This window comes from Parasphingorhabdus pacifica (assembly GCF_054779195.1).
Window position 1 is genome coordinate 399,729 of record NZ_BAAGYS010000007.1, and the last position, 104,492, is coordinate 504,220.

Here is a 104,492-nt window from a genome sequence, read left to right on the forward strand (position 1 = left end):
CCATCGTGCTGGGCATCGCGTTCTCGCAGCTCGTCAACTTCGGGATCGCGGCAGGCGCCGGGGGCGGAGCAGCCGACCTGCTCGGCCCGCTGCAGGCGTGGCAGTGGATGCTCGCCGCCGAGGTCGTGCCCGCACTGCTCTACCTCGTGATGTCCTCGACGATCCCGGAGTCCCCGCGCTACCTGGTGCGGGCGGGCAAGACCGACGCGGCACGCGCCGTGCTCGCCAGGATCGAGATCGGTGATCCGGACGAGAGGATCGCCGAGATCCGCGCCGCGCTCGGTGAGCGCAAGCCGAGGTTGGCGGATCTGCGTGGCAACTTCGGTGTGCTGCCGATCGTGTGGGTCGGCATGGCGATCGCGGCGCTGCAGCAGTTCGTCGGTATCAACGTCATCTTCTACTACTCCTCGTCGCTGTGGCAGTCCGTCGGCATCGAGGAGAGCAATTCGCTGCTGCTCAGCCTGTTCACCTCGATCGTGAACATCGTCGGTACCTTGCTGGCGATCGCGTTCGTCGACCGGATCGGCCGCAAGCCGCTGTTGGTGGTCGGCTCGGCTGGCATGGCGATTTCGCTCGCCGTCACCGGCTGGGCGTTCAGCTTCGCCGAAGTCGTCGGCGACGACGCGCACCTGCCGTTCCAGTGGGGCGTGGTCGCGCTGGTCGCGGCGAGCACGTTCGTGCTGTTCTTCGCCGGCTCGTGGGGCGTGGTGATGTGGGTGCTGCTGGGTGAGATGTTCCCGCCGCACATCCGCGCGGCCGCGCTGGCGGTCGGGACCGGGACCAACTGGATCGCGAACTGGCTGGTCACCGTCAGCTTCCCCAGCCTGCGTGACTGGAACCTACCCGCGACGTACTTCATGTACGCGGGCTTCGCGTTGATTTCGCTGGTGTTCGTGCTCAGGTACCTCAAGGAGACCAAGGGCAAGACGCTGGAGGAAATGGGCAAGAGCTGACTCGTGCCTCGACGAGCACCCCCGGTCACAGGCGTTGACCGGGGGTGCTCGTTCGTTCGCGGGGGTGCGGTTTCTACCGCGGTCCACAGCCCACGCTGCTCATGCCCGGGCAAATCCGGCATTTAGCAGCTGTTCGCCGGTGTGTCCAGGGCTTTCCGGCTGGTGGCCACCGTCGGTGCAGCCTTGCCGCTGAGAAGGGTGGAACCGGCCTGTCGGTGTGCCATAGAGGATCGATTGCCCCGTACTACTGGATCCCGGCGTCGGTTCGACGCCGGATCGACAGGGTTAGTAGAGAGGGATCCAGATGAATTCTTCCCACGTCGCCAAGACCGTCGCGGCTGCTGCGATCGCTGTGGGCATCAGCGCTTTTGCCGCACCGGCGGCGCTCGCCGACGGGTACGTCACCAACAATCAGGACGGTGACAACACCAACCAGCACGTCAGCGGGTTCGGGAACACCGGGGTGCAGATCGCCGAGAACGAGATCGAGGTCGAGGCCGACTTCGGCGGTAAGCACAAGCCGGGGCACCACCACGGCAAGACCGTGGCCGACCACGTGGCCGGCAAGCTGCAGGGTCGCTGACCGGCTCGAAAGACGACGAGGAGGGGCGGACCCACTGCGGTCCGCCCCTTCTCGCGCGTCCGTGCCCGCCGGCGTGCACCTGTCGGTTCGGTATCTCGGTCCTGTTTCCCGATGTTGCACGCTTGCGCACCGGGGAGCTGGTCTGATGGGGGCGTGATGGCTTCGGGGCAGGAATCCGGCGAGGAGCCGGTCGAGGTCGGCAACGCCTTGAACGGCGAGGTCCGTTCTGCCTTGCAGGCGGGGCAAGTCAACGGGCCGGTGACGTTCTACGGCTCCGGCGCGGAACCGGATCGAGGACCAGGCTTGGGATCGGTGGAGGCACCGATGCCGGTCCACGGCGTGCACGGCCGGGACGACGTGGTCGCCGCGGTGACCGGGGAGCTGCGGACCGGACGGAGCTGCGTCGTGTTGTACGCCGCCGGCGGCTACGGCAAGACCACGATCGCCTCGCGCGTGGTCCGAGAGGCCGCCGACGACACCGAGGTGTGGTGGGTGGACGCCTCCTCGGAACACGGTCTGAGCGAGGCGCTGCGCGAGGTCGCCACACGGGCGGGTGCGAACCCGGAGGCGGTGCGGCAGGCCTGGGAGGGCGGCGCTTCGGCACCGGACCTGTTGTGGCGGCAGCTCGACCGGTTGGAGTGTCGCTGGCTGCTGGTGTTCGACAACGCCGACGACGCCCGTGTTCTCGGAGCCGGACGGCCGGTGCCCGAGGGAACCGGCTGGTTGCGCGTACCCGGTTCGCGCGGCAGCGTTCTCGTCACCAGCCGGGACGGAAACCCGGCGGCGTGGGGTGGGCGCGTGAGCCTGCGTGCGGTGGAATCGCTGCCCGAGGTGGCAGGTGCGCGGCTGTTGCTCGAACGCGCCCCGGAAGCCGGTTCGGCGGAGCGGGCCGAAGAGCTGTCCCGGCGATTGGGTGGATTGCCGCTGGCCCTGCACTCGGCCGGCCGGTACCTCGCCGTCGCGGGGGCCATGCCGATACTGCCCGGTCTTGAGCTGCCGGTCGACTTCGACAGCTATCGGGACGCGCTCGACGGCCGCTGGCCGGAACTCACGGAGCTACCGGACTCACCGCACCCACCCCGCGAGCGGGAGATGCTGCACCGCACCTGGGAACTGTCGCTGGACCTGCTGGCCGAACGCGGCCACCCGCTGGCCCGACCGTTGTTGCGGCTCGTGTCCCATCTGGCAGCCGCACCGATTCCGTTGGAGTTGCTCCGCGCGGACGTCCTGGCCGAGCATCCGCCCTTCGCGAGCCTGACACCGCAGCGACTCGCCGCCACGATCCAGGCGCTCGCCGGAGTGGGCCTAGCCGAATCCACCACGCTCCCCGCGCAGGATGTGCGGAGCGCGGTGCCGGTCCTTCGGTTGCATCCCGTGGTTCGCGAAACCAACCGCCACCACGGAGACGTGGCGGAGCGACGCGCCTACGCCGGTCGCTGCTCCGTGCTGCTGGCGGGCGTGGCTTCCGGGATCGATCCCGCGGACCCCGTCACTTGGCCCCGCTGGCGGATCCTGCTCCCGCACTGTGCGGCGATCGCCGATGCCGTGATCCCCGACGCCGCGCCCGGAGGTGACGGGCCTGCCGGGGACGAGCCTGCCGGGGACGAGGGAGAGCTCGGTCCGGTCGCCGAGGCGACCGCGACAGCCGCCGGGTTCTGCGCTGAAGCGGGCTTGCTCGCCCAAGCGGCCCGTCTCTACCGGGCCGCGTTGTCGTGCTGCCGTGCGACGTTCGGTGCGGAACATCCCGCCACCCTGGGAATACGCAACAACCTGGCGAACGTATTGCTGGATCGCGGCGAGCTGGCGATTGCCGAATCGGAGTTCCGCGCCGTATTGGAGTCGGCGACCGAAGTCCTGGGAGTGAAAGACCCCAGAACCTTGAGCGCGCTGGCCAATCTGGCCCGGGTGCTCAACGAACGGGGCGAGTTGGCGCAGGCGGAATCGAAGTTCGGCGCGGTCCTCGAACTCCGGCGCGAGGTTCTCGGTGCCGAGCACCCCGACGTTCTGATCACGCGGAACAATCTGGCGAACCTGTTGCGGGAGCGGGGTGATCTGGATCGGGCGGAGGCGGAGTACCGCACGGTCCTCGAGTCGGCGACCGAGCTGTGGGGTCCGGAACACCACACCACGCTGGGAGTGCGGAACAACCTGGCGAATGTGTCGCACCTTCGGGGTGAGCTGGATCGGGCGGAGGCGGAGTACAGCGCGATCCTCGAGTCGGCGACCGAGATGTGGGGCCGGGAACACCCCAACACCCTGAGGATGCGCGGCAATTGGGCGAGCGTGTTGAAGGCTCGCGGCGATTTGGAGCGAGCAGTGACGGAGTCTCGCGCGTTGCTCGAGCTCCAGCGCGCGACGTTGGGGGACGGGCATTCCGGCACCCTGGCAACGCGAAGCAACCTGGCCACCCTGTTGCGCGACTTGGGGGAGCCTGCGGAGGCCGAATCCGAGCTTCGCCCGGCGCTGGAGTCGACCAGGAGACTCCGCGGGGAAAATCACCCCAGCACGCTGACCATGCGGCACAACCGAGCGGTCCTGCTGCGGGATCGAGGTGAACTCGACCAAGCCGAGGTGGAGTTCCACGCGGTGTGGACAGCGCGTTGCGAGGTCCTCGGCGGGAAACACCCCGACACCCGCGCGACGAAAGCGGAGTTGGACGGTCTGCTCGCACACCGACAGGGCGACCCCGGAACAGGGCCGGCCGACTGATGAGGCGCCGCGCACGAGAAGAGGGGCGGACCAGTAGGCCCGCCCCTCCACTGCGTTCGCGATCGCTCAGCTGATCAGCTACCGGCCTTGTCCTCGTCCGGCAGCGGTGCACCGGTCGGTTCGACATCCGTCGGGTTCTCGTCGCCGGGGCCGTCGTCGGGCCCGGCGGCGGAGGCGCCGTCGGTGCCGCGCTTGACCGAGTCCAACAACAGCTGGGCCACGTCGAGGATCTCGACGTTCTCCGACGCGCTCTTTTCGTTCTGCCGCGAGGTCAACCCGTCGTTGAGCATCACCTTGCAGAACGGGCAACCCGTCGCGATCTTCGACGGCGCGGTGCCGAGCGCCTCGTCGACACGCTCGACGTTGATCCGCTTGCCGATCCGCTCTTCCATCCACATGCGGGCGCCACCGGCACCGCAGCACATCGAACGGTCGCCGTGCCTGGGCATTTCGCGGAAGTTGGCGCCGGACGCCTCCACCAGGTCCCGCGGCGGCGTGTAGACCTTGTTGTGCCTGCCCAGGAAGCACGGGTCGTGGTAGGTCACGTCCTCGGCCACCGGGGCGACCGGGGTGAGACGCTTCTCCCGCACCAGCTTGTTCAGCAGCTGGGTGTGGTGCACGACCTCGTAGTCCCCGCCGAGCTCGGCGTACTCGTTGGCGAGGCTGTTGAAGCAGTGCGCGCAGGTCGCGACGATCTTGCGCTTGCCGGGTTCGCGCCCCTCGAACACCGAGTTGAGCACCTCGACGTTCTGCTGGGCCAGCATCTGGAAGATGAACTCGTTGCCCGCGCGGCGTGCCGGGTCACCGGTGCAGGACTCCTCCGGGCCGAGCACCGTGTACTTCACGCCCGCCATGTGCAGCAGTTCGGCGACGGCCCGGGTGGTCTTCTTCGCGCGGTCCTCGAAGGCGCCCGCGCAGCCGACCCAGAACAGGTACTCGGTGTCGTCGTCGAGCTCGCCGTCGAAGACCGGAACCTCGAAGTCGAGTTCCTCGGTCCAGGCGAGCCGGTCCTTGGCGTTCTGGCCCCAGGGGTTGCCCTTGTTCTCCAGGTTCTTGAACATCCCGCCGAGTTCGGTCGGGAAGTTCGACTCGATGAGCACTTGGTAGCGCCGCATGTCGACGATGTGGTCGACGTGCTCGATGTCGACCGGGCACTGCTCGACGCAGGCACCGCAGTTGGTGCAGGCCCACAGCACGTCCGGGTCGATGACCCCGAGCTCGTCGGGGCCGCCGACGAGCGGGCGCTCGGATTCGGCGAGGGCGAGCGCGTCGATCTTGGCCATGCGCTCGTCGGCGTCATCGCCTGTGATGCCGACCTCGTCGCCGGCCATGTCCTTGCTACCACCGGCCATCAGGTACGGGGCCTTGGCGTACGCGTGGTCCCGCATCGACGTGACCAACAGCTTCGGCGACAGCGGCTTGGCGGTGTTCCACGCGGGGCACTGGTCCTGGCACCGGCCGCACTCGGTGCAGGTGGTGAAGTCCAGCAAGCCCTTCCAGCTGAAGTCCTCGACCTTGCCGACGCCGAAGACGTCCTCGTCGGGATCGGCCTCTTCGAGGTCCAACGGCTTGCCGCCGCTCATCATCGGCTTCAGACCGCCGAGCGCGACGCCGCCGTCGTCCTCGCGCTTGAAGTAGATGTTGAAGAAGGCGCTGAACCGGTGCCAGGCCACACCCATGGTCATGGTGCGCGCCACGACGATCAACCAGACGGTCGCGCTCATCAGCTTGATGAACGCGAACACCGAAACCAGGTTGGGGCTCGCGGGCAGCAGCTCACCCAGCGGGTTCGACGCGAACGCCGCCCAGGTCGGAACGGGGTGCACGCCGAGCGCGGCCTTGCCCGCGCGGACGCCGATGATCCCGATGCCCTCGACCAGGACCACGAGCTCGACGAAGTAGGCCCAGCGGAAGTTGGAGCCCGCGAAACGGGACACCCGGCCGGCCCGGCGCGGGTGGTTTCGCTGGCGGATCACCATCAGCACGAGGATGCCGACGATCGTTCCCACGCCGAGGATTTCCATCAGCAGGTGGAAGACCGAGAGCTCGTCCAGGATCGGCCAGCCCCAAGTGGGGACGAACACCTCGCCGTACGCCTCGAACAGTGCCAGCGACCCGAGGATGAACCCCCACATCACCAGCCAGTGCCACAGCCCGACGCTGCGGTACTTGTTCATCCGCGTGTGGGCCGCGAACTCCTTGATCAGGGTCTTCATCCGTGGCAGGAAGGGCCCGTTGCGAGTGTTGTCGGGCTGCCCGAGTTGAATTGTGCGCACGAAGCGGACGATCGTCGCGGCGAACATCCACCACGCGACGATGCCCAGCGCGACCGAGATCCCGCCGAGGGTGATCTGTACAGCGCCCATGATCGGGTGCCTTTCCTCCGGGTTTTGGTGACAGCAGGAGCGTACGCCCTGTTACCCGCCAGTAACCTACCGGGCTTCGCTCCTGGTGGGAACAGTCGGTGATTCTGCGAGACTCGCGAGTGAAAAACTAGTCGGTCGATCGTCCAGTTTTGCCGGTGCTATCCGGAACCAGGCCCCGAGCGAGGTCGGCGGGAAGCACGGCCGCAGGCGCGAACGGGCGTGTTCGCCCTGCTGGGAGCACGGAATCCGCACGTCGCGCATCGCTTCGGCGGCGGGAGGCGACGGCAGGCGGGAGCCGTCTGCAGGCCGCTGGTCGCGCGAATGCGACATTCGCCACTATCCCACGGCATTCGGTGCTCCGGCTGAGCGGGTACACCATCTCCCGGAATCCCGGTATCGTCGTTTCATCGCAGGTCGGTGCCGTGCGGTCCGGGATTCCGGCGCCCTCCGGTCGCATGAAGGGGGCTGTGATGGCCAGTTCGGAGAACCCGTCGATGCGAGCTGCCGACGCGGACCGGGAGGCGGTCGCCGAGCGGCTCCGGGACGCGCTGGGCGAGGGGCGCATCACGCTGACGGAGTACGACGAGCGGCTGCAGCGCGCCTACGCGGCCGTCACGCTCGCCGACCTCGCCGTGTTGACGACGGACCTGCCCGCGCCCGCACCCGCACCGACTGCCGGACAGGGTGGTTCGGCGGAGGTGCGCAAGTCCGAGGCCCGCGCGGTGGCCAAGAAGTGGCGGGAGTGGTCCAGCGCGGCCTTCGTGCTGGTGGCTATCTGGTTGTTGACCTCGATCGCCGCCGGTGGGCCGCTCTTCTTCTGGCCGATCCTGCCCCTGGGGATCTGGGCGATGGTCCTCGCCGCCGAATCGATCTTCGGCGACGAGCCCGGCGATTCATAGCGTAGACTCCTAAAACTGGGACATTCGTCCAGTTTTATTGGGGAGTGTGCGTGGTGTCCTACATGTTGCTCGCGGTGGCGATCCTCTCCGAGGTGATCGGCACCGTTTCGCTCAAGCTCGCGGACGGCTTCACCAAACCGCTGCCCTCCGTCCTGGTGGTCCTCGGTTACGCGGCCGCGTTCGCCGCGCTGGCCGCCGTGCTCAAGGCCGGGATCCCGGTCGGAGTCGCCTACGCCATCTGGTCCGGCGCGGGCGTCGCCCTGGTGGCCCTGATCGGCGCCGCCTTCCTCGAGGAGAGCATCACCCCGGTGCAGATGGGCGGCCTGGCACTGATCGTGACCGGGGTCGTCACCCTCGAGCTGGGAGCGGCCCATTGACATCAGTACCGGTCGACGGGCGCCGCGCCAAGGGAGAGCGGCGGCGGCGCGCGATCGTCGAAGCGACCCTGCGGGTCGTCGAACGCGACGGAGTGGCCGCGGTCAGCCACCGCGGCATCGCGCGAGAGGCCGGCGTGCCCACGGCGTCGATCGCCTACTACTTCGACGGCATCGACGACCTGCTGGTGGCGTCTCTGCTGGACACCGTCGAGTCGATGATCGGCCAGATCGGGAGCCTCCGCGCGGAGATCGCCGACGGCGTTCCTCCGGAACGGGCGCTCGCCGGAAGGCTGGCCGCGATGGTTCGCGAGTTCCGGGATCGAACCCTGGCCGAATACGAGCTCTACCTGCTCGCGGCGCGTCGGCCCGCGCTGCGGTCCACCGCACGCCGCTGGATCGAGGTCACCGCCGCCGAGCTCGACCCGGACGGTGAACTCGACCCGGGCAGGAGCCGGGCGTTGTTCGCCGCGCTGGACGGGCTGCTCATCCAGGGGTTGATCGCCGACGAGCCACCGCCCGCGGAGGATTTCGAACCGGCCCTGCGCGTCCTGCTGCAGCCGTCCGGGCCCCCGTCGTGACGTTCCCGGGGGCGTGCCTCAGGGGCGCTCTCGGGGTCGAATCGGGGAGATTCACCCTCCGTGCGGAGGCCCGGAGGCGTAATTTGGGGGCTGCTGGAACAGGGGGACGTACATGGTGCGGACAGGACTCGCGGTCGGTGGTGCGACCTTGCTGCTGATCGGTGGCAGCGTGCTCGCATGGGGGCCGTTCGGCCAGTCACCGGAAGTGCACGCGACCGAACTCAGCGGCATCCGGTCGGTCGAGGTGACCAGTGGTAGCGGGGACGTGCAGGTGCGGCACGTGCCGAACGCGCCCGCCCGGGTGGAGGAGCGGTCGAACAGCTGGTTCGGCCGGGACGCCGGCACGCAATACGCGGTCAACGGAGACGAGCTGCTGCTGGACACCTCGTGCGGGTGGAGCTGCTCGGTCGACTACGTCGTCACGCTGCCCGTGCCGGTACCCGTCGACGGCGAGCTCGGATCCGGTGATCTGGAGGTCTTCGGGATGTCGGCCGTGGACACCGACGTCGGTTCGGGCGACGTGACCGTCCGGGATGTCGCGGGGACGGTCCGGGCGCACACCGGATCCGGCGAGATCGAACTCGCCCGGGTCGGCGGTTCGCTCGACGTGCGGACCAACAGCGGCGAGATCGAGGGCACCGACGTCGGTGGGCGGGACGTGCAGGCGCGCACCGGCTCCGGGGGCATCGAACTCGACCTGCTCGATTCCCGCTCGTTGCGAGCGGAGACCGGCAGCGGGGAGATCACCCTGGGCGTGCCCGCAGAGGTCTACCGGGTCGATTCGGACACCGGCAGTGGGGAAACCGAGGTCGAAGTCCGGCAGGATCCGAATGCCGAGCGACAGCTGACGCTGTCCACCGGTAGCGGAAACATCCTGGTCGAACCGGGAACCTGACCCGCCCGGCCGCCCCTTCGCCGGCGGCCCGTTCAACGGCCGCCCGTACCGGTCATCCGTTCGCCTGCCGCTCGGTCGTCTTCCGAGGCGTCGGCGGCTGCTGTCCCGCTGTAACTCGGGCGGTTGGCCCGCGGCCCGCGGGGAACCGCGCGCGGGTTGCCGGCGCGTCGGCTCGGGCGGCCTCGGCCCGACTCCGTCACGGCCCCCGACCCCACAGCTGCTCGCCCAGCGGGTTCGCTGCGGGGTGCTCGGAGGGCCCGTGGTGCGCGTGCGAGGGTTCGACGGGAACAAACATCGCTGCTCGGGCGTTGTGTGGGCAGGAAGCTTGAGTGGCTCCGGCTCAACCCTGGCTTGACGGCCGGTAGGGGTGGTCGGTAAAACTTGAGTCGGAAAGGCTCAGGGTCGTTGTGGTCCTGAGCGCATAGGCAATGAGCAGGAGGAACCATCCATGGCGCGAGCGGTCGGTATCGACCTGGGGACGACCAACTCCGTCGTTTCCGTCCTTGAGGGCGGTGAGTCGACGGTTATCGCCAACTCTGAGGGCTCGCGGACCACGCCGTCCGTCGTCGCCTTCGCGAAGAACGGCGAGATCCTCACCGGTCAGCCTGCGAAGAACCAGGCGGTCACCAACGTTGACCGCACCATCCGCTCGGTCAAGCGCCACATGGGTACCGAGTGGAACACCGAGGTCGACGAGAAGAACTACACGCCGCAGGAGATCAGCGCCCGCGTGCTGATGAAGCTGAAGCGTGACGCCGAGGCGTACCTGGGCGAGGACGTCACCGACGCGGTGATCACCGTCCCGGCCTACTTCGAGGACGCCCAGCGACAGGCCACCAAGGAAGCCGGTCAGATCGCCGGTCTCGACGTGCTGCGCATCGTCAACGAGCCGACGGCGGCGGCGCTGGCCTACGGCCTGGAGAAGGGCGAGAAGGAACAGACCATCCTGGTCTTCGACCTCGGTGGCGGTACGTTCGACGTGTCGCTGCTGGAGATCGGCGAGGGTGTTGTCGAGGTCCGCGCCACCAGTGGTGACAACCGCCTCGGCGGTGACGACTGGGACGAGCGCATCGTCGAGTGGCTCGTCGACAAGTTCAAGAGCGCCAACGGCATCGACCTGACCAAGGACAAGATGGCGCTGCAGCGGATCAAGGAAGCCGCTGAGAAGGCCAAGATCGAGCTGTCCAGCTCCTCCACGGCCAACATCAACCTGCCGTACATCACGGTGGACGGCGACAAGAACCCGCTGTTCCTCGACGAGACGCTGTCCCGCGCCGAGTTCCAGCGGATCACCTCCGACCTGTTGGAGCGCACCCGCAAGCCGTTCGAGTCCGTCGTCCGCGACGCGGGCATCAACGTCGCCGACATCGACCACGTGGTGCTCGTCGGTGGCTCCACCCGGATGCCGGCCGTCGGTGACCTGGTCAAGGAGCTGACCGGCGGCAAGGAGCCCAACAAGGGCGTTAACCCGGACGAGGTCGTCGCGGTCGGCGCGGCCCTGCAGGCCGGTGTGCTGCGTGGCGAGGTCAAGGACGTCCTGCTGCTCGACGTCACGCCGCTGTCCCTGGGCATCGAGACCAAGGGCGGCATCATGACGAAGCTGATCGAGCGGAACACCACGATCCCGACCAAGCGCTCGGAGACCTTCACGACGGCCGATGACAACCAGCCGTCGGTGCAGATCCAGGTGTTCCAGGGTGAGCGCGAGATCGCCGCGCACAACAAGAAGCTCGGCATGTTCGAGCTGACCGGGTTGCCGCCCGCGCCGCGCGGCGTGCCGCAGATCGAGGTGTCGTTCGACATCGACGCCAACGGCATCGTGCACGTCAACGCCAAGGACCTGGGCACCGGCAAGGAACAGTCGATGACGATCACCGGTGGCTCCGCGCTGCCGCAGGAAGACATCGACCAGATGGTCAAGGACGCCGAGGCCCACGCGGAAGAGGACAAGCAGCGCCGCGAGGACGCCGAGGCCCGCAACCAGGCCGAGACGCTGGTGTACCAGACCGAGAAGGTGCTCACCGACAACGACGAGCAGCTGCCCGCCGAGACCAAGGACAAGGTGCGGGTCGCGATCGACGAGGTCAACGAGACCCTCAAGGGCGAGGACGTCGCGGCGATCAAGGCCGCCGTCGAGAAGCTCGCCACCGAGTCCCAGGCCCTCGGCCAGGCCCTCTACGCCGACGCCGGGGCGAACGCGGCCGGTGCTGGTGAGGCAGGCGACGCCACCGCGGGTGACGCCGACGCGGGTGCCAAGGGATCCGCGGACGAGGAAGTCGTGGACGCCGAGGTCGTTGACGACGAGGACGAGAAGAAGAAGTGACTTCCGACAAGGCGAACCAGCGCGGGGAAAGCGACCCGCAGGACGCGGGAGAACAGGAGCCGGTGATCGTCCGGGATCGGCGTCGCATAGACCCGCAGACCGGCGAACTCCGGACTTCGCCCGAGAATGGTGGTGAGTCGGTGGCGGAGAGCATTTCCGGCACGTTGGATGACGAACTGGCCCAGGCTGCTGGAGCCGAGGGTGTCGAGGCCGGGTCCGAGGACTCGGCCCCGGCCGCCGATGCGGACACGGCCACGCGGGTTGACGAGGTCACGGCGGACCTGAAGCGGGTCACCGCCGAGTACGCCAACTACCGCAAGCGCGTCGAGCGCGACCGTGAAGCCGTGATCGAGTCGGCGAAGGCGTCCGTGGCCGGCGAGTTGTTGACGGTTCTCGACGATCTGGAACGTGCCGAGAGCCACGGGGACCTGACCGGAGCCTTCAAGTCGGTGGCGGACAAGCTCACCGCCGCGTTGACCACGGCGGGTCTGGAAGCCTTCGGCGAAGAGGGCGACGAGTTCGATCCTTCGGTGCACGAGGCGGTGCAGCACAGCACTTCCTCCGAGGTGTCGGGTCCGACGGTGACCACGGTCCTGCGCCGTGGCTACCGCTTCGGTGAGCGGGTGCTGCGGCCGGCGATGGTCGCGGTTACCGACTACGAGCCGGACGAGGAATCGACGCAGGAGAACTGATCGGGGACGGGTGGTCCGGGCGCGGTCCGGGCCACCCGGACCTGCATGAACCGAAAGGTTCGTGCGGACGGTGCGGGCCGCTACGGCTCGGTGCGGTCCCACCGCGAGATCGCGAACCGAGTGGTCCGTCCTCTCGTCGGTGGCGGTGAGCGGCACGCGAGGTCGGCGTCCGAGAATGTCGCCGCGTGCCGATCGGCCCACCGCGAGAAACCGGCTCCGTCTTGAAAACAGGCCCATCGTGGGCAATGACTCCGAAGGAGGGGCGTCCGGTGAGTGCCAGGGAATGGCTCGACAAGGATTTTTACGCCGAGCTGGGCGTCTCGTCCGATGCTTCGGCCGACGAGATCAAGAAGGCTTATCGGAAGCTGGCACGGGAGAACCACCCCGACGCCAACCCCGGAAACGACAAGGCCGAAGCCAAGTTCAAGGCTGTCTCCGAGGCCTATGGGGTGCTCTCCGACTCGGAGAAGCGCAAGCAGTACGACGAGGCCAGGAGCCTGTTCGGTAGCGGCTTCGGCAGCGGTCAGGGACAGGGCGGCTTCGGTCGATACGGCGGTGGCGCCGGCGCGGGGGCCGGTGGCTTCGACCTGGGTGACATCTTCGGCGGTGCCCAGGGTGGTGGCGGTGGCGGTATCGGTGACCTCTTCGGCGGGCTGTTCAACAACCGCCGCGGTGGTGGCACGACGGCCGCGCCGAACCAGCCGCGGCGAGGCGCCGACGTCGAAACCGAGGTCCGCATCGACTTCAGTGAAGCGGTGCGCGGTGTGACGGTGCCGTTACGGGTGTCCAGTCCCGCGACCTGCTCGACGTGTCGAGGTTCCGGCGCGAAGCCGGGTACCCGTCCGCGTACCTGCTCGACCTGCATGGGCGCCGGACTCGTGACGCGCAACCAGGGCGCTTTCGCGTTCAGCGAGCCGTGCCCGGACTGCCGGGGCAAGGGCCAGATCATCGACAGCCCCTGCGTGGAGTGCCGTGGCGAGGGTGTGAGCACCCAGGCGCGGTCGATGAGCATTCGTGTCCCGCAGGGAGTATCGGACGGTCAGCGGATCAGGCTGGCCGGTCGGGGCGAACCCGGTAGGAACGGCGCCGGGAACGGCGATCTCTACGTGTTGGTGCACGTGAGCCCGCACCGGGTTTTCGGACGTTCCGGTGACGACCTGACGATCACGGTGCCGGTGACCTTCCCCGAATTGACCTTGGGTACTACGTTGACGGTGCCGACCCTGGACGGGAAGGTCTCGTTGAAGGTGCAGCCGGGCACCAGCAGCGGGCGCACGCTGCGAGTGCGCGGTAGGGGCGTGCAGCGCAAGAGCGGCAGCAACGGTGACCTGCTCGTCACCCTGCAAGTCGCGATTCCGTCCAATTTGGACGGCAAGGCTGCCGAGGCGCTTCGCGCGTACTCCGAGGCGACCGCCGATCACAACCCGCGTGCGGACTTGGATGAGCTGCTCGGGAGGTAGCCATGACCAGCAGTCAGCACTTCGCGCGGTTCGACGTGACGATCGGATTTCCGCCTGGGGCCAATGAGGACAGTCCGGTGTTCGTGATCTCCGTTGCCGCCGAACTGTCGGGTCTGCACGCGCAAACCCTGCGCAGCTACGACCGGCTCGGCCTGGTATCCCCCGGCCGTACCCCGGCGGGCGGTCGGCGCTATTCGGCCCGGGACATCGCCCTGCTCCGCGAGGTCCAGCGCCTGTCCCAGGAGGAAGGCGTCAACCTGGCCGGAATCAAGCGGATCATCGAGTTGGAGAACGAGGTCGACGCATTGCGCGACCAGGTCCAGGGCTTGATGGAGGAACTGGCCGCCGCGCACGCGGCCGCGGAGCAAGCCGCCGCCCAGGTACACGCCACCTACCGGCGCGACCTGGTGCCGGTGCGGCAGGAAACGGCGCTGGTGGTCTGGCGGCCCGGTTCACGGCGGAGGTGAACGCCGGTACCTCCGCCTACGGTCTGCTGCCTTGAGCGCGCTGGTCAGTCCATGGCGAACGGGTCGTAGTGGATCTGGTCCAGCGGAACACCGGCGACCAGCAGCCGCGAAACGGTGGCGCGGAGCATCTGCGGTGACCCGGCCACGAGCACGTCCCGCTTCTCCCAGCCTTCGGTGCGGGCGACCACGTCGGCGAGCGTGCCCTGCTCGGCGTTCGTCGCGCTCGGGTCGTCTTCGAGTACCGGGGTCACCGAGAACCACGGGTTGCTCATCATCACCCGCTGCAGGTTCTCCAGATCGTAGAGGTCCTCGCGGGTCCGGCCACCGTAGTACAGGTGCACATTGGGGTTGTTCCCGTACTGCGCCAGTTCTTCGATGATCGAGCGCATGGGGGCGAGTCCGGTACCACCCGCGATCATGAGGACATCCCGGTCGCTGCCCCGGTCGACGCTCAGTCGGCCCATCGGTGCGCCGATTCGCCACTGGTCGCCCAGCCGGGCGTGGCCGACCAGCGCGCGGCTGACCCATCCGCCCTCGACCGCCCGGATGTGGAATTCGAGCGTGCCGTCTTCGCTCGGGGCGTTCGCGGGTGTGAGGTAGCGCCACAACCTCGGGCGCTGCGGCGCTTCCACGCTGACGTACTGGCCCGCCTGGTATGGGACGGGGTGATCGGGTCGGAGGCGGATGACCGCGACGTCCCAGCTCAACCGCTCGTGGTGCACGAGCTCGGCGTTGTACCAGGCGGGACCTTCGTCGGCGGCGGCTGCTTCGGTCATGGCGGAGGCCATCACCGTGTACGCCTCGGCCCACGCGCGTTCCACTTCTTCGGTCCAGTGGCTGCCCGCGTGTTTCTTGATGGAGGCCAGCAGCGCGGTCCCGACGGCTTCGTAGTGGTCGGTGACGACGCCGAACTTGCGGTGGTCCCTGCCGAGCTGGTGCAGGAACGGCAGCAGCTCGTCGGGCCGGTCGACCATCTGGATGACGTGCACCAGGGCCCGTAGCAGCCTGCTGCGCTGCACCTCCATGTTGACCGCGAAGAGCTCGCGGGTTTGGGGGGAGAGGCTGAACAGCATGCCGTAGAAGAACCTGGCGACCTCGTCGGACTGGGGTTCGACCACTGCCCAGCTATCGCGGATGAGCTGGACCATCTGGCTTACACCAGGGGGCGTTTCGGGGCGCGGGGGCGGCTCTGGATTCAGTACGGCGTTGGCTGTCATAGCTCGGGCGCAGTCTTCTCCACGTTGGGCGGGTACACCGGATCCGATGCACCGTTGCTGGCAAGCGTTCCCCCGACGGGGTGGACCTTAACGTTTCTCCAGCGATCTGTATTGCTTGATGGCACGTTTGAGTGTTCTTCGCTGTCTCGTGCTCGGCGACTCGTCGGCCGGGCCGCGAGCGTGACGTGCCCTCGACTCCGTATGTCGCGTGAATGCCGTTCGCGTTAGCCTAACGGTCTTGGAAGATCGCGTGAGCAGCAGTTTCGTGTGGATCACTCCATCCGGGGTTGTTCGTCCGGAGCATGGGCATGGCACTGTGTCGCTGTGACCCCCGATCACTTACGCCACACCGGCACCGCCGCCCCCGAATGGCTCGACCTGGAGATGTCCGAACCAGCCGCTTCCGAAGTCGAGCAGAGCGACCTCGACCCCTCGGGCGCGGTGACCGACCCCACCGCTTCCGGCCGGGAGACCCGCTTGCCCGGGTCCTCCGGCGAGCACCTGCTGCAGTACGCGTACGGCAGCGAGAAGCGCGCGAACCGGTTCTACGACGACCAGGTCCTCGACCACCTCAACCCGCGGATGCGGGAGTTCGTCGCCCGGATGGACATGCTGTTCGTGGCCACCGCCGACGCGGGCGGCGACTGCGACTCCAGCCTGCGCGCCGGCCCGCCCGGTTTCATCGAGATCCTGGACGACCGGCACGTGGCCTACCCCGAGTACCGGGGCAACGGCGTGATGGCCAGCCTCGGAAACATCAGCGAGAACCCGCACGTCGGGATGCTCATGGTCGACTTCGTCACGGACCTCATCGGGCTGCACATCAACGGCAGGGCACGCATCGTCGAGGAGGGCGACCTGCGCGCCGTCCACCCGAGCCTGCCCACCGAGTTCAACCGTGGTCGCATTCCCGAGCGATGGGTGGTCGTGCAGGTCGAGGAGGCATACATTCACTGCCGCAAGCACATTCCCCGGTTGGCGCCGGTCCTGCGGGAGCGGAGCTGGGGTACCGACGACACCGGCCGCAAAGGCGGCGACTACTTCGCGGCCAAGGGAACGCCGCGACCGTGGCACCAGGAAGCCGAGCAGGTCGGTTCCGGCTCGCGCTGACCCACCCGGCACACTGTCCCCCGCGCGTTCGAGCTCGGGAGGGCAGGAATCGTGAGCGATGAGGAGACCCGGGGGGCACAACCCGATGCGGGTGGTGAACCCGGTAGCGGAAGCTGGCGTTCCGCCGCCGATTCGGTGGAACGCGAGTTGTCGATGATGTTCCGGCGTGCGCGGATGCTGTCGACGACAGCCGCCGCCCGCGTGCACGAGGGACTGGATTCGGCGTCCTACAGCCTGCTGCTGATGGTCGACGACGCCGGGTCGATGCGCGGCATGGACGTGGCGGATCGGACCGGCCTGGACAAGTCGACGGTGAGCAGGCAGATCGCGACCCTCGTCGACCTGGACCTGCTGGAGCGGGTGCCGGACCCGGACGACGGGCGCGCGCGGCAGGTCCAGCTCTCCGCGTCCGGCAAGGAGCGGTTGGAGCGCGCCCGGCGGGAGCGCCGCGAGTACATGCAGGACGAGTTCCTGAACTGGAGCACCGAGGATCTGGCGGAGCTCGCCAGGCTGCTGGACAAGTTCAACCGCAGTTTCTGAGCCGAGGCGACCGCGATTTCCGGAGTGCCCGCCGAAGGCATCGCTCGTCGCTCGTCCTGAGTCGGCGCGCCGACAGTCGGCGCCCCGGCCGGATCGTGCCGCATGGTGTGACGTGTTCGACTCCGATGCAAGTTGCGTGCTGCAACCAATTAATCCTATAGTTGTCGTCGGCAACTAAAGGAATTCACATGGGACCAAATCCGGAAACCTGCGGTGAGCTCATCCGTCCGTTGCGGGCGCTGCTGGGCCTCAAGCAGGTCATGCTGCAGCGAGCAGCCGCCCACCTCGACCCGATTCCCTACGCCGCCGCCGGTCTCCTGGGTGAGCTGGTGCAGTGCGGCGAATCGCGCGCCTCCGACCTCGCCCAGCACCGGATCGTCGACGCCTCGGTGGTGAGCAGGCAGGTCGCGCAGCTCGAACATGCCGGGTTCATCACCCGCAGGCAGGACCCGGCCGATCGGCGCGTGGCGTTGCTGAAGGCGACCGAAGAGGGCGAACAGGTGATGGAGGGCATCGAGAAGGACCGGGCCGGCTGGCTGATGCGGGCGCTGCGGGACTGGGACGACGAATCGGTGCGCAACCTCAGCGAGCTGCTGACGGCCGCGACGGAGGACCTCCGGCGGGAGGCTTGCGAGTTGGCGCCGGGCGGTGGCGAAACGAAGGGAAGTCGATGACGCGCTCGACGGTCGGCGACGCACCACCAGGGGACGTGGAGCGAATAGCCGGCGACGATGCGAATCCGGCCGAACCGGCCGCGATGACGCATCAACAGATCCTCAAGGCCATGTCCGGCCTGCTGCTCGCCCTGCTGGTGGCGATTCTCAGTTCGACGATCGTGTCGAACGCCCTGCCGCGGATCATCGCCGACCTGGATGGCACCCAGAGCCAGTACACTTGGGTGGTCACGGCGATGTTGCTGACCTCCACTGCCAGCACGCCGATCTGGGGCAAGCTCTCCGACCTGTTCGACAAGAAGCTGCTCTACCAGATCGCGATCACCATCTTCACCGTCGGTTCCGTGCTCGGCGGGTTCGCGACCTCGATGGAAATGCTGATCGGCTTCCGCGCGGTCCAGGGCATCGGCATGGGCGGACTGCAGGCACTGATCCAGGTCGTGATCGCGGCCATGGTCGCCCCGCGCGAGCGGGGACGCTACAGCGGCTACATCGGCGCCACGTTCGCCGTTGCCACGGTGAGCGGTCCCCTCGTCGGCGGGCTGATCGTCGACGCCTCCTGGCTCGGCTGGCGCTGGTGCTTCTGGGCCACCGTCCCGATCGCGGTGACGGCGTTCATCGTCCTCGGCCGAACCCTCAAGCTCCCGGTGGTCAAGCGGGATGTGCGTATCGACTGGTTCGGTGCCCTGTTCCTCGTCGGCGGCGTGAGCCTCCTGCTGATCTGGGTGTCGCTGGCGGGCAAGCAGTTCGACTGGGTTTCGGCCCAGACGGCGGCCTACGTCGGCGGTGGCGTGGTGGCCCTGATCATCGCGATCATCATCGAGACCAAGGTGCGCGAGCCGATCGTGCCGCTGGGCATGTTCCGCAACCCGGTGGTCGCGTTGGCGACCCTCGGCACCGTCGCGGTCGGTACCGCCATGTTCGGTGGTGCGGTCTTCCTCGGCCAGTACTTCCAGATCTCCCGTGGGTACAGCCCCACCGCGGCCGGGCTGATGACGCTGCCGATGGTCCTCGGGCTGTTCGTGTCGTCCACGGTGTCCGGTCAGGTGATCTCCCGCTTCACCGGTCGGATCAAACCGTTCCTGATCTTCGGTGCGGTCATGCTCATCGCCGGTATGGGGATGCTGAGCACGATCGACCACGCGAGCTCGCTGGCGCTCGTGTACTGCTACCTGGCGATGATGGGCATCGGCGTCGGCAGCCTGATGCAGAACCTCGTGCTCGCGGTCCAGAACAGCACCGAAAGCAAGAGCATGGGCACGGTGACCTCGGTGGTCACGTTCTTCCGGACGCTGGGTGGGTCGGCCGGGGTTTCGGTACTGGGCGCCGTGCTGGCCACCAAGGTCGCCGACTACATCGCGGAGGGCATGGCGGGCCTGCCCGGCGGAGCGGCGGCCGGTGGCGGCACAGGCGGTTCGCTGGACGTCGAGAGCCTGCCCGCGCCGGTGCAGGAGATCGTCCGCGCGGCCTACGGCGATGCCATCGGGGACATCTTCTTCGTGTCGGCGTGCATTTCCGTGGTGACGCTGCTGGCGGTGTTGTTCATCAAGGAGGTGCCGTTGCGTACCACGATCGAGTCGGACAAGGAGCACAGCGTGCGGACAGGTGCTGTGGACAACTCGCCGAGGGTTGTGGATAACTCGGCATCCAGCGGTGTGGCGGAGCACCCGCCGGTCGCGAGTTCCACGCAGGTTGCAGGCGTGCGGAACGCTACTGGACCGATTTCGGAGAGGCCTGTGGACAACTCTGTGGACAAGCACGGCTCTTCCTGGTCACAGCAGTTTCAAACGGTCGGCGAAACCGCCGAAGAGGTGTCGTTGCCCAGCCAGCCCTCCGCGGCTTCGGACGGGTGGCGCGGCGGCCTCTTCGTGCACGGGAAGGCCCACGACTCAAAGGGGACACCGCTGCCGAACGTGGTGCTCACCCTGGCGGATGCCAACGGCAAGCAGGTCGAGCGGGCCCGCACGGACGCCGAAGGCGACTACCGCCTCGACCTCACCCACGGCGGGACGTACGTGCTGATCGCCTCGGCGGGCAACTACCAACCCGCGGCCTCGATGGTGGTCGTCTCCGACGTGCCGGTGCGCCACGACGTGCGGATGTTCGGTGCGGGGTCCCTCGAAGGCACGGTGCACACCGGTGGCCGGCCCGTGGCCGGGGCGATGGTGGTGCTGACCGACGTGCGGGGCGAAGTGGTCGGATCCTGCGCCGCCGGGTCGGATGGTCGCTTCCGGTTCACCGACCTCGTGGGCGGGACCTACGCGATCACCGCGACGGCCGCGGGGCGTAGGCCGCTGGCGACCACCACCAACGTCGTGGACGGCGAGAGCACGACGGCCGACCTCGAACTTGCCGGCGGAAGCAGGCTCAGCGGGGTGGTTCGCTCCGCCACACTGGGACACCCGGTGGTCGACGCGAGGGTCACGGTGCTGGACGAGTCCGGAGCCGTGGTCGGGGCCGCCGCTACCGACGACGAGGGAAGCTACTCTTTCGACGATCTCCCGTACGGCGAGTACACCGTGATCGCCACCGGCTACCCGCCAGTGGCCACGACGCTGAACCTCGCGGACGAGAACGCGGAGCGGGACGTCGAACTCGGACACCGGTACCCGCAGAACTGATCGTGGTGCGATGCACCGCTATGGAGGAAGCAATGGATCTCGGTGCGGCACTTCCCGCCGAGCCCGGAACGGTCGTCGCCGAGCTGTGCAGCAGTGACGGTTGGCCGATTCCGGAAGCCTCGTTGACCGTCATCGACTCCGCCGGTGCGCAGGTCGCCCGGGTGGGCAGCGATGAGCAGGGCGCCGTGGCGGCGACGGGACTTCAGGCCGGTACGTACACCGCGATCATCACGGCCGTCGGGTACGAACCGGTGGCCAGGACCGCGGTGGTCCGCGACGGGGCCGGGGCCGCCGTCGGGGTCGTGGCGCTGGACCGGGTCGGCGGTGCCGACCTGCCCGATCCCGGGCTGTGGAAGATCGACCCCGTCCACTCGTCGTTGCGGGTCAGCACACGTCACCTGGGGATCAGCGCGATTCGCGGGAGGTTCAACGAGTTCGGCGGTGAAGTCCGGATCGGAAACCCGATCACCTCGTCGGTGGTGGAGGCTCGGATCGTGTCGGCGAGCGTCGACACCGCAAACACCAAGCGGGACGAGCACCTGCGCAGCCTGGACTTCCTCGATGTGGAGCGGTATCCCGAGATCGCGTTCACTTCGACCGGGTTGCGCCGCACGGGCGGCGACGATTGGGAGCTTTACGGCGAACTCACGCTGTGCGGGATCACTCGTCCGGTGGTGCTGAACACCCGGTTCAGCGGGGTCGGGCCGGACCCGTGGGGCGGTGTGCGTGCTTCCGCGACGGCTTCCACCCGGTTGCGCAGGGAGGATTTCGCCATCACGTTCAACCAGTCGTTGCAGACGGGGATCGCGGCGATCGGTGCCACGCTGAAGGTCGAGATGGACATCCAGCTGGTCAAGCAGGACTGACCACCGCGATCCCCGGACGCGTCAGCTCACCTTCTCGACTTCGCCGGTGCGAATCTTCTCTCGGTAGAGCTTCAGCTCGCGCTTGACCACGGGCAGCAGGATGTAGAGCCCGATGATGTTGAACAGGGCGAGGGCGAACAACACCGCATCGGCGAAGTCGAGCACACTGCCCAGGGTCAGCACCGAACCGACCACGGTGAAGCCGCAGAAGATGACGTTGAAGACGATCACGTTCGTCTTGCTCCTGCCGAACAGGTAGACCCAGGCGCGCTGTCCGTAGTAGCCCCACGTGAGGATCGTGGAGACCGCGAACAGGGCCACGGCGAACGTCAGCACGTAGGGGAACCACGGCAGCACCGTCGCGAAGGACTCGGACGTGACCGTGACGCCGTCCGGCGTTTCGCCGCCGTTGAGCACGGTCTGCTGCGCGTCGACCCAGAACTGGCTCTTGGCGATGACGATGGTCAGGGCCGTCATGGTGCAGACGATGACCGTGTCGACGAACGGTTCGAGCAGGGCGACGAGACCTTCGGTGGCCGGGTAGTGGGTCCGCACCGCGGAGTGCGCGATGGGGGCCGAACCGAGACCGGCTTCATTGGAGAAGGCGGCCCGCTGGAAACCGACGATCAACACGCCGATGGCACCACCGAAGCCGGCTTCCGGAGTGAACGCCCCGGAGACGATGTCGACCACCGCGGAGGGCACCAGGGAGGCGTTGGAGAGGATCACCGCGAGGCAGGCCAGCACGTAGATGATGCCCATCGCGGGCACGAGCCGGCTGGTGACCTTGCCGATCGACTTGATGCCGCCGAGGATGACCAGTCCGATGAAGCCGGCGAGGACGACACCGAAGATGAACGCGGCACCGTCGCTGCCGAGGAAACCGGTTTCGCCGCCGGTGACGTTGCGCAGCTGAGCGAAGGTCTGGTTCGCCTGGAACATGTTCCCGCCCGCGATGGCGAAGAACAGGATCATGACCGCGGCAAAGCTCGCGAGCACGCGGCCCAGGACCATGCCGAACCGACCCGGGATCTGTTCGGCGAGCCCCTTGCGCAGGTAGAGCATGGGGCCACCGGTGACGGTGCCGTCCTCGGCGATCTCGCGGTACTTCACTCCGAGGGTGCACTCGACGAATTTCGTGCACATGCCCAGGAGACCGGCCAGGATCATCCAAAGCGTGGCACCGGCCCCGCCGATGGTGACCGCGACACCGACACCGGCGATGTTGCCGAGTCCGACCGTTCCGGACAGCGCCGAGGCGAGTGCCTGGAAGTGCGAGATCTCGCCTGGGTCATCGCTCTTGCTGTACTTGCCCCGCACCAGGTTGATCGACAACGGAATGATGCGGAACTGCAGGAATCCGAAAGTAATGGTGAACACGGTCGCCGCGAGGACGAGCCAGGCCACGATCCAGGGAAAGCTGACCCCTGCGACCGTGATTTCACCGAAGACGAAGTTCGAAAAGGCTTCGGAGATCGGATTGAACGCGTTGTTGATCGCGTCTTCGATTGTCGACAGCGTTCCGCTTTCGGCGGCGAGGACGCTGACGTCGGTTGTTGGCGCCGCCGGCGGCGACTCTTCGATGTGTTGAAGCATGGGCGCAGTTGATCCATGGGTTGTGGCGCTCACAAGCATTCCGAGTGAGCTTTGTGTGAATCGGGACCATACCGTGTCTCATCACTACTGTCTGTAACAGATGAGACACGAACGGTCGATGTTAAGCTTGAGCGGAACAGACTCAACTTTCCTTACGTTGAGCTTGATGAGGAACGCAGCGTAGACGCTGAGCATCAACACGGCAGCGCGACGACGAGTCCATCCGCTACACCTCCCGTAGTGGTCCGGATTCTGCTTGCAGGAACCTGGTGTGACCGACGCATTCACACCGAGGTGAACCGACGCAGTCGACTGGCCGATGGCTGAGTGTCATACGAGCGTGGTTGCGATGTCTAGAAAAACTTCGAGGTGAGAGATGGACGCCTTCAACCCGACCACCAAGACCCAGCAGGCCGTTTCCTCCGCCGCGCAGGCTGCGACCGTCGCCGGAAACCCGGACGTCACCCCCGTGCACGTCCTCGGCGCTCTGCTCGCGCAAGGTGACGGATTGACCGCCCCGCTACTGTCGGCGGTCGACGCCGATGTCGCCGAGCTCCGGCGCGAGCTCGAACAGATGACGCACGCGCTGCCCGCGGCGGCGGGCTCGACCGTCTCCTCTCCCCAGCTGTCCCGCGAGGCGGTCGGCGCGTTCACGCACGCCCAGCAGCTGGCCACCGAGATGGGCGACGACTACGTGTCCACCGAGCACCTGCTCGTCGGGCTCGCGGCCGAGGGCGGCCGAGTCGCCGACTTGCTCCGCAAGCACGGCGCGACCCCACAGGCGCTCCGGGACGCCTTTTCGCAGGTGCGCGGTTCCGCGCGCGTGTCGAGCCCCGACCCGGAGGGCACCTTCCAGGCGCTGCAGAAATACGGCCAGGACCTCACCGATCGCGCGCGGCAGGGGGATCTCGATCCGGTCATCGGCCGGGACTCGGAGATCCGGCGAGTCGTGCAGGTGCTGTCCAGGCGTACCAAGAACAATCCCGTCCTGATCGGCGAACCCGGGGTCGGCAAGACCGCCATCGTGGAAGGGCTGGCCCAGCGGATCGTCGCGGGAGACGTGCCCGAATCCCTGCGCGACAAGCGGGTGGTCACGCTCGACCTCGGATCCATGGTCGCCGGGGCCAAGTACCGGGGCGAGTTCGAGGAACGGCTCAAGGCGGTGCTCAAGGAGATCGCGGATTCGGACGGCCAGGTCATCACCTTCATCGACGAGCTGCACACCATCGTCGGCGCGGGGGCGACCGGCGAGGGCGCGATGGACGCCGGGAACATGATCAAGCCGATGCTCGCGCGCGGCGAGCTGCGGATGGTCGGTGCGACGACGCTCGACGAGTACCGCAAGCACATCGAGACCGACGCCGCGTTGGAGCGGCGCTTCCAGCAGGTGCTGGTCGGCGAGCCGAGCCCGGAAGACGCGGTCGCCATCCTGCGTGGTCTCAAGGAACGCTACGAAGTGCACCACGGCGTGCGCATCACCGACGGCGCGCTGGTCGCGGCGGCAACGCTGTCGGATCGCTACATCACCGCGCGGTTCCTGCCGGACAAGGCGATCGACCTGGTCGACGAGGCGGCTTCGCGGCTGCGGATGGAGATCGATTCGCGGCCGGTGGAGGTGGACGAGGTGGAGCGGTCCGTGCGGCGGCTCGAAATCGAGGAGATGGCGCTGTCCAAAGAGGACGACCCGGCCTCGATGGACCGGCTGTCCGGACTACGTGCCGAACTGGCCGACAAGCGTGAACGGCTCTCCGAGCTGACCGCGCGCTGGCAGGGCGAGAAGGAGTCGATCGACAAGGTCCGCGACCTCAAGACCCGGCTCGAACAGCTGCGCGGGGAATCGGAACGTGCCGAACGGGACGGTGACCTCGGCAAGGCGGCCGAACTGCGCTACGGCCGGATTCCGGAGTTGGAAAAGGAACTGCGCACCGCCACCGATGCCCAGCACGACCAACAGGCCATGCTGCAGGAGGAGGTCACCCCGGACGACGTCGCAGACGTGGTCAGCTCGTGGACCGGCATCCCCACGGGACGGCTGCTGGAAGGCGAAACCAGCAAGCTGCTGCGCATGGAGGAGGAACTCGGCGCCCGCGTGGTCGGACAGCAGGAAGCCGTTCGCGCGGTGTCCGACGCGGTTCGGCGGACCCGGGCGGGTGTTGCCGATCCGGATCGCCCGACCGGTTCGTTCCTGTTCCTCGGCCCGACCGGTGTCGGCAAGACCGAGCTGGCGAAGGCGCTGGCGGGCTTCCTCTTCGACGACGAACGAGCCATGGTCCGCATCGACATGAGCGAGTACTCGGAGAAGCACTCGGTGGCTCGCCTGGTGGGCGCCCCGCCCGGTTATGTCGGCTACGACCAGGGCGGGCAGCTGACCGAGTCGGTCCGGCGTCGGCCGTATTCGGTGGTGCTGTTCGACGAGGTCGAGAAGGCGCACTCGGACGTGTTCGACGTGCTGCTGCAGGCGCTCGACGACGGTCGTCTGACCGACGGGCAGGGGCGGACGGTCGATTTCCGCAACACGATCCTGGTGCTCACCTCGAACCTGGGATCGCAGGCGATCGCCGACGCCGCACTGTCCGAGGAGCAGCGGAACGAAGCGGTCATGTCGGTGGTGCACCGGCACTTCAAGCCGGAGTTCCTGAACCGACTCGACGACGTGGTGGTCTTCCACGCGCTGTCGACCGAGGAACTGACGTCCATCGTTGACATTCAGCTCGACCGGTTGATGGACCGGCTGGCCCAGCGCAGGCTCGTGGTCGACGTGAGCCCCGGGGCGCGCAAGTGGCTGGCGGTCAAGGGCTTCGATCCCGTGTTCGGGGCCAGGCCGCTTCGGCGTCTGGTGCAGTCGGCCATCGGCGACCAGCTGGCCAGGAAGTTGCTGGGCGGTGAGATTCGGGACGGTGACAAGGTCCGCGTGGACGTGACAGGCGACGAGTCGGCGCTGACCGTCGATCCGGCCTGAGCGCGTGGTGGGTCCGATGTGGTGAGTCCGCATCGGACCCACCACACGAACCGCCCGAGTCAGTGGCGCCGGAACGTGCCTGCGAAGGCCAGGAGGGCGAACAGCGAGGCCGCCACGGCGAAAACGACCGTTGCGGTGGTCAAGCCGTAGGCGGTGGTGACGAATCCGAGTGACACGGACGGAACGCTCGCCGAGGTGTAGGCGATCAGGTAGATCGTCGCGGAAACGCCGGCGCGGCGTTGGGGATCGGCCAGACCGGTCAGCATTCGGAGCCCGCCGGTGAACATCAAACCCCAGCCGACACCCAGCACGATCGCCCCCGCGAAGAAGGCCACGATGCTCCCCGCGAGCACCGCCGCCGCCACCGCCGCGAGCCCGGTGATGAGCAGCGGCGTGGCCACTCGCGCCGAGCGTGCTCCGGTCCACCCCGTGGTGTGCAACTGGGCGAGGCCGCCGGAACCGGTGAGGAAGACGAGCGTGAGTCCGCCGAGCAGGTGCGGGCTACCGCCGAGGAGCTCACGGACCACCGACGGGCCCAGCGCCATGAACATCGATCCGACGGTCCAGGACGCGAGGATCGCCGTCCCCATCAGCGCGAAGGTGACTCCGCGGCCGGTGGGCACCACGGGTCGTTGTGGCCGCAACGCGCGCCTCAACGAGCGTGGGCCCGCGATCGGCTCGGGCATCATGAGCACGGCGGGGAGCACCAGCGCGAAGCCGAGGATCGCCACGAAGTAGGCCAGCTGGGTCGGCGCGGGGGCGAACTGCGCGAGCAGCCCGGCGAGCAGGGAACCGCCCGCCAAGCCGTAGGAGGTCGCGAGGCTGTTGACGGTCGGCCCCTTGTTCGTGCCCCGCTTCTGGAAGTCCAGCAGCGCGCCGCTGCTGGTGCTGGTGGCGACGCCGGTCGCGAGTCCCTGCACGAATCGGCCCGCGCACAACCAACCGACTCCGGGAGCGACGGCCAGCACGACCATCGCGACGATCTCGACGACCACCGCCCCCACGAGAACCGGGCGTCGTCCGACGTGGTCCGACATGGAGCCGAGAAGGAGGAGCGAGAGCAGTACCCCGACGGAGTAGATCGCGAAGACGCCGGTGAGCGTCGTGCTCGAAAATCCCCAGCTCTGCTGGTAGATCGAGTACAACGGGGTGGGGACCGTCGATGCGACGAGGAACAGGGCCAGTACGGCGGCCGCGACCCGGAACGAGGCCTGTTCGGAAAGCCGTCGGCGGGAAGGTGCGTGCGCGTCGGCCGGCGTCGACCCGTGGGGCGACCCGTGGGTCGACTCGTGGATGGTCATGGTCTCCTCGCCGATCGCGGAACGGTTCCGTGGCACCCGAACAGGGGAGGCGACGGTTTCCATTCCGGTTCAGCGGATTGTGTGGCGATGAACGCAGCGCGCGAGCGCCTTCGCGTGGCCGCGTCCTGGTGCGGCCGGGCGGCCCGGCCTCCGAACGCACTGGGTTCCTACTGACCCCGGAGCGGGTTTCTGCTGGTCATGGCCAATCTTCCGAGTGGTTGTCCACCAGATGGTCAGGTGATCTTCGTGATCGGCGATGATCCGACTACCCTGCGCGGTGTGGGTATACCGGCGTGGTTCTGGTTCGTTGTTGCCGCCGTCGCGATCGTCCTGGGCATCGTGCTGCTGTTCGTCGACCGATCGCAGCGTGCGTCCAACAATCGCGAACGGCGCCGTTGGGCGGCGCTGCGCGGATGGCAGTTCGCGGAGGCCGACCAAGTACTGCCGACCAGGTGGGAGCGCGGCGTGCTGGCCCGCCACAGCGGGGCGACCGCGACCGATGTGGTGGCGGGTTCCACCTTCACCGCCGACGGTCGCCGCCAGGTCTACGTGCTCGACCTCGACGTGAACGGCAAGACCGATTCGGTGTTGGCGGGAGTGCGTTGCCGCCGCAGCGTGTCGGTGGCCATCGAATTGTGGTTGCCGGACGTTCCCGTCCCCAAGGACTCCGGTCTCGACCTGCTCGGCCCGGTCGGTTCGCGGTACGCCTTCGTCGCCGACGTGTCGGCGGCCAGGCCGTTGGTCACTCCCGACATGGTGGAAGCCATCGAGGAAGTCGGGTCGGATGTGACCGTGGTCTGGTTGGAGAACGACTGGGTGTTGGCCGCCCTGGAACCGGGAGCCGACCCGACTCGGCTGGAACGGCTGCTGCGGGACCTCGGCGAACTCGCTGACCTGCTCGACCCCTTCGAAGCCGCGGACCCGAACGAGTCGAGCGAGGAGCGGGCGATCGAGGACGTGGAGTCCGACGGCGAGCTCGCCGACGTGGTTCCGCTCGGCGGTTCGCCTGCCCAGGGGAAAGCCGATGCCCCGACCTCCGGGAGCTCGGAATCGCGGGAGAACGACTCCGGAGTCGAAGGAGCCGCTGGTCCGGACTCCGATGGCGACGAGGCCAGCGTCGACCCGGACAACCTCGATCCCGGCGGTGACACGACCGAGCGGCGAGCCGACTCCTCGCGGGTGTCCGGAACCGGCAAGACCTCCGGCCAGTAACCCGGTCGCTCCGGTAACCCGGTGGCGCCGGTAACCCGGTCGCTCCGGTAACGCCGTGGCGCCGGTAACCCGGTCGCTCCGGTAACGCCGTGGCGCCGGTAACGCCGTGGCGCCGGTAACGCTGTGGTGGCGGTAGTGCGGCGCCGGTAGTGCGGTGGATGCCGTGCTGGGGCACGCGGGCGGATGAACCGCCGCGGGGCGTCGGCCGATACGGTTCACGCATGCCTACCGCACTCGTCACCGGAGCCACTGCTGGGATCGGGCAAGCTTTCGCGCGCCGTCTCGCCGCAGAAGGACACGACGTCGTTCTCGTCGCCAGGAATGAGGCCCGGCTGAACGAGCTGGCGGGCCTGCTGCGCGAGCGGAACGGGGTCGCCGTCGAGGTGCTGCCCGCCGACCTGGCGGACGAAACGCAGCGGGCCAAGGTGGAGCAGCGGCTCGCCGACGAACAACGCCCGGTCGATGTGCTGGTCAACAACGCCGGATTCGGCACGTCCGGAGCGTTCTGGGACACCGACGCCGAGGAGCTGCGGAAGCAGCTGGACCTGAACGTCACCGCGGTGCTGCGCTTGACCCACGCGGCCGTCCCGGGGATGCGTGCGCGTGGTCGCGGCGACGTGGTCAACGTTTCCAGCGTCGCCGGATTCTTCGCCGTCTCCGGGTCGACCTACTCGGCCACCAAGGCGTACGTCACCGCGCTCTCCGAAGGACTTTCGGTGTCGTTGGCGGGTACGGGGGTGCGAGTGATGGCGCTCTGCCCCGGCTTCACCCGAACCGAGTTCCACCAGCGGGCGGGGCTGGAGATGAGCAACCTGCCGAAGTCGTTCTGGCTCCGGGCGGACCGGTTGGTGCACGACGCGCTCGCCGACCTGCGGCGCGGCAAGGTCGTGTCGATCCCGGGAGCGCAGTACAAGGCCCTCGTGGCCGTCGGTCGCCTGATCCCGCAGAAGTTGCAGCGCCTGCTCGTCACCCGCACCGCGCCCGACCGGACCTGAGGTCGAGTGCCGCCGGTAAGCTGGCATCTCGTGGATACGGTCGACGAACAGCAGCGCACCGAACTCGCCCATCTCGTCCGGGAACTGGCGGTGGTGCACGGCCGGGTGACGCTGTCGTCCGGGAAGGAAGCCGACTACTACGTCGACCTGCGTCGGGCGACCCTGCACCACGCCGCCGCGCCGTTGATGGGCGCGCTGTTGCGCGGGCTCACCGCCGACTGGGACTTCAGTGCCGTCGGCGGGCTGACGCTGGGTGCGGATCCGGTGGCGACGGCGATGATGCACGCCGACGGCGCGCCGCTGGATGCGTTCGTGGTCCGCAAGGACGTCAAGAAGCACGGCATGCAACGCAGGATCGAGGGCGCGGACGTGGCCGGGCAGCGGGTGCTCGTCGTGGAGGACACCTCGACGACCGGCGGCAGCGTGCTGACGGCGGTGGAGGCGTTGCGCGAGGTGCGGGCCGACATCGCGGGCGTCGCGACCGTGGTCGACCGCGACACGGGTGCACGGGAGGCGATCGAGGCGGCGGGGCTGCCGTACCGGTCGCTGCTGGGGCTGGCCGACCTCGGCCTGAACTGAACTGCGGTGCTGGGCGCCCCTCGGTTCGCGACCGAGGAGAAGCCGACGTGCTCCGGTGGATTGAGGCGGGTGTGAGCGAGACGGAAGCGGGCCCCACCGAGTGGGGCAGCGGTGTCGGCGTCGGGCCGTGGGAAGGCCCGTGGCCGGCCGACGAGCAGTACGATCCGGAGCTGCTCGAACACGGTGACCGGCGCAACGTCGTGGACCGCTATCGCTACTGGCGTCGCGAGGCGATCGTCGCCGACCTGGATCAGCGTCGCCACGAGTTCCACGTGGCCATCGAGAACTTCCAGCACGATCACAACATCGGTACCGTCGTGCGCACCGCGAACGCGTTCGCGGCCGAGGCCGTGCACATCGTCGGACGCAGGCGCTGGAACCGGCGCGGCGCGATGGTGACCGACCGCTACCAGCACGTGCACCACCACCCGGACCTCGCGGCCCTGCGCGCGCACGCGGACGAAAACGGATTGGCGATCGTCGCGGTGGACAACACGCCGGGCGCGGAGCCCATCGAGCGCACACCGCTGCCCCGTCGTTGCCTGCTGCTGTTCGGCCAGGAAGGACCGGGGCTGCGGGACGACTCGCGCGGTACGGCCGACCTGGTGGTCTCGATCGCGCAGTTCGGGTCCACCCGGTCGATCAACGCGGGCGTTGCCGCCGGAGTCGCGATGCACACGTGGATCGCGCAGCACGCCGACCTGGCCACCGCCTGGTGAAGTGCGCGGAGGTCCTGGGCCCCATGCGTTGGTCGCGGCGCCCGGATCGCGCGGACTCGGCAACCGCGCCCTGAACCACAGATCAGTCCACAGACCACTGAGGTTTTCTGCATCAGAACAGCCCCTCCATTGCCGGAGGGGCTGTTCTGATGCCTGCTCGCTATTCAGCGTGAGGTCTGCTGTTCGCGCTGTTCTCGTCGTCTTCCAGCTGCTGCGTCGTCGAGGGCTGCTCGCTGGGCGGCCAACTTTCGATCGACGGCAGTTCCAGCGGCAGCACCCAGTTGTTGCGGTTCGGATCGTAGGGTCGGCCTTCCTCGTGGGCTACGCGGTACCTGAGGCAGTTGACGCAGTTCACGGGCCGGTCATAGATCGGCTGCAGAGCGTGGGAGTCGTCGCCGCGATCATGGCCGGTGTGGCAGGCCGGGGCCACGCGCTGCCCACCGGAGGCGGTCTCGGCGGCGCGCACCGCGTGGATCGTGGTACGCCCATCGATGCGCAGGGCGGCGTTGCGCCAGCGGCGGTGCCGCGGGTCCCACAAAGCGAACGAGCGGGTCGGCGGAGCGGAGGTGGGGGTCGTTCGCGGCCAGCGAGGACGGTGGTGCCCCACCGGCGGAGTGGGTGGCTCGGTGGGTCGCGAGGAGGGTATGTGCTCAGGGTGCTCCGGCATGCGCAGACCTCCAGCGAGGGGGTCGGGACGGCGTAGCTGGTCACGCGCAACCGCCCCCGCCGCGCCCACATTCCGCTCCGAGAGGAGATCCACTCGAACTGCCCAGCCGACTCCTTCGAACAGCCCATGGGCCCTGGGCTTCTCAAGTCGTCCCGGGCCGGGATCGTGTGCCGCAATTTCCGTGCTCACGCTGGGTTTCCTGACACGCTTCTCCGGAGAGCCGACCAGCAACATCAAGGCTCAGCGCGGTCCGGTAGAGCTACCGCGCCGGGCCTCGGCCAGGCCGAAGACGTGGACGGATTGCGCCGAACCGCATTGAGAAGAAACCTCTCAAGGGCGAGACCAACTCGATCAGGCCAGTTTTTGGCGTAGCATTCGTCCGGCGGCGCCGCGTGGGTCCGGGTCGCTTTCGATCAGGGCGTTGACGACCGCGCCGTCGACCAGGGCGATCAGTTCGAGCAGCTGATCGCGATCGATCTCCATCCCGTTGCGGTGGAAGATCTCGGCCAGCAGTTCGTGCAACTGCGCGGCCAGCTCCCGCATCAGCGGTGCCAAATACGGGCGGCGCGGTGAGCCGACGAGGCGTTCGTAGCGCAGCAGGACCTGCTCGGCACCGCCGTCCCGCGAGCGGGTGCCCAGCAGCAGGTCCAGCACCAGTTCGATGACCGCATCGGTGCCGCGGTGGGTGTCGTCGAGCGCGTCGAGGCGTTCCCGGCCTTGGGCGAGTTCCTGGTGTCCCTCGTACTCGACGGCGGCTTTGACGAGCTCGTCGAGGGACGAGAAGTAGTAGGTGGTGGACGCCAGCGGCAGGCCGGCTCGTTCGGCGACGGCCCGGTGGCGGACCGCGTCGAATCCGCCGTCGGCGAGCAGTTCGGCGGCGGCTACCACGAGTGCCTGCCTGCGTCGCTCGCCTTTCGGGGTGCTGGCGCCTGTCATGGTCGCCGATCCTATGCACCTCGTGCCGGAGTCGCGGCGAGCACCGCAGTGCCCGGTGGCGCGGGATCCACTGGGTGAGGCGGTCGGCTGGACGGTCAGTGGCTCGCGCCCGAGAGGTTCAGGCCGATCACTCCACCCACGATCAGCACCAACGAGACGATCTTGAGCGTGGACACGCCATCACCCAGCCAAACCATGCCGATCACGGCGGTGAGCGCGGCGCCGACTCCGGTCCAGACCGCGTAGGCGGGACCTGCGGGCAGGAAGCGCATCGCCCAGGCGAGGCCCGCGAAGCTCACCGACGCCAGAACGAAGAACGAGATGCTGGGGAGCAGCCGGCTGAACCCGTTGGAGAGCTTCAGCGAGATCGCCCAACCGGCTTCGAGCACTCCGGAGAGGATGAGGACGAGCCACGGCATCGGTGCACCTTCCAGCATTGTTCGGTCACGCCGACCCCGAAGGTACCCAATTCTGGTACGGCCGTACCGTTTTGGTGGCCAGTGCCACCAGGGGAACGCTCGGCAGCGCCACCGGAGAAACAGGGGCCACCGGAGAAACAGGGCAGGAAACGCGGGACGGGCGACCGGCGGTCACCCGAGCTAGCGCCGCCGTGCGGTCAGAACTCACCGGCCAGCGCGTCGGCGATCGAGGGCAGGCGCGGGCCGAGCGGGGGTGCCGAACCCGCGTCCGGGTCGCTGCGAACGGTGAGCATCCGTCCGCTGTCGGCCTGCCTGGTCACCTCTTCGGTGCCGTCCGGATTGCGCACTTCGCCCGGCTCGATGCTGTCCTGCGCGCCCGAGTCAGCGGGGTGCAGCAGCACCGCGACCTCACCGGACTCGCCGGCATCACGCACCACGAACGACGCGGACCGGACCTCGGCCGCGCACTCCGCGGCGGTCGCTCGATCGCCGTCCCCGACCCGTAGCTGTCCCGCCAGCGCGTCGGCCAGCTCGGCATCCGGCGGCGGGCACGAACGCTTGCCCGGTTCGGACAGCACACCGGGGCCGTCCGATTTCGGGACCGCCTCGCTCCCGGCTCGCTCGCTCTCCGAGGTCGGCGGAGGTGACGCCACGTTGTTCGCGGAAGAGTCGAACGCGCCGATCCCCAGACTGACGCCCCCCGCAAGCACGGCCGCAGCGACCAGCGACCCACCCGCCCACGCCACCCGCCGCCGAGCGGTCACCCGTCGAGACGAACGCGCCACGTCGGCAGCGTCGAACCCAGCCGGTGGCGCCGAGTCCGCCGCGTCCTGGAAGAGCCGCTCCAGCTTTCCGTCGTCCACCGGGCCGGCCCCCTTCACGACGTCCGCCGAAGATCGCCGAGCTGGTCACCGAGGGCTTCCCGCAGTGCGGTGAGTCCCCGGGCGGACTGGCTCTTCACCGTGCCCTCGCTGCACTTCATGACTTCGGCCACCCCAGAAACATCCAACCCCTCCAGATACCGCAGCACGAGTACCGCACGCTGCTTCGGCGGCACTTCCTGCAAACCGGCGAGCAACGTCTGCCGGGTGGCCACGGAGTCCGCCACGTTCTCGGAACCGTTCGGCCTGTCCGGCAGCTGCGAGGTGAACCGTTCTCGGCGCCACGGCCTGCGGGACTCGTCGATAACCGCGCGTGTGAGCGTACGGCGCACGTAGGCATCCAGCGCGCCCTTGTCCCGCACCTTGCGCCAGTGGCGGTGCAACGAGATGAACGCCGTCTGGGCGAGATCATCCGCGCGGTGCCAGTCACCGCACATCATGAACGCCATCCGACGCACCGCCTCTCGCCGAGCCCCGAAGTACTCCGCGAACTCCTGCTCATCGCGTTGGTTCACGCGGAACTCTCCGCTCGATCGTGCTTGCACGTGCTGGACGGTGCGTCCGGCACCAACCGTTGCACGTCCGCGCCGATCGATCCACCACCACGTCGCGATCGATATCGGGGTGCGGATCGGCCGTGGTCCGCGAACGGGTTGTTCCCGGACCACCCTCATGTGGTGTGATCGGTTCGTGACCAAAACGGCACCTATCGATCTCCGCTCCGACACGGTGACTCGTCCCGATAGGAAGGTGTCCGAGGCGATGGCCTCGGCGGCCGTCGGCGACGACGTACTGGACCACGACCCGACGATGCGCGAACTGGAGGAACGGGCGGCCCAGCTACTGGGCACGGCCGCCGCCCTCTGGGTCCCCAGCGGCACGATGGGCAACCTCATCGCGCTGTCGTCGCACCTCCGGCGCGGTGACAGATTCCTCGCCCCGCGCGGTGCCCATGTGCTCACCCACGAACTCGGCTCGGCCGCATGGCTGGCGGGTGGCATGCCGGAAGCACTGGAGTGGGACGCCGGTCCCGGGCGTCCCAGCGCGGAGTCGGTCCGCGCGAATTCCGATTCGGGCACCCGGTTCGACTCGCTGCGCACGACGCTGCTGTGCCTGGAGAACACGCACAACGGCGCAGGTGGCGCGGTGGTCCCGCCGCACGAGCACGCCCGGCTCGCCGCGACCGCGCGGGACAAGGGCCTTCGCGTCCACCTCGACGGCGCTCGCCTCTGGCACGCCTCGGTCGCCCTCAGCGTGCCCCCGGCTGCGCTGACGGTCGGCGTGGACACCGTGCAGGCGTGTCTGAGCAAGGCGCTCGGCGCACCGGTCGGCTCCGTCGTGGCGGGCAGCACCGAGTTCGTCGACGAGGCGAGGCGGATGCGCAAGATGCTCGGCGGCGGTGTGCGGCAGGGCGGTGTGCTCGCGGCGGCAGGACTCGTCGCGCTGGACCGCATCGACTCGCTCGCCGACGACCACCGCAAGGCGGCCAGACTGGCCGAAGGGCTGACCGAGCGCGGATGGCACGTCACCGAGCCGCAGACCAACATCGTTCTGGCGGAGGTACCCGACGTGCAGCTGACCCTGCGAAAGTTGACCGCGGTGGGGGTGCTCGCGGTCCCGATGGAAGGCCGCGTGCGATTCGTGACCCACCGGGACGTCGGCAAGAACGAGATCGACGAAGTGCTCCGCAGGATCGGAACCGCCTGAGCGGCTGGAACTGAGAGCAGTGCTCTAAGAGCGGTTCCTGAGAGGCGGGGACCTGAGAGGCGGGACATGCGCTGGGTCGTGTTCGATTACGGCAATGTCATAAGTCGCACGACCACAGCGCTGCCGAAGATCGCCGCGGCGCTGGGCGCTCCCGTGGCGGAGTTCGAGGCCGTGTACTCGGCGGAGCGCCGCGCCTACGACGCGGGCTGCACCGACCTGGAGTTCTGGCGGCTGGTCGGCGGCAGGCTCGGCGTCGAGATCGACGAGGCGCGCGCCGCCGAAATCACCGCGATCGACGAGGCAGGCTGGTCCGAACTCGATCCGGCCGCGCTTCGGCTCGTCGACGACCTGTGCGGAACCCACGTCCGGCTGGCCCTGCTGTCGAACGCACCGTCCTCGTTCGCCCGCTCGGTCGAACAGCGCGACTGGACCCGCCCGTTCGCGCAGCTGGTCTTCTCCGGTGACCTCCGGGTGGTCAAGCCGGACGAACAGATCTACCGGGAGCTGCTGTCCAGGATCGCCGCCGATCCGGCGGAATGCGTGTTCTTCGACGATCGGCCCGAGAACGTGACGGCGGCGGTGCGGGCCGGGATGCACTCGCACGTGTGGCGCGGTGCGGACGAGGCGCGCACCGCGCTGCGCGATCACGGACTCGACGTGTGAGCCGCCGCCTGAGAGCGCGGATACCGCGCACCGGCGCACGGCAGCGTTGAGCTACCGGTCCGACTCGCCGCGGTGTACCTGGCGACCGAACCGGGCGTGCGGACGATGCCCACCACAATCGGATTCGTGGTGCACGGTCGGTCGTGGTGTTGAGCGCCGCAGCGATCGACACCCCGGCGCCGCTCAGTTCTTGATCTGCTTCTTGTCGTCCTTGGCCCAGCCGATCACCGCGGTGGCGGCGAACAGGACGCCACCGATCACGGCCAGCCAGAACAGGCCCTTGAACACGAATCCCGCCACCGAGACCACGAGCCACAACAGCAGCAGTCCGCCGATCACTTTCCACAACACGCCGGTCACCTCAGCTCACGAAAGAGCTCACGAAGGAGCCCACGGAAGGAGCTCACCGAAGGAGCACATCGAACACCAGCATGCCAGACGGAAGCCCCGGGATGACCGGTTCGCCGGGAATTCCAGGGATAGATCAGGGGCGCACTCCGGGATGCAGGGGGTTTCGCGAACCGGGCTCGGGGTTGCGGATATCCCGGGCTCGCGGGGACCGCGGGATGACCCGGTGGGACACCGGCGACCATTCAGCGGACGGCCGAGGCGGGCTCGCCGGGGAACAACCACCCGGAGAGGCGGGCCAGTGCCTCTTCGATGTCCGCTGTGCTCCCCGCGAAGGACATCCGGACGAAGTGCTTGCCGTCTACCGGATCGAAATCGACCCCGGGAACCATCGCCACCCCGGTATCGTCGAGCAGCCTGCGGCACCACGCGGTCGACTCCTCGCCGAGGTGCGAGATGTCGGCGTAGACGTAGAACGCGCCGTCCGACGCGGCCACCTTGTCGATGCCCAGCCGGGCCAACCCGGTCAACAGCAGCTCCCGGTTCCACCGGTAGCGCTCCACGTGCTCGCCGACCTCGGCCAACGCAGTGGACGAGAATGCCTCGATAGCCCCGAACTGCGACGGGGCGGGCGGGCACAGCGTGAAGTTGCCGGTCAACGAATCGACCGCGCGGCGCAGCCGCTCCGGAAGCAGCATCCAGCCGAGGCGCCACCCCGTCATGCACCACAACTTCGAGAACGACCCGATCACGATCGCTTCCCGCGAGTGCTCCCACGCCGAGTGAACCGGTTCGCCGTAGCTGAGGCCGTGGTAGATCTCGTCGCTGATCAGCTGTACACCGTTGCTCTCGCACCAGTCCGACAGGTCCGCGAGTTCCGCGTCCGGCAGCACCGTGCCGGTGGGGTTGGCGGGGCTGGCCACGATCAAGCCCTGGACCGGTTCGTCGAGTGCGGCCAGCATAGCCCGGGTCGGCTGGAACCTGGTCGACTCGTCGCACGGCAGCTCCACGACCTCACAGCCGAGGGCCGACAGGATGTTCCGGTAGGCCGGATAGCCGGGGCGGGCCAGCGCCACCCGATCACCGGCGTCGAACGCGGCGAGGAAGGCCAGCAGGAACGCGCCCGAGGCCCCGGTGGTGACGACCACGTCGTCGGGGCCGGCCGAGATCCCGTAGGTGTCGGCCGTGTGGTCGGCGATGGCCTGGCGCAGTTCCGGCAACCCCAGTTGTTCGGTGTAGCCGAGGGAGTGCTGTTGCAGCGCCCTCGCGGCCGCGTCCCGCACCGCCTTCGGGGCCGGGTTCGAAGGCTGGCCCGCGGCCAGTGACACCACGTCGCCGTGCGTGCGCTGCCGGGCGGCTGCCGCCGACAGCACCTCCATCACCTGGAAGGGCGGGACCTGGGCCCGCTGGGCGACGGCGAGAGCACTGAGTTCGGCCATGTGCTCCAGCGTGCCAAACCGCCGGGCACTGCAAAGCACCCAGGTCCCGGCGTCGTCGGCTGTGCCCGTGGCCGGTGGTCAGGCCGTGGGCATCGCGATTTCGTCGCGCGCGGCGCGCAGCGCGATGTCGGTACGGTGATGCGACCCCGGAAGGTGCACTCCTTCGAGCCGCCGGTACGCCTCTTCTCGCGCGCTCGTGAGGTCGGAACCGGTCGCCACGACCGAGAGCACGCGGCCACCGGCCGACAGCACCGCTCCGTCCTCGCGCCGCCGGGTTCCGGAGTGCAGAACGCCCGGAGCGTCGCCGCCCGTGATCACGTCGTCCACTCGCGAACGACCCGGATATCCCTCGGCCGCCACGACCACCGTGACCGCCGATCCCGATTCCCATTCGAGCGGAGGCTGCTCGGCGAGCCTGCCGTTGGCGACCGCGTCGAGCAGTCCGGCCAGCGGCGTGTGCAGCAGGGAGAGCACCGCCTGGGTTTCGGGGTCGCCGAAACGACAGTTGAACTCGATGACCTGCGGACCCGACGAGGTCAGCGACAACCCGGCATAGAGCAGCCCGGAGAACGGGGTGCCGCGGTTGACCAGCTCGTCGACGGTCGGTTGCACGACGGTGCGCACCACCGAGTCGACGAGGTCGTCGGGCGCCCACGGCAGCGGTGCGTAGGCACCCATGCCGCCGGTGTTGGGGCCGACGTCGTGGTCCCCGACCCGCTTGAAGTCCTGCGCGGGCAGCAGCGGAACCACGGTCGTGCCGTCGACGAAGCAGAACAGCGAGGCTTCGGGGCCGTCGAGGAAGGATTCGAGGAGCACTGGGTGCCCGTCGTCGAGCAGGCTGAGCGCGTGGGCGCGGGCCGAGTCGAAATCAGCGGTGACGAGCACGCCCTTGCCGCCTGCGAGGCCGTCGTCCTTGACCACCCAGGTGGGGCCGAAGCGAGCGAGCGCGGCGTCGAGCTTGGCGGGGTTGTCCACGATCTCGCTGTGCGCGGTCGGTACCCCCGCGGTCAGCATGACGTCCTTGGCGAAGGCCTTTGAACCCTCGATCTGGGCCGCGACCTTCGACGGGCCGAAGCACGGGATGCCTTCCGCGCGGACCGCGTCGGCGGCACCGGCCACCAGTGGTATTTCGGGACCGAACACGACCAGGTCGGCCTTCCACCCGCTCGCCAGGGCCGCGATCTCCGCGGGCTCGGCAACGTCGACGGCGTAGGACTCTGCCAGCGCGGCCGTGCCCGCGTTCCCGGGGGCGCAGGCCAGCGCGGTCACCGACGGGTCGTGGGACAACGCCAGGAGGATCGCGTGTTCCCGGCCGCCGCCACCAATCACGAGGATGCGCACGACCCCGCAGCGTAGAACCTCCGGCGGTCCCGGTGCCCAATGCCCCCGAAAAGCTGCTCGGAAATTGCCCCGATCGAGCGGTTCGGATCCGCGACCGGACACCCCGGCGCAGCGGGAACCGCACGTGGAGTGATCGTGACCGGCAGTTCACGTGCCCGTCGGCGCTCGGCCGCGCGGGCGTACACCGATGGTCGCTTGCGGTGGCGAAGGTCGCACCCGACGGTGGGAACCTTGATCGGCGCACGCCGCGCCCACGGATTGGGGAGCTTCTTGATGAGAATTCGTGCACGACTGGCGGCGGTGTTCGTTGCCGGAGCGGCAACGCTCGGGGCGGTGGTGCCGGTGCAGGCGCTCGCCACCCCGCCAGCCCCGGCCGCCCCGGTCGCCCAGGCCGGACAGCAGGCAGCGGCAGAGCATCAGGCAGCGGCAGGGCAGCGGGCGGCAGGGCAGCGAGCGGGTCAGGTGGAGGTCTTCGGGCATCGTGGCGCGTCCGGGTACCGACCGGAGCACACTCTCGCGTCCTACGAGCTCGCGGCCCGGATGGGTGCCGACTACATCGAACCCGATCTGGTGCCGACGAAGGACGGAGTGCTGGTCGCCCGGCACGAGAACGAGATCAGCGGCACCACCGACGTGGCCAAGCACCCGGAATTCGCCGACCGCAAGACCACCAAGGTCGTCGACGGAACCGAGGTCACCGGCTGGTTCACCGAGGACTTCACCCTCGCCGAGCTCAAAACCCTGCGAGCGGTGGAACGGATCCCCGAACTCCGCCCGCGGAACACGGTCTACGACGGCCGGTTCGAGGTGCCGACCCTGCGGGAGGTGATCGATCTGACCGGCCGGATGTCCAGGGAACTGGGACGCGAGATCGGCATCGCCCCCGAGACCAAGCACCCCGGCTACTTCGCCGACATCGGGTTGCCGCTCGAACCGCGCCTGATCCGCGTGCTCGACCGCAACGGCCTCAACCGGCCGAACGCCAAGGTCGCCGTGCAGTCCTTCGAGGTCGGCAACCTCAAGGCTCTGAACCGCGAGCTGCGGGTCGACCTGGTGCAGCTGATCGCGGGTAGCGGTGCACCGCAGGACTTCATCGAGTCGGGTGACCCCAGGACCTACGCCGACATGGTCGAACCGGAAGGGCTGCGGGAGATCACCACCTATGCGGACGCGATCGGCCCGGACACGAAGGTAATCCTGCCGGTGGACGGAGACGGAAACCTGACCGAGCCGACCGAAGTGGTCGGCGACGCGCACAACGCCGATCTGGAGGTCGTTCCCTACACCGTGCGAGCCGAGAACGCCTTCCTGCCCGCCGACTTCCGTTCCTCGGGCGCCGAGGCGGCCTACGGTGACGTGTTCGGCTTCTACGAGGCCCTGCTCGCCCAGGAGATCGACGGGATCTTCGCCGACCAGCCGGACATGGCGGTCCGGGCCACCGACGAGCACGCGAACGGCTGAGCCGAACCCGCGGAGTTGGGGCCTCCTGCCCGCCGGAAGACTCCCGCCGGGAGCTTCCGGCGGGAGCTTCCCGACGGGAGGAGGCCCCACTACTCGTGGGTCAATTCACGCCATCGTGTGGCGCACGATCGTCTGCTCCCGGCCGGGGCCGACTCCGATCGCGGAGATGCGCGCCTTGGAGAGCTCCTCCAACCGCTCCACGTAGGCGCGGGCGTTGGCGGGCAGGTCCTCGAAGGTCCTGGCCCCGCTGATGTCCTCCGACCAGCCCGGCAGTTCCTCGTATACCGGAACTGCGTGGTGCACGCCGGTCTGGGTCATCGGCATCTCCGACACGCGCTGGCCGTCCACGTCGTAACCCACGCACACCGGGATGGTCTCCAAGCCGGACAGCACGTCGAGCTTGGTCAGGAAGTAGTCGGTGATCCCGTTGACGCGGGTCGAGTAGCGGGCGATCACCGCGTCGAACCAACCGGTGCGCCGTGAGCGCCCGGTGGTGACCCCGAATTCGCCGCCCTGCTTGCGCAGTTCCTCGCCCGCCTCGTCGGTAAGCTCGGTCGGGAACGGTCCCGCGCCCACTCGGGTGGTGTAGGCCTTCAGGATGCCGATCACGGACTTGATGCGGGTGGGGCCGATGCCGGAGCCGGCGCACGCGCCGCCGGAGGTCGGGTTCGACGAGGTCACGAACGGGTAAGTGCCGTGGTCGACGTCGAGCAGCGTGCCTTGCGAGCCCTCCAGCAGCACCATCTCGTCGCGTTCGATCGCCTCGTTGACCAGCAGCTTGGTGTCGGCGATGCGTCCCGCGAAGTGCTCGGCCTGGCCGAGCACCGTGTCGACGACCTCGTCGGGGTCCAACGCGCGCCGGTTGTAGACCTTGACCAGCAGCTGGTTCTTGAACTCCAGGGCGGCTTCGACCTTCTGCCGCAGGATCTTCTCGTCGAGGAGGTCCTGGGCGCGGACCCCGACCCGGGCGATCTTGTCCTGGTAGGCGGGACCGATGCCGCGGCCGGTCGTGCCGATCTGCTTCTTGCCCAGGTAGCGCTCGGTCACCCGGTCGATGGCCACGTGGTACGGCATGATCAGGTGCGCGTCGGCCGACAGCAGCAGGCGTGAGGTGTCCACGCCGCGCTCTTCCAGCCCCGCCAGCTCGTCGAGAAGCACGCCGGGGTCCACGACGACGCCGTTGCCGATCACGTTGGTCACGCCCGGGGTAAGGATTCCCGACGGGATCAGGTGCAGGGCGAAGTCCTGGCCGTCCGGCAACACCACGGTGTGCCCTGCGTTGTTGCCGCCCTGGTAGCGGACGACCCACTGCGCCTGCTCGCCGAGCAGGTCGGTCGCCTTACCCTTGCCCTCGTCGCCCCACTGGGCTCCGATCAGCACGATCGCGGGCATGTGAAACTCCAACCTGAACTGTGGATGGTCGCTCGCGCGCCTCGACACACCTCGCGGCCCGGCACGGGCGCCGGCGGACGGGGCGCGCTGCTACGCGACACTGATGCCGATCGATCAGGATAAACCAGGAGCGAATTGTGAGTACCACTGCACTGTCCTGCGGAAATGTCGATCGCGCATCGCATCCGGAAGGTTACGGTGCGCGATGGTTCGAGGTCCCGGCGATGCCGGGCAAGGACGACATCGATCCGCTCCTGGCCGACTGGACTGGCAGACTCGTGGTCCACGGTACCGATGCCGACCTCGCCGCGGTCGTGCTGCGCCTGATGCGGAAGGCGCGGCTGGCGGACGTGTCGGTGGGCTACGTGCCGGCCGTGGAGTCACCGGTGAGCCGACTCTGGGGGGTGCCGACCGGGGCGGCCGCCTTCGAACTCGCCGCCACCGGACGAGCGGACCCGGCGCCGCTGGTTCGGGACGATTCCGGCGGTGTCCTGCTCGGCGCGGGCACGATCGAACCGATCACGGGAAAGATCTACTGCGACGACCAGCGGGTGCTCGCGGGCACCGCGGTGAGCGTCGAGGTCACTCCCGACCCCGATGCCGAGGCGCTGTCGGAGCCGACGGCCGACCCGTTGGCGACGACGCTGGAACCGGCCGAGGACGGCATCCGGGTCGCGATCGTGCGCCGAGGGCTCCTGCGGCGGCGCCGGAACGTCTTCCGCGGCCGCGCGGTCCAGGCGCGCTTCGATTCGGCGGAGGTGCGCATCGACGGAGTGGCGCATCCGCGGCCCGCGCAGAAGTGGGGTTGGTACCGGCACACCGAGGACCTGCTGCTGGCCCGCTGAACTCCTGCGCCGACGCCGCTCGTCGGCTCGGCCGGGATTCGGCCGGGACCGCCTCACCCGACCGGTCGATGCCGGGAAAGGTGCGAATCTGGCGGTTTCACGACACGTTACCTTCTGGTCACTCCGGGGCATTGCCACGTAGATCGGGCTGGGCGATGGTCAACCAAGACATCGGTGAGATCCCGCGCGGAGGACCCCATGACACTGTCCCGATCGTTGCGCACAACCCTGACCGCACTCCCACTCGCAGGCGCGATGGCTCTGGGACTCGCCGTCCCGGCCGCCGCCGAGCCACCCGGCATCCCGGATCCGGCGACCGCCCAGAACCTGCTCGGCGAGCTGACCGTCGCGGCCGAGGGCTCGATGGACGGCTACGACCGGGACAAGTTCCCGCACTGGAGTTCCGGCCCGGAGAACTGCAACACGCGCGAGTCGGTGCTCAAGCGCGACGGGGAAGGCGTGGAAGTGGGCACCGACTGCTACCCGACCGACGGAACCTGGTTCAGCCCGTACGACGGCGAGTCCTGGAGCCAGCCTTCCGATGTGGACATCGACCACGTGGTTCCGCTTGCCGCGGCGTGGCGTTCCGGTGCGGCCGACTGGACCACCGACCGGCGAGAGTCCTTCGCCAACGACCTCGACGCCCCGCAGCTGATCGCGGTGACCGACAACGTCAACCAGGAGAAGGGCGACCAGACACCGGCCGACTGGATGCCCCCGGCGACCGGCTATCACTGCACCTACGCGTCGATGTGGGTCGCTGCGAAGCACAAGTGGGAACTGACGATCACCGAGGGTGAGCGGTCCGCGCTGCAGACCGCGCTGGACGGCTGCTGACCGCGCCCGGTGCTGCTCCCGGCAGGCCGGGCTCTTCGGCGAGTGGGCCTGCCGGTTGCCGGACACGCGGTCGTCGTTGAGGCTGTCGGTATGGGTGGCACCGACGACGGGGGCGGGACGCTGCGTTCGGCCGTGACCGCACCCCCCGGCGGCATCATGGCCGACGAGGTCGGAGTGATCACCGGCGAGCTGGAACTGGCGACCCGCTACGAGGACGGCGACGTGACGGTGTGGTTGCGCTACGCGGGCGCGCTGGAGTGGTACCGGATCACCGCTGCCGACTGCGAGCTGTACGACGAGCGGGATCACGCGGCGCTGCACTCGGCCCTGGTTGCCGTGCTCCACCGTCCGACCGCGCACCTGCGCGGCTGATCAGGCGGACTCCTCCGGACCGTCGGTGGCGTCCGCGTGGAGCGGCGGCAGCGTGGAGATCGCCTCCGTTCGGTTCAGGCCGGTCGCTTGGAGCAGGTCGACGGCGATGGAGCGCACCTGCAGCACCACCACCTGCATCGAGAAGTCGCCGTCGCCCAGCAACCCCACCGAGGATTTTCGGGCCACCACCCGGGTGGCTTCCCGCGCCTGCAGCGGTTCGGTGCCGCTGGCCAGCTCGTCTCGCAGGAGCACCACGGCTCCCGCGAGTTCTTCGAGTAGACCCGGTAGCGGGCGGGGCACCGGCTCCTGGTCCTGCAGCGCCGCCAGCGCCCGCCGGGCCAGCACGCGGGTGTTGCGCAACGCCCGGTCAATCGGCGTGGCGGCTGCCTCGTAGCGGTCGAGCTCCCCTCGCCGGTGCCACCGGATCGGTGCGAACCGGGCGATCTCGTGCCCGGCGGCCAGGGCCGTCCGGAACTCGTCCACCGACCCCTGGCTCTTGCGGGCCGAGGCGAGCACGTCCGAGGCCATGTCGGCGTCCTGCCTGGAAACGGCACCCGCGACGCCGCGCAACGCGTCGGCCAGCGCGCCGAGCACGAGGCGTCCGTTGCGGTGCGCGACCGCCAGCGGATTCGCGGGCAGCAGTGCGGCGACGACGAACCCGACGAGCCCGCCGACGGCGGCGTCGACCATCCGACTCGGGCCACCCATCGTCGCGGGCGGCAGCAGGGTGGCCACCAGCACCGAGGACGACGCCGCCTGCAGCACGATGATCGCGCCGCTGTCCAGCAGCACGGCGGTGCCCATGGCCAGTGCGACGACCAACGTGATCTGCCAGGGCCCGGTCCCGATGATCGAGATCAGGATGTCGCCGACCCCGATCCCGATGCTCACTCCGACGACCAGTTCGAGCGTCCGACGCATGCGTTGCCCGAGCGAGACGCCGAGCGAGATGACGGCGGCGATGGGCGCGAAGAACGGTTGCGGGTGGCCGATCACGTGTACGGCCAGCGCCCACGCGATTCCCGCGGCCACCGCGCACTGGATGATCGGGATACCGGCTCTGAAGAGCCGTCGGAGCCGTCGGCTGATTTCCTGGCGCAAGCGGTGCACGGGTGTCATTGTCCGCCACGTCCCGCTGTCGGCAGGTGTGAGCGGTACAACGTTTTGCCGAGCTTCCGTCAGCGCCTTCGATCAGCCCAGCGCCTTCGATCAGCCCAGCGCCTTCGATCAACCCCGAGCCGACCGGCCCCGAGTCGATCAACCCCGAGTCGATCAGCCCCGAGCCGGCCGGCCCCGAGCCGGCTGGGTCAGGCCAGGCCGGTCGCTTCCAGCGAAGCGGGGTCGCTGTCGGCGAGCAGTTGGCGGCAGCGCTCGAACTCGTCGTCCTCACCGATGCTGCGGGCTGCCTTGGCCAGCACGGCGACCGCACGCAGCACTCCCTGGTTGGGGCGGTGCCGCCACGGGACCGGTCCGAATCCCTTCCAGCCGGACTTGCGCAGGGCGTCCAGCCCGCGGTGGTAGCCGGTGCGCGCGTACGCGTACGCGGCGATGACCTCGTCGGACTCCAGTGCGGCTTCGCCGAGCTGGGCCCAGGCGGCGCTGAACGTCGGGTGTTCGGCGGCGACCGTCGCGGGATTCGTGCCGGCGTCCAGGGCGGCCTGCGCCGACTCGTTCTCCGGAAGCAGTGTTTCGGGCGGTTCCAGCAGGTTCTCCATGGCGCAATCCTGTCAGTAGACCGGCTCTGCGAAGCACAACGGCCCGCCCGGTGCCGGGCGGGCCGTCGGTCGTGCGGGCCGGTGCCTCAGCCGACCAGCTTGCGGCCGCTCGACTTGAGCGACTCGCAACCGTCGACCACGCGCTGGGCCATCGCCTGCTCGGCGGCCTTGAGGTAGCTGCGCGGGTCGTAGAGCTTCTTGTTGCCGACTTCACCGTCGACCTTGAGCACACCGTCGTAGTTCTTGAACATGTGCTCGGCGATCGGCCGGGTGAAGGCGTACTGGGTGTCGGTGTCGATGTTCATCTTCACCACGCCGTAGGAGAGCGCCTCGTGGATCTCCTCCAGCAACGACCCCGAACCGCCGTGGAAGACGAGGTCGAACGGCTTCGACCCGGCGGGCAGGCCGAGCTTCTGGGAGGCGACTTCCTGGCCCTGCTTGAGGATCTCCGGGCGGAGCTTGACGTTGCCCGGCTTGTAGACGCCGTGCACGTTGCCGAACGTGGCGGCAAGCAGGTAACGCCCCTTCTCGCCGCCGCCGAGGGCTTCCACGGTGTGCTCGTAGTCGCCGGGGGCGGTGTAGAGCTTCTCGTTGATGTCGTTGGCGACACCGTCCTCCTCGCCGCCGACGACGCCGACCTCCAGTTCCAGGATGATCTTCGCCTTGGCGGAGGCCTCCAGCAGCTCGCTGGCGATCTGGAGGTTCTCGTGGAGCTCGATGGCCGAACCGTCCCACATGTGCGACTGGAACAGCGGGTTCTCACCGCGGTTGACCCGCTCCTGGCTGATCTCGATCAGCGGACGGACGAAACCGTCGAGCTTGTCCTTGGGGCAGTGGTCGGTGTGCAGCGCGATGTTCACCGGGTACTTGTCCGCGACCACGTGGGCGTACTCCGCCAGCGCGGTCGCACCGGTGACCATGTCCTTGACCTTGGTCCCGGATGCGAACTCGGAACCACCGGTCGAAACCTGGATGATGCCGTCGCTCTCGGCTTCGGCGAAGCCACGCAGCGCCGCGTTGAGCGTCTCCGACGAGGTCACGTTGATCGCCGGGTAGGCGAACTCGTTCGACTTCGCCTTGTCGATCATCTCCGCGTAGACCTCGGGGGTCGCGATGGGCATCGATGTCCTCCTCGGGGATGGAGCTTTTCTGGTGGCGGGGAGTTGCGCGGAATCCAACGAGTCCGCAGGGATCCTGTGGGGGCTCGTGCAGCCCGGCGCTCCACGTTCGCGTCACAGTGAAAACAACTGGATCGGTGTGGATACCAATCCCTGTCACAATCCTCACACGTGCGGGCCGTGGTGAACTCCTTCACCCTGCCCGGTTCGCCCCTTCGGGGGCCCGTCCGTTCCAGCGGTGAAGGGGTCAGGACAGCCAGGATCCGGTGGCCGCCGTCCACCCCCGAATGGTGGTTTCGGCGATCACACCCGCTTCGGTGTACGGGTCCTTGTCGATGACCTCGCGGAGCTCGTCCTCGTCGGCGACTTCGTAGAGCAGCAGTGCACCCGTGTCGTCCGCGAACGGTCCGCCCGCGAGGAGCACGCCCTTCGCCGCGAGTTCTCGGGCGTACTCCCGGTGCGCCGGCCGCACAGCCTGCAGGTGCTCACGGTCTTCGCCGTACACCAGCTCGACCACGAACTTCGCCATCGTCGATCTCCGTTCCTCCAGATAACGATTTGCGGGCGACGCTACCCGGTTCCGGGCCGGTGGCCGCACCGCTACCGGTACTTTCGGTTCATGGTCGACGACGGAAAGCCCCGGATCGAGCGCAGCGTCGAGCGGACGTTGGGGCACCTGCGCGCGTTGGACTCGTCCTCGGCCGAGGTGTCGGATTCCCCGCTCACGCTGGAAGATCTCTACCGCGACCAGCGAATGCGCATGGTCCGGCTGGCGATCCTGCTCGTCGACGAACCGGCGACTGCCGAGGACGTGGTGCAGGAGGCCTTCACCGGTCTCTACCGGAACTGGGCGAACCTCCGGGACGCCAAAGCCGCGCTCGGATACCTGCGCACGGCCGTGGTCAACGGCAGTCGTTCGGTGCTGCGTCGGCGCAAGACCGCGCGGGAGTACCAGCCACCGCACCAGGCCGACGCCCGCTCGGCGGAGTCGTTGGCGATGCTCTCCGCCGAGCACCAGGCGGTGGTGACCGCGTTGGCCGAACTTCCCCGGCGCCAGCGGGAAGTTCTGGTGCTGCGCTACTACGGAGACCTGTCCGAGGCCGATATCTCCGAGGCGACCGGGGTTTCGAAGGGAACGGTGAAGTCCACCGCCAGTCGCGCGCTGGAGGCGCTGCAGAAGATCATCAACTGAATGTAGTGCGGAGGCCCCGGATGGGCCCGAACCCGGGCGGGCTGATGCCCGAGCCACCGGCCCGGTTATGGCACCACCACGCCGAAGAAGGTCACGTCGCGAGCAACCCCACATCCGGCTGGTGTAGACCACTGATGGGTCGATGGCGGAGGATCGTCGTATCGATTCACGCTCGCCGGTCTCGTCGGCGGCGCCCGGTGACCGAAGGACGGTACGCACGATGAGCACGCCATCGCCTGGCCACGACTTCACGCTGTCCGGCGCGCGCGTCGTCACGCCCGGAGGAGTGGTGGACGACGCCCGGGTGCGGGTGGTCGGCGGAGTCATCGAGGAGGTGGCGACCGGCGGCCCGCCCCCAGGTGCGCCCCCAGGTGCGACTGCCGGGAACAGCGTCGACCTCGGTGGCGGCTGGCTCGTGCCCGGTTTCGTCGATCTGCACTGCCACGGCGGCGGCGGGGCGTCGTTCAACTCGTTGGCGCCCGGGCAGGCGGTGACGGCTGCCGAGACCCACCTGCGGCACGGAACGACCACCCTTGTGGCCAGCCTGGTCTCCGCGTCGTTGCCACTGCTGACCGAGCAGATCGGTGCGCTGCGCGAACTCGTCACCGACGGCCTGATCGCCGGTATCCATCTCGAAGGGCCGTTCCTGGCGGACGTTCGCTGCGGGGCGCACGACCCGGCGGTCCTGCGTCCCCCCGAAGCGGACGTGGTCGAACAGCTCCTCCGGGCGGGGCGGGACGCGATCACGATGGTGACGCTGGCGCCGGAGCTCGAACATGCGAACAACGCCGTTCGCCGGCTGGTGGACAACGGGGTGATCGCCGCGATCGGGCACACCGACGCGGTGCTGGAGCAGGTCGTGCCTGCCGTGGACGCGGGTGCTTCGGTGGCCACCCACCTGTTCAACGGCATGCGACCGCTGCACCACCGGGAGCCGGGACCGATCGGCGCGCTGCTGGACGACGAGCGGGTCACCGTCGAGTTGATCTGCGACCTGGTGCACCTGCACCCGGCCGTGGTGAAACTCGCGGCAGGCCACGCCGGTGCCGGACGGACAGCATTGGTGACCGACGCGATCAGCGCGACCGCTGCCGGCGACGGTATCTACGAGCTGGGTGAGCTGCCCGTGACCGTGGTCGACGGGGAACCCCGGCTCGCGGACGGGTCGTTGGCCGGGAGCACGCTGACGATGGATCGCGCCTTCCGGAACATGGTCGGATGCGGCCTTTCGGTGCCGGACGCGGTGGCGGCCACCGCGACGACTCCGGCAGCGCTGCTCGGCGCCTCCGGCCGCATCGGCGCGATCCGTCCCGGCCTCGCGGCCGATCTGGTGTCCTTGGACGACGACCTCCGGCTGCGCCGTGTGATGCGGCACGGCGCGTGGGTGGGGTGACCGGACCGCCGCCGAGTCGTCCCCGGCGAGACGTGTCCGGTGAATCGTGTCGATCTCGTCGGGTCTCGGTTCCGCTCGGAGCTATCCTTGCGGTATGAGCACCTCAGGGGGCGAGAACCCGGAGCGCGTGTTGTCGGCCGCGCTGCGGGCGCAGGCCGCGGGTGGCGGGGTGCCGCAGCCGACCTCGACCGGTGACCGCACGGCGCGGGAACCGCAGGAACGGCGGTCCGGCCGGATCCCGGTGGCGCGAGTGCTGTTGGCCGCGGTGTTGCTCGGTGTGGCGGCCGGGATGCTCGCCGGATTCTTCTCGCTGACCGGATTGCCGCTGCCGTGATTGCCGCTGCTCCTGATTCCCGCGCTGCCGTGATTCCCGCGCTGCCCTGAGCGCTCGGTGCGCACGCCCGGAACCCGGACGTGCGTGCGGTGTCGGATGGTGGTCGGCGAGAGGATGACCGTGCCGTGGCCGAAAGCCGGGTCAATGTACCGTTGGCGAGCGTGATGCCAGAACTGCCCGCGACGCTCGATGCCGCAAGTACGTCTTCGCTCGCTCTGCTCCCGGCGTGGCTCGACCCCGAGAACATCATCCAGGCGATGGGCCCGTTCGCTCTCATCGGCGTGTGCCTGATCATTTTCGCCGAATGTGGTCTGCTCGCCGGTTTCTTCCTGCCCGGTGACTCACTGCTGTTCGTCGCGGGCCTGTTCGTGGCCTCCGGTGCGATCGACACCCCGATCTGGCTGGTGTGCGTGTTGCTGTCGGTGTGCGCGTTCGTCGGGAACGTGACCGGTTACTGGATCGGCCGCAAGGTCGGCCCCGCGCTGTTCAACAAGGCCGACTCGAAGGTGTTCAAGCAGGAGCACGTCGACAAGACCCACGACTTCTTCGAGCGCTACGGCGCCCGCGCGATCATTCTGGCCAGGTTCGTGCCGATCGTCCGCACCTTCATCACGGCTGTCGCCGGGGTCGGAAAGATGGATCAGCGGAAGTTCTTCATCTACTCCGCCGTCGGCGGTGTGCTCTGGACCGTGAGCATGTCGCTGCTCGGCTACTTCCTCGGGAACATTCCCTGGATCAAGGAAAACCTCGAAATGATGGCGTTGGTGATCGTGGTGTTCTCGATCGTGCCGATCATCTTCGAGTATGTGCGCAGCAAGCGGCAGAAGGCCCGCAACCTGACCACCTGACCGAGTTTCGGCCGATCGAGTTTCGGCCGATCGAGTTCAACGCGACCGAATCGGGGTGCGGATCCGGTGATCCGCACCCCGATTCGTGTTGAACGCCTTCCCCGGCGAGGACGCTCGTCCCCTCGCCGCCCCCGGCCGCCGCTGTTGGCGAGCCCGGCGGCTCTCCCCGCATCGAGCGATGAACCTCGTGCTCACCGGCGCGCGCTCGGCGGAATGCCGCCCGCTCCGCCCACGCGTCCCGGTTCCCTTCTGTCCTGCGTGCAACCCCGCTTCCGCCCCGCCCGTATCAGCGGGTGGGGACAGCGGAAAGGGGATCACTGAATGCGGGCAGAGTTCGAAGAGTCGTTCCGCGAGTTCGCCCGGGACCGTGCGGTGGTGCTGCGGCGCAGCGCGTTTCTGCTCTGCGGCGACTGGCACCTGGCCGAGGACCTCGTCCAGAACACGCTCGTCAAGCTCTACCGGGCGTGGAAACGGGTCGAGCGCGATACGGCGGACGCCTACGCGCGCAAAGTGCTCCTGCGCACCTGGTTGGACGAACGGCGCCGACCATGGCGCCGTGCGGAGGAACGCAGCGGCGTGGTGCCGGAAACCGGCGATGTTGGTGCCGACCCGGCCGTGGCGGGCCAACTCGCGCGCACCCGGCACGTGCTGTTGCGTGCGCTGGCCGAGGTTCCACCACGACAGCGGGCCGTGCTGGTTCTGCGCTATTGGGAGGACCTGCCCACGGCCGAGGTGGCCGCCGCGCTGGGGTGTTCGGAAGGAACGGTCAAGAGTCAGGCGTCACGGGGTTTGCGCTGCCTGCGCGCCGTGCTCGCGAGGACGGATCCCGCAATGGCCGGGGTCGGTACCGGGAAGGACGTGTGATGGACGAGCAACACCTACGCGAGGGAATGCGGACCGCCGTCGGCGAGGAACCGCCGTTGGGCTTCGATCCCGACGAGCTGGCCACCAAGGCGGGTCACGCGCGACGCAAGCGGGTCACCGCGCTCGGGGCCGGGCTGTCAACGCTGGTGGTTCTGGGGTTGGTCGCCGTGCTCCCGGCTGTCGGGGGCAGCGAGTTCGAGGAGGTGGCGGCGGCGTCACCGGTGGTGGACCGGAGCTGGCCGATGCCGGAGTGGCCACCGAGCGGTGTCGAAAAAGTTCGACTGTCCGATGAGGAACTGTGGCCGCGAGCCGAGCGGATCCGGCGGCACCTGGCCGAGATCTTCCCGGGGTACGCCCCCGACGCGCGGAACATCGACGTGGACGTGACCGGGGGCGTGGGCCGCTTGGTCAAGGCCGTTGACAAGACCGCGCTGCACTTCCGGCTGGCCTTCGCCGACGAAGTGGGACCGACCGAGGTCAACCTGCAGGTCTACGCACCGGGTTCGTTCCCGCACTCACCGCGGGAGGTGTGCACCACGGGCGAGCACGCCCGTTGCACCGTGCGTCCTCAAGAAGACGGGTCGGTCTTCGTGGAATCGGAGTCGACGACCCGCTACGAGGGACGTCCGGTTCTCCAGACGGTGCACCAGTTCCGGCCCGACGGCACGGTCCGCTTCGTCACCGCCTACAGCTACGACCTGGCGGCACCGGACGCGGAATCGGGGCAGGTGCGGGATTACCCGACGCTGAGCATCGCTCAGCTCACCAAGTTGGCGTCCGATCCGTTACTGACGCTGGACGAATAGCACCCGGCACGGGCGTCGCGTTCGTTTCGAACCGCTCCGTGCCCGGACAAAACCGGACGAAACCGGGAAAAACCCGGTAGATGTCGGATCCACCGCATACCGGACCCGCCGAATGTGGTGGGTCCACAACCGAAGAGGAGCATTCATGCGCACCAAGACACGTGCCCGCCGGTTCGCGGTCTCGTTACCCTTCGTTCTCGCCGCGCTGCTCGCCGCCCCGCTCGCCGCTTCGGCAGCGGACGGCCCCGGGGCAGGCGGAACGAGCGGGGAAGTGCCGGACATCGTGTGGCCGCCGGAGGGAACCGTGCCGCCCGACCTCTCGGACGACGAGCTCGCCACCCGCACCGAAGAGCTACGGGATCGGCTGGGTTCGGTGTTCGGCGAGGTCGTGCCCCAAGTCGAGGGGATCGCGGTGAGCAGGCCGGAACCTGTCGACGGGAACGCGAACATCCAGGGGCGCGCGACGTTCCACGACGAGCTCGGCAATACGGCCGTGACGGCCCAGTACACCGCGCCGGGTTACCTCACCGAGTCGCCTCGGGAGTCGTGCGCCAGCGACAAGTACTTCACGGTGGTCAGCTGCGAGGGTGAGCGGCTCGACGACGGATCCGTCCTGGTGCGCAGTATCGGGCACAGCGGAGACCCCGCCTACGCGGTGGCCACGAGCCGTCACTACCTGCTCGACGGCAGTGTGACCATGTTCTCCAGCTATACCTACGATCCCGCGTTCGGCGGGGACGACGAGCTGCGGGACGAAGTCGCCGTTCCGCACCACCAGCTCGACGTGCTGGCCACCGACCCGGAGCTCACGTACTCGTAGGCGTGGTGACGGTTCGCCGCGTCGGACCGTTTCGGCAGGTCACCCGCGGCGGGGTAGACGACCCCGCCGCGGGTGTCGCCAGTATCCTGGCTACCTGTGACCGCCAAGCCCAGCCTCCCGAACGTCCTGGCCGCCCGCTACGCCTCGCCCGAGCTGGTCGAGCTGTGGTCTCCGCAGCACAAGATCATCCAGGAGCGCCGCCTGTGGCTCGCCGTCCTGCGCGCTCAAGCCGACCTCGGAATCGACGTGCCGGAACAGGCGCTGGCCGACTACGAACGCGTGCTGGAGCAGGTGGATCTGGACTCGATCGCCGCACGTGAGCGCGAGACCCGGCACGACGTGAAGGCCCGCATCGAGGAGTTCAACGCGCTCGCCGGGCACGAACACGTGCACAAGGGTATGACCTCGCGCGACCTCACCGAGAACGTCGAGCAGCTGCAGGTGCGCCGCAGCCTCGAACTCGTGCGGGACCGCTCGGTCGCGGTACTGGCGAGGCTCGGCAAGCTGGCCGCCGAGCACGGTGAGCTGGTCATGGCCGGTCGCTCGCACAACGTCGCCGCCCAGGCCACCACGCTCGGAAAGCGGTTCGCCACCGCCGCCGACGAGCTCCTCGTCGGTTTCCGGCGGCTGGAGGAACTGCTCGGCCGGTACCCGCTGCGCGGCATCAAGGGCCCGATGGGCACCTCGCAGGACATGCTGGACCTGCTCGGCGACGCGGGAAACCTCGCCGACCTCGAACAGCGCATCGCCGATCACCTGGGATTCGGTCGCACGCTCACCAGCGTCGGGCAGGTCTATCCCCGCTCGCTGGACTTCGAGGTGCTGACGACCCTCGCCCAACTCGCGGCCGCACCCTCCAACGTGGCGACGACCGTCCGGTTGATGGCCGGGCACGAGCTGGTCACCGAAGGCTTCAAGCCGGGCCAGGTGGGCTCCAGCGCGATGCCGCACAAGATGAACACCCGGTCCTGCGAGCGCATCAACGGCTTGGCGGTGATCCTGCGCGGGTACGTGTCCATGACCGGCGAGTTGGCCGGGGACCAGTGGAACGAGGGCGATGTCTCCTGCTCGGTGGTTCGCCGGATCGCCCTGCCGGACGCGTTCTTCGCATTCGACGGCCTGCTCGAAACGTTCATGACCGTGCTCGACGAGTTCGGTGCCTACCCCGCCGTGGTCGCTCGCGAGCTCGACCGCTACCTGCCGTTCCTGGCCACCACCAAGGTGCTGATGGCGGCCGTGCGGGCGGGTGTCGGCCGGGAGACGGCGCACGAGGCGATCAAGGAGAACGCGGTCGCCGTTGCCCTGGCCATGCGGGAGGAGGGCATCGAGCGCAACGATCTGCTCGACAGGCTGGCCGCCGACGACCGCCTGCCGCTGGGGCGCGAAGAGCTCGGGGAGCTGCTCGCGGACCGGCTCGACTTCACCGGCGCGGCCGCCTCCCAGGTCGGAGACGTCGTCGCCGAGATCGAGGAGATCACCGCCCGGCACCCGGAGGCCGCGGCCTACGCGCCCGCCCCCATCCTCTGATCCTGCGGTCCGGGAGGCAGCGGATGGGCTGCTTCCCGGACCGTCCACCGGTCAACGGTTACGGCGCGTTCCGGCCGAACCTCTTAGGCTGGTTAACGTATTCATACGTAGCAATTGGGGCATGGTTCCGGCTGTCGGAACCATGCGGAGGAAACATGGCCACAACTCACGCGATCGCAGTCCCGAGCCCGGGTGCTCCGATGGAGCAGACCACCATCGAACGCCGCGAGCTCCGGCCGGACGACGTGCGGATCGACATCGCGTACGCGGGGATCTGCCACAGCGACATCCACCAGGCCCGCGAGGAGTGGGGCGCGAGCATCTTCCCGATGGTGCCCGGCCACGAGATCGCCGGCGTGGTTTCGGACGTCGGCGCGGACGTGCACTCCTACCAGGTCGGTGACCGGGTCGGAGTGGGCTGCATGGTCGACTCCTGCGGCAAGTGCGACACCTGCGTCGCGGGCCAGGAGCAGTTCTGCGTCGAGGGCAACGTGCCCACCTACAACGGTGTCGGCTTCGACGGCGAGAACACCTACGGCGGATACAGCCGGCAGGTCGTGGTCAAGGAGTCCTTCGTCTGCGGCATCCCGGAAGGGATCGGACTCGACATCGCGGCGCCACTGCTGTGCGCGGGCATCACCACCTACTCGCCGCTGCGACGCTGGAACGCGGGACCGGGCAAGCAGGTCGCGGTCGTCGGCCTCGGCGGTCTCGGCCACATGGCGGTCAAGATCGCCGCGGCCATGGGCGCGGACGTCACCGTGCTGAGCCAGAGCCTGAAGAAGCAGGAGGACGGGATCCGGCTCGGGGCCAAGGAGTACTACGCCACCAGCGACGAAACCACCTTCGCAACTCTCAAGGGCCGCTTCGACCTCATCCTCAACACGGTTTCGGCCGAACTGCCGATCGACTCGTACCTCTCGCTGCTGTCCACGGGCGGGGCGATGGTCAACGTCGGTGCGCCGAGCAGCCCGCTGTCCTACAACGCCTTCTCGCTGATCGCGGGCAACAAGGCGCTCGCCGGGTCGCTCATCGGCGGCATCGCCGAGACCCAGGAGATGCTGGACTTCTGCGCGGCGCACGGGATCGGCGCCGAGATCGAACTGCTCTCCGCCGACGAGGTGAACACCGCCTACGAGCGGGTGGAGAACAGCGACGTCCGGTACCGGTTCGTCATCGACACCTCCACCATCGGGGCAGCCTGACTGTCTGGATCCGCCGGGTCCGCGTCGGCCCGCGCGACGGAATTCGTCCGCGCGGGCCCGGCGGGCGCGGGGCCTCCTACTCGGGTGACGCCCCGGTGGGAGACAATCGCGAACGTGGTTGCACTCGCCGATTACCCCCAGGTCGCCGCCGGTAAGGTCCGCCAGCTCTACGCTGTCGACGACCAGCACCTGCTGATGGTTGCCTCCGACCGCATTTCGGCGTACGACCACGTGCTGGACAGTCCTATCCCGGACAAGGGACGGGTGCTGACCGCGATGAGCGTCTTCTGGTTCGACCTGCTCTCCGATGTGGTCCCGAACCACCTGGCCGCGGCCGACGACCCCCGGATCCCCGAGGAGGTGCGTGGTCGCGCTCTGCTCGTGCGCAGGCTGGAGATGCTTCCCGTCGAGTGCGTCGCCCGCGGTTACCTCACCGGGTCGGGGATGGCCGACTACCTCGACACCGGCGCGGTGTGCGGTGTCGCGCTGCCCGATGGGCTCATCGAGTCGTCCAGGTTGCCGGAACCCGTCTTCACTCCGGCGACGAAGGCGGAGATCGGCGCCCACGACGAGAACGTCAGCTTCGACGCGGTCGCCGAGACCGTGGGCGAGGAGCGGGCCGAGCAGCTGCGCGAGGTGACCCTGCGGGTGTACCGGCGGGCCGCCGAGCACGCGGAGACGCGCGGAGTGATCCTCGCCGACACGAAGTTCGAGTTCGGCCTGGCGGCGGACGGGTCGCTGGTCCTGGGTGACGAGGTGCTGACCCCCGACTCGTCGCGGTATTGGCCCGCGAGCGACTACGAGCCCGGTCGGGTGCAGCCGTCGTTCGACAAGCAGTACGTGCGGGACTGGCTGACCTCGTCGGCTTCGGGGTGGGACCGCGCCTCCGATGTGCAGCCGCCCCCGCTGCCCGATGACGTCGTGGCCGCCACTCGCGCCCGCTACGTCGAGGCCTACGAGAAGATCACCGGGCGCGACCTCGCGGACTGGCCGGCTCCCCTGGTCTGACCCGGCGCGTTCGATCGCGCCGCTCGGACCCGGCATCGTTCGGACCTGCCGCGTTCCGAGCCGGTGTTCTCCGTCCGCTGACGCGTTCACCGCCGGGTTTCGCCGGTCGTGCATTCCCCGCTCACGCCGACGTCAGCGGGTGGACACCCACGTGAGGTCCACTTGAAGACCGTGAGCATGCCGCTCGTGGTGTCGCTGTCCGGGATCGGGATCCGAGCGCTGGACCGGTGCGCGGATTTCGCGGCCGAACTCGACCGAAGACAGGTACCGCTGTCGCTGCTCGTCGCGCCGAGGCCCGCCGAGGACTCCCGTCCGCACGAACAGGTGCTGAGCTGGGTCCGTTCCCGCGCTGCGAGCGGCGATGCGGTGAGTCTGCACGGCTTCGACCACGCCCCCACCCCGTCGTCGATGCCTCTCCGGCTGGCCCGCACGCCACGACGACCGTCCGCCGCGTTGCGCGGGGCCGAATTCGCCGCGCTCCCGGCGCACGAAGCGGGACTCCGATTGGCCGCCGCGCGAGCGGTACTGGACCGGCTGGACCTGCGCACCGGCACGTTCGTGCCACCGCGATGGCTCGCTTCGCCGGGGACGGTGACCGCGCTCGCACGGCACGGGTTCGAGGTGTGCGCTGACGCGATGACCGTTCGCGATCTCCGCAGCGGTCGGGTTCACCGGTGCAGGCTGCACGCGCTCGGCCCGGGGCACCGCGCTGAACCGTGGTGGTGTCGCGCGCTCCTCCTCGGTGTGGGGCGGGCCGCGCGGCGGCAACGCGCGATCCGGCTGGCCGTCGACGCAGCGGACCTCGATCGTCCGGGTCCGCGGCAGGCCGTGCTGGATTCCGTCGAGCTCGCCCTGCACCACGGGGCCCGACCGGTCACGTACGGCTCGTTTCCCGCCTTCGGCGAAGGCTGAGCGCGTGGTGGCGCACGTCGCCGCCGAACATGACACCTCTTTCATGTCGGGTTCAGTGGTCACTCACACCCGGGTCCGAAGCTGGTCTTGTCCGAAACGGAAGACGGAGCTTGCGGAAGGCAGTGACATGAGCATTCGGAATGGGAAGCGAACCTGGTTGATGGTGTCCGCGGTCGTCGCGACCGTGGGGCTCGGGGGAACCGGCATCGCGGTGGCGGGCGCGACGGACTCGTCCCCGAAGGAGGTGGGCACCGGCACGGTGCAGGAGCTTCCGGTCGAGCCCGGGCCTGCCGGGCCGGGGCACGCTCGGCTCGACGACGGCCGGGATGACGACGGCCGGGATGACCGCCACGAACGGGACGACGACGGCCGGGGCGACGACGACCGGGACGATCGTCACGAACGGGACGACGACGGCCGGGGCGACGACGACCGGGACGACCGTCACGAACGGGATGACCGGCACGAACTGGACGACCGGGACGACAACGACGACGGTCACGACGACAACGACGACGGTCACGACGACTGAGCTCGCGAGCGGTGGCCGACTCGGGTGTCCTCGGGTCGGCCACGGTGCTCACGCCCCCGGAGCCGGTACACCGGAGCCAGTACACCGGAGCCGGTAGCTCCGAGAACGAGCGCCACCGGGCTTCGCAGTGGGGCGCGGTGGCTCAGACGGTGGCGGGATCACCCCGGTCGAGCACACGCACGGCCGTGTCCTCGGGGCCGAGTTCTTCGAAGCGCCGGTAGTGCATCGCGGGCATGGCGAGCACCGCTTCGTGGATCGGCACCGCGACCCGGGGCGCCACCGCCCGCAGGAAGTCGATCGCCTCGGACAGTTTCAGCCACGGCGCCCCCGTGGGGAGTCCGAGCACGTCGATGGCCTGCTCGGGAACGTGGAACGCGTCCCCGGGGTGGTAGAAGGCGCCGTGATCGACCACGTAGCCGATGTTGTCCACCTGCGGCAGGTCGGGATGGATCACCGCGTGCTTGCCGCCGACGACGTTGAACGCGAACTCGCCGACGTCGAACGAGTCGCCCGCATCGGCGGCCGTGGGCGTGAACCCGCGCCCCACCAGGATCTCGGCGGAGCCGGTGTCGGTGATCAGCTGTGCTTGCCGGTTGTTCTCGATCAATGCCGGGAGTCGGTCGACATCGACGTGGTCGGCGTGCTGGTGGGTGATGACGATGGCATCCAGATCACGCAGGTCCTCGAAAGCGGTGGAGAACGCGCCGGGATCGAACAGCACTCGGGTCGTGTCCTTCTCCAGCAGCACGCACGAATGGCCGAAGTGGGTGATGCGCAACGCGCTCTCCTCTCGTTGATGTCGTCGCGTCCAATGTCGCACGATCACCGGTCACCCACCGCGCCTCAACGCAACAGCTCGGCCTCCTCCTCGGCGGTGAGGCCTGCCCTGCGGGGGCGATCGAAGCCGAGCGCGTCCTCATCGGCCAGTGCGGCCCGTACCGTTTCGACGAGCGGACGGATGGCGAGCCCGGCTGCGGACGCGGGTTCGGGATCGTGGCTGGCCAGCCCGTGGTGGGTGCCCGGTAGCCAGAGGGGGAGCGATTTCGGTCCGGCCCAAGGCCGCACACCCGCTTCGACCAGGTCCGCCTCCGGGATCGGGACCGGTTCGGTTCCGTCGGCGGCGGCGAGGTCGGCGATCTCGTCCAGGAACGTCCCCAGCGTCCGCACAGGGCCGACGGCGTCGTAGGTGCCGGTGAGGCGGCGTTCGCCCGCGTCGACGATCCACGCGGCGAGGTCGCGGACATCGATGTGCTGGATGGGTTGCTGGGTTTCGGGGACGACCACTCGACCGCCGCGCCGGAACCGGGCGGGCCAATAGCCGAAGCGGTCCATGGGGTCGCCCGGCCCGGTGATCAAGCCGGGGCGGACCACGAACGCACGCGATTCGCCGATCGCGTCGCGGACGGCGGTTTCGCAGGCGACCTTGGTGCGGCCGTAGGTTTCCGGGCTCTGCTCCTTCGTGGGGCCGGGGTCTCCGCCATCGGGGACGGGGCTGTCGGCGATCGGTTCGTGAACCGGAGCCCCGGGCGCCTGGCCCTTGGTCGCGGTGTCGGAGTACGCGTTGATGCTGGACACGAAGGTCCAGTGCGGTGCGTGGTCGCCGAGCGTCGCGAGCGCGTCGCGCACCCACGGCAGTGACATGGTGGCGACGTCGACCACGGCGTCGAACCGTTCTCCGGCCAGTTTGCGCAGTTCATCCGGCTCGTCCCGGTCGACGCTGACCAGTCGGGCGCCGTCCGGAACCGTTCCGGAACGGCCGCGTGCGGCGCACTGGACGTCGTGGCCGCGGCGTACGGCTTCGGAGGCGACCGCTTGGGACAGGAAGGATGTTCCGCCGAGCACGAGGATGCGCATGGTCCGACTCTGACGCATCGAGGCTCGTGCCGTGCCGGGGTTCGCCACAGGCGGAACCCGCGGGGCTCGATGCGCATGACGCGTGACAGCGGTCACCTCGTGGGGCCGTGTTGAACGAGGATTTGGTCCGGGAGTCCCGTTGCGGGGAGGTGGAACGTGAGTCACACCGCACCACGGGGACCTGACGGTGAGGTCGAACTCCCAGCTCAGTTACCCTTTGGCAGTACTGCTGGCCATCCATCCGGCTCCGCAGGGGCGATGGATTTGCACGAACCGGGAGCAGCCTCCGTGGCCCGAGTCGTAGTCGACATCATGCCGAAGCAGGAGATCCTCGATCCGCAAGGTCAGGCGGTGGCCAGCGCGCTGCCCCGCCTCGGGTTCGAAGGTGTCTCCGAAGTCCGCCAGGGCAAGCGGTTCGAGCTGGAGGTCGACGATTCGGTCGACGACGAGACGCTCGCCAAGATCGCCGAAGGCTTCCTCGCCAACCCCGTGATCGAGGACTGGACCGTGCGCAGGGTCGAAGCATGAGCACGGCCGTGACGACCAGCGCGGGCGCCAGGATCGGCGTCATCACGTTTCCCGGCACGCTCGACGACACCGACGCACAGCGCGCGGTGCGCCGGGTGGGCGCCGAACCGGTCGCCCTGTGGCACGGTGACGCCGACCTGCGCGGGGTCGATGCCGTGGTGGTGCCCGGTGGCTTCTCCTACGGTGACTACCTGCGGTGCGGGGCGATCGCCAGATTCGCGCCGGTCATGGGACCGGTCGTCGAGGCGGCGGGCAAGGGGATGCCGGTGCTCGGCATCTGCAACGGCTTCCAGGTCCTGTGCGAGGCCGGGCTGCTGCCCGGTGCGCTGACCCGCAACGCCGTGCTCAACTTCGTCTGCCGGGACCAGTGGCTCAAGGTCGAGAACAACACCTCGGTGTGGACGACCCGTTACGACGCGGGTGCCGAGCTGCTCGTGCCGTTGAAGTCGGGCGAGGGCGCCTACATGGCCGACAAGGCCACTCTCGACGAGATCGAGGGCGAGGGTCGGGTGCTGATGCGCTACGTCGACGGCAACCCGAACGGTTCGCGGCGCGACATCGCGGGGATCACCGATGCCCGCGGTCGGGTGGCGGGGCTCATGCCGCACCCCGAGCACGCGATCGACCCCCTGACCGGACCCACCGATGACGGTCTCGGCATGTTCCTGTCCGTCCTGGATGCACTGGTGGCAGCGTGAGCGACATTGATCTGCACGTCGACAGCGTGGACCGCGCGAAGTCCACTCCGGACACCGCGCAGCCCTTCGCGGAACTCGGCCTGAAAGACGACGAATACGCCCGGATTCGCGAGATCCTGGGGCGCAGGCCCACCGAAGCCGAGCTCGCGATGTACTCGGTGATGTGGAGCGAGCACTGCTCCTACAAGTCGTCGAAGGTGCACCTGAAGTACTTCGGCGAGACGACCACCCCGCAGATGCGGGAGAAGATGCTCGCGGGCATCGGCGAGAACGCCGGTGTCGTGGACATCGGCAACGGCTGGGCGGTCACGTTCAAGCTGGAGAGCCACAACCATCCGTCCTATGTGGAGCCCTATCAGGGTGCGGCCACCGGAGTGGGCGGGATCGTGCGCGACATCATGGCGATGGGTGCGCGACCGGTAGCCGTTGCCGATCCGCTGCGCTTCGGCGCGGCCGACGCGCCGGACACCCGCCGGGTGCTTCCCGGTGTGGTCGCGGGCGTCGGTGGTTACGGCAACTGCCTGGGGCTGCCCAACATCGGTGGCGAGGTCGTCTTCGACGAGTCCTACGCGCGCAACCCGCTGGTGAACGCGATGTGCGTGGGCGCGATGAAGACCGAGGACCTGCACCTGGCGCACGCCAGCGGTGCCGGGAACAAGGTCATCCTGTTCGGCGCTCGCACGGGGCTCGACGGCATCGGCGGGGTGTCGGTGCTGGCTTCGGAGACCTTCGACGGTGACGAGACCGGTTCCGGCCGCAAGAAGCTGCCCAGCGTCCAGGTCGGCGACCCGTTCGCCGAGAAGGTGCTCATCGAGTGCTGCCTGGAGCTGTACCACTCGCAGCTGGTCGTGGGGATCCAGGACCTCGGGGGCGCGGGCTTGTCCTGCGCGACCTCCGAGCTGGCCTCGGCCGGTGACGGCGGCATGCGCGTCGACTTGGATCAGGTTCCGCTGCGCGCCACCGGGATGAACGCCGCGGAGATCCTCTCCAGCGAGTCCCAGGAACGCATGTGCGCGGTCGTCCAGCCGTCCGATGTGGACGCCTTCATGGCCGTGTGCGAGCGGTGGGACGTCACAGCGACCGTCATCGGCGAGGTCACCGACGGCGAGAACCTGGAGATCTACTCCGAGGGCGAGCTCGTCGTCGATGTCCCGCCGCGCACCGTCGCGCACGAGGGGCCGGTCTACGAGCGTCCGGTCGAACGTCCGTCCGAACAGGACTTGCTGGCTGCCGACAGCGCGGCCACGCTGCAGCGACCGTCTACTTCGGACGATATTCGGGAGACCATCCTGCGGATGGCCGAATCACCCAACCTGTGCTCGCGGGAGTGGGTGACCAGCCAGTACGACCGGTACGTGCGGGGCAACACCGTCCTCGCCCAGCCCTCCGACGGTGGCGTGCTGCGCATCGACGAGGAGACCGGGCGCGGTATCGCGGTCGCCACCGACTGCAACGCCCGTTACACCAGGCTCGACCCCTACACCGGTGCGCAGCTGGCACTCGCCGAGGCGTACCGCAACGTCGCGGTCACCGGGGCCGTCCCGAAGGCCGTGACGAACTGCCTGAACTTCGGTTCTCCCGAGGATCCGGGCGTGATGTGGCAGTTCCAGCAGGCGGTGCGCGGGCTGGCCGACGGATGCGTCGAACTCGGCATCCCGGTGACCGGCGGGAACGTCAGCTTCTACAACCAGACCGGAAGCACGCCGATCCTTCCGACCCCCGTGGTCGGGGTGCTCGGCACGATCGACGACGTCACCCGCCGCATCCCCACCGGGATCGGTGGCGAAGCGGGCGAGACGCTGCTGCTGCTCGGCGAGACCGGCGAGGAGTTCGGCGGTTCCGAATGGGCGCGGGTCGCGCACGACCACCTCGGCGGCGTGCCGCCGAAGCCCGACCTCGCCAGGGAGAAGCTGCTCGCCGAGGTGCTGCTCGCGGGCTCGCGCGACGGCATGATCTCGGCCGCGCACGACCTTTCCGAGGGCGGCTTGGCCCAGGCGCTGGTGGAGACCGCGCTCATCGGTGAGTGCGGTGCTCGGGTCATCCTTCCCGAAGGCGCCGATCCGTTCGTGTGGCTGTTCTCCGAGTCCTCGGCTCGTGTGCTGGTGGCGGTGCCGCGCAGCGAGGAACTGCGCTTCACCGAGATGTGCACCGCACGCGAGTTGCCGTGGACGCGGGTCGGTGTCGCGGACGCCGGATCCGAGTCGTTGGAGATCCAGGACGTCGCGGACATCCCGCTGGCGGAGCTGCGCCGCGCGTGGGAGGGAACACTTCCCGCATTGTTCGAGTGAGCAGCGGCCGGGGGCGGTGAGGTGGTTCGAGTCACCGCACCGCTCCCGGCGGCCTCGCTCAATTCCTCGAGAAGTCGACACTCCCACTGCCGCCACCGGGAACTGCTGCGATCGTCCCGAAACCCCATCCCTCGGGAATCTCGGAACTCGATGCCCCAGGGTCGATGCGGGCATCGTCGAGCAGCACGGCGGGAGCTTCACCGTGCACGCTCAGCTCGACCCCGCTGTGGAAGCGGGCGTGACGCAGGTCGAGCGATCCGCCGAACGTGACTTCTCGCAGGAAGACCCGGTCGGTGAAGTCGCAGTGCTTCAGGTCGGCATCGCCTCGGAATCGGGCGCCGTCGAATCCGCACGGTTCGAAGGAACGGATCCCGCGCAGCTGGACGAGCTCGTGGTACAGCGCGTGGTCGCTGCGGATCCGTCCTAGGAACACGCTGTCGCGCAAGTGCACGGAATTGCGGAACTCGGCGCGGTTGAAGTTCGTGGTGTGCCGGAACCGGCATCGGTAAGCGGCGACCCGACCCACTACCCGATCCGACAAGTCGAAGCGCTCCAGCCAGGCCCGCGTCAGGTCGAGGTGGTAGATCGGGGGCGAGTCGGTGTCGGTGGTCGGCAGCAGATCCGCGATCAGGCGTTGTGCTGTTTGCCGCACGTGCCGCTCCCGCTCCTGCTCCGGTGTGATCTGCAAGCGGGTTTCGCTCGGCAGTGACCACTTCGGATGGTCGAACGGACGGCGAAGGTAGGAGCACAGGACGTCGAGAACTGTCTGGGTGTAATCGGGATGGGTGCTCGCCAGCCCCGCGAGCGCGTGCAGTGCGCCTACCCGGACCTGGTCCGCTTCGTTGCCCAGCAGTTCGACGGATCGGGCGAAGCGTTCGTCGGCCGCCCGGTTCCGATCGTGGTCGGATCGGCGGTGTTCGAGGTCCTGCTTGCGCTCCTCGAGCGCGTACCGCTCGGTGTCGAGCTCCTGCCGCCGCCGGTCCAGTTCTTGGCGGTGTTCGTCGGTGCGCCGGCGCCGGTCGTTGAGCCAGAGGGCGTAGAGGGCGATCACCGAACCTGCCGCGAGCCCACCGGTCCGGAGGGCGTCGGCTCCGTTGACGCGGGGGTCGAAAATCAACAGCGCGGTGCTGGTGCCCAGGAGCATCAGCACGGCAGTGGTTATTGTCAGCAGGAGCCGGTGATCACGCATGCCGCTCATCTTCGCTGAATCGCGCAGTCGGTTGGCAGGGCTTTCCGGGGGATCTGCCATGCCACTTCACGCGTCGATCTGGTCCCGATTGCCCGGCTTCCCCTCGTTCGGTTTCTCGCCATTCGCCCCCCAGTCTTCCGGGAGCGCGGCGCCTCCGGACCCGGTGCGTACGTTCGCGTGCAGCACTTCGCCGGACCACCGGACCGAACGCAGGTCCACGCCCGATTCGAACGCGCACGAGCGGAAGTCGGCGACGCCCTCGAACGTAGCGTCCACCATGGACACCGTGTCGCCGAAACGACTGTGCGCGAACTTCGCGCGGCCGTGGAACCGGGTCCGGTCGAAGGAACTCCGGCCGTGGAAGTCGACGCCGCTGAACCAGGCACGTTCCCCGAAAACCACGTCTTCGCACCGGAAGTGACCGGCCAGCCGACCGGGTGCGGTTTTCGTGCCGGTGAACCAAGCGGTTCCGTCGAATTCGCAGCGGCTGAAGTTGTTGCTGCTGTACAGCCGCGCGTACCGGAGCACGAGAGACCCGATCCGGCGCTCGGACAGGTCGAAGTATTCCAGCGTCGCGTTGGTCAGGTCGAGGTCGTAGCCAGGGGCCGCGGCGTCACCCGCGAACGGAAGGAGATCGGGGATCAGGCGCTGTGCGGTCAATCGGACCTGCAGCTCCCGTTCCGCGTCGTCCCGTTCCTGTCCTGTCCAAACAGGATTATCCGGGGTTGCCTCGTCGCGGGGTGCGACCGCGTGGCGCGGGTGCCGGAAGGGTCGGCGCAGGTACGAGCAGAGGACGTCCAGCACGGTCTGGGTGTAGCCGGAGTGGTTGCGGGCGAGGCCCGCCAACGCGTGCAGTGCGCCCACCCGGACCTGGTCGCTGTCGTGCCCGAGCAGTTCGACGGCCCGGGCGAACCGCTCGTCCGATACTCGGTCCCGCTCCAGGTCGGTTCGCCGGTGTTCCAGTTCTTGGCGTTGTTCTCCGGTACGTCGGCGCCGGTCGTTGAGCCACAGGGCGTAGAGGGCGACGATGGATCCCGCGGCGAGGCCGCCCGTGCGCAGCGCGTCGGCGCCGTTGGTGCGCGGGTCGAAGATCAGGAGTGCCGCGCTTACCGCGATGAGCACGAGGACGGCGAGGGTGACGGTGCTGATCAGGCCGAGCTTGCGTTCACGCATCTGGTGATGATCGTGGTTCGGTGGGGGTGTTCGGGGGGTTTTGCCGTGATCGGGGCCGCCGTTGGCGAAACCGGCGACCCCGAGCGGCCCGTGGCTCCGCGCTCAGCCGGTGGCGAGCGCCTGCAGCCGGTCGTAGGCGCCGTTGAACAGGTTCTGGTCGATCGGCGAGGAGCTGTACTGCCAGAAGGTGTGCACCGACCAGTTGTACGGCAGCTCACCGACGCTGTCGGCGTAGCGGGCGACCCACAGCGGGTTCGTCGCGCTGAAATCGCCGCTGACGCACTGGTTCCACCAGCTCGTGCTCGTGTAGATGACGGGGTGGCGGCCGGTGCGCGAGTGGTAGGTGTCGCTGAACTCCTTGATCCACGCGGTCATCGCGCTGGGGCTCAACCCGTAGCAGTTGCTGCCGTACGGGTTGTATTCCATGTCGAGCGCGCCGGGAAGGGTCTTGCCGTCGCCGGACCAGCCACCGCCGTTGTCGACGAAGAAGTTGGCTTGTGCCGCGCCGCTGGAGTTGTCCGGCAGGGCGAAGTGGTAGGCGCCGCGGATCATGCCGACGTCGTACGACCCGTTGTACTGCTGGGCGAAGTAGGGGTTCTCGTAGCTGGTGCCTTCGGTGGCCTTGGCGTAGGCGAACCGCTTGCCCTGGTCCCACCAGGACTGCCAGTCGACGTTGCCCTGATGGCTGCTGACGTCGATGCCCGCCACGGTGGCCAGCGGGGCCGGCACCGGAGTGGCTTCGGGGTCGCCGCCCTCGTGCTTGCGGATTTGCGAACCCATCGGGTGATCGTCGGCGTGGCCGGAGTTCTGTACTGCCATCGCGCTCTCCGTTCCTGGGGGTGGGCTACTCGCGTGCGCGAAGGAACTGAAGACCAACGCGCAGGCCCAGGTGATGGAGAGTAGGGGGATGAGTGCGCGGGCGCGGGTGCGGCAACTCGAACGGTTCATGCGGACCTCGCTGTTTTGGGGTGCCACTGTCACTGGACGCAGCAGCATGTAGCCCGAAAGTGTGGCGAGAACTTTTCCAGTTATGTAGATCTTAGGTGGATCTTTGACCGGAATGGCGCAATGCGGACAGCGACGACGAAATCGACGTGGCACAAAAGTGTGAAAAATTGAGCGTTGGTCCCCGTCTTTCAGCGGTGGTGCGCGTCGACATCACCGGTGGTGTGAGAGCTACCGGCGGGCGGGGGAAAACCCTTGCGGCCGACGCGGAGGAAGCTGATCTCGGTTCCGGACGGTGTCCGCGAGAACCGCCCTGCGAGCCGGTGAGCAGCTCCGTCCGGAAAGGATCAATCCACCGAAAGCGGAGATCCGGTTGTTCGACCCTCGGTCCGTTCGGTCGTATGCTCCAGGCGAACTGGTCGAGACGAGTACGATGAATGGGGGGCGCGCAGGCATGACCGGCTGGACAACGCCTGTGCCGGGCGCGCGGCCTGTGTCGGGCGCGCGCGAGATTGCGGCCGCGGTCAGTCAAGCCGATCGGCGGCGGCTCGCGTCGGCCTGGGGCGAGGCGCTCATCGGAACGAGCTACGTACCGATGACCAGCGGCGAGGTGAAAGACCGCTTACGCGAGTTCACCGACCGTATCGTCGAAGCCCTGCTGGCGGACCCGTTCGATCCCGCTCCCGCCCGCGAAGTCGGAGCCGACCTGGTGGCGGTGCAGTTCATCAGTGCGGAATCGCTGTCCCGCACCGTCGGTTTGTTCGGGGACGAACTCGTCAGCGTGCTCGACGTCAACGGCCCCACCGGATGGCGCAGCCGCGTGGCGCAACTGCAGGCGGAACTGTGCGCGGGATTCGTGCACGCGGCGCGCAAGCGCACCCTCGACGAGCAGGAAGCCATCCGCCAGACCGTGCTCGACGCCCGCGGATCCGTCGAACAGGCCTTGCGCGTCAGTGAGGCGCGCTTCCGGGCGATCTTCGTCGGGGCCGGTATCGGTATCGGGATCGGAGACGCGGCGGGCAACATCATCGAGGTCAACGATGCGATGGGCGAGATCCTCGGTGCCGCACCGGCGAGGCTGCGGGGCATGCACGTGCAGGAGTTCACGCTGCCGGACGACTCCGAACAGTTCCGGGAGGCCTACGAGCAACTGGCTCGCGGTGAGCGCGAGCAGTTCCGGTTCGACCAGCGGTTCATCCGCTTCAACGGCACCCCGGTGTGGACAGAGGCGGTCATCACCCTGGTGCGCGGCGACGCCGACGAGCCTCTGTACCAGGTTGCGATGGTCGAGGACGTCACCGACCGGATCCAGCTGCAAGAACGCCTCCGGTATCAGGCGATGCACGATCCGCTGACCGGGTTGGCGAACCGGACCTTGTTCCTGGAACGGCTCAGCGCCGCACTGGAATCCGACGCGTCCGATCGGCGCGTGGGGCTGTGCTACCTCGACCTGGACGGGTTCAAGGTGATCAACGACAGCCTCGGCCACCACGTGGGCGACGATCTGCTCGTCGCGGTCGGCGAGCGGCTGGCGGAGACCGTGTCGGGAGAGCGGCGGATGGTCGCCCGCATGGGCGGCGACGAATTCGTGCTCCTCGTGGAGGATTCGGAGGACCACCGGCAGGCGATCGAACTGGCCGAGCGAGCACTCCGATCCCTGACGGATCCGGTCCGCATTGGTGGGCACGAGCTGTCGGTTTCGGCCAGCATCGGCGTGGTCGAGCGGCCGGTGTCCGGGCAGACCGTGGCCGAAGTGATGCGCGATGCCGACGTGACGCTGTATTGGGCTAAGACCGAGGGCAAGGGCAAATGGGAGCTGTTCGACCCCGAGCGCAACGCGCACGAGGTCGCCAAGTTCCGCCTGTCGGCCACCATGCCCGCCGCCCTGGAGGGCGACGAGTTCTACGTCGAGTACCAGCCGCTGATCGGGTTGCGCGAGTTCGGAATCGTCGGGGTCGAGGCGTTGGTGCGCTGGTGGCATCCGAAACTCGGCAGGCTCGGCCCCGACACGTTCATCGGCCTGGCCGAGGAAACCGGGTTGATCGTCCGTCTCGGGCGCTGGGTGTTGCGGCGGGCCTGCGAGCAGGCCAAGAAGTGGCAGGACGAGTTCGGTGACGCCGCTCCGTTCGTCAGCGTCAACCTCGCGGTGCGCCAGTCACGCGACCCCGACCTGGTCCCGGACGTCAGGGCGATCCTGGAGGAAACCGGCCTCGAACCAGCACGGTTGCAGCTCGAACTCACCGAGAGCGCGATCATGCAGACCTCCGGCGAGCCGATGCGCAGGCTCTGCGAGCTCTCCGGGATGGGCGTGCGCATCGCCATCGACGACTTCGGCACCGGGTACTCGAACCTCGCCTACCTGCGGCACCTGCCCGTGCACGAACTGAAGCTCGCTGGTTCGTTCATGGAGGGATTGCGCAATCCGGAACGTGCCGATCCGGTGGACGAACGCATCGTCGGCACCTTGGTGGACCTGGCGCACACGCTCGGGCTGACGGTGACCGCCGAGGGAGTGGAGACGCACGCGCAGGCTCGTCGGGTGGCCGAGATCGGTTGCGAGACCGGCCAGGGCTACTTCTTCGCCCGACCGTGCTCACCGGAGCGGATGCGCGCGTTCATTGCCGACCACCTGTCCTGAGGGCCTGTCCTGAGGGTGTGACCTCTCCGGAGGACGCGGCGGAGCATCCGCTCCGGTGCTCCGCGACGCGGAGCCACCGCGGTTGGCGCCGTCAGCCGCGCAGATCGACCACGGTCTTGATGCTGTCGGGCCGACGCTGCAGCACGCTCGTCCAGTCCGACAGCGGCACCCGGTCGGTGATCAGCGACGAAAGCCAACCGGAGTCGGCGTCGTTGAGCGACTTGACCGCCTGGCTGTAGTGGTGCAGGTTCGCGTTCACGCTGCCCACCACGACGTCGTTGTCGAGCACCAGCTCATCGTTGATCGCACCTGCCGGTACCGGGACGGTTCGCTCGTGCCCGGCGACTCCGGTCAGCACGGTGATCGCGTTGCGCGCCGTGCGGCGCAGCACGTCGAAGACGACCTCACCCGCTCCTGTCGCCTCGATCACCACGTCCGGTTCGAACCCGAGATCATCGAGGCGGGTGTGATAGGTGGCGCCCAGATCGCGCACCAGACCCGGTTTGGGGCCGTTGGTGACCTGGTCGAACACGTGCACGTCCAAGCCGCGTTCGATCCCGAGCAACGCCCCCAGCAACCCGATCGGCCCGGCACCGGTGACCAACGCGTGCCGTGGCTGGTAGTAGGCGCGCTTGCCGATCAACTCGGCCTGCTCCCAGGCCTTCGCCACGACCGACGCCGGCTCGGTGAGGACGCCGAGCTCGCCGAGTCCGGCGGGCACGGGGATCGCGAAGCGCGGCTCGATGGTCCAGCGCTCGGCGCCGAAGCCGTCGAGTTCCTTGATCCCGCACTCCGTGTACCGGCCGTTCAGGCAGAAGTCCCATTGCCCTGCGGCACAGGCGCCGCAGGGCTCGGGATCGGGACGTCGAACGACGCCCACGACGTGATCTCCCCGCTGGAAACCGCTGATCGCGGGTGCGTGCAGCACTCGCCCCACCGATTCGTGGAACAGCACCATCCGTTCCCGGTCGGGTGGCAGGACTCCGTGTGCGGAGTGGATGACCTCCTGGTCGGTGGCGCAGGACCCGGCGAGCAAGCCTTCGACGAGCAACTCGCCCGGGGCAGCCACAGGTTCGGTCAGGTCGCTGACCTCGCAGAGCTCCGGCTTTCCGGGTACCACCGTCGCTGCTTTCACCGCCGACTCCTCTCCACATGATCCGTTGCCCGGGGCTCCGCGGGATGAACGAGTTCGTAGCCCCGTCGACCCATCGGATACCCGGGATCAGCACCCCGCCATTCGTCCGGGCTCAGTTCTCGGCGGCCGAAGCCCCCACCAGCACGTCGTTCGGGATCACCGCGCGGACGGCGTCGTCGAGGTTCAGGCCGAGGTCGAGCCCGTTGAGCAGCTCGGTGAGCGCGCGCCCGGGAACCGTGCGGTAGGCGGGCCAGTCATCCGGCACCCGTGCGGCCGAGCTGCAGGCCGGGACGAGCTGGCTGCCGTCGGACATCTCGGCGGCGTAGATCGCGGGCTCGTCCTCGTCTTCGTCCTCCGCGGCGTAGAGCAGCAGGTTCGATTCGAGCACCGCGGGGACGAGAGCCTCCTGCGGCGCCTCTCCGGAGGCGATCCGGTTCAGCAGGACCTCCAGGTCGTTGGCCGGGTCCGGGATGCTGAACGCCTGTTCGGAGGGCTGGTACTCGTCGTTGAACTGGAAGTCCTCGTCGATCTGCCCCTCCGAGTCGATCCGGTAGGCGCCCACGACCCCCTCGGGCGGGATGTCGTCGCCGGCGTCCTCGTATCCGGGATCGACGATGTAGAGCCAGCTGTCCGGGGTCTGTTTTGCCTGCTCACGCATCTCATCGGTGATCGGCGGGGGGCTTGGCTGGTTGGGCTCGGACATGGGTTGGGCTCCGTCCTCGGATGGTGCTGTGGGTTGGCCGCCGGGCGATCGCCGCAGTTCGGCCGCACCCGGTTGTCCCACGAGGGTGCCAGTTCGGCCTCGTGTGCCGAGTGGACGGTGCGACTTCGACGTATGAACCAGCCGTTTCGAGGTGCCGCACGTCGGAGTTCGGGGAGAGACTGAAGGGGTCGGCGGGGCGACAGGGGAGGTTGTCGGTGATGATCGGTCAGCGGGAAGCGTTGCGGTTGTTCGGCTGCGAAGTATTCGATCCGTGCGGCCAGCGGATCGGTATCGTCGGACAGCTGTTCTTGGAGGAGGACACCGAGCAGCCCGCTTGGGTCACTGTCCAAACCGGACTGTTCGGGACGAACGAGAGCTTCGTGCCGCTGGAGGGCGCGGCGTTCGACGGCGACACGCTCACGGTCGCCGTGTTCAAGGACGCCGTCCGCGAGGCCCCGCGCGTATCGCTGGAACAGGGGGACCTCCTCCAGGAGCACGAATACGCGCTCTACCGCTACTACGGCATCACCTACGGCCTGGCTCCGGACGACAACTCGAGTGAACCGGCGGCCGAATACGTGGCCGCGGTACGGCGTCGAATGCGTCGCTGGGTGGTGGCCACTTGAACACGGTGCGCGATTATCGCGGAAACCGTGCCGCTACACTTCTCACTGCGCACGAAATGTCGGATACGTCCGTATCGATTCGAGCGGTAAATCCGCGCGCAATCCGTCGTGGCCAGGTCAAGAGCTTTGCCGGCGGTGGTTTTCCGGGAAGATTCCCGGTGGTTTCCGCAGAGCTGGGAAAGCATTCACCCCGAAGTCCGATTGAGTGGCAACTACTCGCCAACTCGCCCGATCGAGTGTTCTTGGTGGATACGTTCCGTTCCGTAACGCCGTCAGATTTCACCCGGCCCCACCCGGGTGACACTGAGGAGGGGAACATCCATGAAGAAGCTCGCCTACGGATCCGGAGCCGGCTTAGCCGCCGCGGCCCTCGTGTTCGCCGCCGTGCCGGCCGGTGCCGCCCCGGAAGCCGATCTCGCTCCCCTGACCATGCACGCGCAAGCCAAGACTCAAGGAACCGGCGATTCCTACATCGTCAACCTGAAGGACGGTATCGCCCCGACCGCTCTCGCCGGCGAACTGGGGGTGCGGACCGATCACGTTTACGATTCGGCCATCAACGGCTTCTCCGCGGAGCTGAGCGCCGAACAGTTGGACGCGGTCCGCGCCAGCGAAGCGGTCGAAGGCGTATCGCAGACCTTCCGGGTCCAGGTCCAGGATCCGGACGCCTCGGCCGTGGGCTCGTGGGGCCTCGACCGCCTCGACCAGCCGAACCTCCCGTTGGACGACACCTACGCGCCTGCCGGAACCGGATCGGGCGTGACCGCGTACATCCTCGACACCGGTATCGACCCGGAACACGGTGACTTCGGCGGCCGCGCCGAGGTCGGCTTCGACGCCACCGGCGGAGACGGCGTCGACGGTCACGGTCACGGCACGCACGTGGCAGGCACCATCGGCTCGGGCACCTACGGCGTGGCCACCGACGCGACGCTCAAGGGCGTGAAGGTCCTCGACGACCAGGGCAGCGGCACCACCGCGGACATCATCGCGGGCATGGAGTACGTGATCGAGGACTCGAACGGCCCGGCGGTGGCGAACATGTCGCTCGGCGGTGCCTACGACCCGGCCCTCAACGAGGCCGCCACCAGCGTCGTGAACGACGGCGTGTTCCTGGCGGTCGCCGCCGGCAACGAGGGGCAGAACGCCGACAACGTTTCGCCGGCCAGCGCCGAGGGCGTCTACACCACGGCGGCCTCGGACAACACCGACGGTTCGGCTTCGTTCACCAACTTCGGCCCCTCGGTCGAGGGATACGCGCCCGGTGTGGACATCACTTCGCTGGCCCCCGGTGGCGGAACCGCCACGATGAGCGGCACCTCGATGGCCAGCCCGCACGTGGCGGGCGTCGGGGCGCTGTACCTGGAGGCCAACTCCGGCGCGGACCCGGCGGATGTGATCGGCGGATTGCAGGAAACCGCTTCGGCGGGCGTCATCCAGGGCGCACCGACGGGAACCATCGCCGACCTCCTGCAGACCGGCGACCTGTGAGCCACTGAGGAGAAAATCGAAATGCCGGCGGGCCCTTCCTCTCGACGAGGAAGGGCCTGTCGGCTTTTCGCTCCGTATCCGCGTGACTTCCCCGCGTCGTGCGGTGATCGCCGTACTGGTGCTAACGGGGGAGGCAGGAGCCCGGCTGAACGGAGCTAATCGAACGTCGCACGGCGCCATCCTTCGAAAGTTGGTTCCGGCCGCGGACTTCAGGCGGTTAGGTTTTGACCGAGGGGGAGTTCGGTGCCCAGTGCGGTGAGTGCCGGGGCATTCGTCGTGGGAGGTACCTCAGGAAGGGGTGTGCCGTGTTATCCGGATACACCGAGGTGAAGGAAAGAACGGAACTTTCATCTACTGGTGCGTCGGCGTCCGATTGTTCGCGGGCGGATTCGGCGATCGCCGATCCGGCCTCGACAGAGCGGGCGGTGCAGGCGCAGGTCCAAGCGCAAGAAGCGGTCGCATCGGTGGCCAAGGCAGCGCAGGCCCAAGCGGGCAGCGGTGGGGTGTTGCAGATCGTGCGCGGCGCCAAGCGCGTCGGCTGGGCGGCCTACGAACTGCAGAGCAACGCGAACGTCCTCGTGCAGGGAGTGGCGAAACCGCCTTACGCGGCCACTGGCGCGCTGGACTCGCTGGAATCCCGAAAACTCGCCGAGGGAGTCGAGTTTCAGGTCCTCTACGACAGGTCGGCTCTCGCCCGGCCACCGCAGCTGGAACTAACCTCGCGGCTGGTGGCCATGGGCGAGCAGGCCCGGGTGATCCACGTGGCACCCACCAAGCTGGTCGTCGTCGACAACGAGGTGGCGCTGCTGCCGTTGACGGCGAGCGAGCAGACCGTGGAAAGCGCCGTGGTGATCCGCAGTTCGGCGATGCTCGGGGCGATGGTGCGGATCTTCGAGGACCTGTGGCGGTTCGCGGCACCCTTCACTGCCGACCAGGAACTCCTCAACGGGGAGGTCATGCCGTCGGAGGAGGAGCGGTGGATCCTGTCGCTGCTGGCTTCGGGCGCCACCGACGACACCATCGGAAGGTTGATGGGGTTCAGCGCGCGAACGGCCCACCGGCGGGTCCGCGAGCTCGTCGCACGCCTGGGGGTCGAGACCCGTTTTCAGGCCGGCATGCAGGCGGTCAAGCTCGGTTGGTTGTGAGCTGAATCGATCGATGAGGTCCTTCTCGCGAGAGGTTCGCGTGGGGCCTCATCCTCGTTCCGCGCCGGGAGCGATGGCCGGGTGCGGCACCGGAAGATCTATGCTGGTCGCCATGCCGGCTCGCCGACACGTCGATCCCCGCGAGCTCCGCGCGGCGATCGCGGAGGTGCGGCCGTGGCTCGATGACGAGACGCGGCGGCCCGCTCGCTCCGAACTCGCCAGCGCCGTCCGCCTGAGCCTGCGCACGCTGGAGCGGGTCGCACCGGGACGCAGCGTGGAGATGCGCGTGCCACCTTTCGCCGCCGTGCAGTGCGTCTCGGGGCCCGAACACACCCGGGGCACCCCGCCGAACGTGATCGAAACCGACCCGCGAACCTGGTTGTTGCTGGCCACCGGGCACTTGAGCTGGGACGAGGCGCTGGACGACGGCCGCATCGACGCGTCGGGCCCCCGCGCCGACGTCTCCCGGTGGCTGCCGTTGGTCGCAGCCGACGACGGCTGACCAGGCACCACGGGCAGCACGGCCCGCTGTTCAGCGCTGTCGCTTTCTCCCGGAGCGTGGTCCGGAAGTGGTGCGACGCGCCAACACTCACCGAATGGTGCACCGCGAAAGCCCTGCGAATGCCTGTGCGGAGTCGGCGGTTCTCGCTACGCTGATCACCACTTTCCCGCCGGAGCTACCGGCGAAGCCCGAGGAACGGCGGGGACATCCGGTGGATGAGGTGAATAGCGATGAGCGCTGACGAACTGGAAGGCTTGGCCGTCGGAGCACGGATCCAGGCCATACGCGAACGACAAGGAAAATCCCGCCCGGTAGTGGCGAACCTGGTAGGTCGCTCCGCCCAGTGGCTCAAGGATCTCGAACGCGGACGCAGGCTCGCCCCACGTTGGGACATGCTGGTCGCTCTGGCGAACGTGCTCCATGTTGACGTGTCGACCTTGACCGGCTCGGCGCCGATCTCGGCGAGCCTCCAGCGGCGCGAAGGACACCCGGTCGTCGCCGACCTGCGGGAATCCATCGAGCAGTTCCCGCTGCAGCTTCGAGACGGTCCCGAGCCGGATGTGCAGGTACTGCTGCAGCGCGTCGCTGACGCCTGGCACTTCTGGCATACGTCCTCGACGCCTCGCGCCTCGGCAGGGGCGATGCTGCCGCAGATCATCCGCGACGGGCGCCACGCTGCGCGAGTCACGAATGGCAAGACACGTCGCACCGCGCACATGGTGTTGACCAGCGCCTACGCACTGGCTGAACAGGTTTTGGCATGGGTGGCGGATTCCGCGCTGTTGTGGCTGGCCGCCGACCGGTGCATGGCCTCCGCGCAGGAGGCCGACCAGCCGGAACCCCTGGCCGGGGCCGCGTGGGTGCTGGGCAATGTGTGGCGAGCCACCGGCCGGGAGGAAGACGCCTACCGGCTGGCGACCGATGCTGCGAACCTTCTCCAGCCGTACCTGGCGGACGGATCGACCGAAGCGCGTGCCTTGTGGGGGTCTGCGCGCCTGCACGCGGCGATCACGGCCGCTCGCATGGGGGAGGAAGGAAACGCCCTCCACGCGCTCGATGAAGGTGACGAGATGGCCCGCAGTCTGCCGACCGGGTATGCCCATCCCTGGACCCTGTTCGGGACCGCGAACACGGCACTGACCGGGGTCTCGGTTCACGTGGACATGTGGAAATCCTCGACCGCCCTCGATCGTGCCGACGCCGTGGACCCGGACTCGGTGCCTTCGGTGGATCGACGCGCTCGGTTGTGGTTGGAGATGTCCCGCTCCTATCACCAGAAAAAGGACCACCTGGCCGCGCTGCAGACGCTCCAACGCGCTACCGACATCAGCGAGGAATCCATGCGTTGCCACCCGCTGAGCAGGGGCATCGCGGGCGAGCTCGTCACTTCTGGGGTCCGCTTGGTCGAGCGCGATGCCCGCGGCCTCGCTACTCGCCTGGGGCTCACCGTGTAACCCCGAGCACGGGTGCGTTCCGCGCCCCTCGAAGCACGGTGTTGATCTGCAGCCCTCGCCCGCGTTGATCGGGGCGAGGGTTATGCCATGTCGCAACCGACGCAGTGCAGCGCCGCCGCTTCCCCCAGGGCCGTGATCAGCGGAACCGGCCCGTCCACCCGGCGGCATGGCCGCGATCCGGGAGCGACTGCCCGCCCGACGCGACGCGGCCCTTCGGTCCCCGACGTGGCGCGCGGCGGAGCCCCTGCGGGGCCGGTGGGGAGCACGGCGAGCGCCACCGGTCCCGCAGCGATCCGAACGGTGGCCGCCGAATGAGGGACGCCGTTGTCGCCACACTGCGACCCGCCGGGATGTGGACCGACCGGCACGGGGTGGTCCACCTCCGCGCGGCGGCCACCGGACGAACCTTCTGCGGCTACGAGGTCGGCCTCTACACGAACACCGCCCCCACCATCGGTTGTGGTGCTTGCGTCGCCGAGTCCATCCGTGATTTCGCCCGCACGCACAGCTGCGGCTCGCGGTGCCATGGCTGAGCGCGAGAGAACTCCCGCGGGGCTGGATCGTCGCGTCCCCCAGGCGTCCGAGGCCGCGCGGCTGGACCGCCGCGTGTCCTGGTCAGGGCGGATCGTTCCGCTGCCCGAGCCGTGCAGGGATGTGGATTTGATGGCGCGGGTACGGGAAGGCCTGCGCCGCCTCTGAGCCGCCACCGGGTGGCGGTGTTCCCCCGAACTCCCCGCCCGCCACCCGGTGGCACTCCACTCCGTCCTCGATGCAGCGCAGCACTGCCGCTCCTCCCGGCGGTGGCCGGCACGGGCAGGCCGGCACGGGCAGGGCCGTGCCGGATGTTTCGGAGCCCCCGTGGCACGGTCCCGGCCTGTCTTGGGACCCCGCTCCGCCCGGCTCCGCAGGGCGCTCCGAAGCGGTCGTGGCCTGCGCCGATACGGGCTTCCCGTGCGAATCGGGCGAATCGAGCCCGCTGTTGTGACCAGGCTCAACCGGACGGGAGAGACCTGACGGATACGTCCGGCTTACACTGAGGTGTAACTCCGACTCCGTCATGCAGGGAGTTTTCGGTGGTCTCCGACCGGCCAGAACCGGGTATTGCAAATAACGCACCACAGGTGCGCCGAGGAACAGGGACGGGAGCCGCGCCGAGCACCGACGCCACCGTCGAGCAACTCGAACAGGATGTTCCTCGCGATGAATGCGGTGTATTCGGCGTGTGGGCGCCGGGCGAAGAAGTCGCGAAACTGACCTTCTACGGGCTGTTCGCCCTGCAGCACCGCGGTCAGGAAGCCGCGGGCATCGCTGTCGGCGACGGGTCCCAGATGCTGGTCTACAAGGACCTCGGACTGGTCAGCCAGGTGTTCGACGAACAGATCCTCGCCTCGCTGCGCGGTGACGTGGCGGTCGGACACACCCGCTACTCCACAACCGGTGGTGGCACCTGGGAGAACGCCCAACCCACGTTCCGGCCATCGGCCGACGGCGGTGGGCTCGCGCTCGGCCACAACGGCAACCTGGTCAACACCGCCGAACTGCTGGAGCGGATCAACGCCGAGAACATCGACACCGTCTCGGCGAATCTGTCCTCTCCGGCCAACGCCTGCGAACACGCCACCACCGACTCGGACCTGGTGTGCGGCCTGCTGGCAGCGCACGCCGACGAGAAGGGGCTGGAACGGGCCGCGCTGGACCTGTTCCCCACGGTGCGCGGCGCATACTCCATGGTGTTCTCCGACGAGTCCACCCTCTACGCGGTCCGGGACCCGCAAGGCGTGCGCCCGCTGGTCCTCGGACGGCTGGAACGCGGCTGGGTAGTGGCCAGCGAGACAGCCGGGCTGGACATCGTCGGGGCTTCCTTCGTCCGCGAGGTGGAGCCCGGTGAGCTGCTGGCCATCGACGAGAACGGGCTGCGCTCCTCGTCCTTCGCGAACCCCAACCCCAAGGGCTGCGTCTTCGAGTACGTCTACCTCGCGCGCCCGGACACCACCATCTCGGGTCGATCGGTGCACAGCACCCGCGTGGAGATCGGCCGCAAACTCGCGGCCGAGCACCCGGTGGACGCCGACCTGGTGATCCCGGTTCCGGAATCCGGGACCCCGGCGGCCATCGGCTATGCCCAGGCATCCGGGATCGCCTACGGGAACGGCCTGGTCAAGAACGCCTACGTGGGGCGGACCTTCATCGAACCCTCGCAGACCATCCGACAGCTCGGCATCCGGCTGAAGCTCAATCCGCTTCGCGAGGTCATTCGCGGCAAGCGCCTGGTCGTCGTCGACGACTCGATCGTGCGGGGCAACACCCAACGGGCGTTGGTTCGGATGCTGCGGGAGGCCGGGGCGGTCGAGGTGCACGTGCGAATCGCGTCCCCGCCGGTCAAGTGGCCGTGCTTCTACGGGATCGACTTCGCCTCCCGTGCCGAACTGATCGCCAACGGGCTCGACCTGGACGGCATCCGGCGTTCCGTCGGGGCCGACAGCCTGAACTACGTATCCCTCGACTCGCTGATCTCGGCGACCGAGCAGCCCCGCACCAGGCTGTGCGCGGCGTGCTTCGACGGGGAGTACCCCATTCCGCTGCCGGAATCCGAGCAGGTCGGGAAGTACCTGCTCGAAGGCGAGGGCGAACAGGTGGAACGCGGGGTGGCCGGTCCGGCCGAACCCGTGCTGCCCAGCGGGTACGGTGCGGCCGACGCGTTGCGCCGTCCCTGAATCATGCGGCGACGAACGAGGCCCGGACGGGCGTCGTTCGCGCGCGTAGCGTGGTGCGTGCTACACCCGCGCCTTCGTTGAATCGAATCTCGCACAAGATGTGGAGCCAGTCGTGTCCGAAGACCTGTTGGCGGGGTCGAGTGCCGACCGAACCGAAAGTTCGGAAGCCACTTACGCCGCCGCCGGAGTGAGCATCGAAGCCGGTGACGAAGCCGTCGAGGAGATGCGCCCGTGGGCGCAGCGCGCGACTCGTCCCGAGGTGTTGGGGTCGCTCGGTGGTTTCGCCGGGCTGTTCCAGCTCAAGCTCGACCGCTGGAAGGAACCGGTACTGGCTTCTTCCACCGATGGTGTCGGGACCAAGCTGGCCGTCGCGCAGGCGATGGACAAGCACGACACGGTGGGCATCGACCTGGTCGCGATGGTCGTCGACGACCTGGTCGTCAGCGGCGCCGAGCCGCTGTTCCTGCAGGACTACATCGCTGTCGGCAAGGTCGTCCCCGATCGGATCGGTGCGCTGGTCAAGGGGGTTTCCGAAGGCTGCGTGCAGGCGGGCTGCGCCCTGCTGGGCGGTGAGACCGCCGAACACCCGGGCATGATGTCCGACGGCGAGTACGACATCTCCGCCACCGGTGTCGGCGTGGTCGAGGCGGACGCCATGCTCGGCCCGGACCGGGTCCGGGCGGGCGACGTGGTGATCGGCATGGGGTCCTCCGGGCTGCACTCCAACGGGTACTCGCTGGCGCGGCACGTGTTGCTGGAGAACGCCCGGCTGCCCCTCTCCGGACATGTCGAGGAGTTCGGCCGCACGCTCGGCGAGGAACTGCTCGAACCGACCCGGATCTACGCCAAGGAGTGCCTGGCGCTCGCCGCCGAAACCGAAGTTCGCACGTTCGCGCACGTCACCGGTGGTGGCCTGGCGGCCAACCTCGGACGGGTCATCCCGGCCGGTCTGACGGCCGTGCTCGATCGCGGAACCTGGACGCCCGAGCCGGTGTTCCGGATGATCGCCCAGCGCGGTCGGGTCGCGGTCGAGGAGATGGAACGCACCTTCAACATGGGCGTCGGGATGGTCGCCGTGGTCACGGCGGAGGACGTGGACCGCGCGCTCGCGGTGCTCACCGCCCGGCACGTGCCCGCGTGGGTGTTGGGTGAGGTGTCCAAGCAGCCAGCCGTCGAGGACGCCGAAGAGGACCAGCGAGTCGTACTGCGGGGCGACCACCCCCGGTTCTGACCACGACGTCGTTCGAGGCACGCAGCGGTTGCCCGCCGGGCAGCACCGCGCGAGTCGCGCCCGTGCCGCTCGGCTTCCGACGCTGCGGCCGATTCCCGCCCGCTTACCCCGCCCGGGTAGGCGTGGGTTTCGGCGATTGTGGGAACCCGGGCGCGCGGAGGTCGAATATGACGCAACACGTGAACTCGTCCTGGGCGATGGCGGCGTCGGCGACGCTGCACTGCCTCACCGGCTGCGCGATCGGTGAAACCCTGGGCATGGTGATCGGCACCGCGATCGGGCTGCACACCGTGACGACGGTGGTGCTCTCGGTCGGGCTGGCTTTCTTCTTCGGTTACGCGTTGACCATGCGGGGTGTGCTCAAGGCGGGCGTGGCGTTCGCCGCGGCGCTCAAAGTGGCGTTCGCCGCCGACACGCTCTCGATCGCGGTGATGGAGATCGTGGACAACCTGGTCATGGTCGCGGTTCCGGGCGCGATGGACGCCGGCCCTGCATCGCTCCTGTTCTGGGGCGCCCTGGCGTTCTCGCTGGCGGTCGCCTTCGTGGTCGCCGCCCCGGTCAACAAGTGGCTGATCGCCAGGGGCAAGGGCCACGCCGTCGCCCACTCCGTCCACGCCGGACACGGCGGCCAGGGTGGAGCGCGGTGAGCGAGTGGACCGCGACGACCTACGAGTGGACCGCGACGACGGGGGTTGCCCGGGCTGGTCTTCGGGCCCGAGAAAATCGGATCGGATGACCGGGAATGGACCGGCCGACCCGTGTGTTGTGCGGGGTGGGACGGCGTGCGCGTGCCCCCGGGCTCCATCTATCGCCTGCTTGGAATACCGTTCGGCTGGAGCCTTGCAGAGCCATCCGCCGAGAGGCGGCCCGCACGTCGTCCCTCTTTACGTCTCATCCCGGCAGCCCTTCACAGTCTCGTCCCGGCCGCATCGCCTGCACGCAACACGGACGACCTGTGCCGGCCGGAACGGCGCTGAATCGTGCGTTTCAGCCAGCCAGTGCAAATCTAGCCAGCCAGTACGTGGCGAGCCAGTACGTGGCGAGCCAGTACGTGGCGAGCCAGTACGTGGCGAGCCGGGCCGTACAGTTCCGGCTGGCCGGTGCCTGTCAAGCTGCCCGTGCCGTTCCGGACCTGCCGTGGGCCATGACCGGCGTCCGCCCGCGCGGAAACAGCCACACATGCCGCTCACAGGGTCCTTCGGGGCCCGGGGTGGAATACGTGAAGTGGCGTTGCCGGAAGCCGACAACGCCACTTTCGCGTCTCGTTATCAACGGTCGACGTACTTTGCCCGGACGGTGCTCATCCCAGTCGACAAGCACCGTTCCGGGCGGTTGCGGTGACCACCAGCTCGTCAACCCACCCGCTCATCCGACGGTCGGCTCCGGCCACACGACTCCACCGAGCAAGCGGCATCGCCGCCAACTCGGTGGAATTGTGCATTCAACGCCGGTAGTCGTCGTACCCGCCGTCGTATGAGTCGTCGCGGTCCTCCTCGGACCACTCGCCAGGCGACTCCGAGGACAGCTCTCGCTGCAATGCCTCGACGTCCATGGCGGGGGAGCTGTACTTAAGCTCGCGGGCCACCTTCGTCTGCTTGGCCTTAGCCCGGCCGCGCCCCATGGCTCGACCCCCTCGCGCAGGGTGTGCGGGGCGGCCAGGGGAACGGCGGCCCCGCATGATCTCGACAACTTTTCCTGTAACTACCGTACCGTGCCGATGCGGTTCTACGCGACGTGGTGCCGGGAGTGAGTCCCGGCGGCCCGGGTGACGTTGGCCCCAACGTCGGAATGCCCGCCGAAAGCGCCATCGGCCGGGGACGCGCCGCGCCGTCACCTGTGGCCGTCGTGAGCCTCCGGTGGCAGACATGGCACGATGCTCGCTGTGCCGGAACCGTTCGTCGCCTACCTGAGGGTGTACGAACCCTTGTCCTGCTTCAGCTCGCCGAAGCGTGAGCAGCTCGCCTCGATCGTCGAGCGGGGTGCGGTCGAGTCCGCCTCCGCCGGTGGACGTGAGCAGGACCTGTGGCTGCGTACCCAAGTCACTTCTCCCTCGAAGCTGCTTCCGGGCGAGACGCTCGATGGCAACGCCACGGACGAGGACGATGCGCTGGTGCTCGCTCCGGAAGACGTGCCCAGCGGTCCCGCCGCGACCGTCGGCCCCGGCCCGCTGGTGTGTCCCCTGGACCTGCGTGGTCGCTCGGCCGCCGCGCTCGTGGGCTTCCTGACCGCCGCCGAGGTCCCGCTCCGCGCGGCGGTGCTGGACCTGCCATTGGAGAAGGCGAGGACCCGGGCCAACGCCGTCGTCAGCGAGCTGTCCGGAGACGCCGTGCACGTGCTCTCGTCGACCTGGACGGTGCCGCTGCCGTGGTTCGCGCTCATCGATCCCGACGAGCGGGTCGTCGAGCAGTCCGACGCGACCGTCCGGCGGGTGCTCTGGCGGACCGCGATGGCCGACGCGCGACGGCGGGTCGCCCGCGCGCACGCGGCTGCCAGGGAATCGATCGGCGACGAGGGGCCCACCAAGATCCTGAAGGAGACCGGTCGCTGGCTGGAACGGTTCCACCCGCACTCGGCGGTGGAACTCGACTACGGCGGACTGGTCCAGATGATGACCGAGGTGGACGTCGAAGCCGACACCTCGGCCGACGACGTCCACGCGATCGTGGACGCGATGGAAGCCGGCCGCACCGGAGAGGTCAGCGAGCGCTACGAGTCGCTGCGGGACTTCTGGGCCGAGTTCGCGTCCCGGGAGCGCTTCAACTGAGGACGCGCTCGCCGCGCCGAACCGGCGAGCGCGTCAACGTGGTTCGGCTGGTGGCGCACCCCAGCGTGTGCTCACCGCGCGGCGAGCTGGTCGAACGCCCCCGCAAGCAGCCGAACCGAGCCGACCTGCCGGTCCCCACCGGGAAGCGACACCTCGGCCAACGCCGTCAACGCCTCGTCCGCGACGCCGAGCACCCGTAGCGCACCGATCAGAACCGGCATCCGGGCGCGCGCGGCGCCGTCGGCGATCTTGACCGCCACCGCGCGACCGTCCGGCAGCGCCACCGCCACGACGCCTTCGGCGCCGATCTTCGACACCAGTCCGGGAACAGCGCGCATCAGCGCCGTGTCGTCCCGCCCGCTGCCCGCCACCAGGTGCGGGTACTCCCGCATGGCATCGGCCACTCGCCGCTCAGGTGTTCCGGCAGGCGCGGTGGTGAGCCGGGCGAAGGTGCGTGCGAGGCCGGTGAGGCCGAATCCGAACAGCGGTGCGCCGCACCCGTCCACGCCGGCAGCGGCGATCGGTTCACCCGCCAGTTCGGCCAGCGTGTCGTGCAGAGAACGCTGCAGCGGGTGGTCCGGCCGCAGGTAGTCCTCTGTGGAGAGTCCTAGTTGGATGCAGGAAGCGAGCATGGCGGCATGCTTGCCCGAGCACTCCATCGTGGCGCGCCCGCGTAGATCGACTCCGCGCGCGGCGTCGTCCATCGGCCACGCGGGCGGGCACTGCAGGTCGTGCTCGGCGAGCTCGTGCCGTACCAGCATCTCGCGCACCTGTGCGAGGTGAACCGACTCGCCGCTGTGCGAAGCCGCCGCCAGCGCCACTTCCTGCTCGGTGGACGGCTGCAGACCGGCGTGCAGCATTCCGACGGCCTGCGCCGGTTTGTTCGCCGATCGCGGGAACATCGGCGTTTCGACGTCCCCCAGGGCGAGCACGGTCGTGCCGGACGAATCCAGCGCGACGACCGAGCCGTGGTGCACGCCCTCGCGAAGTCCGCTTCGGACGACTTCGACGAGGGGAATTCCGAAGCTCAATGTTGATCCCGTTCCGCCGCTAGCAGGTCGTCCACCGAAGCCGCCCCTTCTCGGTAGCGGCGCGCGATCTCCGCGTTCAGCCGGTCGACCACCACCTGCACCTGCCGTCGGCGCTGGGACACCGAGTCCTCCTCGGCTGCGTAGGCCCGCAGCGCCACATCGAGCTTGTCGTCGGACAGCGACATCACGCAGGAGAGGTCGACGTCGGAGACCAACGCCTCCACGTGCCTGCGATGCGCCTCGGCCCGGGACGGCTCGGTCGTCTGATAGCGGCCCGATCCCATCGCGGGACCCACCGCGTTGTCGGACAGGATGTTCACCAGCTGCTCGACGACGGAAGTGGAACCGTCCTCGGCCCTCCGCTGCTGCTCCGCACGGACGATGTCAATGCGCGCGTGCAGCATCCTGCGCAGGTAGGACAGATCCGTCTCCTCCTGCGCGGCCTCGTCCCGGAGGTGGCGCACCTCGTGGAGCCCGCTGTTTTCGGCTTCGCTCGCGTAATCCGGGGACAGGACCCTGTCGATTCGGCGGCGTCCACCCGGGCGGACTTCGATCACGTGTCCATCCTCCGGTAAGTCTGTCGTGTCCGCCAACATTTCAGTGGCTTCTCACTGCGTGGCCATCAGTGTGCCTGCAAACGACGCGTACTCGCATCACGTTCCGGTGCCAACAACGCCAACGGCGGCGGAAGGCGCCGCCGTTGGCGTCGAGCGGTCTTCGGGGCCGGCCCCGCGCATACACCGAGAATCGTGCAACCACCGAGATCGTGTACACATCGTCAGGCATACCCCGCTCGTCAAACACCAACCTGACGGGGAGGGATCTCCCCGGTGGATGCCGAGGAGATCTCGGCGCGGACTCAGCGTCCCTTCAGTCCCTGCGCGGCGATGCGCCCCGGGGGCTCACCCGAGTCCGGCGGAACCGAATCGGGATCCACCGCGGCCGCCACCGATCGCTCCTGCTCGGGATCTCCCGCCATGAGTTCCACATCGACCGGCGCGGTGCGCTTGAGCAACGCCAGCGCCACCGGGCCGAGCTCGTGGTGCAGCACGACACTGCCGACCCGGCCGACCTTGCGGTCCCCGTTGAACACCGGATCACCGGTCTCGGGGCGGATCTCCACCGAACCGTCCAGGTGCAACAGCATCATGCGGCGCGGCGGCTTCCCGACATTGTGGACCTTGGCGACCGTTTCCTGGCCCCGGTAGCAGCCCTTGGCCACGTGCGCGGCAACGTGGACCCAGCCCAGCTCGTGCGGGATCGTGCGCTCGTCGGTGTCGAACCCGACCCGCGGCCGCAGCGCCTCGACGCGGAGCGCTTCGTAGGCCATCGACCCCGAAGGCCGGATGCCGCTGTCGGTCAAGCGGGTCCACCAGTCCACCAGCGCCTCGCGCGGGACCAGCAGGTCCGCGGTGAACAGGCCCCGGAACGGCACGGAACGGATCAAGCCACCGCCGGGCAGACCCACCACGCCGTACGGCTCCTCGGGGACGACCACACCCGATTTCGCGAGCAGTTCGGCGGCATCCGGCCCGATTACGGACAGCACCGCGAACTCGTCGCTCGCGTCGCGCGGTTCCACCTTCGACCAGAACCGCATCGCGTCGAGGTACTCCATCAGCGACTGCTTGCCGTCCACGCCCATGGTCGGCAGCGCGCTGCTGGCCTGCGCGCCCGGGTCGGTGTCCAGGTAGACAGTGCCCTCGTGGTGGGCGACGAGCTGGTGGCAGTCGACGTGGCCGTAGCTGTCGAGCACGAGCGACTCGGTACCGCGGCCCTCGGGCAGCTCGGTGAGGTGCTGCGACAGCACCAGGTGCAGCCAGCTCAACCGCTCCTCGCCCGGTACCGCGATCACCGGTCGGTTCGAGCGGTCCACCACGATCGCCGACCGGGTCGCCGACCGCTGCTCGGAGAACGGATCGCCGAAATGCCACGGCACACCGGAATCGACGGAGTCCTCCGGAGCCGGTACGGCTCCCGGCAGTTGCAACAGGGGTGATGTCATGGTCGCTCCTCGGAGCCGGGTTCGGTGGTGGACGCTTCGCGGCAGGACCGGCAGGTGCCGGACAGGGCCAGATGAGTCGCATCGAGCTCGAAACCCCGCCGGGCTTCGAGTAGTTCGGCCACACCGTCGAGCAGCCCGCACGGGATCTCGTCGATCTCGCCGCAGCGATGGCACACCAGGTGCACGTGTTCGTGCTCGTCGACCGAGTACGTGGGGGCACCGTGCCCCAAATGGGTATGGCGTACGAGCCCGAGTTCCTCGAGCAGGTCCAGCGCGCGGTACACCGTCGTGATGTTCACCGTCGAAGCGGTTCCCTGCACTCGGTGACGTACCTGCTCGGGGGTGGCGTGGCCGAGTTCCCGCACCGCGTCCAGCACCAGCTGGCGCTGCGGGGTCATTCGCATGCCGCGTTGGTGGAGGGTGCTGCGCAGCGCTCTCCTGTCACCCATAGATGGCTCCTGTGTGCCTTACCGCGCCGGAATCGGTGTGCCTCGTGACCAAGCTGACACTCCACGCTGGTTCGAGCTCGGGCGTCCGGCGTGCTCTAACACCGCTGCCCGCATCCTCGATCGTATGCCGCCACGCTCGCGCATGGCGTGCCCGGGCACGCGGGTGGGGCGCCGACACGGCGCGCCCGGAGGGTCCTAGGCTGCGCGTATGCGCGTACTCGCACTGCTGGACGGGACCGTGGTCGACCCGGCGACGCCGCTGCTGCGTGCCGACGACCTCAGCGTGATGCGTGGTGACGGCATCTTCGAAACGATCCTGGTGGTCGACGGGCAGGCCCGCGAACTGGGTCCGCACCTGGACCGGCTCGAACGGTCCGCCGCCCTCATGGAGATCCCGCTGCCCGCACGTGGGGCGTGGGAGTCGGCCGTGCGGGCCGTCATTGACCAGTGGTCGTGGGACACCGAGCGCGAGATGGCGCTCAAACTGGTGTGCAGCCGTGGCGTGGACGGCGGCGACGGGACCCCCACCGGGTTCGCCATGGGCACCCCGGTTGGAACCGAAACCCTGCGCAAGCGCGCGGAAGGCGTCTCGGCCGTCACCCTCGAACGTGGTTACGCCCCCGACCTGATGGAACGCGCTCCTTGGCTGCTGCTGTCGGCCAAGACCTTGTCGTACGCGGTGAACATGGCCGCACTCCGGGAGGCCGAGGCGCGCGGGGCCGACGAGGTCGTGTTCACCGCAACCGACGGGACGGTGCTCGAAGGCCCGACGTCGACCGTGGTCATCGCCCGCGGTCGAACCTTGACCACCACGCCGCCCAGCTCCGGCATCCTGCCCGGCACCACCCAGGGGGCGCTGTTCCGAGCGGCGGAGAAGGCGGGCTGGCGGACCCGGATCGAGCAGTTCTCCTTCGAGGAGCTGCGCGCGGCCGACGGGGTGTGGCTGTGCTCCAGCGTCCGGCTGGTCAGCCAACTGCGGACGCTCGACGGCGCGGCGTTGGCGGCCGACCCCGCGCTGCACGCCGAGATCACCGAGCTCTACGAATCCAACTACTGAGCCGTGCGATGCCGGTACCGGGTCCGGTGCGGGACGCTCCGCCCGCGCCTGAGCCGGTACCGGAAACACTTCCGGCGGTCCACGGCAGGTTCTAACCGACCACGCGTTCGAGCTTTGCGGACAGGCGCGGCTGCAGCTCGTGTTCGGAGGTCGCCCGCTCCTCGACGTAGGCGAGTGAGCCCTCGACGACGCCGTACAGGCGGCTGGCCGCCGTAGCGTCCTCGGCCGTCGGCGTGCGCACCACCGCATCCGTCGACAGCTCCCAGGTGGTCTTGTTGCGCGGCTGCCCGAAGAACATCTCCGATACGCCCGACGAATGCGCCAGGAGCAGTTCGATGGTGTCGTCCGGCTGCGGCCGCCACCAGCCGACCTCGCGGAAAGCCGGGCCCACGACGTTGCCGCCCTCGCCGTCCAGACGCCACGCGCGGCTCTCGTAGAACACGAACGGGCGCCCGTCGTGGGAGAACGTGATCTGCTGCAGGAACCGGTACGAGTCTTCCAGGGACGGGTGCGAAGCCTCGCCCTCGCCACGCCAGACACCGATCAGCGGCAGCAACGCCAGACAAGCGTCGTTGAGTTCCGGGCCGAGCCGCAGGTTGGCCGTGTCGCCGACGCCGGGCAGGTCCTCGAACTCCGGGACGTTCCGGTCGCGGGTCTTCTCGGCGCGTTCGGCGGCGGCCTGCACGGCCGCATCGCCGCTGCCGGGCTCCACAGGGTTGGGTGTCGAAGTCATCGGAACCCAGATTACCTGCGGTAAGTCAGTCGTTCTGCAGGCGGTACACCACGTAGCCCGCGAACCACAAGGTCGCGACGGCTGCGAGCGCCACCAGGGAGACGAGGCCGTAGTGCAAGAAATCGATGTAGTCCACGCGAAAAGGATAACCACCGCGAGCGCCGATCGGGATGTGGCGTACGGCATGATCTGACGACGCCCCCGGTCGGACATGTGCGACTCCGGTGCGCGTGACCTGGGTGGCGAGCAGTTCACCACCGAACGAACGGCGACAGGGATCACATGGACTTCGAGACGCTGCGTGAGCGGGCGCTGGCCTACCGCGAGGACCTACTCGCCCGCAAGGACAAGATCGCACCCACCGATTTCGACTGGTATCCCTACGACACGATGGCCAACATCCTGCACTTGGACTCGCTGCTGTCCGGGGCGCAACGGACGGTGTTCGACGAGATCGCCGGTGGCCGGGTGGCCGATATCGGTGCGGCCGACGGTGACTTCGCCTTCTTCCTGGAATCCGAACTGGGCTGTCCCGCCGACGTGATCGACCACGCTCCCACCAACTACAACGGGCTCCGGGGGGCTCGACGACTCGTCGAGGAACTCGGGTCCAACGCGCAGGTGCACGAGGTCGACCTCGACGCGCAGTTCCACCTACCCGCGGAGAACTACCGCGCGGTGTTCTTCCTCGGGCTGCTCTACCACCTGAAGAACCCGTTCTACGTGCTCGAAGCGCTGTCCCGGCGATCCGACCTGTGCTTCGTGTCCACCCGCGTCGCGCGCGAAACTCCCGACGGCACGCCCGTCCGCGACCAGCCGGTCGCCTACCTGCTCGATCCAGCAGAGGCGAACAACGACGCCACCAACTTCTGGATCTTCAGCGAAACCGGCCTGCGCAGGCTGTTCGACCGAACCGGGTGGGACGTCGTCGACTTCGTGACGGTCGGATGCCAGGAGGGGTCGAATCCGAGCGAGCAGGACAAGGACGAGCGGGCGTTCGCTCTGCTCCGCTCGAAAGCTTCTTCTTGATGGTGGCCGGGGTCGGTTCGCGGCGGTGAACGCCGGGCCCGGAGGCATGAAAAAGAGGGGGACCGGCCGGTGTGGCTGGCCCCCCTCCTTCGAAACGTCAGGCTACGGCGATGTCCGCGGGGTGCACGCCCGCGCCCGAGGCAGAAACCTCGGCTTCGCCCTTGCCGTCGCGGTGCAACGCGCGCACGGTCCAGGAACCAGGTGCGGCGTAGAACCGGAAGTCGCCGTCGTCCGAGCTGACGACCTCGGCGGTGAACTCACCCGAGGAGTCGAGCAGCCGGACGAAGGCACCGCCGACCGGCTGCTCGCCCGCGCGGACCTTGCCCGCCACGACGACCTGGTCGGTGGTCTCGGCGTCCGCGGTCGCGGTCTGCTGAGGTGCTCCGCATCCACTCATGTTCAGGCTCCCTGTCCGGCCGGGTTGTCGATCGGCACGCCGACGAGCGATCCGTACTCGGTCCACGAACCGTCGTAGTTCTTGACGTTGGTCTGGCCGAGCAGCTCGCGCAGCACGAACCACGTGTGCGAGGAACGCTCGCCGATGCGGCAGTAGGCGATGGTGTCCTTGGAGTCGTCCAAGCCGGCCTCGCCGTAGATCTTGCGCAGCTCGTCGTCGGACTTGAACGTGCCGTCCTCGTTCGCGGCCTTGCTCCACGGCACGTTGATCGCGGACGGGACGTGGCCCGGGCGCTGCGCGCCTTCCTGCGGCAGGTGCGCCGGGGTCACGAGCTTGCCCGAGAACTCGTCGGGCGAACGCACGTCGACCAGGTTCTTCGTGTTGATCGCGTCGATGACCTCGTCGCGGAACGCGCGCAGCGACAGGTCCTGCTCCTGCGCCTTGTACTGGGTGGTGGCCCGCTCCGGCACGTCCTTGGTCAGCTCGCGACCGTCGAGCTCCCACTTCTTGCGGCCACCGTCGAGCAGCCGGACATCGGAGTGGCCGTAGAGCTTGAAGTACCAGTAGGCGTACGCGGCGAACCAGTTGTTGTTGCCGCCGTAGAGCACGACAGTGTCGTCGTTGCTGATCCCCTTGGCCGACAGGAGCTTCTCGAAGCCCGCACGGTCGACGAAGTCACGGCGCACGTGGTCCTGCAGGTCGGCCCGCCAGTCCAGCTTGATCGCACCGGGAATGTGACCCGCGTCGTAGGCGGTCGTGTCCTCGTCGACCTCCGCGAACACGATCCCGTCGGTGTTCAGGTTCTGCTCGGCCCACTCGGTCGAGACCAGGACCTCTTCACGGCTCATCGCAAGAAACTCCATTTCTTTCTTCTGCTTCATCGAGTGTCTGAGGGGGACCCGGCCGGTACGAGGAGACGCACCACCGGGTAGAGCCGGCAACCCAGGCAGTAGCCGAACGCCGCGTTGAGGAACGCCGCGATCAGCGCCAGCACGTTGGCCGTGATTCCGATCGTGGTCCACCCGGCCGCGTAGCCGATGGTGGCCACCAGCGCGAACGTGAAACCGATGGCCTGGGAAAAGCGCACCGGCGCCGGCGCTTCGCGCTCGGCCTGCTCGACCGCTTCGATCCGGGGGGCCACGGCCTGCCGGAAGACCACGCCCCAGGGGTTCAGCCGCAGGCCCACGAACGCGCACAGCCCGAACAACACCATCTGCGCGGCCATCACGCGCCAGCTCTCGGTGATCAGCGCCACCGAAAGGATGACGCAGGTCATGGCCGCAGTGAAGCGGACTCCGCGCGGATCGAGAGTTTCAGGCATGGACTCTCCTGGTCGGGGCGAAACCGTGGACTTCGACTGCCGAGTCCGTCTGGCCGAGGGCTGCGGGTCCGGAGGACCGACGGTGCGAGCGACCCGCGGCCGTCGGGCTGCTGCTCAGGCCGAACAGGGTCGCCAACACAGGCTGCTGCCCACGCGGCAGAGGTCCACCGCGCGCCGTTGGGTCAGCAGTACATGCATGGGCCGGAGATTACCGGTTGGACCGATCACCGGAAAGGTTGTTCACCCTGTGGGACAGCCACGGACCGGTGGTCGGGCGGTGAACACACCACCCGATCACGCCAGGTGCTCCCGGATGGCCGCGTCGAGCGCCTCGCGACGCGGCACACCGCTGATCCGGAACAGCTCCCGCCCCGACCTGTCGAGCGCCAGGGTGGTGGGCGTGGTGTGCACTCCGAGCGGGTTCGACCAGTCCGGGTGGTTGGCCAGATCGATGTCCAGGTGGCGAACGCCCTCGGTGCGCCGGGCGTAATCGCTGAGCTGGACGCGGGTGGCGCGGCAGGGGGCGCAGAACGTTGTGGACAGCTGCAGCAGGCAGATCCGGTTGTCTTCCGGATCCTCCGTCACGCGCTTGCGCAACTGTTCGGGTAGCTGATCGGTCACGGTCTCCTCGCTATCCGCGGGTTTCGCGCTCTTCCGCACTCTGCCCTCCAACGCGCGCAACGTCATGCCGACCGCGAGTGCGCAGGGAACGACGAGCAGCAACACCCACGCGCCGGTGCTCATGGCGTGGTCATGCCGTTCGAACCGAGCGTCACGTCCTTCGCGGTGCCTTCCACCACGAGCGCACCGCGTTCGGCGCGCACCGCCGTCGGGGTCACCTCGAACGGCAGCAGACCGGGATCCAGCGTGGTGGTGAACTGACGCAGCAGCGACTTCTCGAACAGTTCCGGCAGGTCGATCTCCCCGAACGAGCCGGTCTTGATGTCGAGCTTCTTGGGCTCGATCCGTAGTTTTCCGTTGACCAGCGACATCTCGGCGATCACCCGGACGTCGGTGTTCTCCCCCGCGATGTTGACCTTGCCGTCGAAGGCCACCGCGGAACTGCTGCGGTCGGTCCCGCCGGTGGAACCGAACCCCGAATCGCTCGAACCGTCCGTACCGCCCGAGTCTTCCGACCCGTCGGTCGAGTCCGTACCGCCGGAGGAGTTCGATCCCCCGGTCTCCTCCAACGCGCTCTTCGGCGCCGGGTTGATGCCGAGGTCGTTGATGCCGATGAACCGGCCGACGTCCGGTGCCTTCAACTTGACCCGGCCGACGACCTCGTCGACCGGGATCTCCTGCACGTCGCCGGAGATCAGTTCGGAGGTGGTCACCCGAGCGTGGTGCAGGTTGGCTTCGATCCCGACCTCCTGGAGATCGGCGACCTGGACGGCCCGCGCCTCCAGTTCCACGTCGCGGTAGTCGCCCATGGCCACCTGCGCGAGGAACGGGAATCCGTTGATCCGCACGGCCGGCTGTTCTTCGAGCTGGAGCTCGGCGCGCATCTTCTTCGCCACCTGGTGCTCGGCCACGGCTGCCGCGCCGAAGTCGACGGCGACCAGCAGTCCGACGACGATGACCAGGGTGATCACGAGCTTCTTCACGGACGACGTCCTCCTCGGTGCGGATCGGGCACCCGGCGAGGTCCTGGTGGTGGACAACGCACGCGCTGACCCGCAGCGTTCACACTTCGGTCTCGGCCAGAGTGTGGCCGGGCGACGCCACCCTAGCCGCCGCCCACACCGCCACGCGGTCCACCAAGGCTGACGAGGTGGCGCTCTCGGCATGGCGCATGCCGGGCTCCAGCCACAGCTCGCCACCCCGCGCCTCGCTCAGCGCGATCGCGTCCGAGACCGGGAAGTAGTGGTCGTGGTCTCCGTGCACGAACAGCGTCGGGATCGGGTCGATGCGGTCCACGAGTTCGATCGGCGAGGTGGGAACCTCCGGCCACGGTCGGTCGAGGCGCACTCCCAGCAACCGCGCGCTCCATCGACCGTGCGGCTGTTCCAGCAGCCAGTGCACCCGGCGCATCGCCGGAGTCTCGCGAACCCACCAGCGGGCCGGGCTGCTGACCGCGACGACGGCATCGGGGCGATCGTCGGGAACGCCCAGCGCCGCCTGCCTGAGCACCACCGAACCGCCCAGCGAGAAACCGATCGTGGCGATCCGCGCGTAGCCCAGGGACCGCAGGTGGCGGACGGCGGCGGTCACGTCGAGCGCTTCGTCCGTGCCGACCGAACTGCGACCTCCGGACCGCCCGTGACCGCGGAAGTCCAATCCGAGTACCGGCCCGTGGTGTGCGAGGCGTTCGAGAACCGCGCGAACCACCGGTTTGCGGATGTGGTTCGTGAATCCGTGTCCCAGCACGAATGCGAGATCATTATCGGCTGTGCCGTTGCCGCCGCTGTACAACCGCCCGCTCAGCGCCGTACCGTCTGCGGCGGTCAGCGTGACCGGCCGGGGCGGACACACGGCTGTAACGTGGGGATTCATCTCGTTCACAATTGTGACTCCGCTAGCTTTAACTGGGTTTTCCGGTAGTGTTTCCGCTATTCTCCTAGCTATCCGCAGGCAACGAAGCCGGGTCGTTCGCAGGTGCGCTTCGAGCACCGACGATTGATGCGCCAGCCGCCGCTTCGGTGATGGCCTTGGGACGGAGGCACCCATATGAGCTCCGAGTTGTTGTTGTTGACCGGTGAGCAGGATTGCGAATCGGTTCTGCCCGGCCTGGCTTTGCTGCCGCACCGCGTCCGGACGCTCCCCGCCGATCCGAGCGCGTTGCTCTCGGCCGGGACGCACGACGTGGTCCTCGTCGACGCTCGTACCGATCTCGCCGGAGCACGTGACCTCTGCCGGTTGCTCGCCTCGGGCGACGCGCCCGTGGTCGCCCTGGTCAACGAGGGTGGCCTGGTGACCGTGAACTCCGAGTGGGGGGTCGACGAAATCCTGCTGCCCACCACCGGTCCGGCCGAGATCGATGCCCGGCTCCGACTGCTGACCTCCCGTCGCCAGTCCGCGAGCACCGGCGACGGGGAATCGCTCACCGTGGGGGACCTGGTGATCGAGGAGACGACCTACACCGCGCGGCTCAAGGGCAGGGCGCTGGAACTGACCTACAAGGAGTTCGAACTCCTCAAGTACCTGGCGCAGCACGTCGGCCGGGTTTTCACCCGGGCGCAGCTGCTGCAGGAGGTGTGGGGCTACGACTTCTTCGGCGGTACCCGGACGGTCGATGTGCACGTGCGCCGGTTGCGCTCCAAGCTGGGCCCCGAGTACGACGCCATGATCGGCACCGTCCGCAACGTCGGCTACAAGTTCGTGCGCCCGTCGCGGTCGAACTCGTCGAGGCCTTCTTCGACCCGGGCGAACTCGGAATCAGCCGCGGCGATGCCCGAGCGGCCGGAAGACGAAGAGGCCGCGGCGGTAGCGCAGGCCGAGGAAATCATCGCCATGAACTGACCGTTCGCCGCCATCGCGTCGAGCCATCGCAGAAGGGCCGCGGGGGACAACCCCGCGGCCCTTCTGCACGCGTCGAGCGGCCGTTCGGACCGCCGGGGCTCGGAGCCGGCCTCAGCCCGGTGGGGTGTGGTCGCCGGTCCGGGCCAGCCGGGTGCGGACCAGCCACAGCACCGCGCCGATCGCGAAGCAGGCCGAGCCGCTGAGCACGGCCTGTCCGGGCAGCGAGAACGCGAGCGCCACGCAACCGGCGAACCCGACGACCGGCAACGCGAGCGGGAACCAGCGCTGTGACCGGGGCAGGGTGAACGCGGCGGCGTTGGCGATGGCGTAGTAGACCAGCACCCCGAAGGACGAAAAGCCGATCGCGCCGCGCAGGTCGGTGAGCAGGATCAGGCCCACCACCACCACGATGATCAATGCTTCGGCGCGGTGCGGGGTCGAGAAGCGCGGGTGCACGGCCGCCAACCCGGCGGGGAGGTCGCGCCCCCGTGCCATCGCCAAGGTCGTGCGTCCGACCCCGGCGAGCAGCGCCAGCAACGCGCCCAGGGCCGCGATGCCCGCGCCCGCCACCGCGACCGGGGCCAGTCCCGCCAGCGTGCCATCGCGGACGGCCGCGGCCAGTGGCGCCGCCGCGGCGGCGAGTCCGTCCGGTCCCATCCCGGCGAGCAGCGTCACGCCGACCAGGGCGTAGAGGCCGACCACGAGGCCGAGCGCGATCGGGATGGCTCGCGGGATGGTGAGTTCCGGCTCGCGGACCTCTTCGCCGAGCGTCGCGATGCGCGCGTATCCGGCGAAGGCGAAGAACAGCAGCCCGGCGGCCTGCAGCACGCCTGCGACGGTCACCTCCGGTGGGCTCGACCACACCTGGGCGGGATCGATGCCCCCACCGAACCAGATAGCCACCAGGGTGCAGGCGAGCGCAGCGAGCGTGCCCGTCAGCAGCACGCGGGCGAGTTTCGCCGTCCGGGTGACACCGGCGTAGTTGATCCCGCCGAGCAGCACGGTGAAGACCACCGCCACCGGTTTCGGGGAGTGGGGCACGAGGTAGGTCGCGGCGGTCAGCGCCATCGCGGCGCACGAGGCCGTCTTGCCGATGACGAAACCCCAGCCCGCCAGGAATCCCCAGAACGGGCCGAGTCGCTTGCGACCGTAGACGTAGGTGCCGCCTGCCGAGGGATACCGCGCGGCGAGTGCGGCCGAGCTGCTCGCGTTGCACAAAGCGATCAGGGCCGCGATCGCGAGGGCGATCAGCACGCCGGAGCCGGCTGCCGCGGCCGCGGGTGCGAACGCGGCGAAGAGTCCGGCCCCGATCATCGAGCTGAGGCCGATCACGACCGCGTCGGTGGTTCCGAGTCGTCTGGTCAGGTCAGCCACTGCCGCTCCTGCTGGTTCGCTGCCGGTCGTGTGGAGGTGTGTTCCGCCGGAAGAGAGCACGCCAACGCCTGCCACCTCACGCTGCCGACGCCGCGCGGTGGGTAACGTCGAGGACGTGCAGCTGACATGGCGAAATGGACTGGACGAAGCCGAAGCGGCCGAAGTGATGGGCCTGCTCTCCGAAACGGAAGGCGCCGACTCCGTTGCTCCGGTAGGAGAACACGTGATCCTACGGTTGAAGTCGCGCCGTGATGTGGTTCACCAGATCGAGCCGGTGCAGGCGGATGTGGCGGGTTCGGAGCACTTCGTGGTGCGGGACCCGGGCGGCGAACTCGCCGGGTACGCGCATCTGGACACCGAGCACGAGAGCGACCAGGGCGTTCTGGTGGCCGAGCTGGCGGTGCATCCCAGGCACCGGCGGCAGGGCGTGGGTGCCCGCCTGGTCGAGAGTTTGCTGGAGCGCGCGGAACTGCCGGTCGAGCCGGAGCCCGAGGGGACAGCCGACACCGGCAGGTTGCGGATCTGGTCCCACGGTGAACACCCGGGAGCATTGCGACTGGCGGAGCGGTTCGGACTCGGGCGCCCGCGGGAGCTGTGGCGGATGGGGATGGAGTTCGCCGGGGTCGAACTCCCGGAGGAGTCGCTGCCGCAGGGAGTCACAATCCGTGCATTTCGGCCCGGACAGGACGAATCGGCCGTCGTCCGGGTCAATCACCGTGCGTTTTCGTGGCATCCGGAGCAGGGCGAGATGACGGAGGCCGATCTGCGGGAGAAGGAGCAGGAGGATTGGTTCGATGCGGACGGATTCCTGCTCGCGGTGGACGCCGCTGACCGATTGCTCGGTTTCCACTGGACCAAGGTGCATCCGGACGGAACGGGCGAGGTCTACGTCGTGGGTGTCGACCCGGACACTCAGGGTAATGGCCTTGGTCGATCACTCACAGTAGCAGGTCTGCGGTACTTGCGGGACACTGGCCGGCCCCGAGTGATGCTCTACGTTGAGGCGGACAATGCACCTGCGATCGCGATCTACCAGCGGCTGGGCTTTGAGAAGTGGGACACCGACGTCCAGTTCGGACGGTGATGCCGGGCGGTCGGGTATGTCCCACGAAGAAGCCCCTCTGATCACCCGATCGTTGGTCGACTTCAACCAAGAACTGTGTCTCTGCTTACTTAGAGTGCCTTGTTCATTTCTCGTTAACCTGAGTGCGGGGGCATGTCCACTCCCGCTGTTTAATCTCCCTGTCCAGCGGCAGCGCGTGCCGCAGCGTCCACGACTTTCCTTTTTGAGTGGAGGAACGAGTGCAGATCAAGCGGCACGGTGCTTCGCTGGGACTTCTCGCAGCGAGCGCCCTCGTGCTCTCGGCTTGCGGGACCGACCAGAACGTTCCGGAGGGCGGCGGCAACCCGGCTCTGCAGGGCCTCGACGTTGCGTGCGGGACGAAGACGGTTTCGGCGGAAGGGTCCTCGGCGCAGAAGAACGCGATGGACATCTTCGCCCGCGACTACGGGATCAAGTGCGAAGGCCAGACCCTGAACTACACCAAGTCCGGTTCGGGCAAGGGTGTGGCCGCGTTCACCGCGGGTCAGGTGGACTTCGGCGGGTCCGACTCGCCGCTGAGCGAGGAGGACGGCGAGGTCGCCCAGGCGGCCGAACGCTGCCAGGGCAATCCGGCCTGGAACATTCCGATGGTGTTCGGCCCGGTCGCGATGTCCTACAACGTTCCGGGCGTCGACGATCTGACCCTCAACGCCGAACTGATCTCGAAGATCTACCAGGGCGAGATCAAGAAGTGGAACGACCCGGCGATCCAGCAGCTGAACCCGCAGGCGCAGCTGCCGGACATCGACATCGTGCCGTTCTTCCGCTCCGACGAGTCCGGTACGTCGGCGAACTTCCAGAAGTACCTCAAGACGGCCACCGACGGCCAGTGGACCGGCGAGGGCAAGCAGTTCCGGCCCGGCCCCGGCACCGGCCAGGGACGTAACGGCAGCGACCAGGTCGCGCAGTCCGTGCAGGCCACCGAAGGCGGCCTGACCTACGCCGAGTGGTCCTTCCCGAAGAACCTCGGCCTGGGCATCGCCAAGATCGACAGCGGATCCGGCCCGGTCGAGCTCAACACCGACACCGTCGGCAAGGCCATCGAAGGCGCTAAGCTCGAGGGCGAAGGCAACGACATGCGGGTCGACCTCAAGTCGATCTACGGGAACGACTCCGAGGGCGTCTACCCGATCGTGCTGAACACCTACGAGATCGTGTGCTCGAAGGGCTACGACCCGGAGACCGCCAAGGCGGTCAAGGCCGTGCTGAAGGTGGCGGCCAACGCCGACCCGAAGCAGCTGGAAGAGGCCGGATACGTGGCGCTTCCGGAGCGGTTCAAGGGCCGGGTCCTCGAAGCGGTCAACGCGATTTCCTGAATCCGCGACAATTCCGACGCGTGACGAAGTGAGAGGCTGCAGCGAGCAGTGACCGACTCGACAACAGCCGATCAGCGCCCCGCGCCCGCCGGTGATTCCGGTGGTTCGCGGGGCGCTTCGGCGCACAGTTCCGGACCGGAGGATCCCATTTCCGCTCCTGACGCACCTGTGAAGAAGCAAGTGATCAGAGTCGGTGACCGCGTGTTCTCCGCGGTCGCAACCGGCTCGGGTGTTTTCGTCATCGCGCTGATCGCCGCGATCGGGATCTTCCTGCTGATCAGGGCGGTTCCGTCCCTGCAGGTCAACCAGGTGAGCTTCCTGTTCAGCAGGGTCTGGGACACCTCCGATCCGGGCAACCTGAAGTTCGGCATCCTCGACCTGGCCTGGATCACCGTGGCCAGCTCGATCGTCGCCCTGGCACTGGCGATGCCGCTGTCCTGCGGTATCGCACTGTTCCTCACCCAGTACGCGCCGCGCTCCATGGCGCGGCCGTTCGCCTACCTCGTCGACCTGCTCGCCGCGGTGCCCTCGGTCATCTACGGCCTGTGGGGCGCGCTGGTGCTGGCGCCGGTCATCGAACCCGTATCGGTGTGGCTCAACCAGAACCTCGGGTGGGTGCCGATCTTCGCCGACGGCAACGTCCGGGCCGACAGCGGCGCGAACGTGTTCACCGCGGGAATCGTCCTCGCCGTGATGATCCTGCCGACGATCACCGGCGTGACCCGCGAGGTGTTCCAGCGGACCCCCACCGCGCAGATCGAAGGTGCGCTCGCGCTCGGCGCCACCAAGTGGGAGGTCGTGCGCACCACGGTGTGGCCCTTCGGCCGCAACGGGTTCGTCGGCGGCTCGATGCTGGGACTGGGGCGTGCGCTCGGTGAGACCGTCGCGCTGACGATCATCCTCAGCTTCACCTTCGCCCCACCGCAGTACAGCGTCTTCGACGCCGGTGCCACCTTCGCCTCGAAGATCGCCCTCGGCTCGGCCGAGTTCAACCACAACCTCCAGGTCGGCGCGTACATCTCGGCCGGTCTGGTGTTGTTCATCATCACGTTCGCCGTGAACGCGCTCGCCCGCCTGATCGAAGGCGGCAGCGGTGAGGGGAAAGAATGAGGACGGACGCCGCTGACGTCGAGCAGCTCGCCGCCACCCCGGCGTTCCAACACCTGGGGTGGGGTCGCAGGCTCCGGAACAACCTGGCCACCACGGTCTTCACCATCTCGTTCGTGCTCGCGGTCGTCCCGCTGCTCTGGGTGCTCTACACCCTGCTCGAGCGCGGGCTCACGCCCATGCTCGCCGCGGACTGGTGGAGCCACTCCTTCAACGGACTGCTGCCCAACGACTTCGGTGGCGGCATTTACCACGCGCTGATGGGGACCCTGCTGCAGGGCCTGGTCTGCGTGATCTTCGCGGTACCGCTCGGCGTGATGGTCGGCGTGTACCTGATCGAGTACGGCAAGGGCACCACGCTGGCCAAGGTCGCCACGTTCATGGTGGACATCCTCAGCGGTCTGCCGTCGATCGTCGCGGGCCTGTTCATCTACGCGCTGTGGATCACCACCTTCGGCTTGGACCGAAGCGGATTCGCGGTGGCGCTGTCACTCGTGCTGCTGATGCTCCCCGTGGTCGTGCGGGTCACCGAGACGATGCTGCTGATCGTGCCCGACGAACTGCGCGAAGCCTCCTACGCGCTCGGCGTTCCCAAGTGGAAGACCATCATCAAGATCGTGCTTCCCACGGCGCTGTCCGGAATCCTGACCGGCATCATGCTCGGTCTCGCTCGGGTGCTCGGTGAAACCGCACCACTGCTGATCCTGGTCGGCTACGCCAGCTCGATCAACTTCAATCTCTTCGAGGGTGAGATGGCTTCGCTGCCGCTGACCATCTTCATGGAGCGCAGCACGGGCACCACCGCCGGTGACTACCGGATGTGGGGTGCAGCGCTGACCCTCGTTCTCCTCATCATGCTGATCAACCTTGCGGCGACCCTGTTGTCCAAGGTGTTCGCGGTCAAGACCAAGTAGGGCGGTACCTCGACTCATGGCCAAGCGTCTCGACATCAAGGACCTCAACCTCTACTACGGCAAGTTCCATGCCGTGGATGACGTGACCCTGCAGGTTCCGGCCCGCAGCGTCACCGCGTTCATCGGACCGTCGGGTTGCGGCAAGTCGACCGTGCTGCGGTCGCTCAACCGCATGCACGAGGTCATCCCCGGTGCCCGCGTCGAGGGCAAGGTCCTGCTCGACAGCGAGGACATCTACGGAGCTGCCGTCGACCCGGTGCAGGTGCGGCGGACCATCGGCATGGTCTTCCAGCGCCCCAACCCGTTCCCGACCATGTCGGTCCGGGACAACGTCGTCGCCGGGCTCAAGCTCTCGGGCGAGAAGAGCAAGAAGAAGCTCGACGAGATCACCGAGCAAGCGCTGCGCGGTGCGAACCTGTGGGAGGAGGTCAAGGACCGGCTCGGCAAGCCGGGAGGTGGCCTCTCCGGCGGTCAGCAGCAGCGCCTGTGCATCGCTCGTGCGATCGCGGTGCAGCCCGACGTGCTGCTGATGGACGAGCCGTGCTCGTCGCTGGACCCGATCTCCACGCTGGCGATCGAGGACCTGATCGCCACCCTGAAGCAGGACTACACGATCGTCATCGTGACCCACAACATGCAGCAGGCCGCGCGGGTGAGCGACCAGACGGCGTTCTTCAACCTGCGCGCGGTGGGTGAGCCCGGTTCGCTGGTCGAGATCGACGAGACCGGCAAGGTCTTCTCCAACCCTTCGCAGAAGGCCACCGAGGACTACATCTCGGGCCGCTTCGGCTGATCGACGAGGTATCCCACGGGTGGGGCGGGGCGTTCTCGCTCCACCCGTCGTCCTCGCTCCCGCTGTTCTGGATGCCGCTGTCCTGAATCCCGCTGTTCTGAACCCCGCTGTTGTCGATGTCGGTCGCACCGGTCGTCGACGGGCCCGGCCGCGGACGGGCCGGCGTGCGCGTCAGCACGCGTCGGCGACGGCGGAAATGAACGAGCTCGACTCCTTGGGCGGCAGACCCGTCGCGCACACCTGCTCGAAGGCCGTCAGGTAGCCGTGCGTGTCGGCGGACTTGTCGAGGAAGCGTGAACTGGCGGAGTCGCCGAGGTGGACGATCTGCGGGTCGGCGGCGTTGACGAACGAGAACACCGTGACGCTGTCACCGAGCAGCGGATGCCCCCCGGTGGTGAACGGCAGCACCTGGATGGTGATGTTGCGCCGGTAGCCCATCAGCACGAGGTGCTCCAGTTGCCGCCGCAGCACGTCGGAGCCGCCCACGTTCCGGCGGAGCGCCGCCTCGTCCAGTACCGCCCACAGCTCCAGCGGTTGTTCTCCGTGCAACCGTTGCTGGCGGGCGGTGGTGACGGCGAGTCGTTCCCGGCCTTCTTCCTGCTCCGGCGTGCGGCCGCGGGCGCCGAGCAGCGCGGTGCTGTACTCGGCGGTCTGCAGCAATTCGGGAACCGGCCCCGCCGCGAAGCAGCTCACCGCTTTGGCCGACGTCTCCAGCCCCAGGTACGTCTCCAGGCCGGTCGATTGGGCGATGCTCGGGTACTCCTGCCACCAGCCGCGCTGCTTGGAGTCCTGAGCGAGGTCGACCAGGGACGTGACCTGACCTTCGTCGGCGCCGTAGAAATCCGCCATCAACCGCACGTCGGAGGTGCGCACCGGCACTCTGCCGAGCTCGATCTGGCTGATCTTGCCCTGGGAGCAGTCCAGCTGCGCCGCGACCTCCCGGTGAGTGCGCCCGGCGCTCTCCCGCATCCTGCGCAGCTCGCTGCCCAGCCGCCTGCGGTGCACGGTGGGGCTCTTGCGCATACCGCACCTTCCGACCGAGTAGGGATCCCACCGGCCGAGGTGTGGTCAGCCGGGCCCCGTGCGACCTCTCACCCGATCGAGCATCGCACGTGGCGATCAACAGCATCGGTCATTGAGACGGAATTCGCAGTTCCTGATCGCACGGAGCCCCACTGAACCGTGTGAACGAGTCAGGTGTTCGGCATCGCCCCGGTCACGATGAACACCACGCGACGCGCGACCGCGACCGCGTGGTCGGCGAACCGCTCGTAGAACCTGCCGAGCAGCGTCACGTCCACTGCCGCCGAGACACCGTGCGCCCACTCGGGGCTCATCATCACGGTGAACAGGTGCCGATGCAGATCGTCCATCTCGTCGTCGTCGTCCTCAAGGCCGCGCGCCGCTTCGACGTCCTGGGTCTGGATCACGGTGCGCACCCGTCCGGCGAGCTTGACCGCGATCTTGCCCATCTCGGAGAAGTACGGCTGCACGTCCTCGGGAAGGACGGGGTGCGGGTGGCGCCTCCGGGCGGTCTTGGCCACGTGCAGGGCCAGATCGCCCATCCGCTCCAGGTCTTCGGCGGCGTGGATCGTGGAGATCACGGTCCGAAGATCACCGGCGACCGGGGCCTGCAATGCCAGCAGCCCGAACGCGTGCTCTTCGGCTCGTGCCCGCGCCTCGTCGACCCGGATGTCCTCGTCGATGACCTGCTCGGCCAGGGACAGGTCGGCTTCCAGCAGCGCCGTGGTGGCCCGTTCCATTGCAGTGCCGACCATCGTCGACATCGAGGAGAGCTCGTCCGCGAGCTTGCCGAGTTGTTCCTGGTAGACCTCACGCATACCGGACACCCTACGTCGCGGAGGAATCGTGCGAGGCGCCGCGCGGTGAACCGGCGGTGAACGGGACATGAGTAACCCGTTCGGATGAAATGGTGTTCGCCACGCGCGCCTGGTCAGGCAGTCAGGCCGATGCCGGTGACCACCACCAGCGTCACCGCGGCCGCGACGGCCAGCACTTGCACGATTCGCGTGGTGCGGCGCTTGCGCTGCTGCTGCTTCCACTCCACGCGGGAGGACTGCGCGTCCCGCCCCTCCGCGAAGTCGAACGGCATGTCCCTGCCGAGTTCGGGCTCCTTGTGCGAGCCGCGCAGCCACGAGAACTTCTTGCGACGCTCGGCCTCTTCGACCGCGATCTGGTCGTGCACCGCGGAGAAGCGGGCCAGCGTCGCGTCGATGGCCTTGATCTCGTCGCTGTCGCTCGGAGAGCGCTCGTCGGCGTCGTCGTCGAGGGGGTCCTCCTCGAAGTCCTCTTCGAAGTCCTCGTCGTCCAAGTCCTCGTCGAAGTCGAACTCGTCGACTGCGTCCGCGCCGGTGGGAGCGGCGTTCGCCCGGCCCTCCGACGGCTTGCCCGGCTGCGCGCCGCCCTTCCGGTCCGTCTCCGCCGGAGCGATCGCCTGGGATACGACGGTCTGCTCCATGCCCGGGTCGGCTCGGACCGCTGGGTGCTGGGTGGTCGCCTCCGGGTCGGCGGAGGGCGCCTGCGGGCGTTGCTGGTCGCGGCGGGCGGGCGCCGGTGGTGCCGCTGCCTGGGGAGGCGCCGCCTGGGGGGCCGCTGCTTGGGGCGAGGGAGCCCGCGGAGCGTGGGGAGCGGGAGCAGGCGGAGCCTGGGGAGGTGTCTGGGTGGCAGGCGGAGCTTGGGCAGCGTGTGGACCGGGCGGGGCCGGGGCGGCCTGTGCCTGCGGGGCCTCCGGCTGCGGTGGCTTTCGGTGCGGCTCGGACGGCCGACGACCGTCCGAGGGGATCGCGGCGAACCGGCGTGTCTCGGGTGCTTCCGAGGCGGTTTCGCGCCCGTTGTGCGGGGCAGTCGCGCCGCTACCGGCGCCCGGCCCGCGCGCACCGGGTGCTTCGCTCCCGGCGATCGCATCGGTGACCCGGGTTTCCTCACCGGGGCCCGCTGGAGCGGAGGTACCCGCCACCGGTGCGCCGTTCGGAGCGGCGGTGGCGGGGCGCCCGCGGTGCTGCTGGTCGGCCGGCGGCGCGGCGTCCGGCCGGG

102 protein-coding genes and 1 pseudogene (1 of these 103 only partly in view) are annotated in these 104,492 nt (G+C 68.5%); 62 read left to right on the forward strand and 41 right to left on the reverse strand.

Annotated features, from left to right (window positions below):
- The 3 genes from ACYVAN_RS11240 to ACYVAN_RS11250 all read left to right on the forward strand — a co-directional run.
- A protein-coding gene (locus ACYVAN_RS11240) for a sugar porter family MFS transporter (RefSeq protein ID WP_460958516.1) crosses the window boundary here: on the forward strand, positions 1–953 show its 3' portion. It extends 457 nt beyond the left edge of the window; 953 of the gene's 1,410 nt are visible here — the last part of the coding sequence; its start codon lies beyond the left edge, outside the window; the stop codon is at positions 951–953.
- Between the two features lie 304 nt (positions 954–1,257).
- The gene (locus tag ACYVAN_RS11245) at positions 1,258–1,536 is read left to right on the forward strand and encodes a hypothetical protein (RefSeq protein ID WP_460958518.1); all 279 of its coding nucleotides are present in this window, start codon (positions 1,258–1,260) and stop codon (positions 1,534–1,536) included.
- 156 nt (positions 1,537–1,692) lie between these two features.
- Positions 1,693–4,245, forward strand: coding sequence for a tetratricopeptide repeat protein (locus tag ACYVAN_RS11250; protein ID WP_460958723.1), 2,553 nt, complete (start codon positions 1,693–1,695; stop codon positions 4,243–4,245).
- A 74-nt stretch (positions 4,246–4,319) separates the two neighbouring features.
- Here the strand turns inward: ACYVAN_RS11250 and ACYVAN_RS11255 are convergent, their stop codons facing one another.
- Positions 4,320–6,611, reverse strand: a complete 2,292-nt coding sequence (locus tag ACYVAN_RS11255) for a (Fe-S)-binding protein (RefSeq protein ID WP_460958520.1) — start codon at positions 6,609–6,611, stop codon at positions 4,320–4,322.
- Between the two features lie 470 nt (positions 6,612–7,081).
- On the opposite strand from ACYVAN_RS11255, the gene ACYVAN_RS11260 reads away from it, so the two are divergent.
- The 8 genes from ACYVAN_RS11260 to ACYVAN_RS11295 all read left to right on the forward strand — a co-directional run bounded on the left by ACYVAN_RS11260 (position 7,082) and on the right by ACYVAN_RS11295 (position 14,302).
- Positions 7,082–7,510, forward strand: a complete 429-nt coding sequence (locus ACYVAN_RS11260) for a DUF1707 SHOCT-like domain-containing protein (protein WP_460958522.1) — start codon at positions 7,082–7,084, stop codon at positions 7,508–7,510.
- A gap of 50 nt (positions 7,511–7,560) precedes the next feature.
- Positions 7,561–7,887 (forward strand): DMT family transporter, encoded by a 327-nt coding sequence (locus ACYVAN_RS11265; protein ID WP_460958524.1) that lies wholly within the window; start codon positions 7,561–7,563, stop codon positions 7,885–7,887.
- Positions 7,884–8,465 (forward strand): TetR/AcrR family transcriptional regulator, encoded by a 582-nt coding sequence (locus tag ACYVAN_RS11270; RefSeq protein WP_460958526.1) that lies wholly within the window; start codon positions 7,884–7,886, stop codon positions 8,463–8,465. The genes ACYVAN_RS11265 and ACYVAN_RS11270 overlap by 4 nt, the downstream gene beginning before the upstream one ends.
- Before the next feature lie 112 nt (positions 8,466–8,577).
- Positions 8,578–9,360 (forward strand): DUF4097 family beta strand repeat-containing protein, encoded by a 783-nt coding sequence (locus ACYVAN_RS11275; protein WP_460958528.1) that lies wholly within the window; start codon positions 8,578–8,580, stop codon positions 9,358–9,360.
- A 448-nt stretch (positions 9,361–9,808) separates the two neighbouring features.
- Positions 9,809–11,683, forward strand: a complete 1,875-nt coding sequence (gene dnaK / locus ACYVAN_RS11280; RefSeq protein WP_460958530.1) for a molecular chaperone DnaK — start codon at positions 9,809–9,811, stop codon at positions 11,681–11,683.
- Complete coding sequence (gene grpE, locus ACYVAN_RS11285) at positions 11,680–12,375, forward strand: nucleotide exchange factor GrpE (RefSeq protein WP_460958532.1); 696 nt, start codon at positions 11,680–11,682, stop codon at positions 12,373–12,375. Before dnaK ends, grpE begins: the two co-directional genes overlap by 4 nt.
- Positions 12,376–12,644: 269 nt before the next feature.
- Positions 12,645–13,835, forward strand: coding sequence for a molecular chaperone DnaJ (gene dnaJ / locus ACYVAN_RS11290; RefSeq protein WP_460958534.1), 1,191 nt, complete (start codon positions 12,645–12,647; stop codon positions 13,833–13,835).
- Positions 13,836–13,837: 2 nt separating this feature from the next.
- Positions 13,838–14,302 carry a heat shock protein transcriptional repressor HspR gene (locus ACYVAN_RS11295; RefSeq protein ID WP_460958536.1) on the forward strand — a complete coding sequence of 155 codons (465 nt, stop codon included), beginning with the start codon at positions 13,838–13,840 and terminating at the stop codon, positions 14,300–14,302.
- A 44-nt stretch (positions 14,303–14,346) separates the two neighbouring features.
- On the opposite strand, the gene ACYVAN_RS11300 is transcribed toward ACYVAN_RS11295, so the two are convergent.
- Positions 14,347–15,450, reverse strand: coding sequence for an FAD-binding oxidoreductase (locus ACYVAN_RS11300; RefSeq protein WP_460958538.1), 1,104 nt, complete (start codon positions 15,448–15,450; stop codon positions 14,347–14,349).
- Positions 15,451–15,843: 393 nt separating this feature from the next.
- Here ACYVAN_RS11300 and ACYVAN_RS11305 point away from each other — a divergent pair, with 393 nt between their 5' ends.
- From ACYVAN_RS11305 to ACYVAN_RS11325, 5 genes are all read left to right on the forward strand, one after another.
- Complete coding sequence (locus ACYVAN_RS11305; RefSeq protein ID WP_460958540.1) at positions 15,844–16,629, forward strand: pyridoxamine 5'-phosphate oxidase family protein; 786 nt, start codon at positions 15,844–15,846, stop codon at positions 16,627–16,629.
- A 51-nt stretch (positions 16,630–16,680) separates the two neighbouring features.
- A complete protein-coding gene (locus ACYVAN_RS11310) occupies positions 16,681–17,169 on the forward strand; it encodes a MarR family winged helix-turn-helix transcriptional regulator (RefSeq protein WP_460958542.1) in 489 nt (162 codons plus the stop codon).
- A gap of 188 nt (positions 17,170–17,357) precedes the next feature.
- Positions 17,358–17,843, forward strand: a complete 486-nt coding sequence (locus tag ACYVAN_RS11315; RefSeq protein ID WP_460958544.1) for a MarR family winged helix-turn-helix transcriptional regulator — start codon at positions 17,358–17,360, stop codon at positions 17,841–17,843.
- On the forward strand, positions 17,840–20,464 hold the full coding sequence (locus tag ACYVAN_RS11320; RefSeq protein ID WP_460958546.1) for an MFS transporter: 2,625 nt from the start codon (positions 17,840–17,842) through the stop codon (positions 20,462–20,464). Before ACYVAN_RS11315 ends, ACYVAN_RS11320 begins: the two co-directional genes overlap by 4 nt.
- Before the next feature lie 20 nt (positions 20,465–20,484).
- Complete coding sequence (locus ACYVAN_RS11325; protein WP_460958548.1) at positions 20,485–21,330, forward strand: YceI family protein; 846 nt, start codon at positions 20,485–20,487, stop codon at positions 21,328–21,330.
- A 21-nt stretch (positions 21,331–21,351) separates the two neighbouring features.
- Here the strand turns inward: ACYVAN_RS11325 and ACYVAN_RS11330 are convergent, their stop codons facing one another.
- A complete protein-coding gene (locus ACYVAN_RS11330; RefSeq protein ID WP_460958550.1) occupies positions 21,352–22,926 on the reverse strand; it encodes an alanine/glycine:cation symporter family protein in 1,575 nt (524 codons plus the stop codon).
- Positions 22,927–23,302: 376 nt separating this feature from the next.
- Here ACYVAN_RS11330 and clpB point away from each other — a divergent pair, with 376 nt between their 5' ends.
- A complete protein-coding gene (clpB, locus tag ACYVAN_RS11335; protein ID WP_460958552.1) occupies positions 23,303–25,885 on the forward strand; it encodes an ATP-dependent chaperone ClpB in 2,583 nt (860 codons plus the stop codon).
- 59 nt (positions 25,886–25,944) lie between these two features.
- Here clpB and ACYVAN_RS11340 read toward each other — a convergent pair whose 3' ends face one another.
- Positions 25,945–27,186, reverse strand: a complete 1,242-nt coding sequence (locus ACYVAN_RS11340; RefSeq protein WP_460958554.1) for an MFS transporter — start codon at positions 27,184–27,186, stop codon at positions 25,945–25,947.
- Positions 27,187–27,423: 237 nt separating this feature from the next.
- Here ACYVAN_RS11340 and ACYVAN_RS11345 point away from each other — a divergent pair, with 237 nt between their 5' ends.
- From ACYVAN_RS11345 to ACYVAN_RS11360, 4 genes are all read left to right on the forward strand, one after another.
- Positions 27,424–28,398, forward strand: coding sequence for a hypothetical protein (locus ACYVAN_RS11345; protein WP_460958556.1), 975 nt, complete (start codon positions 27,424–27,426; stop codon positions 28,396–28,398).
- 221 nt (positions 28,399–28,619) lie between these two features.
- Positions 28,620–29,393: an SDR family NAD(P)-dependent oxidoreductase gene (locus ACYVAN_RS11350; RefSeq protein ID WP_460958558.1), complete on the forward strand. Its 774-nt coding sequence runs from the start codon at positions 28,620–28,622 to the stop codon at positions 29,391–29,393.
- A 30-nt stretch (positions 29,394–29,423) separates the two neighbouring features.
- Entirely contained in the window at positions 29,424–29,972 is a 549-nt protein-coding gene (pyrE, locus tag ACYVAN_RS11355; RefSeq protein ID WP_460958560.1) for an orotate phosphoribosyltransferase, read from the forward strand.
- A 71-nt stretch (positions 29,973–30,043) separates the two neighbouring features.
- Positions 30,044–30,691 carry a TrmH family RNA methyltransferase gene (locus ACYVAN_RS11360; RefSeq protein ID WP_460958562.1) on the forward strand — a complete coding sequence of 216 codons (648 nt, stop codon included), beginning with the start codon at positions 30,044–30,046 and terminating at the stop codon, positions 30,689–30,691.
- Positions 30,692–30,851: 160 nt separating this feature from the next.
- Here the strand turns inward: ACYVAN_RS11360 and ACYVAN_RS11365 are convergent, their stop codons facing one another.
- The 5 genes from ACYVAN_RS11365 to ACYVAN_RS11385 form a co-directional block, all read right to left on the reverse strand.
- A complete protein-coding gene (locus ACYVAN_RS11365; protein ID WP_460958564.1) occupies positions 30,852–31,157 on the reverse strand; it encodes a hypothetical protein in 306 nt (101 codons plus the stop codon).
- A 552-nt stretch (positions 31,158–31,709) separates the two neighbouring features.
- Positions 31,710–32,294 (reverse strand): TetR/AcrR family transcriptional regulator, encoded by a 585-nt coding sequence (locus ACYVAN_RS11370; protein WP_460958566.1) that lies wholly within the window; start codon positions 32,292–32,294, stop codon positions 31,710–31,712.
- A gap of 95 nt (positions 32,295–32,389) precedes the next feature.
- On the reverse strand, positions 32,390–32,713 hold the full coding sequence (locus ACYVAN_RS11375) for a DMT family transporter (RefSeq protein WP_460958568.1): 324 nt from the start codon (positions 32,711–32,713) through the stop codon (positions 32,390–32,392).
- Positions 32,714–32,910: 197 nt separating this feature from the next.
- The gene (locus tag ACYVAN_RS11380) at positions 32,911–33,576 is read right to left on the reverse strand and encodes a hypothetical protein (protein ID WP_460958570.1); all 666 of its coding nucleotides are present in this window, start codon (positions 33,574–33,576) and stop codon (positions 32,911–32,913) included.
- A 14-nt stretch (positions 33,577–33,590) separates the two neighbouring features.
- Positions 33,591–34,109, reverse strand: coding sequence for a SigE family RNA polymerase sigma factor (locus tag ACYVAN_RS11385; protein WP_460958572.1), 519 nt, complete (start codon positions 34,107–34,109; stop codon positions 33,591–33,593).
- A gap of 157 nt (positions 34,110–34,266) precedes the next feature.
- Between ACYVAN_RS11385 and ACYVAN_RS11390 the strand changes: the two genes are divergently transcribed.
- Together ACYVAN_RS11390 and ACYVAN_RS11395 are read left to right on the forward strand one after the other, a co-directional pair.
- Positions 34,267–35,301 carry a threonine aldolase family protein gene (locus tag ACYVAN_RS11390; RefSeq protein ID WP_460958574.1) on the forward strand — a complete coding sequence of 345 codons (1,035 nt, stop codon included), beginning with the start codon at positions 34,267–34,269 and terminating at the stop codon, positions 35,299–35,301.
- 66 nt (positions 35,302–35,367) lie between these two features.
- The gene (locus tag ACYVAN_RS11395) at positions 35,368–35,964 is read left to right on the forward strand and encodes an HAD family hydrolase (RefSeq protein ID WP_460958576.1); all 597 of its coding nucleotides are present in this window, start codon (positions 35,368–35,370) and stop codon (positions 35,962–35,964) included.
- Between the two features lie 183 nt (positions 35,965–36,147).
- Here the strand turns inward: ACYVAN_RS11395 and ACYVAN_RS11400 are convergent, their stop codons facing one another.
- From ACYVAN_RS11400 to purD, 3 genes are all read right to left on the reverse strand, one after another.
- Complete coding sequence (locus tag ACYVAN_RS11400) at positions 36,148–36,315, reverse strand: hypothetical protein (protein WP_460958578.1); 168 nt, start codon at positions 36,313–36,315, stop codon at positions 36,148–36,150.
- A 242-nt stretch (positions 36,316–36,557) separates the two neighbouring features.
- Positions 36,558–37,751, reverse strand: coding sequence for a pyridoxal phosphate-dependent aminotransferase (locus ACYVAN_RS11405; RefSeq protein WP_460958580.1), 1,194 nt, complete (start codon positions 37,749–37,751; stop codon positions 36,558–36,560).
- A 78-nt stretch (positions 37,752–37,829) separates the two neighbouring features.
- A complete protein-coding gene (purD, locus tag ACYVAN_RS11410) occupies positions 37,830–39,092 on the reverse strand; it encodes a phosphoribosylamine--glycine ligase (protein ID WP_460958582.1) in 1,263 nt (420 codons plus the stop codon).
- Positions 39,093–39,365: 273 nt separating this feature from the next.
- Here purD and ACYVAN_RS11415 point away from each other — a divergent pair, with 273 nt between their 5' ends.
- Positions 39,366–40,553: a glycerophosphodiester phosphodiesterase gene (locus ACYVAN_RS11415; RefSeq protein WP_460958584.1), complete on the forward strand. Its 1,188-nt coding sequence runs from the start codon at positions 39,366–39,368 to the stop codon at positions 40,551–40,553.
- A 105-nt stretch (positions 40,554–40,658) separates the two neighbouring features.
- On the opposite strand, the gene ACYVAN_RS11420 is transcribed toward ACYVAN_RS11415, so the two are convergent.
- Positions 40,659–41,945 (reverse strand): adenylosuccinate synthase, encoded by a 1,287-nt coding sequence (locus ACYVAN_RS11420; RefSeq protein WP_460958586.1) that lies wholly within the window; start codon positions 41,943–41,945, stop codon positions 40,659–40,661.
- 137 nt (positions 41,946–42,082) lie between these two features.
- Between ACYVAN_RS11420 and ACYVAN_RS11425 the strand changes: the two genes are divergently transcribed.
- The 3 genes from ACYVAN_RS11425 to ACYVAN_RS11435 all read left to right on the forward strand — a co-directional run bounded on the left by ACYVAN_RS11425 (position 42,083) and on the right by ACYVAN_RS11435 (position 43,999).
- Entirely contained in the window at positions 42,083–42,790 is a 708-nt protein-coding gene (locus tag ACYVAN_RS11425; RefSeq protein WP_460958588.1) for a hypothetical protein, read from the forward strand.
- Between the two features lie 198 nt (positions 42,791–42,988).
- Positions 42,989–43,627 carry an HNH endonuclease family protein gene (locus tag ACYVAN_RS11430; RefSeq protein WP_460958590.1) on the forward strand — a complete coding sequence of 213 codons (639 nt, stop codon included), beginning with the start codon at positions 42,989–42,991 and terminating at the stop codon, positions 43,625–43,627.
- Positions 43,628–43,717: 90 nt separating this feature from the next.
- The gene (locus tag ACYVAN_RS11435; RefSeq protein ID WP_460958592.1) at positions 43,718–43,999 is read left to right on the forward strand and encodes a hypothetical protein; all 282 of its coding nucleotides are present in this window, start codon (positions 43,718–43,720) and stop codon (positions 43,997–43,999) included.
- On the opposite strand, the gene ACYVAN_RS11440 is transcribed toward ACYVAN_RS11435, so the two are convergent.
- From ACYVAN_RS11440 to ACYVAN_RS11455, 4 genes are all read right to left on the reverse strand, one after another.
- Positions 44,000–45,109: an FUSC family protein gene (locus tag ACYVAN_RS11440; protein WP_460958594.1), complete on the reverse strand. Its 1,110-nt coding sequence runs from the start codon at positions 45,107–45,109 to the stop codon at positions 44,000–44,002.
- Between the two features lie 197 nt (positions 45,110–45,306).
- Positions 45,307–45,714, reverse strand: a complete 408-nt coding sequence (locus ACYVAN_RS11445; RefSeq protein WP_460958596.1) for a DUF3151 domain-containing protein — start codon at positions 45,712–45,714, stop codon at positions 45,307–45,309.
- Positions 45,715–45,800: 86 nt separating this feature from the next.
- On the reverse strand, positions 45,801–46,835 hold the full coding sequence (fbaA, locus tag ACYVAN_RS11450; protein WP_460958598.1) for a class II fructose-bisphosphate aldolase: 1,035 nt from the start codon (positions 46,833–46,835) through the stop codon (positions 45,801–45,803).
- Positions 46,836–47,079: 244 nt separating this feature from the next.
- On the reverse strand, positions 47,080–47,361 hold the full coding sequence (locus ACYVAN_RS11455) for a YciI family protein (RefSeq protein ID WP_460958600.1): 282 nt from the start codon (positions 47,359–47,361) through the stop codon (positions 47,080–47,082).
- Positions 47,362–47,451: 90 nt separating this feature from the next.
- On the opposite strand from ACYVAN_RS11455, the gene ACYVAN_RS11460 reads away from it, so the two are divergent.
- The 12 genes from ACYVAN_RS11460 to ACYVAN_RS11515 all read left to right on the forward strand — a co-directional run bounded on the left by ACYVAN_RS11460 (position 47,452) and on the right by ACYVAN_RS11515 (position 58,273).
- Positions 47,452–48,024, forward strand: coding sequence for a SigE family RNA polymerase sigma factor (locus tag ACYVAN_RS11460; RefSeq protein WP_460958602.1), 573 nt, complete (start codon positions 47,452–47,454; stop codon positions 48,022–48,024).
- 220 nt (positions 48,025–48,244) lie between these two features.
- Positions 48,245–49,417 carry an N-acetylglucosamine-6-phosphate deacetylase gene (nagA, locus tag ACYVAN_RS11465; RefSeq protein ID WP_460958604.1) on the forward strand — a complete coding sequence of 391 codons (1,173 nt, stop codon included), beginning with the start codon at positions 48,245–48,247 and terminating at the stop codon, positions 49,415–49,417.
- Between the two features lie 94 nt (positions 49,418–49,511).
- Positions 49,512–49,751 carry a hypothetical protein gene (locus tag ACYVAN_RS11470; RefSeq protein WP_460958606.1) on the forward strand — a complete coding sequence of 80 codons (240 nt, stop codon included), beginning with the start codon at positions 49,512–49,514 and terminating at the stop codon, positions 49,749–49,751.
- 125 nt (positions 49,752–49,876) lie between these two features.
- On the forward strand, positions 49,877–50,599 hold the full coding sequence (locus ACYVAN_RS11475; RefSeq protein WP_460958608.1) for a DedA family protein: 723 nt from the start codon (positions 49,877–49,879) through the stop codon (positions 50,597–50,599).
- A 321-nt stretch (positions 50,600–50,920) separates the two neighbouring features.
- On the forward strand, positions 50,921–51,463 hold the full coding sequence (locus tag ACYVAN_RS11480) for a SigE family RNA polymerase sigma factor (protein ID WP_460958610.1): 543 nt from the start codon (positions 50,921–50,923) through the stop codon (positions 51,461–51,463).
- On the forward strand, positions 51,463–52,269 hold the full coding sequence (locus tag ACYVAN_RS11485; protein ID WP_460958612.1) for a hypothetical protein: 807 nt from the start codon (positions 51,463–51,465) through the stop codon (positions 52,267–52,269). Before ACYVAN_RS11480 ends, ACYVAN_RS11485 begins: the two co-directional genes overlap by 1 nt.
- Positions 52,270–52,414: 145 nt before the next feature.
- Positions 52,415–53,089 (forward strand): hypothetical protein, encoded by a 675-nt coding sequence (locus ACYVAN_RS11490; RefSeq protein ID WP_460958614.1) that lies wholly within the window; start codon positions 52,415–52,417, stop codon positions 53,087–53,089.
- A 96-nt stretch (positions 53,090–53,185) separates the two neighbouring features.
- Positions 53,186–54,616: an adenylosuccinate lyase gene (purB, locus tag ACYVAN_RS11495; protein WP_460958616.1), complete on the forward strand. Its 1,431-nt coding sequence runs from the start codon at positions 53,186–53,188 to the stop codon at positions 54,614–54,616.
- A gap of 155 nt (positions 54,617–54,771) precedes the next feature.
- Complete coding sequence (locus ACYVAN_RS11500) at positions 54,772–55,821, forward strand: NAD(P)-dependent alcohol dehydrogenase (protein WP_460958618.1); 1,050 nt, start codon at positions 54,772–54,774, stop codon at positions 55,819–55,821.
- Between the two features lie 114 nt (positions 55,822–55,935).
- Positions 55,936–56,829, forward strand: coding sequence for a phosphoribosylaminoimidazolesuccinocarboxamide synthase (locus ACYVAN_RS11505; protein ID WP_460958620.1), 894 nt, complete (start codon positions 55,936–55,938; stop codon positions 56,827–56,829).
- Between the two features lie 177 nt (positions 56,830–57,006).
- A complete protein-coding gene (locus ACYVAN_RS11510; protein WP_460958725.1) occupies positions 57,007–57,741 on the forward strand; it encodes a DUF2334 domain-containing protein in 735 nt (244 codons plus the stop codon).
- A gap of 127 nt (positions 57,742–57,868) precedes the next feature.
- Entirely contained in the window at positions 57,869–58,273 is a 405-nt protein-coding gene (locus tag ACYVAN_RS11515; protein WP_460958622.1) for a hypothetical protein, read from the forward strand.
- A gap of 142 nt (positions 58,274–58,415) precedes the next feature.
- On the opposite strand, the gene ACYVAN_RS11520 is transcribed toward ACYVAN_RS11515, so the two are convergent.
- Complete coding sequence (locus ACYVAN_RS11520; protein ID WP_460958624.1) at positions 58,416–59,051, reverse strand: MBL fold metallo-hydrolase; 636 nt, start codon at positions 59,049–59,051, stop codon at positions 58,416–58,418.
- A gap of 65 nt (positions 59,052–59,116) precedes the next feature.
- The gene (locus ACYVAN_RS11525; protein ID WP_460958626.1) at positions 59,117–60,127 is read right to left on the reverse strand and encodes an NAD-dependent epimerase/dehydratase family protein; all 1,011 of its coding nucleotides are present in this window, start codon (positions 60,125–60,127) and stop codon (positions 59,117–59,119) included.
- 288 nt (positions 60,128–60,415) lie between these two features.
- Between ACYVAN_RS11525 and purS the strand changes: the two genes are divergently transcribed.
- From purS to purL, 3 genes are read left to right on the forward strand one after another with little or no spacing between them, the layout of a single operon-like run.
- Positions 60,416–60,655 (forward strand): phosphoribosylformylglycinamidine synthase subunit PurS, encoded by a 240-nt coding sequence (gene purS, locus ACYVAN_RS11530; RefSeq protein WP_460958628.1) that lies wholly within the window; start codon positions 60,416–60,418, stop codon positions 60,653–60,655.
- On the forward strand, positions 60,652–61,353 hold the full coding sequence (gene purQ / locus ACYVAN_RS11535; protein WP_460958630.1) for a phosphoribosylformylglycinamidine synthase subunit PurQ: 702 nt from the start codon (positions 60,652–60,654) through the stop codon (positions 61,351–61,353). The genes purS and purQ overlap by 4 nt, the downstream gene beginning before the upstream one ends.
- Positions 61,350–63,641, forward strand: coding sequence for a phosphoribosylformylglycinamidine synthase subunit PurL (gene purL / locus ACYVAN_RS11540; RefSeq protein ID WP_460958632.1), 2,292 nt, complete (start codon positions 61,350–61,352; stop codon positions 63,639–63,641). Before purQ ends, purL begins: the two co-directional genes overlap by 4 nt.
- A gap of 58 nt (positions 63,642–63,699) precedes the next feature.
- Here the strand turns inward: purL and ACYVAN_RS11545 are convergent, their stop codons facing one another.
- The 3 genes from ACYVAN_RS11545 to ACYVAN_RS11555 form a co-directional block, all read right to left on the reverse strand.
- The gene (locus ACYVAN_RS11545; RefSeq protein ID WP_460958634.1) at positions 63,700–64,830 is read right to left on the reverse strand and encodes a pentapeptide repeat-containing protein; all 1,131 of its coding nucleotides are present in this window, start codon (positions 64,828–64,830) and stop codon (positions 63,700–63,702) included.
- Positions 64,831–64,896: 66 nt separating this feature from the next.
- A complete protein-coding gene (locus ACYVAN_RS11550) occupies positions 64,897–66,003 on the reverse strand; it encodes a pentapeptide repeat-containing protein (protein WP_460958635.1) in 1,107 nt (368 codons plus the stop codon).
- A gap of 102 nt (positions 66,004–66,105) precedes the next feature.
- Positions 66,106–66,822 (reverse strand): lysozyme, encoded by a 717-nt coding sequence (locus ACYVAN_RS11555; protein ID WP_460958637.1) that lies wholly within the window; start codon positions 66,820–66,822, stop codon positions 66,106–66,108.
- A gap of 721 nt (positions 66,823–67,543) precedes the next feature.
- Here ACYVAN_RS11555 and ACYVAN_RS11560 point away from each other — a divergent pair.
- Positions 67,544–69,586, forward strand: a complete 2,043-nt coding sequence (locus tag ACYVAN_RS11560; protein WP_460958639.1) for a putative bifunctional diguanylate cyclase/phosphodiesterase — start codon at positions 67,544–67,546, stop codon at positions 69,584–69,586.
- Positions 69,587–69,677: 91 nt separating this feature from the next.
- Here ACYVAN_RS11560 and ACYVAN_RS11565 read toward each other — a convergent pair whose 3' ends face one another.
- Positions 69,678–70,721, reverse strand: coding sequence for a glucose 1-dehydrogenase (locus ACYVAN_RS11565; RefSeq protein WP_460958641.1), 1,044 nt, complete (start codon positions 70,719–70,721; stop codon positions 69,678–69,680).
- 112 nt (positions 70,722–70,833) lie between these two features.
- Entirely contained in the window at positions 70,834–71,424 is a 591-nt protein-coding gene (locus tag ACYVAN_RS11570; RefSeq protein ID WP_460958643.1) for a type VII secretion system-associated protein, read from the reverse strand.
- Positions 71,425–71,642: 218 nt separating this feature from the next.
- Here ACYVAN_RS11570 and ACYVAN_RS11575 point away from each other — a divergent pair, with 218 nt between their 5' ends.
- From ACYVAN_RS11575 to ACYVAN_RS11620, 10 genes are all read left to right on the forward strand, one after another.
- Positions 71,643–72,050, forward strand: coding sequence for a PRC-barrel domain-containing protein (locus ACYVAN_RS11575; protein WP_460958726.1), 408 nt, complete (start codon positions 71,643–71,645; stop codon positions 72,048–72,050).
- Positions 72,051–72,371: 321 nt separating this feature from the next.
- Positions 72,372–73,541: a S8 family peptidase gene (locus ACYVAN_RS11580; protein WP_460958645.1), complete on the forward strand. Its 1,170-nt coding sequence runs from the start codon at positions 72,372–72,374 to the stop codon at positions 73,539–73,541.
- A 326-nt stretch (positions 73,542–73,867) separates the two neighbouring features.
- Positions 73,868–74,686 (forward strand): hypothetical protein, encoded by an 819-nt coding sequence (locus ACYVAN_RS11585; protein WP_460958647.1) that lies wholly within the window; start codon positions 73,868–73,870, stop codon positions 74,684–74,686.
- A gap of 112 nt (positions 74,687–74,798) precedes the next feature.
- Entirely contained in the window at positions 74,799–75,188 is a 390-nt protein-coding gene (locus ACYVAN_RS11590) for a sterol carrier family protein (RefSeq protein WP_460958649.1), read from the forward strand.
- A gap of 230 nt (positions 75,189–75,418) precedes the next feature.
- A complete protein-coding gene (locus tag ACYVAN_RS11595) occupies positions 75,419–76,642 on the forward strand; it encodes a helix-turn-helix domain-containing protein (RefSeq protein ID WP_460958651.1) in 1,224 nt (407 codons plus the stop codon).
- Positions 76,643–76,953: 311 nt separating this feature from the next.
- Positions 76,954–77,175: a hypothetical protein gene (locus ACYVAN_RS11600; protein WP_460958653.1), complete on the forward strand. Its 222-nt coding sequence runs from the start codon at positions 76,954–76,956 to the stop codon at positions 77,173–77,175.
- Complete coding sequence (locus tag ACYVAN_RS11605; RefSeq protein WP_460958655.1) at positions 77,168–77,341, forward strand: hypothetical protein; 174 nt, start codon at positions 77,168–77,170, stop codon at positions 77,339–77,341. The genes ACYVAN_RS11600 and ACYVAN_RS11605 overlap by 8 nt, the downstream gene beginning before the upstream one ends.
- Positions 77,342–77,763: 422 nt before the next feature.
- Entirely contained in the window at positions 77,764–79,356 is a 1,593-nt protein-coding gene (gene purF / locus ACYVAN_RS11610; RefSeq protein ID WP_460958657.1) for an amidophosphoribosyltransferase, read from the forward strand.
- Between the two features lie 112 nt (positions 79,357–79,468).
- Positions 79,469–80,587: a phosphoribosylformylglycinamidine cyclo-ligase gene (purM, locus tag ACYVAN_RS11615; protein WP_460958659.1), complete on the forward strand. Its 1,119-nt coding sequence runs from the start codon at positions 79,469–79,471 to the stop codon at positions 80,585–80,587.
- A 167-nt stretch (positions 80,588–80,754) separates the two neighbouring features.
- Positions 80,755–81,234, forward strand: coding sequence for a DUF4396 domain-containing protein (locus ACYVAN_RS11620; protein WP_460958661.1), 480 nt, complete (start codon positions 80,755–80,757; stop codon positions 81,232–81,234).
- A gap of 794 nt (positions 81,235–82,028) precedes the next feature.
- Here the strand turns inward: ACYVAN_RS11620 and ACYVAN_RS11625 are convergent.
- Positions 82,029–82,454 (reverse strand): DUF3073 domain-containing protein, encoded by a 426-nt coding sequence (locus tag ACYVAN_RS11625; protein ID WP_460958663.1) that lies wholly within the window; start codon positions 82,452–82,454, stop codon positions 82,029–82,031.
- A gap of 15 nt (positions 82,455–82,469) precedes the next feature.
- On the opposite strand from ACYVAN_RS11625, the gene ACYVAN_RS11630 reads away from it, so the two are divergent.
- Positions 82,470–83,351, forward strand: coding sequence for a hypothetical protein (locus tag ACYVAN_RS11630; protein ID WP_460958665.1), 882 nt, complete (start codon positions 82,470–82,472; stop codon positions 83,349–83,351).
- A gap of 71 nt (positions 83,352–83,422) precedes the next feature.
- Here the strand turns inward: ACYVAN_RS11630 and ACYVAN_RS11635 are convergent, their stop codons facing one another.
- From ACYVAN_RS11635 to ACYVAN_RS11650, 4 genes are all read right to left on the reverse strand, one after another.
- A complete protein-coding gene (locus ACYVAN_RS11635; RefSeq protein WP_460958667.1) occupies positions 83,423–84,382 on the reverse strand; it encodes an asparaginase in 960 nt (319 codons plus the stop codon).
- Positions 84,379–84,939, reverse strand: a complete 561-nt coding sequence (locus ACYVAN_RS11640; RefSeq protein ID WP_460958669.1) for an RsiG family protein — start codon at positions 84,937–84,939, stop codon at positions 84,379–84,381. The genes ACYVAN_RS11635 and ACYVAN_RS11640 overlap by 4 nt, the downstream gene beginning before the upstream one ends.
- Before the next feature lie 302 nt (positions 84,940–85,241).
- The gene (gene ygfZ, locus ACYVAN_RS11645) at positions 85,242–86,387 is read right to left on the reverse strand and encodes a CAF17-like 4Fe-4S cluster assembly/insertion protein YgfZ (protein ID WP_460958671.1); all 1,146 of its coding nucleotides are present in this window, start codon (positions 86,385–86,387) and stop codon (positions 85,242–85,244) included.
- Positions 86,384–86,836: a Fur family transcriptional regulator gene (locus ACYVAN_RS11650; RefSeq protein WP_460958673.1), complete on the reverse strand. Its 453-nt coding sequence runs from the start codon at positions 86,834–86,836 to the stop codon at positions 86,384–86,386. The genes ygfZ and ACYVAN_RS11650 overlap by 4 nt, the downstream gene beginning before the upstream one ends.
- Before the next feature lie 208 nt (positions 86,837–87,044).
- Between ACYVAN_RS11650 and ACYVAN_RS11655 the strand changes: the two genes are divergently transcribed.
- A complete protein-coding gene (locus ACYVAN_RS11655; RefSeq protein WP_460958675.1) occupies positions 87,045–87,893 on the forward strand; it encodes an aminodeoxychorismate lyase in 849 nt (282 codons plus the stop codon).
- A gap of 91 nt (positions 87,894–87,984) precedes the next feature.
- Here the strand turns inward: ACYVAN_RS11655 and ACYVAN_RS11660 are convergent, their stop codons facing one another.
- Complete coding sequence (locus tag ACYVAN_RS11660; RefSeq protein ID WP_460958677.1) at positions 87,985–88,626, reverse strand: heme-binding beta-barrel domain-containing protein; 642 nt, start codon at positions 88,624–88,626, stop codon at positions 87,985–87,987.
- A gap of 282 nt (positions 88,627–88,908) precedes the next feature.
- On the opposite strand from ACYVAN_RS11660, the gene ACYVAN_RS11665 reads away from it, so the two are divergent.
- The gene (locus ACYVAN_RS11665) at positions 88,909–89,655 is read left to right on the forward strand and encodes a class I SAM-dependent methyltransferase (RefSeq protein WP_460958679.1); all 747 of its coding nucleotides are present in this window, start codon (positions 88,909–88,911) and stop codon (positions 89,653–89,655) included.
- A gap of 97 nt (positions 89,656–89,752) precedes the next feature.
- Here ACYVAN_RS11665 and ACYVAN_RS11670 read toward each other — a convergent pair whose 3' ends face one another.
- The 7 genes from ACYVAN_RS11670 to ACYVAN_RS11700 form a co-directional block, all read right to left on the reverse strand.
- Positions 89,753–90,052, reverse strand: coding sequence for a DUF1416 domain-containing protein (locus ACYVAN_RS11670; RefSeq protein ID WP_460958681.1), 300 nt, complete (start codon positions 90,050–90,052; stop codon positions 89,753–89,755).
- A 2-nt stretch (positions 90,053–90,054) separates the two neighbouring features.
- Entirely contained in the window at positions 90,055–90,900 is an 846-nt protein-coding gene (locus ACYVAN_RS11675; RefSeq protein WP_460958683.1) for a sulfurtransferase, read from the reverse strand.
- Positions 90,901–90,929: 29 nt separating this feature from the next.
- Complete coding sequence (locus ACYVAN_RS11680; protein ID WP_460958685.1) at positions 90,930–91,373, reverse strand: DUF4395 domain-containing protein; 444 nt, start codon at positions 91,371–91,373, stop codon at positions 90,930–90,932.
- A 114-nt stretch (positions 91,374–91,487) separates the two neighbouring features.
- Positions 91,488–91,571: a putative leader peptide gene (locus ACYVAN_RS11685; RefSeq protein ID WP_460958728.1), complete on the reverse strand. Its 84-nt coding sequence runs from the start codon at positions 91,569–91,571 to the stop codon at positions 91,488–91,490.
- A gap of 96 nt (positions 91,572–91,667) precedes the next feature.
- A complete protein-coding gene (locus ACYVAN_RS11690) occupies positions 91,668–92,117 on the reverse strand; it encodes a TlpA family protein disulfide reductase (protein ID WP_460958687.1) in 450 nt (149 codons plus the stop codon).
- Positions 92,114–92,977, reverse strand: a complete 864-nt coding sequence (locus tag ACYVAN_RS11695) for an LmeA family phospholipid-binding protein (RefSeq protein WP_460958689.1) — start codon at positions 92,975–92,977, stop codon at positions 92,114–92,116. Before ACYVAN_RS11695 ends, ACYVAN_RS11690 begins: the two co-directional genes overlap by 4 nt.
- Positions 92,978–93,056: 79 nt before the next feature.
- Positions 93,057–93,866, reverse strand: a complete 810-nt coding sequence (locus ACYVAN_RS11700) for an alpha/beta hydrolase (RefSeq protein WP_460958691.1) — start codon at positions 93,864–93,866, stop codon at positions 93,057–93,059.
- Positions 93,867–94,040: 174 nt separating this feature from the next.
- Here ACYVAN_RS11700 and ACYVAN_RS11705 point away from each other — a divergent pair, with 174 nt between their 5' ends.
- Entirely contained in the window at positions 94,041–94,832 is a 792-nt protein-coding gene (locus tag ACYVAN_RS11705; protein WP_460958693.1) for a winged helix-turn-helix transcriptional regulator, read from the forward strand.
- A gap of 111 nt (positions 94,833–94,943) precedes the next feature.
- Here the strand turns inward: ACYVAN_RS11705 and ACYVAN_RS11710 are convergent, their stop codons facing one another.
- Complete coding sequence (locus ACYVAN_RS11710) at positions 94,944–96,206, reverse strand: APC family permease (RefSeq protein ID WP_460958695.1); 1,263 nt, start codon at positions 96,204–96,206, stop codon at positions 94,944–94,946.
- A gap of 115 nt (positions 96,207–96,321) precedes the next feature.
- On the opposite strand from ACYVAN_RS11710, the gene mshD reads away from it, so the two are divergent.
- The 5 genes from mshD to pstB all read left to right on the forward strand — a co-directional run bounded on the left by mshD (position 96,322) and on the right by pstB (position 101,438).
- Positions 96,322–97,290 carry a mycothiol synthase gene (gene mshD / locus ACYVAN_RS11715; RefSeq protein ID WP_460958697.1) on the forward strand — a complete coding sequence of 323 codons (969 nt, stop codon included), beginning with the start codon at positions 96,322–96,324 and terminating at the stop codon, positions 97,288–97,290.
- A gap of 218 nt (positions 97,291–97,508) precedes the next feature.
- Positions 97,509–98,624 (forward strand): phosphate ABC transporter substrate-binding protein PstS, encoded by a 1,116-nt coding sequence (gene pstS, locus ACYVAN_RS11720; protein ID WP_460958699.1) that lies wholly within the window; start codon positions 97,509–97,511, stop codon positions 98,622–98,624.
- A 168-nt stretch (positions 98,625–98,792) separates the two neighbouring features.
- On the forward strand, positions 98,793–99,734 hold the full coding sequence (gene pstC / locus ACYVAN_RS11725) for a phosphate ABC transporter permease subunit PstC (RefSeq protein ID WP_460958701.1): 942 nt from the start codon (positions 98,793–98,795) through the stop codon (positions 99,732–99,734).
- Positions 99,731–100,645, forward strand: coding sequence for a phosphate ABC transporter permease PstA (gene pstA, locus ACYVAN_RS11730; protein WP_460958703.1), 915 nt, complete (start codon positions 99,731–99,733; stop codon positions 100,643–100,645). The genes pstC and pstA overlap by 4 nt, the downstream gene beginning before the upstream one ends.
- Before the next feature lie 16 nt (positions 100,646–100,661).
- Positions 100,662–101,438, forward strand: coding sequence for a phosphate ABC transporter ATP-binding protein PstB (gene pstB, locus ACYVAN_RS11735; RefSeq protein WP_460958705.1), 777 nt, complete (start codon positions 100,662–100,664; stop codon positions 101,436–101,438).
- Positions 101,439–101,609: 171 nt separating this feature from the next.
- On the opposite strand, the gene ACYVAN_RS11740 is transcribed toward pstB, so the two are convergent.
- The 3 genes and pseudogenes from ACYVAN_RS11740 to ACYVAN_RS11750 all read right to left on the reverse strand — a co-directional run.
- Positions 101,610–102,461: a helix-turn-helix domain-containing protein gene (locus ACYVAN_RS11740; RefSeq protein WP_460958707.1), complete on the reverse strand. Its 852-nt coding sequence runs from the start codon at positions 102,459–102,461 to the stop codon at positions 101,610–101,612.
- A gap of 170 nt (positions 102,462–102,631) precedes the next feature.
- On the reverse strand, positions 102,632–103,279 hold the full coding sequence (gene phoU, locus ACYVAN_RS11745) for a phosphate signaling complex protein PhoU (protein ID WP_460958709.1): 648 nt from the start codon (positions 103,277–103,279) through the stop codon (positions 102,632–102,634).
- Positions 103,280–103,392: 113 nt separating this feature from the next.
- A pseudogene (locus tag ACYVAN_RS11750) lies at positions 103,393–104,492 on the reverse strand (hypothetical protein); the annotation flags it as partial.

Bases quoted from the DNA above. Each gene is read 5' to 3' on its own strand.
- ACYVAN_RS11245 (WP_460958518.1), top strand. From the start codon at position 1,258: ATGAATTCTTCCCACGTCGCCAAGACCGTCGCGGCTGCTGCGATCGCT.
- ACYVAN_RS11250 (WP_460958723.1), top strand. From the start codon at position 1,693: ATGGCTTCGGGGCAGGAATCCGGCGAGGAGCCGGTCGAGGTCGGCAAC.
- ACYVAN_RS11255 (WP_460958520.1), bottom strand. From the start codon at position 6,611: ATGGGCGCTGTACAGATCACCCTCGGCGGGATCTCGGTCGCGCTGGGC.
- ACYVAN_RS11260 (WP_460958522.1), top strand. From the start codon at position 7,082: ATGGCCAGTTCGGAGAACCCGTCGATGCGAGCTGCCGACGCGGACCGG.
- ACYVAN_RS11275 (WP_460958528.1), top strand. From the start codon at position 8,578: ATGGTGCGGACAGGACTCGCGGTCGGTGGTGCGACCTTGCTGCTGATC.
- dnaK (WP_460958530.1), top strand. From the start codon at position 9,809: ATGGCGCGAGCGGTCGGTATCGACCTGGGGACGACCAACTCCGTCGTT.
- ACYVAN_RS11295 (WP_460958536.1), top strand. From the start codon at position 13,838: ATGACCAGCAGTCAGCACTTCGCGCGGTTCGACGTGACGATCGGATTT.
- ACYVAN_RS11300 (WP_460958538.1), bottom strand. From the start codon at position 15,450: ATGGTCCAGCTCATCCGCGATAGCTGGGCAGTGGTCGAACCCCAGTCC.
- ACYVAN_RS11315 (WP_460958544.1), top strand. From the start codon at position 17,358: ATGGGACCAAATCCGGAAACCTGCGGTGAGCTCATCCGTCCGTTGCGG.
- ACYVAN_RS11320 (WP_460958546.1), top strand. From the start codon at position 17,840: ATGACGCGCTCGACGGTCGGCGACGCACCACCAGGGGACGTGGAGCGA.
- ACYVAN_RS11325 (WP_460958548.1), top strand. From the start codon at position 20,485: ATGGAGGAAGCAATGGATCTCGGTGCGGCACTTCCCGCCGAGCCCGGA.
- ACYVAN_RS11330 (WP_460958550.1), bottom strand. From the start codon at position 22,926: ATGCTTCAACACATCGAAGAGTCGCCGCCGGCGGCGCCAACAACCGAC.
- clpB (WP_460958552.1), top strand. From the start codon at position 23,303: ATGGACGCCTTCAACCCGACCACCAAGACCCAGCAGGCCGTTTCCTCC.
- ACYVAN_RS11340 (WP_460958554.1), bottom strand. From the start codon at position 27,186: ATGACCATCCACGAGTCGACCCACGGGTCGCCCCACGGGTCGACGCCG.
- ACYVAN_RS11350 (WP_460958558.1), top strand. From the start codon at position 28,620: ATGCCTACCGCACTCGTCACCGGAGCCACTGCTGGGATCGGGCAAGCT.
- ACYVAN_RS11370 (WP_460958566.1), bottom strand. From the start codon at position 32,294: ATGACAGGCGCCAGCACCCCGAAAGGCGAGCGACGCAGGCAGGCACTC.
- ACYVAN_RS11375 (WP_460958568.1), bottom strand. From the start codon at position 32,713: ATGCCGTGGCTCGTCCTCATCCTCTCCGGAGTGCTCGAAGCCGGTTGG.
- ACYVAN_RS11390 (WP_460958574.1), top strand. From the start codon at position 34,267: ATGTGGTGTGATCGGTTCGTGACCAAAACGGCACCTATCGATCTCCGC.
- ACYVAN_RS11395 (WP_460958576.1), top strand. From the start codon at position 35,368: ATGCGCTGGGTCGTGTTCGATTACGGCAATGTCATAAGTCGCACGACC.
- ACYVAN_RS11405 (WP_460958580.1), bottom strand. From the start codon at position 37,751: ATGGCCGAACTCAGTGCTCTCGCCGTCGCCCAGCGGGCCCAGGTCCCG.
- ACYVAN_RS11415 (WP_460958584.1), top strand. From the start codon at position 39,366: ATGAGAATTCGTGCACGACTGGCGGCGGTGTTCGTTGCCGGAGCGGCA.
- ACYVAN_RS11420 (WP_460958586.1), bottom strand. From the start codon at position 41,945: ATGCCCGCGATCGTGCTGATCGGAGCCCAGTGGGGCGACGAGGGCAAG.
- ACYVAN_RS11430 (WP_460958590.1), top strand. From the start codon at position 42,989: ATGACACTGTCCCGATCGTTGCGCACAACCCTGACCGCACTCCCACTC.
- ACYVAN_RS11435 (WP_460958592.1), top strand. From the start codon at position 43,718: ATGGGTGGCACCGACGACGGGGGCGGGACGCTGCGTTCGGCCGTGACC.
- ACYVAN_RS11445 (WP_460958596.1), bottom strand. From the start codon at position 45,714: ATGGAGAACCTGCTGGAACCGCCCGAAACACTGCTTCCGGAGAACGAG.
- fbaA (WP_460958598.1), bottom strand. From the start codon at position 46,835: ATGCCCATCGCGACCCCCGAGGTCTACGCGGAGATGATCGACAAGGCG.
- ACYVAN_RS11455 (WP_460958600.1), bottom strand. From the start codon at position 47,361: ATGGCGAAGTTCGTGGTCGAGCTGGTGTACGGCGAAGACCGTGAGCAC.
- ACYVAN_RS11460 (WP_460958602.1), top strand. From the start codon at position 47,452: ATGGTCGACGACGGAAAGCCCCGGATCGAGCGCAGCGTCGAGCGGACG.
- nagA (WP_460958604.1), top strand. From the start codon at position 48,245: ATGAGCACGCCATCGCCTGGCCACGACTTCACGCTGTCCGGCGCGCGC.
- ACYVAN_RS11470 (WP_460958606.1), top strand. From the start codon at position 49,512: ATGAGCACCTCAGGGGGCGAGAACCCGGAGCGCGTGTTGTCGGCCGCG.
- ACYVAN_RS11480 (WP_460958610.1), top strand. From the start codon at position 50,921: ATGCGGGCAGAGTTCGAAGAGTCGTTCCGCGAGTTCGCCCGGGACCGT.
- ACYVAN_RS11485 (WP_460958612.1), top strand. From the start codon at position 51,463: ATGGACGAGCAACACCTACGCGAGGGAATGCGGACCGCCGTCGGCGAG.
- ACYVAN_RS11490 (WP_460958614.1), top strand. From the start codon at position 52,415: ATGCGCACCAAGACACGTGCCCGCCGGTTCGCGGTCTCGTTACCCTTC.
- ACYVAN_RS11500 (WP_460958618.1), top strand. From the start codon at position 54,772: ATGGCCACAACTCACGCGATCGCAGTCCCGAGCCCGGGTGCTCCGATG.
- ACYVAN_RS11510 (WP_460958725.1), top strand. From the start codon at position 57,007: ATGCCGCTCGTGGTGTCGCTGTCCGGGATCGGGATCCGAGCGCTGGAC.
- ACYVAN_RS11515 (WP_460958622.1), top strand. From the start codon at position 57,869: ATGAGCATTCGGAATGGGAAGCGAACCTGGTTGATGGTGTCCGCGGTC.
- ACYVAN_RS11525 (WP_460958626.1), bottom strand. From the start codon at position 60,127: ATGCGCATCCTCGTGCTCGGCGGAACATCCTTCCTGTCCCAAGCGGTC.
- purQ (WP_460958630.1), top strand. From the start codon at position 60,652: ATGAGCACGGCCGTGACGACCAGCGCGGGCGCCAGGATCGGCGTCATC.
- ACYVAN_RS11545 (WP_460958634.1), bottom strand. From the start codon at position 64,830: ATGCGTGATCACCGGCTCCTGCTGACAATAACCACTGCCGTGCTGATG.
- ACYVAN_RS11550 (WP_460958635.1), bottom strand. From the start codon at position 66,003: ATGCGTGAACGCAAGCTCGGCCTGATCAGCACCGTCACCCTCGCCGTC.
- ACYVAN_RS11555 (WP_460958637.1), bottom strand. From the start codon at position 66,822: ATGGCAGTACAGAACTCCGGCCACGCCGACGATCACCCGATGGGTTCG.
- ACYVAN_RS11560 (WP_460958639.1), top strand. From the start codon at position 67,544: ATGACCAGCGGCGAGGTGAAAGACCGCTTACGCGAGTTCACCGACCGT.
- ACYVAN_RS11570 (WP_460958643.1), bottom strand. From the start codon at position 71,424: ATGTCCGAGCCCAACCAGCCAAGCCCCCCGCCGATCACCGATGAGATG.
- ACYVAN_RS11575 (WP_460958726.1), top strand. From the start codon at position 71,643: ATGATCGGTCAGCGGGAAGCGTTGCGGTTGTTCGGCTGCGAAGTATTC.
- ACYVAN_RS11580 (WP_460958645.1), top strand. From the start codon at position 72,372: ATGAAGAAGCTCGCCTACGGATCCGGAGCCGGCTTAGCCGCCGCGGCC.
- ACYVAN_RS11590 (WP_460958649.1), top strand. From the start codon at position 74,799: ATGCCGGCTCGCCGACACGTCGATCCCCGCGAGCTCCGCGCGGCGATC.
- ACYVAN_RS11595 (WP_460958651.1), top strand. From the start codon at position 75,419: ATGAGCGCTGACGAACTGGAAGGCTTGGCCGTCGGAGCACGGATCCAG.
- ACYVAN_RS11600 (WP_460958653.1), top strand. From the start codon at position 76,954: ATGAGGGACGCCGTTGTCGCCACACTGCGACCCGCCGGGATGTGGACC.
- ACYVAN_RS11605 (WP_460958655.1), top strand. From the start codon at position 77,168: ATGGCTGAGCGCGAGAGAACTCCCGCGGGGCTGGATCGTCGCGTCCCC.
- ACYVAN_RS11620 (WP_460958661.1), top strand. From the start codon at position 80,755: ATGACGCAACACGTGAACTCGTCCTGGGCGATGGCGGCGTCGGCGACG.
- ACYVAN_RS11625 (WP_460958663.1), bottom strand. From the start codon at position 82,454: ATGTCTGCCACCGGAGGCTCACGACGGCCACAGGTGACGGCGCGGCGC.
- ygfZ (WP_460958671.1), bottom strand. From the start codon at position 86,387: ATGACATCACCCCTGTTGCAACTGCCGGGAGCCGTACCGGCTCCGGAG.
- ACYVAN_RS11650 (WP_460958673.1), bottom strand. From the start codon at position 86,836: ATGGGTGACAGGAGAGCGCTGCGCAGCACCCTCCACCAACGCGGCATG.
- ACYVAN_RS11655 (WP_460958675.1), top strand. From the start codon at position 87,045: ATGCGCGTACTCGCACTGCTGGACGGGACCGTGGTCGACCCGGCGACG.
- ACYVAN_RS11660 (WP_460958677.1), bottom strand. From the start codon at position 88,626: ATGACTTCGACACCCAACCCTGTGGAGCCCGGCAGCGGCGATGCGGCC.
- ACYVAN_RS11665 (WP_460958679.1), top strand. From the start codon at position 88,909: ATGGACTTCGAGACGCTGCGTGAGCGGGCGCTGGCCTACCGCGAGGAC.
- ACYVAN_RS11670 (WP_460958681.1), bottom strand. From the start codon at position 90,052: ATGAGTGGATGCGGAGCACCTCAGCAGACCGCGACCGCGGACGCCGAG.
- ACYVAN_RS11675 (WP_460958683.1), bottom strand. From the start codon at position 90,900: ATGAGCCGTGAAGAGGTCCTGGTCTCGACCGAGTGGGCCGAGCAGAAC.
- ACYVAN_RS11680 (WP_460958685.1), bottom strand. From the start codon at position 91,373: ATGCCTGAAACTCTCGATCCGCGCGGAGTCCGCTTCACTGCGGCCATG.
- ACYVAN_RS11685 (WP_460958728.1), bottom strand. From the start codon at position 91,571: ATGCATGTACTGCTGACCCAACGGCGCGCGGTGGACCTCTGCCGCGTG.
- ACYVAN_RS11690 (WP_460958687.1), bottom strand. From the start codon at position 92,117: ATGAGCACCGGCGCGTGGGTGTTGCTGCTCGTCGTTCCCTGCGCACTC.
- ACYVAN_RS11700 (WP_460958691.1), bottom strand. From the start codon at position 93,866: ATGAATCCCCACGTTACAGCCGTGTGTCCGCCCCGGCCGGTCACGCTG.
- ACYVAN_RS11705 (WP_460958693.1), top strand. From the start codon at position 94,041: ATGAGCTCCGAGTTGTTGTTGTTGACCGGTGAGCAGGATTGCGAATCG.
- pstA (WP_460958703.1), top strand. From the start codon at position 99,731: ATGAGGACGGACGCCGCTGACGTCGAGCAGCTCGCCGCCACCCCGGCG.
- pstB (WP_460958705.1), top strand. From the start codon at position 100,662: ATGGCCAAGCGTCTCGACATCAAGGACCTCAACCTCTACTACGGCAAG.
- ACYVAN_RS11740 (WP_460958707.1), bottom strand. From the start codon at position 102,461: ATGCGCAAGAGCCCCACCGTGCACCGCAGGCGGCTGGGCAGCGAGCTG.
- phoU (WP_460958709.1), bottom strand. From the start codon at position 103,279: ATGCGTGAGGTCTACCAGGAACAACTCGGCAAGCTCGCGGACGAGCTC.